Raw genomic sequence first — 96,772 nt, 5'->3', positions numbered from 1 at the left:
CCATACGCGCCATCTGCGCATCCGTCAGCCAGAAGAGATCAGACATGTTCACCGCTCAGTTTTAGAACCGTGAATCATGCTGCAAAACGAAAATCAATGGGTCCTGACCCTAGAGAAAGCGCAATGAAAGCCAGATCATTCGAGATTGATATCAGATAAACAGCGACGCCAACAACGATGGCGGAAAATGGGTTTGGTAGGTTTTTTATCCATGCATCTGTTTTGACCGGACCACCCAATAAGCCCGATATGGCCAGACCTAGACCCGCGAGATTTAGAAAAATACCGACGACGTAGATAACGGTCATGTTTGGTATTTAGGTGCCAGTACATCAACGCAGAAATCCGCCCGACCGATAATACCCTAATGCGATTCAAATCGGTTCCCAGCCTTGTCAGGGTCTTATCAATATTAGATCGCGCGCACCCGAGCCCTTGTGTCGCAAGAAGTGTTGAACCAACCGAAATCCGAATGCCCCAAGGGTCGCGTGCATTTGGTTTCTTGAAGGACCAATGCACATCCAAAGGCCCCCCTTTTAGGATAAAGCGATACCCGTTGCCACCATGGGGCAACAAGTCAAAGTCTGCGCCACCGTAGCTGATCGGAACGGGGTGCCGCTCTTCTTCGGCTCTGTCCCGTTCGGTATTAAGCAAATCGAACAGCTCCTGAGAAATGTTCGCCTGAATCGAAAGTGCGAAAGTGTCGAAGCCTCGATGTACTACGTGCATTTTGAGGTCTTCTTGCGTTCCGGTATTTCCAGAGGGGGGTGCTACAATCACCCCCCCTCTTTCGGCGAACGCCGCGCGATTTGGTTGAGGTTGGGAAAACAGGTCGGAGAACGATTGATGGGCGCAGAACTCAAATGCAATCTTAAAGTGAGTCACGCTACCAGTCCGTCAATGCATGATTGCGAGCGCTATTTTGCTTATGCAAAATTGCTTTTTTTGCACAAATTCGATAGCCTTTCCAAAAAGGTGGACAACACCGGAGGCAGTGAGAGAGCAGATGCCACAAGCAAAAACACGTGTTTTGCGGGCCAGGGTGCCTGCGCGTTTGATGGGCAAAAGGGACGGTCTGTTTTTCCTATGGGGTGAGATTGAGCGCGCGCGCCTCAAATCAGAAAATGCACTTGTACCCGAGGCTGCCGCCTCGGACGGGACAAGAACGAAGCGGGCAGGATCGGCCAGTGGATCGTCACAGGTTCCTACCGACGAATTCATCTTTTACTGACGAAATGAAGGTTTGAGCCTACGTCGGCTACTTCTTTTCGAAGAATAGGATCACTTCGCCCAGGCGCACGCCATAGCGTGAGACATAGGCGCGGTTCAGCAGCCGGTCGTCATCCAACAACCACATCCAGTCGTCAAATTTGACACGCATCGTCCCGTCCTTGATCGGCAGGTCGATCTTGTATTTCCAGTTGAACGTATCCCCACGCTCAATCCCGCTGGCAGTGCCCAACACGCCGGGGGCAGTACCTGTCCAGGTATCTTCACCGGTTTTGGTCAGAGTCCAGATACGCTGTTCGGTAGCGCCATCGTCATAGAGGAAATCTTCGACCAGTGTCAGGGTTTCGCCATCCCATGCCCCGTCGATATCAACGGTGAATCTGCGGGGGATATTGCCCAGAACATCCTGAAACTGACCATAGGCCACCGTCTTGCCTTCGAAGAATTCCGCAAGGTTCAATTGCCGGTCGGACAAAAACGTCTTGGGCACTTTGGGCTTGCTGGAGCACGCCGCCAGTAAGGCTAGGCTTGCAATTGCAAGAAACGTGATCAGGGAACGGAAAACACTCATTGCAGCGGTTTCCCTTCGGTTGTCGCATCATACCCGTTTGCACCTGGCACATGTGTGATTTTCACGTCGGGAGCGGGGCGCATCGTGGCCACCAGTTCAGCGACCTTGAGGCCGAATTTGCGCATCTCGGACCGGTTCATGATGACCCCGTGTTCCGTCAGATACATCCAATCTGTCACATCTAAAGTGTGGCCGCCAGCATCTTCAGGCAGGATGATCCGGTAGGTCAGTTTGACGGTTGATCCCGACATGATGCCCTGACCCTCACCGACAATATCGTCTGCCATTGCGGTGAACGTGTTGCCGGTACCCAGTGTCAGATACCATTTTCGGGTCATCTGTTTGCCGTTGGAATAGGTGAAATATTCGGACAGCGTGCCCGAGTTTCCGTTCCATTCGCCAACCATACGGGCGACGAAGCTGTTCGACATCTTCCCATTGGGGCCATAGATCAGCCCCTCGGACAGGATTTCCCCGTTCAGATGCTCTTTCAGCGAAAAGACAGGACCAGTTCCTGTGTAATCCGACGGAGATTGCGCGCGAAAGCTCATCAGTCGGGCGCGGATGAAAACTGCGATCAGAAGGACCAGCAGTATGATGGCAATAGCGTTCATTTGCTTGCGACCTCGGTCGGCAGGGTCAAGACCATTCCAAATGCCCCAACTTTCAGGATGCAGGGCAGCACTGCATAGGCCAGATTCAGTGTATCCAGCGCTTGTGCAGAATTGGTTTGACCGGGGGTGAAACCGCTGCGTTCCAACAGCGGCAAGGTGAAAAAGGCAGCCAGGGCAAGGCCTAGTTTGCCTGCGAAAGACCAGATACCAAACGCGGCAGATGCGTTCAGCCCGGCCCGGGTCAGGACGACCGAGAACATGGCGGGCAACACGACCATATCCGCACCCAGAGCAGCGCCCGAGGCGAGGCAGATCACAGCAAACCCTGCAAGATTTCCGGCGCTTAGGCTAGCGGCACCGATAAACCCCGCGATCGAGAGGGGCATGGCAATCAGCAAAGTCTGTTTCGGGCCAATCCGGTTGCTGAGCTTGGCCCAAAGCGGCACGCTTGCGCCTGCACTGAGGAAGAACAGGATCAACAGTGGGCCAGCTTTGTCCGGCAGTTGCAGTCGGTCTTCTACAAAGAACAGAAACAGGGTCGAGGTGATGGCTACCGGTAGGCTGTTCACCAGCGCGAGAGCCAGCAAACGCAATCCCCCAGCCTGACCCAGCCCCGCAAAAGACAGGCCGGTGCCAGTGATTGGCGTACGTCTCCAGATCGGAACGGTCAGCACCAAGGTCAGAACGGACAACAGTCCCAAAAACACTCCAAAAGCGGGATAACCTTGGGCTTGTGCTCCGAATGCAACCAAAAGCGCCGGGGCGCTCGCGGCGATGACCACGCCGGTCAGTTGCCCGCCTTCACGAAAGGCCGCCAAGGTCATCAGCTCTTTTGGATCGGTGTGTTTTGCCAAAGTTGCGCTGCGCCCATACAGAAGAATGGTTCCGAGGCTGTATGCCGAAAACAGCAAGATCAGAATCGCGATCAGCGCTGATACACTGGCACCCTGCGGCAAGCTAAAGAGCAGAGGGAACCCAACCGCCAGCCCCAATGCAGCCAGAGAGGCAAACACAAGCTGCCCCTTTGGCCATTTGTCGATTGCCCAGCCAATCAACGGATCCTGCACCAGATCTACAAGTCGGATCATCAGCAGGACGGTTCCGATAACCCCCAGACCAAAGCCCAGATTTACCGCCGCAAAGCGCGGCAGGTGTATATAAAGTGGGATACCCGCCGCAGCGAGCATCAGCGCGTACAGGCTGACCCGAGGATAAAGCATCAGCGCCCCTGAAGTTTCTGCGTGAAAGACGCGGACCGCGTGTTTTCCCCCAGAAAGACGGACATGAAACTGCGCTTGATACCTGGATAAGACATGGTGCAGGTCTTTTGACCGTTCAGCCAGAAGCTCACGTTATCCGGCCCGTTAGACACAGCCAGAAAGCTGTCCCCCTTGGTCACGGATTTGAAGCACCGGTCCAGTTGATCGCGCACGGGGGTAGAACGTCCGATCCGGTCCATTTCGTCCAGGGTCGAGTTGACCAGCGCTTTCTTCTTGATGTTTTTGCGGTATGTCAGTTGCAGGCCGATGTCTTCGCTCCAATTAAGCGGAGCGCCACCGGGGGTATAGAGTTTGGCGTCATAAATCGGCAGACCCAGATACCGAAAAGTCGCTGAGCCGCGCAGTTGCGCGTCGTTCAATTCTTCTGTCACTGGCGATGCCATCACTCCTGGCGGGGCCAGCAAAGCCACTGTCAGCAGCGCCGCGCGCCACATCCCGTTATTCGGCCGCCACAGCGATGGCCGGGTCGTTCCCAGAAAAGCCATTGTCAGCTCCGATGGTTTGCGGGGTGCCATTTATTTGCGCAACGACATTCATCGCGCTGGCAATCCCGTCTTCGTGAAATCCGTGCCGGTTATATGCGCCGGCAAACCAGGTTCGGTTCTGTCCCTGCATCTCGCGGATTTGCCCTTGTGCCTTCAGGGCGGCTTTGTCGAACACCGGATGGGCAAATTCGACCTGATCATAGATTTTGTCCGCGGGAATTTCTGATGAGGCGTTCAGCGTCAGAAACAGCGGATCGCTGTCCGGGATGTTCTGAAGCCGGTTCATCCAATAAGTCACGCCCACATTTCCAGCTTGCGAGCGATAAGTCCAGCTGGACCAGCAGGCGCGCCGTTTCGGCATTTGCCCTGGGTCACAGTGAAGAATTGCGGTGTTGGGTTGATAGCGGATCGCACCCAGCGCGGCGGCCTCGGCGGGGGTTGCGCGTTGACCCAGAATGGCAAGGGACTGGTCCGAGTGGGTTGCCAGGATGATTTCGTCGAACTGATCCGTCTGGCCGTGACTTGTGACGCTGACGCCCATTTCACCACGTTGAACATTCTGAACCGGGGCGGCCAGCCGGATGTCGCAACCACGGGCGCGCAGGGCGGCGTCGATGCGGCGGACATATTCGATGCTGCCGCCTTTGACAGTGTACCATTGGTGCTGATTGGCGCGCCCACTCGCCAGCAGAGCATGGTTGCGGAAGAATTGTACTAGCGAACGGGCCGGGAACTGATCCACGAACTCGACCGGGGTAGACCAGATCGCGCCGCACATGGGCAACAGATAGTTGTGCCGGAACCAGTGTCCCAGACGCAGCTGATCGACCAGTTCACCAATTGTGGTGTCGTCGTCCTTGGCGGCTTCGGGTGCCTCTTTGCCAAAGCGCAGGATGTCAGCGATCATCTTGTAATAGGCGGGTCGCGCCAGGTTCCGTTTCTGCGCGGTTAGCGTGCGCAAATTGTTCAAGCCATATTCGATGCGACCGTTGTCGATGGTCGCGCCAAAACTCATCTCGCTTTTGATGACAGGTACGTTCAATTCGTCAAAAAGCTGGGTCAAATAGGGGTAGGTGGCGTAGTTGAAGACGATAAATCCGGTGTCGACCGGCTGCTCTCCGTTTTTGCCAGCCATTACTGTGCGGGCATGGCCGCCCAATCTGGGTTCGGCTTCATACACCGTCACGTCGTTGTTTTCTGAAAGGTAATACGCGGCGGAGAGACCCGAAATGCCTGCACCTACAATCGCAATTTTCTTCCGTACACCCCGGATTTCGTCGAACATTCCAGCCTCGTTATGTGACATTTTACAATGGGATACGCACGGTACGGTGCGCTGGATCACTCGGGATAGGAGTTTTTAACAGATGCACTACCTTGTGACTTCTGGTTACAGCATTCGTGATTTGCGATACCGTTTTGATCCGACGCGTATGCGGGGCCGTATTATTGTGAAACACAATTGAAACGGCCCACACATGAGCAGCTTTGACGGGAAAACCATTTGGATCATCGGCGCAAGCGAGGGCTTGGGCCGCGCCTTGGCTGAGGCGTTGAGCCGTGAGGGCGCGCATCTCATCCTGTCTGCGCGCAACTCTGCGCGTTTGAATGATATCTGTTCCAAGCTGCCTAATGCCCGGGCGATTCCCTGCGATGTGACTGATTTAGACTCTGTTCGCACCGCCGTGGCCGAGGCCAGCCATATCGATGGGCTGATCTATAATGCAGGCGCTTACGAGCCCATGCGCTCGGGCGACTGGGACACCGAGGCGTCGCTCAGGATCAGCGATGTGAACTATTCGGGTGCGTTGCGGGTATTGGGTGAAACCGTTCCGGGCTTTGTGCAGGCGGGTCACGGAGAGATCACGTTGATCGGATCGCTGGCCGGGTATCATGGTTTGCCTTCCGCTATCGGCTATGGGGCCAGCAAGGCCGCGCTGATCTCGCTGGCCGAGACGATGCGGCATGATCTGGCGGGTACGGGCGTGACGGTGCGCATTGTCAATCCCGGCTTCATCAAGACCCGCCTGACCGACAAGAACAGTTTCAAAATGCCGATGCTGATGACTGCTGAGGATGCGGCAGAACGCGTGGTCAAAGCGATGTCGCGCCGCCGGTTCCGTACCGATTTCCCGGCACCGTTTTCGTGGTTTATTCGCCTGATTGATTATCTGCCGGATCTGTTGGTTTATCGCAGAAAATAGAGTCTAACAAAAATACCCCTGACAGAACCAGCCTGCCGACATAGTGCTGCCATGGCCATAAAACAGCCATAGACGCTCCCCCTGTTCTGTCACCACCACCCAGTAATCGCGCACGCCGCTGCGCCAGTTGGGATCATCCAGCCACCATTCCGGTGCGATCCGTTCCGGGCCGGTGGCCTGCGCCAGTCGCCAGTCGCGCCCGCGCCAGCGGAAGGTGGTTGGAACATCCGGGGTCTCCGGCGCCATAACCGGCTCGGGCTGCCACATCTGCAAGGGCCGGGGGCGTGGCGGCGCAGGCCAGTCGCGTGCAGGCTCCGACCACGCCGCTGCCAGCGTCTGCGCCGTTTTCTCGGGGATGTGCGAGGCCGCTGGATGTCGCCGCGTGATCGCCTCCAGCCCTACCCTTGCGCCCAGCTTGCCGATCAGGTCATCCACGGCTGTATTGCCCTCAAGCCTGTTACGGGCCACGCGGCGCGCCTCGGCATGACCGGCGATCGTGCGGGCGTGGATGGGCTCGGTCTGGATCGCCTCAAGCCGCAGCATGTCGATGCCATAGCCTGCATCGATCTTGTCAACTTTCATCTCTAACAATGGACGAATCCGGTGTTTGTCATAGGTCGGACGGGCCAGCCCAATCTCGATAACCTCGGCAGCCTGATCGGCGCGATGCGCCTCCAGCCGCAAGGTGCGGACACCGTGATCTTTCTCTTCCAGCTTGGCGCAGAGCGTTGGCAGCACCCGATCGACGGCAGCCATGACATCTTCAATCAGACCAATCGGATTGGGCAGCGTCATCCGCACCGCAAAATGATGTGGTGGGCGGGCCGGAGAAACCGGCTCGGGCGCGCTGCCCATGGCCTGATCCAGCCGCAGCACCAGCCCACGCCCAAAGCGCCGCGCCAAACTGGCACGCGGCTGGCCCAGCAGGTCGCCGATCCGGCGCAGTCCCAGACGGTTCAGCTGTGCCACAACCGGATCGTCCAACCGCAGCGCCGCGATAGGCAGGGGGCTGAGTGCACCATAAGATTGCCCCGGTGCCGCAATGCGCGCGCCACCACCCAAGGCCATCACCTGTGGTGCAGCCCCGCCTTTGGTCCAGTGCCGCCGTTTACCCGCCCGGGCGCGGGTGGCGCGAGCTTCTTGGCTGATGGCATCGCCATTGCGGTCGGATGTGGCCTCTTGCCCCGCATAGCGGGCCAAAGCCCAGGCTGCGCCCAGCGTGTCGGCAATGCCCATCTGCACGCTGAGGCCCATATCGGCGCAGTCGGTTTCAAGCACGCTCAGCAGCGCCTCTTCCCCGCCAAACAGATGCGCGCAGCCCGACAGGTCGACGATCAGCCCGTCCGGAGCCTCTTCGGCTACCCAGGGGCTGAACTTACCCGCCCAGCGGCGTAGCGCGGTCAGAAACGCGGCCTCGGCCGGGGCGTTGCGATGCCGTGTGATCAGGCTGGCGCACATGGCATGGGCATCGCGCACCGGCTGGCCCACACGCAGCCCGGCGGCCTGCGCCTCAATATTCAGCGAGGTAATGACCTGCATGTTCGACTGCTCAGTGACCACGGCCAACGGCCCAGAATGCAGCCCCCGCGCGGCGCGGATCAGCCGTTCAGCCCCAAGACGGGGAAACCACAGTGAGAGTATTCGGCGTTTTGGCATCGGCAGACATCAAAATGTTCCCACTTTGTTCTTATTCGAGAATCAGCGGCTGAGTCCACGCTTACCCGCAGGTCAGGCGTTGAATAACACCCGCACCGTTTACATAGACGTTCAGCCTGTCGATCCGATAATCCTGCGTCGCAATATCATCCGGCCCCAGTACGCGGGTGCGTTCCGGCAAATCGGCCCGAATGGTTGAAACCGGCTGGCCCACGGAGTTGGCAAATGCTTCGCCCTGACAAAAGGCCAGATCAACCGGCGCGGCCTCGGGCGCAAGGCGTGCGTCTTCGGAGACGGGTGTTTCGGCACAGGCGGCCAGAAGGATCAGAATCGGGATAAATCTGTGCATTGGCGTTCCTCATTCCGGCGATGTCGTTTCTGCAATATCAACCAATTAGCAAGTCTGGCATGAAAGCACAGTTGAAAACACCCTGCAATTGACGCAGGGTCGGGGCGAATAAGACAGGGAGATTAGCACCATGCGTACCCGTGCTGCCGTTGCCGTTCAGGCGGGCAAACCTTTGGAAGTGATGGACGTGAACCTCGAAGGCCCCAAGGCGGGCGAGGTTCTGGTGGAAATCAAGGCCACCGGCATCTGCCATACCGATGAATTCACCCTGTCGGGTGCCGATCCCGAAGGCCTGTTCCCGGCCATTCTGGGCCACGAAGGCGCGGGCGTTGTGGTTGAGGTCGGCCCGGGCGTCACAAGCCTGAAGCCAGGCGATCACGTGATCCCGCTCTACACTCCTGAATGTCGTGAGTGTGAATACTGTCTGCATCCTAAAACCAACCTGTGTCAGGCGATCCGCGAAACCCAAGGCAAGGGCCTGATGCCCGACGGGACCTCGCGGTTCTCGACGCTGGATGGCGATCCGATCCTGCACTACATGGGCTGCTCGACCTTCTCGAACCACACGGTTCTGCCCGAGATCGCGCTGGCCAAGGTGCGTGAGGACGCGCCCTTCGACAAGATTTGTTATATCGGTTGCGGCGTCACCACCGGCATTGGTGCGGTGATCAACACCGCCAAGGTGGAAATCGGTAGCCGCGCGATTGTGTTCGGTCTGGGCGGCATTGGCCTGAACGTGATCCAGGGCCTGCGTTTGGCCGGGGCCGATCAGATCGTCGGTGTCGACCTCAACCCGTCAAAGGTCGAGATGGCCACCAAGTTCGGCATGACCGATTTCGTCAACCCGACCGAGGTCGAAGGCGATCTGGTCCCTTATCTGGTCAGCCTGACCAAGGGCGGCGCGGATTATACCTTTGATGCCACCGGCAATGTTGGCGTGATGCGCGCAGCCCTTGAGTCGGCGCACAAGGGCTGGGGTGAATCAATCATCATAGGCGTGGCGCCTGCAGGGGCCGAAATCTCGACCCGTCCGTTCCAGCTGGTTACCGGGCGTTCTTGGCGCGGAACCGCCTTTGGCGGCGCACGGGGCCGGACCGATGTGCCCAAGATCGTCGATTGGTACATGGACGGCAAGATCGAGATCGATCCGATGATCACCCACACCATGGGTCTGGACGACATCAACCACGGCTTTGATCTGATGCATAAAGGTGAGAGCATCAGATCTGTCGTAGTCTACTGATAAAAATATGCAAAATGCACAGGGCGGGCTTTTGTCCGCCCTTTTTCATTCTTACATATCTCAATGCGAATTAAATTTTGAGTTGAGGAATTCAGGTGATACCAGGAAATACGGACCGCCTTGCGGTTCTGATTGATGCGGACAACGTTTCCGCAAAACATGCCGCTGAGATATTTGAAGAAATCGCAACATTGGGCGAAGCGGGTTTAAGGCGGATCTATGGGGATTTTTCCAATGGATCGCCCCAAGGGTGGGACGCCAAATCTCTGGCCGAATATGCCATCGTTCCACATCAGCAGTTCGCTAACACATCAAAGAAGAATTCAAGTGATATCGCGCTGGTGATTGACGCCATGGATATCCTGCATTCAGGCCGGTTCAATGGATTTGTATTGGTGTCCTCTGACAGTGATTTCACCCGTCTCGCCAGTCGTATCCGCGAACAGGGTTTGGATGTGTTTGGGATCGGCGAACGCAAGGCACCAAGCGCGTTTGTCGCAGCATGCAACCGATTCATTTACATTGAAAACATAGAGAAGCCTGAAGCTGGCGCGCCTCAGGTCAAAAAAGTCGGTGACGTAAAATCAAAGCATGAGCTGAACCATGCATACCAGTTGATCCGGAACGTTGTACTAAACACGAACGAAGCCGATGGTTGGGCCAGTCTTTCATTTGTGGGAAGCTAATTAGGCAAGATGTATCCGGATTTCGACTCTCGAACTTATGGCTATAAAAGGCTGAGCGATTTGGTACGTGCTATCGATCGCTTTGATAAGAGCGGTACAAATGGTGATCTCAAGATCAGATGCAAGGATACTTGACGCCTGGGTTCTAGTCTCCCGGCCGTGTCGCACCTGTATCTGATCGAGGCGACCGCACCCGCAGCACCGGGGTGTTGACCGATGACGTATTCGCCCGGCTCTCGCGCCAGACAACATAGACGCCGGACGCGATGATGACGCTTGCTCCAACCGCGACCCAGATGTCCGGGCGTTCACCAAAGAAAATCATGCCAAAGATCGTCGCCCAGATGATCTGGCTGTACTGGCTGGGGGCGACAACACCGGCAGGCGCGGCCCTGTAGGCCAGAATGATCAGGTGCTGGGCGATGACCGAGAACACGCCGACCAGCGCCATCATCGCCAGGTGCAACAGCGAGGGCGGTTGATAGATGGCGGGTAGCGTCAGGCTCATCACCAAGATGGCCAGCAGCATCGGGTAGAGGATCAATACCGCCGAGCGTTCCTCATTTCCGATCTTACGTACCAAAACCGAGGCAAAGGCGCTGCAGAACGCGGCTGTCAAAGCGGCGAGGTGCCCCAGCGTGATATCTGTTGAACCGGGGCGCAGAACGATCAGTACGCCAATCAGGCCTACTCCGACGGCGGCCCAGCGCTGGGCGCGGACAACTTCGCCCAGAATCGGGATTGAAAGGACCGTTACGATCAGGGGAAAGGAAAACAGCAACGAATAAACCTCGGCCAGTGGCAGGACCGAAAACGCATAGAAAGCGCAGGACATGGCCGTCACCATCAGGCCTGAACGCAGCAGTACCAGCCACGGGTGATGCGGCAGGAAATTGCCCGTGGTCCTGTCGGTCAGGATCGTCACCGCCATCGGGACAAAGGAAAACAGCGTGGCAAAAAAGATGATCTGCATCACCGAATAAGTCCCGCCCAGCACCTTGATCAGCGCGTCATGGGTGGCAAAAACCGCAAAGCCCGCAAATGCATAGCCAAGACCCCGGAGAGTGGTGTTCTGAGTGCTCATGGGTCGGCCTCGGGTGATGTTTCGATGTGAAAGGGCAGCGCAGAGGGGCTGTCTTGCCTCTGAGTAACTCTATTCCCTCGGCCCGCATAGCCCCTATTTTACCGCTAACACCGCAAGCCAGCTATGATGTGGGATCAACGCAGGATCGGCGGTGCGTCCTTGGGCTGGCGGGCCGATTGCACCCCGGCCTTCATCCCCACGCCGATGCGCCGGGCCAGCGCGACCCAAGGGATAGAGGTTTCTGGTGGCAGGGTCTGCGCGGCGACGTCTTCGAACAGATTCAACCAGCGGACGAACATCTCGGGTTTTACATCGGGCCGTTCGATGTGAACCCGCTGCGGATTGCCGTCATAGCTGCGCTCATAAAGGATGGCATTGCGCCAGAACGACGCGATTTTTTCCTCATGCGCAGGCCAGTCGGTGACATGGTTGGCAAAAACCGGACCCAGCACACTGTCCTGCCGCACACAGGCGTAAAAGGCGCGGACCTGCGCGTTTATCTGCTCTGGCGTCGCGGGAAAGCGTGGAGGAAGGGGTGGTCTGGTCATGGTGGCCTGAATGTCGTCTCTGTTTTTGGCAGATAGGGAGTTCCGGCGTTACATGACAGAGGTGGTTTTGTCGCGCCCATCCGGCGTCAGCAGATGCCGCAGCAGGGCCACCGGATGCGCCCGCAGGCTAAGACGGGTGGCGACGTAATCCTCGACCACCTGCTCACCCAATGTCATCTGCGGCAGATAGGCTTCGGGTTCGTCCAGCGCCTCGCCTTCCAGATCTTGCGAGAACAGGGGCAAGGGCTTTGCGGTGGCAATCGCCTTGGCCTGCCACAGTGCCTCGCGCCGGGTCAGGTCGCAGCCGGCGAAGGCATCGGCCTCGGCCAACCGTTCGATCACCGACGGGCCAAGGCCCGCGCGGCGCCAGACATCGTCGACCTGGGTGTAGCCATTGCCGCGCGCGGCGGTCAGCCAACTGGCGTCTTCCTCGCTCAGCCCTTTGATCTGGCGGAACCCCAGCCGCAGGGCCAGCCCGCCATGGCCGTCCGGCTCCATCACATTGTCCCAGAAGCTGGCATTGATGCAGACCGGGCGCACCTGAACCCCATGCTCGCGCGCATCGCGCACGATCTGGGCGGGGGCATAGAACCCCATCGGCTGCGAATTCAGCAGGGCGCAGGCGAAAATGCCGGGGTGGTGGCATTTGATCCAGGCCGAGGCATAGACCAGCAACGCAAAGCTGGCCGCGTGGCTTTCGGGGAAACCGTATGACCCAAACCCTTCGATCTGCGAAAAACAGCGCTCGGCAAAGTCGTCATCATACCCGTTGCGCTTCATACCACGCAGGAACAGCGCGCGGAATTCGCTGACATTGCCGTGCTTCTTGAATGTTGCCAGCGAGCGGCGCAGCCTGTCGGCCTGTTCCGGGGTGAAACCCGCGCCGACGATGGCGATCTGCATCGCCTGTTCCTGAAACAGCGGCACGCCCAGCGTTTTACCCAACACCTCGCCCAGTTCGTCCGAGGGGAAGCTGACCTCCTCCTCTCCGTTCCGGCGGCGGATATAGGGGTGAACCATATCGCCCTGAATGGGGCCGGGGCGGATGATGGCGACCTCGATCACCAGGTCATAGAAATTGCGCGGCCGCATTCGGGGGAGAAAGTTCATCTGTGCACGTGATTCCACCTGAAACACACCGATGCTGTCGGCCTTGCACAGCATGTCATAGACCACCGGGTCCTCGGGCGGCAGGGTGGCCAGCGTATAGCTGGTCTGATGATGCTGCCCGATCAGGTCGAACGCTTTGCGAATGCAGGTGAGCATCCCGAGGCTTAGGACATCGACCTTCAGGATGCCCAGACTATCGATGTCATCCTTGTCCCAGCAGATGACCGTGCGGTCCTCCATCGTGGCGTTTTCGATGGGGACAAGCTCGTCCAGACGCCCCTCGGTGATGATGAAGCCGCCCACGTGTTGAGAGAGGTGGCGGGGGAAGCCGTCGATCTCGTAAACCAACATTAGAGTCTGTTTTAATCGGCGATCCTCGGGATCAAGGCCGATTTCCCGCATCCGGTGCGCCTCGAGCCCGACGGTCGAGAAGAACCCCCAAAGCTGCGAGGACAGCGCCGAGATCGTGTCTTCGGTCAGCCCCATCGCGCGGCCCACCTCGCGGATGGCGCGTTTGCCTCGGTAATGCACAACCGTGGCGCACAGCCCCGCGCGTTCGCGGCCATAGCGGTCATAGATGTGCTGGATCACCTCTTCGCGGCGTTCGTGTTCGAAATCGACATCGATATCGGGCGGCTCATCGCGGGCCTCGGACACAAAGCGTTCGAACACCATCGTGCCCATCTCGGGGCTGACCTCGGTGATGCCGAGGCAGAAGCAGACCACCGAATTGGCCGCCGAGCCGCGCCCCTGGCAGAGGATGTCACGCGAGCGCGCGAAATGGACGATGTCGCGGACGGTCAGGAAGTAGGGTTCATATTTAAGCTTGCCGATCAGGGTGAGCTCATGCGCCAGCATCTTCTGGGCCTTCTCGGACGCGCCCGCCGGATAGCGCCATTTCAACCCCTCATGCGCCAGACGGTGCAGACGCTCGGTTGGGGTTTCCTGTTCGCTGCCCTCGCTGGGATAGTCATAGCGCAGCTCGTCGAGCGAGAATATGAGTTGGGTGCTAAGCTCATGGGCGCGGGCAACAGCGCCCTCATGACCTTTGAAGATACGCAGCATCTCGGTCTCGGAGCGCAGACGTTGTTCGCCATTGGCCAAAGCCTCTCGGCCTAACTCGTCCACCTTACGGCGCAGGCGGATGGCGGTCATGACGTCGGCCAGCTTACGGCGGGCCCCGTGATGCATCATCGGCGTCGCGCTGGCGAGCGTGGGGATGCCAAGTTGCTTTGATTCAGCCTCTAATAAAGAGAAATATGAACCGTCGGCACCGTCATATCGTGGGTGCATCAACAGATGTATCCGCCCGGCAAAGCGGCGCGTCAGCTGTTGCGTCTGTGTTCGCCACGCGTTCGCGCCGCCTTGGGATCGGTCCGCTTGTGGCCAGAGCAGCAGGTGAAGACCGTCAGAGAATTCAAGCAGGTCGGACAGGTGCAGGATGCAGTCGCCTTTCTCGGCACGCAGGCGGCCCGTGGACAGGATGCGGCACAGGTTGGCCCAGCCCTGCCGGTTCAGGGGCAGGGCGGTGACGGTCGGCGCGTCGGTGAAGATCAGCCGCGCCGCCGGGATCAGGCGGGGTACTGCGTGGATCGGATAGGACGGCGGTTTGGGGATATGATCGGGGCAAGGAGGACCGATGGAGGTATTCTGTGCTTCCCACTCCAGCCGTTCGCGGACCTTACGGGCGATCTCGCGCGCTTGGGTATGGGCGCGGACGATCCCGGCGACCGAGTTGTCATCGGCAATCGCAATGGCGGGCAGGCCCAGGGTGACGGCACGCTCCATATACTCCTCGGGGTGGGATGCCCCGGTGAGGAAGGTGAAGTTCGACGTGATCGACAGCTCGGCATACATGACGATTCTCTATTATATTCACGTTTTGTTCTTTTTCGAGTCCTTTGAGCAGGAAACGGGTCGCTTGGGATGTCCCGCGTGGACATGGTTGAAGAAAAGGAGACCCGATATGTTCAAGATCACCGCACTTCCCACAGACAAGGTCCGCGCCCTTCAGGCCGGAGGGCCGGACGCTTATGGCGCTACGCCCGAGCGTTCCGTTTCGACGGGCGCAGGCAACCCTTGCCGGCACTGCCTGCAGAACATTCCAGAAGGCAAAGAGATGCTGATATTGGCATATCGCCCTTTTTTAGAGACGCATCCTTACGCAGAAACCGGCCCGATTTTTCTGTGTGCTGCACCGTGTGAGCGGTACGAGGGGGAAGAGATACCCGAGATCCTGGCCACCTCTCCTGACTACCTGATCAAGGGTTATGGGTCGGATGACCGGATCGTCTACGGCACCGGAGCGATCACACCCACGGATCAGATCGGCGCAGCGGTGAAGGACATCCTGGCCCGAGCGGACATCGCCTATATCCATGTCCGCTCGGCCCGAAACAACTGCTATCAGGCGCGTATTGACCGGGTCAAAGTTTGACCCGGTGCATCCCCCGGCGCGGCTGGTCCTGATCTTCCGCCGGTTCTTCGCCGCGCGAGGATGTCAGTGCAAGGAAAACATCCTCAAGATCGGCTTCTTCGGTACGTACGTCGCGGATGCGGATACCTACGGCGCGGACGGATTCCAGCACCTGCTCGGCGCTGGTTTGATTGCCCTGATACTGCAGGACAAGGCTGCCATCGTCGCGTAGCGCGGCTTCGACTCCTTCGGTTGCAGGCAGATCAACCACAGGGCTGTCCGGGACGATCACCATCGTTCGGCTGTCCATCCTGCCCAGCAGGTTTGCGGTGCTGTCCTGCGCGATCTTTTCGCCATGGTTGATGATGGCGATCTCGTCACACATCTCTTGCGCTTCTTCCAGATAGTGCGTGGTCAGAATAATGGTCATGCCCTGTTCATTCAGTTTACGCACATTGGTCCAAAGCATCTGGCGAAGCTCGATATCCACGCCGGCCGTGGGTTCATCCAGCACCAGTATCTTCGGGTGATGCACCAGCGCTTTGGCCAGCAATAGTCGCCGCCGCATCCCGCCTGACAGCGTACGGGCATAAGCCTCGGCTTTGTCGCTGAGGCCGACCAGTTCCAGAATGTCATCGCTGCGGCGTTCAGATTTCGGGACGCCGTACAAACCTGCCTGAACCTCCAACGCGCCGCGCGGGGAAAAGAACGGGTCCAGGTTCAGCTCTTGCGGCATCACGCCAATTGCAACGCGGGATTGGCGCGGGTTCTGATCCTGATCGAAGCCCCAGATCGAAACGCGTCCCGCTGATTTCACCACTAATCCGGCCAGAATGTTGATCAGTGTCGACTTCCCGGCCCCGTTCGGTCCCAACAATCCAAAAACTGACCCGCGTGGAACGGTCAGGTCAATGCCTTTCAGCGCGTGTTTCTCGGGCTGACCCTTGCCGCCACGATAGGTTTTGCGCAGCCCTTCGATCCTGATTGCCGCATCGCTCATGTGGCTCTTGCCCCCGGTTTGCTCATCGCTCATAAACGCACCTAGTACATGCCCGCGAGGCCGACAACCGAAGAAGGATCGCCAGCCGTGACCATCGAAGCGCCGGAAACCAAGATCGTCGAAACCGCCCGTGTCGCCTGTGATGGCGGCGAAGGCGCATTGGGCCATCCGCGCGTCTGGCTGCAAATTCCCGAGGATACTGGTTGGGTCGAGTGCCCGTATTGTGATTGCAAATATGTTCTGAAGGGCACTGAGCAGGGCTGATTGTCCGTCAGGTGCCGGGTGCGGTGAAATTCTGACAAAGCGCACCTGCGTCGACGTCGCCATATTTGTTGATCAGGAATTGATCGACATTGTTGCCGGACCACACATGAAAGATTTCCCCGGTGCTGAGGCGGCCAATTCCGCTGGCGGTGCCGGTTTCTGGGTGCTGGTATGTAAAGAACGCTTTTCCTGTAAGCCCGTTGTCACATTCCAGTGTGGCTTCTCCGAAACCAAAGCTTCCTTGGGCACGCCACTGTCCATGACAACCAAAATTTGCACTTGTTTGACCAGCATGCGTTCCTTCGCCCCATCCGATGGCGCGACCGGTGAAGAAAATTCCGCTGTCGCCCAGACAAGCAAGGATCGGGGCACAGTTGGATAAGTTACCCTGATTTGGCGCGCAGTTTGCGGGCAGTTTAAGCCCCGCCAATGCGGTCGAGGCGACAAGAGCGATTGCGATTGCGGACGCTATCGCCGATAAAACGTGCAGACTGAACATGACTACAATCCTATAAGGCAGGACACCATGAGCAAGAGCGAATTCGGAAAAGGCTGTCACCTGCATCTGATCGACGGATCCGCCTTCATATTCAGGGCCTATCACGCGCTGCCTCCGCTGACACGAAAGTCGGACGGACTGCCGATTGGCGCTGTTTCAGGGTTTTGTAACATGCTGCAGAAATACGTCGAGGGAAACGCCGGGCCGGATGCGCCAACCCATGTGGCGGTGATCTTTGACAAGGGCTCGCACACCTTCCGGAATGATCTGTACGATCTTTACAAGGCCAACCGCGAGGCGATGCCCGAAGACCTGCGCCCACAAATGCCCCTGACGCGCGAGGCGACGAAAGCCTTCAATATCGCCTGCAAAGAGCTGGAGGGGTACGAGGCCGACGACATCATCGCCACGCTGGCTGTGCAGGCGCGCGAGGCGGGCGGGCGTGTGACCATCGTGAGTTCCGACAAGGACCTGATGCAGTTGGTCGGCGACGGTGTGGAAATGCTGGATGCGATGAAGAACAAGCGCATCGACCGGGATGGTGTGTTCGAGAAATTTGGCGTTGGGCCGGAACGTGTGGTCGATGTGCAAGCTTTGGCAGGGGATTCGGTGGATAACGTGCCGGGTGCCCCGGGCATCGGGGTAAAGACGGCAGCCCTGTTGATCAATGAATATGGCGATCTGGAAACGTTGCTGGACCGTGCCGAAGAGATCAAACAGCCCAAACGCCGCCAGACGCTGATCGAAAAACGAGACCAGATCGAGCTGTCAAAGAAGCTGGTGCAGTTGGACGAAAACACGCCGCTGGATTTCACTCTGGATGATCTTGAGGCCAAAGATCCGGACGCCGAGACGCTGCTGGGTTTTCTGGCGGATATGGAATTCCGCACACTGACCAAGCGGATAGCAGATAAGCTGGGGGCCGAAGCTCCGGTGATTGCCGACGCGCCTGCGCCTGCGGCTGAAGAACCAGAGGCAGAGCTCGTCCCGTTTGATGCGTCGAAATACGAATGTGTGCGAGACGCCGGGGCCCTGCAAAAGTGGATCGATCAGGCCTATGAACGCGGTTGGGTCGCTGTCGATACCGAAACCACTGGCTTGAACGAGATGATTGCCGATCTCGTGGGCATCTCGCTGTGTGTAGAAGCTGGCGAGGCTTGCTATATACCGCTGACCCACCGAGACGGTACAGCGGACGATCTGTTCGGCTCGGATGCACTGGCTGAGGGGCAGATGCCCCTGAATGAGGCTCTAACCAAGCTGAAGTCGATGCTCGAGGATCCGTCGATCCTCAAGATCGGGCAGAATATGAAGTACGACGCCAAGATTCTTGCGCGCTATGGTATCGATGTTGCCCCAATCGATGACACGATGCTGATGTCTTATGCGATGCACGGTGGTGAGCACGGGCATGGCATGGACACACTGTCCGAGCGTTATCTGAGCCATACACCGATCCCGATCAAACCGCTGCTGGGGTCGGGCAAATCGGCCATTACTTTTGACAAAGTGCCGATTGACGAGGCCACAACCTATGCCGCCGAGGATGCGGATATCACCCTGCGCCTGTGGCAACTGTTCAAGCCTCAGCTGCATCAGGTCCAAGTGACGACCGTGTATGAGACGTTGGAACGCCCCTTGGTGCCGGTTTTGGCCGAAATGGAGATGCATGGCATCAAGGTCGATCGTGATGTTCTTAGCCGGATGTCCAACGCGTTCGCGCAGAAAATGGCTGGGTTAGAGGCTGAAATTCACGAATTGGCTGGCGAGAATTTCAATGTGGGCTCACCGGCGCAATTGGGAGAAATCCTGTTCGACAAGATGGGCCTTGAGGGTGGCAAGAAGGGTAAGACCGGGAAATACTCGACCGGCGCGGATATTCTCGAGGATCTTGCAACCGAGCATGAACTGCCGCGCAGGGTTTTGGATTGGCGGCAGCTGTCCAAGCTGAAGTCGACCTACACGGACGCGCTGCAGACCCATATCAACCCGGATACGGGGCGGGTGCATACGTCTTATTCTATCACAGGTGCGAATACGGGACGTTTGGCCTCGACCGATCCAAACCTTCAGAACATCCCGGTTCGGACCGAGGAAGGACGACGCATTCGTGAGGCGTTTATCGCCGAAGCCGGAAATGTGTTGGTGAGCCTCGACTACAGTCAGATCGAATTGCGGATTCTGGCGCATATCGCGGATATCTCTGCTTTGAAGCAGGCGTTTGCGGATGGGTTGGATATTCATGCGATGACTGCGTCCGAGATGTTCGATGTGCCGCTCGATGAGATGACGCCCGACATTCGCCGCCAGGCCAAGGCGATCAACTTTGGTGTGATCTATGGCATCTCGGGTTTTGGTCTGGCGCGAAACCTGCGTATCCCACGGTCCGAGGCGCAGGGCTTCATCGATCGATACTTCGAGCGTTTCCCCGGTATTAGAGCCTTTATGGACGACACCGTCGCATTTGCGAAAGAGCATGGCTATGTCCAGACACTGTTCGGGCGCAAGATTCATACGCCCGAGATCAACGCCAAGGGGCCACATGCCGGATTCTCGCGCCGGGCGGCGATCAACGCGCCTATTCAGGGCACCGCGGCTGACGTCATCCGACGGGCCATGGTGCGGATGCCTGAGGCAATCAATGGGCTACCTGCCAAGATGCTGTTGCAGGTGCATGACGAATTGCTTTTCGAGGCGGCTGAGGACTCAGTGGATCAGGTGATCGACGTGGCACGGGATGTGATGGAGGGCGCCTCGGACCCGGCAGTCAAGCTGGACGTGAAGCTGAGTGTAGATGCCGGACAAGGCGCGAATTGGGCCGAAGCGCACTAGCGTCGCGTCTCATCCGACCCGCCGGGCCCTCTTCGTCGCGGGTCAGTCCTGCGGTCTGACCATGCGGTTCACCATACGTTGCACGGTTGGGCCCAACAGCAGAATCACGATGAAGGCTATCGGCCAGCAAAAGACCCAGGACGCCATCCAATCTCCGAACGTTCCGGGGCCGAAACCGATGGCTTTCACTGTTGCGATCCCCGTCACGATACAGGACATGAGGCCGGACATGATCAGGCTGAATACGGCGCGGGCATAACGGGCTGGTATCATGGCGGGTGTCCTGAAAGTCGTATTGCCTCTGATGTGCAGTATTCGCCGAGGAAATTCCAGTACTAAGCCCGTATCCAGTCAAGACTGCTGGATGTTCGCGATGTCGAAGGCGTGTATTCCGCACTGACCCAACCGGTATATCCCGCAGCGTCCATGGCTGAGAACAAACTTTGGAAATCCGTTGGTCCGCGTCCGGGTTCAGATCGGTCAGGGGCCGCGCCGATCTGTGCGTGGATGACCTGCGGGTGAAAGCGATCCCAAACCGCTTGTGCATCGCCGTGGATCATATGTGCGTGAAAACTGTCATATTGCAGGCCGACATTCGGGCGATTCACACGATCCAACACCTCGGCAGCCAAATCGTAGTCGTTCAGGAAATACTCAGGCTGCGACATCGGATTGAGCGGTTCTATCGTGAACTTTTGTCGCGGCGCAGTATCGGCGGCCCATTGCAGGTTTTGTACAAAGCACGCCAGCGCGTCCGGCCCCGAGGCATACCCTGACATAATGTGGATGAGCCCAGGACACAGCACATCGGCATAGCGAAGGACGCGGCGGATATCCGACTGAAACCGGACCTCGCCGCCCGGAACGGCAGCATATCCCGGCTGACCGCCGGTGTAGTTGGGTGGAGGAGCGTTGATCAGAACCAGTTCCAACCCGTTGGCAAGCAAGGCGCGGTGGGTTTCTTTTGCGGCCACGTCATATGGGAACAAGATTTCGACAGCGGTGAAACCCACATCAGCGGCGGCCTGAAACCGTTCGAGATAAGGCAGTTCGGTAAAGAGCAGCGAAAGGTTGGCGGCGAATTTGGGCATGAAAGGTCTTTGGTTGCGGCAGCTCGACCCTAACCGCCTCACGGTTTCCGGGGAAGAGACTGAAAACGACAAGTTGTCGAAAATCGGCCAGATCGTGGTTGAAGGATCAGGGACAGTCGGACGGTAACAGCGAATCATTTTTCACGCTGCACCAACAAAAGGTTTGGACCCTATGGCGATGAGCCCGGAACCCGCGCGCGGGGTAACCCTTTCTATGTCTGCTGGCCGCAACTCGGCCCTGTCCGGCAATGGTCTGGCGGTGGCTTCGATGATGACCTGGGCTGCGGGTTTCCCCGCCGCTGAGATCCTGTTGCAAAGCTGGCCACCTGTGGCACTGCTAGCGGCGCGTCTGGCATTGGCAGTGGCTGTGATGGTGCCGCTTTGGTTCATTCTGGACGGGCCCAGCCGTGTACTGAGGGCCAAATGGGGGCGGGCGATGGTCATTGGCGGATTCGGTTTTGGGATCAGCATGTTTCTTCTGATCCTTGCGCAAAAACTGACAGATCCCGTCACCGTTGCAATTATTGCATCCTGTGCACCACTGGCGGCCACATTGCTGGAACTTGCTGCGGGCACACGGCGTCTGAAATGGAACTTTGCACTTGGCGTTTTGGTGTCGATTGTAGGTGGTTTGATAGCAACCAGCGCCAGTTCACCGGAACAACTGGGGCTGGGTGCGGTCTGCGCAATCGCTTCAACCGGTCTGTTTTGCTGGGGTAGCATGGCAACGGCACGGGACTTTCCCGAGCTCAGCCAGCTCGGCCGCGCCACGATCACCTTTACCGGTGGGTTGCTGATGGCCAGTGTCCTGTGTTTTGGGGCCGCGCAACTGGGTATGGATGTAATGCCGCGCGCGGCGGTTGATGCGCAGCAGATCGGAATGCTCGCGATCTATGCGCTGATTGCCATGGGGCTCAGCCAGGTTCTGTTCATCGCTTCGGTTGGTAAATTGGGCGTTGCGTTGGCGTCGTTCCACATCAACATCGCGCCGTTTTATGTGATGCTGATCATGCTGATGCTGGGGGAAGACTGGAGCTGGACCCGTGTGCTGGGCGCGGGTGTTGTTGCTCTGGCCGTTGTGGTGGCGCAGGATCGGGCACCACGAGAGGTCCGTGGATCAGCCAAGTTCGGCTGAGGGGATCAACCCAAAGAAGTTCTGGCCAGACCAAACGCCGAACCAGCCGTCATGATGGGTGCCAATCTCGACAAGGCGATAGAAACTTTTGCGATCAATGCGCGCCTCAAGGTTCGATCGGATCAGGATGTAGGGTGAGGGTTCCTGCGTTTCCGGATCGATGACGATCCGGATCGGATGTTCTGCCCCGGCAACGGCGTGATCGCCGACATGCGTGGTAAAAGTCAGGCTTTGATGTTCGCTCTCACCTTCACGGTCGAAATCTACGGCTACAAAAGGGGCGTCCTCGACAGTGATTCCCACCTTCTCGACCGGTGTGACGAGGTAGTATTTCCCATCTTCTTTCTTAAGAATTGAGGAAAATAGCTTCACCAGCTCGAAACGGTTGATGGGCGAGCCTAAATAACTCCAGGTGCCATCTTTTGCGATATGGATGTCCAGATCGCCGCAAAACGGGGGATTCCACAGGTGAACGGGCGGTAAACCCTTGGTTTTGGTCGCTTTGACTGATGCAGCCAGACCATCGGGCGAAGGTTTCACAGGTTTTTGTCCGCTCATTGCTTTTGCCATTTCCTCTTAGCGCGATACACTTCATCTATAATAGTCCACGGAAGGGAAAGTCATGACCGAACCTGCCGACCTCGTAGCCGAGATCGAAGCGCTGGAAACCAAGCTGCAAGAGGCCAAGTCCTCGATCACCCGCCGCTTCATCGGGCAGGAAAGGGTTGTGGACCTGACCCTGACCGCGCTTCTGTGCGGCGGTCATGCGCTGCTGATTGGTTTGCCGGGGCTGGGCAAGACACGTCTGGTCGAGACATTGTCGACGGTGATGGGCCTTCATGGTAATCGCATTCAGTTCACACCTGACCTGATGCCGGCCGATATTCTGGGGTCAGAGGTTCTGGATACTGCGGATGATGGATCACGGCATTTCCGTTTTATCTCTGGCCCGATCTTTTGCCAGTTGCTGATGGCGGACGAGATCAACCGTGCCAGCCCGCGAACGCAGTCGGCGCTGCTGCAGGCGATGCAGGAACGTACAGTGACCGTGGCGGGCGAAGATCGCTCGCTTGGGACGCCATTTCACGTTTTGGCCACGCAAAACCCGATTGAGCAGGAAGGCACCTATCCTCTGCCCGAAGCGCAGCTGGACCGTTTTCTGGTTCAAATCGACGTCGAATATCCAGATCGGCAGACCGAGCGCGATATTCTGCTGGCCACCACCGGTGTGGAAGAGGAAGAGGCGCATCAGATATTCAGCAAGGATGACCTGTTGGCGGCCCAAACCCTGTTGCGCCGGATGCCGGTGGGCGAGTCGGTGGTCGAATTGATCCTCGATCTGGTTCGCGCCTTCCGACCCGAAGAAGCTGGCGCATCCGAGCGCGTTGCAGAAACGGTGGCCTGGGGCCCCGGCCCGCGCGCAGCGCAGGCGCTGATGATGACAGTGCGGGCGCGTGCGATGCTGCAGGGGCGTTTGGCCCCGAATGCCGAGGATGTTCTGGACATGGCCCGGCCGGTGCTGAGCCACCGGATGGCGTTGAACTTTGCGGCGCGGGCTCGGGGTGACAGCCTTGCTGAGCTGATTGACTCGACGGCTGCCGGTCTGATCCGCACCGAGGCTGCGGCGTGAATGCCGCGCTGACCCTTCGCGAAAGATCCGAAGCCGAGGCGTCACGGCTGCCGCCCCTATTGGCGCGAGCCGAGCATTTGGCCGGAACCGTTCTGCTGGGCGACCACGGTCGACGGCGGTCCGGCATGGGAGATGATTTCTGGCAATACCGTCCTGCGCAAATCGGGGACAGCCGCCGTATGATTGACCATCGCCGCTCGGCGCGGGGGGATCAGCAATTTGTGCGGGAACGGGAATGGCAGATCGCGCAATCGGTGATGCTCTGGGTCGATCAGGGGGCGTCGATGCGGTTTGCGTCCGAAAAATCGCTGCCGACAAAGACAGATCGTGCCCGTCTGCTGGGGCTGGCGACCTCGATTTTACTGGTGCGCGGCGGTGAGCGCGTAGGCCTGACCGGTACAAAGTTGCCGCCCCGGCGCGGCAATGCGCAGATCATCCGCCTGGCACAAGCCTGGTCCGAAGATGATCACGCGGATTATGCCCCGCCTGAACACCGCGCCATGATCCCTCATGCCCGCGCGGTGTTTATTTCGGATTTTCTGGGTCCTATGGACGAAGTTGAATTGGCCCTGACCAAAGCTGCTGACCGTGGCGTGCGCGGCGTGGTCCTGCAAGTACTGGATCCGGGCGAAGAGACGTTTCCATATCGGGGCCGGACGATCTTCGAAAGCGTCGGAGGATCCGTCCGGCACGAAACGCTCAAGGCCGCCGAACTGCGGGATCGCTATCTTGAACGACTTGCACGCCGCAAGGATGCCCTGACGCAGCTATGCCGTGCGACTGGCTGGCAATTGGGTCTGCACCACACAGACGATAGCGCGCAGGCGGCTCTATTGTGGCTCTATCGGGCCTTGGATGGGGGCACGCGATGACGGTTCTGGCGGGCATTGGCTTTACCGCGCCTTGGATTTTGTTGGGTCTTCTGACCCTGCCGATCCTGTGGCTCATCCTGCGCGCAGTACCGCCCGCCCCGATCCGTCGGTTGTTCCCGGCGGTCACGCTGTTGCTGGGGCTGAAGGATGACGAAAGTGTCTCGGACCGCACGCCATGGTGGCTGTTACTGCTTAGGATGCTTGCGGCTGCGGCCATCATCATCGGTCTGGCCGGGCCGGTTTTGAATCCATCACGGGATGAGACTGGTACCGGGCCGCTGCTGCTGGTTCTGGATGCCAGTTGGGCCGGTGCCACGCGCTGGTCGGCCACGCTGGACCAGATTGACACACAGCTGTCAGAGGCCGGGCGCGCGGGCCGTACCGTTGCAATTCTGCGCCTGACCGAGCCGGAAACGCCTGTTTTTCAAGCGGCTGAGGCATGGCGCGGGCGCCTTCCGGGGCTGACACCGAACCCTTGGCAACCGACCGCAGATCAGATTTTGCAAACCATTTCTGCTCTGGATGCAGTTGGTGGCAGCTTTGACACTCATTGGTTTAGCGACAGGTTGGACTATTCCCAACATGCCGGGCTGGTCTCTGCCTTGCAGGCGCGTGGTGATGTGACGGTGTATCAGGGGGCGTCTCGGCCCATTGCGATCCAGCCTGCGGCCTATCAGGACGGTCTGATCCAGCTCACTTTACAGCGGGCAGGTCCCGGCCCGGAGGAGCGGGTGACGGTTTTGGCGCAAGGTCGCGACCCGGCGGGCACGGCACGGGTGCTGCATTCGGTCGACCTGACCTTTGAAGCCGGGGAAACCTCGGCGCAGGTCGAACTGGCGCTGCCTTCGGAATTGCGGGCACGGATTACGCGGTTCGAAATTCAGGGCCAACGGTCCGCCGGGGCCGTGACCCTGACTGATGACAGCTTGCGCCGACGCGAGGTTTCGCTGATTGCAGGAACCCTGAACCGAGAGGGGCTGGAGTTGTTGTCGCCTCTGCATTACCTGACGCAGGTTCTGAACCCCACGGCAGATTTTGTCGATGGCGGCCTGCTTGAGGTTCTGCCTGCGAACCCGGATGTGATCGTTCTGTCGGATGTCGCGCAGATGTCGGATACGGAAGAGGCCGGTCTGATCGAATGGGTCGAACAAGGTGGCCTGCTGCTGCGGTTTGCCGGTCCGCGTATGGCGGCCAGTGATCTGGGGCGGGACACCGAAGATACCCTGTTGCCCGTACGGCTGCGCAGCGGCGGGCGATCCGTTGGTGGAGCGATGAGCTGGGGCGAGGCCAAGACATTGGCTCCGTTCCCAGAGAATTCACCGTTCAATGGTTTGGACATCCCGGACGATGTGGTCGTTTCGACCCAAGTCATGGCCCAACCAGACCCTAATCTTGCAGATCGCGTGATTGCCTCGCTCTCTGATGGCACACCTTTGGTGACGCGCAAGGCGTTGGGATTGGGGCAGGTGGTGCTGTTCCATGTCACTGCGGACGCTGAATGGTCCAGCCTGCCGCTGTCGGGCCTGTTTGTCGAGATGCTGGATCGTCTGGCCGTGGCCTCTGCCGCGAAGTCCCGGCAAGAGGCGCAGTTGCAGGGTACGACATGGGAACCGGTACAGGTCATGGATGGGTTTGGCACCTTGTCGGATGCTGGTACGTTGGTCGGTGTGGACGGGGTGCAGTTGATTTCGGGCCAGATCGGGCCAGAACTGCGCCCGGGTCTGTATGAAAGCGGTAAGCAGAAACTGGCGCTGAATGTTGTTTCCGAGGATACCGAACTGCGCCCGGTGGTCTGGCCCGCCAATGTTCCGATCAAAGGACAGGAGATCAGCACCGAAACTCCGCTCGGTGGCCTGCTCCTCAGCTTCGCTCTGATCTTGCTCACGATCGACGTGGTCGCGTCTTTGGCCTTGTCTGGCCGATTGGGTTTGGCACGCGCAGCCGCTGGGATTCTGGCCGCGTTTCTGTTGGTGCCCGAAGTTCAGGCGCAGACGCAGGAAGATACCGAGTTCGCCTTGGCGGCAACGCATGAACTTGTTTTGGCGCATGTGCTGACGGGTGAAGCACAGGTGGACGATATTGCGCAGGCCGGGCTGCGGGGATTGGCGCAAACCTTGTTTTATCGCACCTCAGTCGAACCTGCCGAACCTATTGGTGTGGATCTGGAACGCGATGAGCTGGCATTCTTCCCGTTGCTCTACTGGCCGATTTCCCCAGGCCAGCCTCAGCCTTCCGCCGAAGCTTATGTGAAACTGAACGCGTACCTGCGCTCGGGCGGGATGATTTTGTTCGACACGCGTGACGCAGATATCGCTGGTTTCGGTGCGTCCAGCCCGAATGGTCGCAAGTTGCAGCAACTGGCCGGACCGCTGAATATCCCTGCGTTAGAGCCGATTCCACGCGATCACGTCCTGACCAGAACCTTCTATCTGTTACAGGATTTCCCGGGCCGTTACTCCGGTACCGAGGTCTGGGTCGAAGCTGCGCCACTGGATGCGGAACAGATCGAAGGGATGCCGTTCCGTAACCTCAACGATAACGTGACACCCGTAGTCATCGGTGGAAATGACTGGGCCGGGGCGTGGGCCGTGGATCGCAACGGCCAAGCCCTGCTGCCGGTCGGACGCGGATATGCGGGGGAACGGCAACGCGAACTGGCCAATCGTTTTGGCGTCAATCTGGTGATGCATGTGCTGACCGGGAACTACAAATCCGATCAGGTCCACGTGCCAGCCCTTCTGGACAGGCTAGGACAATGACCGGAACCGTCATATTCGACCCGCTGATCCCGTGGCCCGTTCTGGCCGCTGTGGGTGCGATTGCCGTGACAGGGATTGCACTGGCCCTGAAGCGTGGCCTGTCAGGCTGGGCCTTGCGGGGTTTGGCGGCTTTGGTGGTTCTCGCCGCGCTGTCTGGCCCGGTTTATCAGATTGAAGATCGCGCGCCGCTGACAGATATCGTTTTGATGATCGAGGATGAAAGCGCCAGCCAAACGCTTTCGGACCGGGCCGAACAAACTGCGCAGGCTGCCGAGGAACTTGCTGCCGAGATTGAGGCGCGTAACAATACGGAACTGCGCCGCATTCAGGTCGGCGACGGGGATGGGGATGAGGGCACGCAAGTTATGGCGGCCCTGAATGAGGCTTTGGCCGAAGAACCCCGGGCCCGTATCGCTGGCATTCTGGTGGTGTCGGACGGGATCGTGCACGATGTTGATCAGGCCCCGGACCTGCCTGCGCCGATGCACCTGTTGCAAACCGGACGTGAAAGTGACTGGGATCGCAGGCTTATCGTCCGCAATGCACCTGCCTTTGCCATTATCGGCGAGCCGGTCACGTTGACCCTGCGGGTGGAAGACAGCGGAGCTGCTCCGGTGGGCGCGATTACCGCGCCGTTGGAGATTTCTGTAGATGGTGCCGCACCTGAACAGTTCAGCATTCCCATTGGTCGTGATGTTGAGCTGCCCATCACGCTGCCCCATGGCGGGCGTAACGTCATTCAGTTCTCTGTGCCTCGGGCCGAGGGTGAATTGACCGACCGCAACAACACTGCCCTGATTCAGATGAACGGCGTTAGGGATCGTTTGCGCGTTCTGTTGGTCTCAGGTGAGCCGCATCCCGGGGGGCGCACATGGCGCAATCTGTTGAAGTCCGACAGTTCGGTCGACTTGGTGCATTTCACCATCTTGCGTCCGCCCGAAAAACAGGACGGCGTGCCCGTTGATGAACTGTCGTTGATCGCATTTCCAACACGTGAGCTGTTTTTGGAAAAGATCAACGATTTCGATCTGATCATCTTCGATCGGTATAAGCGGCGCGGCATCTTGCCTGCGATCTATCTGGACAACGTCACCAGTTACATCAACGACGGTGGTGCGGTTTTGATTGCGGCCGGTCCTGATTTCGCCAGTGCCGACAGCATCTTCCGGTCTCCGCTGGCGCCGATTTTACCAGCTCAGCCCTCAGCACGGGTGTTCGAAGAGCGTTATGTGCCGATGGTCAGTGATTTGGGGCAGCGGCATCCGGTGACAACCAATCTTGGCGATTCCGAGGATTGGGGGGCTTGGTTGCGTCAGATCGACGTGAATCATCGCTCGGGCGAGGTTTTGATGACAGGCATTGACGAACGCCCGCTGCTGGTTCTGGATCGCGTTGGCGAAGGGCGCGTTGCGATGCTGGCCTCGGATCATGCTTGGTTATGGAGTCGGGGTTTTGAAGGCGGTGGTCCGCAACTGGAGCTGCTGCGCAGGCTGGCCCATTGGATGATGAAAGAACCCGAACTGGAGGAAGAGGCGTTATGGGCCGAGGCCAACGGTCAATCCATGCGGATCATTCGCCAGACCCTTGAAGATGACGTGGGGCCGGTGACGGTGACACGCCCGAATGGCGAGACATTAGAGATCACATTGGAAGAGGTCTCTCCAGGCCGGTTCGAAGCGCAATATTTTGGGCCAGAGATCGGTCTTTACCGTTTGCAGGAAGGCGACCATATGGCCGTGATTGGCCTTGGTCCCGCCGCACCGAAGGAGTTTGAACGCACCATCGCAACCGGTGATGTTCTGGAACCGGTCCTGGCCAGTATGCGGGGCGGCGTGATCCGGCTGGAGGACGGCTTGCCATCGATCCGCAACGTGCGCGCTGGGCGTCCTGCGGCAGGCCGGGGCTGGATCGGTCTGACCCCACGCGATGCTTATGAGACACGGGACGTCACGCAGGCCGGCCTGCTGCCGCCCTGGCTGGTTTTGTTGCTGGCAGGAGGTTTCCTGTTGGGTGGTTGGCTGCGCGAAGGGCGGCGCTAATCAATCCTGATTGCTGCCCGGTCCGAAAGGCCCTGCGCATCCACCACAACGAGCGAAGTAAAACCGGCCCCTGGATTGGGGATTTCGAACTCTCGCTGCCGTTGTCCGGTCAATACGGGAACGCCGTCTGCGAGCACTGAAAATGGCCCGACGCCCCCGCGCAGTTTGACTGTCAGAGGTGCTCCAAACGTCTCTAACACGGCGTTGTCAGGCGGGAACAGCAAGTCCGGCGCGGACGGATCATTTTCGAAAGCTGCAGTGCGGGGGCGAAAACGCTGCAAGGGTTGAGGCAATTGTGCCGCGCCCACGAGCAGGGTTGACGGAGGTGGCGGGCGCAGCGGGGCAAGTTCGGGTTTCAATAGGCTGAATGCCTCAGCCAGAAGCGGCGCAGCAAGATCGCCCCCAAATGCGCCGGGAACAGGCGTTCCATCCGCGCGACCCAGCCAGACTCCGATGACGTGCTGCCCGTCAAAGCCGATGGCCCAGGCATCGCGGTGGCCGTAAGACGTGCCGGTTTTGTAGGCAAGCGCCCCTGTCGCGCCGCCAGCAGGGGCTGAAACCCCGGCCAGAATGTCCGCGACCTGCCAGGCAGAGGTCTCTGACAAAACGCGCGGGGTCTGCCGCGTTTCGGCCAACGCGTCATGATGCAGAATCGGACCTTGCCCACCGGCTGCCAGAGTGGCGTAGATCTGTGCCAGATCGCGCAGGCTTAACCCAACGCCACCCAAAGAGATCGCCAACCCCGGCGTGCCGCCGTTCAGACGCGGTTTTGATCCGGCTAAGCGTAATGCCGACATAACACGCGCGGGCCCCAACGCATTCGTCAGGCGTACAACAGGGATATTAAGCGACAATTGCAGGGCGTCACGAATCCTTACATCGCCACGGAATGCGCCATCGAAGTTGCGCGGGGCGTACCGGCCAAACATCACGGGGCTGTCGCTGATCAGGGTTTCAGGATGGGCCAGCCCCTGATCGAATGCTAACCCATAGACCAGCGGTTTCAGGGTCGACCCAGGCGACCGCAGGGCTTGAGTCATATCCACAAAACCCTGTCGTGCATCCTGATAACCGGCCGAACCGACCGAGGCCAGAACTCCACCGCTGCGATGATCCGCCACGATCAGCGCCCCGGATATTCGCGGCCCGGCACGGGTGGCGGCCTGTGCGACCAAAGTCTCCAACCGGGCCTGCAATCCGACATCCAGGGTCAGATCAAAGGCGCTGGTCGCGGGCGCTTGCCGCTTTACGCGGTCGGTCAAATGTGGTGCGAGGCGCGGAAACGGTTTCATTCGATCCGGAAGACGTTCGGTCAGAGCCGCATGTGTTTCAGCCCGGGTCAGGACGCCAAAGCGCTCGAGCCTGCGCAGAACCCGGTCACGTGCTTTCCGGGTCGCCTCTGGCCTGCGATCCGGGCGCCGGGCCTCTGGGGATTGTGGCAGCGCGACCAACAAGGCCGCCTGTGCCGCGGTCAACCGGGCTGCGTCTTTGCCAAACCACGCACGGGTGCCGGCGCGAATACCTTCCAGATTGCCACCATAAGGAGCGTGGGTCAGGTACAGGTCCAGAATCTGCTTCTTGCTTAGCCGCCGCTCCAATGCAAATGCGACCCTAACTTGCCGAAATTTGCCACGCCACCGCCCGGTCGAGCCATCCTCGATCAATCGCGCGACCTGCATGGTCAAGGTGGACCCACCCGACACCGTACGCCCACTCCACAGGCTTTGTCCCGCTGCCCGCAGCATTGCGATCGGGTCCACACCGGCGTGGGTCCAGAATCGTTTGTCCTCATACCGGATGAGCATGGCGATGAAATTTGGATCGACCGCGCCGGGCAACAACCTCCAGATACCATCCTCGACTGGAAACGCGCGTAAAAGGTCGCCGTTCCGGTCTCGCATCTCAACCGATGTTTCGGCCAGAAACGGGGGAAGCACCGTGGCGTCAACCCAGCGGTCAACGCCATCCCGTGCCAGCGCAGTCATAAATAAGGCACCAGCCAGTACGAGCAAAAATCGCGACGACCTAGGCATCGCTGAAACCCAAGTAGTGATATGGCACCAGAACGATCACTGAACTTCAACCCGACCAGTAGACGTCCATGCGCGGTTCTGAGGGCGGTACATATCCTCGACCGAGGCCGCGGGATGATGGAACACACCTGGCGTAACCGCACGGGCGACATAGGCCAGCGTCACGGTTTCACGCCCGGACAGATCAACTGCGGCCAGGAAACGGTCTGAACGGAACTCGGTATGGGTGGCATCCGACAAATCCAGCCAATCCAGGGATCGCACATCGCCTGAACGCAGCAGGCTGGGGTTGTCAATCTCGATCCCGGCGGCAAGTGGATCATCCACCATCAACCGCGCGCCACCGCCTTCAAACGGCGTTACCGTCAGAACGGTGACGAACCGGTCACCCACAGTGAAACTGCTTGCGTCGATCAGATCACCATCCATCGAATAGTACCGCCGCTCAATCGCGTAGCCGGTGCCGCCCGCTTCGGGCGGGGTTTCCGGAATCCCAGTGACCGTCAGGGTGATATCCGTCGCCTGACCGTCCATGGCCGTGATGTTGACCTCATCTGACTGTCCTGACTGCAGAACCTGCACAAACGGACCGGAAACCGGCGTGCCATTGACCGTCAGGCCCGACCCAGTCGGGTCAGAAACCAACGCGTGCGCTGCCAGCAGGGACCACGTGGCCTCTTGCGTGGACAATGGCGCGGCGCCCGCGCTTACCCTTTGGATCAAAGCGTCGCGGTCAACCGCCTCGCTGCCCGCGCCTACGGCAAGGGTCAGCAGACCCGCCGCATCCCGCAGGTGGGTGCCGTAATCTGCGCGCCAGTAGTTTTCCTGTTCGTCGGGCACCTGTTCCAGCATCCGTGCGGCACGGTTGAACATCGCGTCAGCTCGGGTCTGGTCGCCGTAGGATGCCAGTGCCGCGCCCAACTGTGCCAGCGCCAAAGGAGTGTCGAACGCATCCCCTTTGACGTCCGCGTAGTAGCGCAGATCACCTATCGACGCCGCGCCTTCCCGCGCCAGAACCATCAGGGCATAGGCAATATCCTGACCGCCTTCGTCGAAATCGGGCGCATAGTTGACCCTGTTTCGAAGGTTATCCATCGCCTGCGCAAAGGCCCGGTCCGGCACAGAATGTCCCTGAGCGCGGGCACGGGACAGGAAGTCGGTCACATAGGCGTCCAGCCAGAAGTCACCGTTGCCAGCGCGCCACAGACCAAAGGTGCCGTTTGCGGCCTGACGGGTCAGGATGCTGCGGATCGAGGCCGTGATGCGCTGATCCACCACCGGACCGTCCCCCAGCCCCGAGGCTTGCGCGACGGATGACAGATAGAGCAGCGGCAGGGCTTTACTGGTGATCTGTTCGGTGCAGCCATACGGGTATCGATTCAACTGATCCAATAGACCCGGCGTGTCGAATTTCGCAAACGCTCCGGCAGACAGGATGGCTTTGGCCGAGCCGGGCTGGAATCCGTCAAACACGTCCTGCGAAAAAAGGAAGCTGTCTCCGGCACCCAGTGCAAAACGCCGTGTCTGGGCAATCACCGGATCGGTTGCCCGCACGGGCATCCGCAAGGTCTGTGACAGGTCGCGCCCGTCCGGCGTGGTGATCGAAACACTGATTTCCGGGTCGCCGACGACATTCGCCGTGATCGGGACGTCGAACACCGCCTTGCCGCCGTCCTCCAACACAAAGCTGGTTGGTGCCGCGCCCAGTTCCAAGCCGCCCGATGCGGTCAGGCCAAGTGCCATGTCTCCGGATGTGCCTTCGGCATGAACGATCTCAACCCGCATCCGGCTTTGATCGCCTGGGGCCAGGAACCGCGGCAGGCTGGCGGTGACGACCACCGGGTCGCGGACGATCATCTCGGCTTCGGCTTGACCAACCGCTTTGGATGACCACGCGACGGCCATCAATCGGACGGTTCCGTTGAATGCGGGCAGGGGGATGTCGATCTCAATCTCTCCATCCGCGCCGACCTGCACCGGGCCGCTGAACACAGCCATCAGGTCCTGCGTTGGCGGTGGAGACCGACGGCGCATCCCGTTATCCGCGTCACCGCCGGATCGAACTGTGCCCATCGCTCCGTTCATACCGTCGATCAGACGCCCATAGACATCGCGCAGATCGACACCCAGACGACGTTGTCCAAAATAATATCTCTGTGGGTCCGGGCTTTCGAACCCGGTCAGGTTCAGAATGCCCACATCCACAGCGGCCAGAGTCAGCCAGACAGGATCGCTTTCCGAAGCGTTTTCGACCCTAACGCGGGCTTTTTGCGTCTGACGAGGCGACGTGGTCTCGGGTACGTCAATGGCGACAGTCAACTTGCGGCCTGCCGGATCGATGGTGGCGTGGGCCACACCCATGGCACGCGCCGGGTTCTGACCTGCGGCGACATCCATCGGACGGATCACCGTGGCGGTTACATAGGCTCCTGGACCCCAATCCTGTGTGATCTCTATCGGGACCACGGATTCACCTTCCGGCACCTCGACCATCTGGCGATGGATCAGCCGGTTCGAAAGGACGTCGATCTGGGCGACACCCGCCATGCGCGGGACAATCCGGAGCTGCGCAGTATCACCTGCGCTGTAGGTGTCACGGTCCAGCGACATCTCAAGCCGGTCCGGCGTCGTTGATGCGTCGGCGGCCTGATACCAACCTGCATAGAAATCGACGGCAGTTTCGGCATATGTGCCGTCGATCCGCTGCACCACCAATTCATAACGGCCCCAATCCACAGGTTGCGTCAGCGTCAATGGGTCTGTCGCGAAGTCTACTTCACCCGTGGCAATGTGTTTACGGCGGGTTGTCGGTTCCCAATTCCAATCCCCATAAAGCTGATACCATTGATATCGCGTTTCAACCTTGTTCAGCGTCCAGCGCAGGCGCATCGGGCTAGGGGTCAGATCAGGGGCGAGACCAACGATCTGAAACGCCGCCTCAATGCCTTCCGGGATGACGTCTTCGAACAGAGGTTTGACACCGATCACAGGTTGCGGCGGCAGAACCGGAGCAGTCAGGCGACGTTCAACCGGACGGCCCGAGCCATCGGCCAATCTTGCGATGATCTCGGCCTCAATAGGTTTTCCTTCAGTGTCTAATTCGGGGATTTCAACGGCAACAGTGGCCTGGCCTGCCGCGTCAGTGCGCATGTCACCAAAGTACGTGCTCTTGATCGAAGTCTCGGTATCGTAACGGCCAAAGCGATAGCCTTCATAGCCCGGGATGGTATCTGCTGGGCGGGCAATGACCTGACCGTCGATGCTCAAATCCGAACCGGGCGCACCGAAGAGATAACGCGCATCGATAGAAAGCGGGGGGGTGTCGCCCGGGCGCAAAGGTGCGTTGGGCAGGGTCAGAACGAAATCGATACGCTCAGGCACAAAATCCTCGACCAGTACCGTCTGACGCGCCAGCGCCTCGCCTTTGGGGTCGGACTTTATCTCGATCTTCCATGCCCCACGAGGAACGTCTGCGGCCACGGGCAAGCCAAAGACATGCCCCCCGGCAACGCCGCCGTCCGAGACTGACCGGCGGTATTCAACCCCGTCCGGACGATACAGGATCGCAGTGAGCGGCAGTCCTTCAATGGCTTGTGCTTCACCATCGCGGGACAGCGCAGTGGCATGGATGACTTCTCCGGCCCGATACGCACCACGGTCTGTGGTTAGGAAGACATCAATCGGCCCCGCGGGCGGGCGGCCTTCAACGCCGCGGTCCGACAGGTCAAAAGCGGGATCAGTCAGGGACAAAAAGCTGAAATCGTTGTCCTCGGTGGCGGCCATCACCAAGGCAGGTGCACTGGCTCCTTTCCCGCGGATCAGGCCGGGTGCGAAGGTGGCGTAGCCGGTTTCATCGGTCAGCGCCGTTGCGATGACTGCGTTTGCGTTTGTGACCAGCGAAACCTCGACCCCTTTGCGCGGCGCGGCATCGCTTAGGCCGCGCACGGTTACGTGCAGCCCATCCGTGCCAAGCGCGGTGCTGATCCCCAGATCGGACAGCACAAACCACTGCGTAGCGCCGGGGTCGTCATAGGGATCGGCCCCTGGAACGCGGGCCGTCAGCGCATAGATGCCAGCAGGCTGATCGGCGATGGCATCCGCCATGGGCAGACGTGCCGTCATGGTCTGGTTCAACTGGTTGGAAACCTCGGCCGTGCCGGTCCAGATATCTTCGGCAATCTCGTCTGAGAATTCTTCTTCCTGCCATTCGCTGAGCGGACGGCCAAAGAAGTCCTGTTGCACAGCGCGCAACAGGTTGCGATCACTGACCCGTCGCAGGATCAGATCCAGATCGGTGACATTGACGGTCTCGACAGGTAGTGCCGCGTCAGCAGATTTCGGAAGGACATAGCTGCGTCCGGGAAAGCGAACCGAAGGCGTCCGGTCGCGCACATAGTGGGTCAGTTCAATATTGCGGTTCAGGGCTTCACCCGAGGTGGCAGGCAAACCCTGGCGCACTGTCAAGCGATAGCGCTGGCCATGTGCCACCCCATCGACGCAGAGTTGCTTGCCCTCGGCCTGCACGACCAATCCGGCATCGTCACGCTGCACGAAGGAGTCGTAGTCCACGCCGGCCTTGACCAGCGGTTCGGAAAACTCAACACAGATTCGAGGTGCGACGGCATCGCTATCGACCGAGCTGTCGACCACGCGGAAACCGTATTTTCCAATGGCGTCGTCCAGCGCGGCCAGCACATCCTCACGCGGTTGCACCTGCTCGGCAAGGCGCAGAACAGGGATCATGTCACGCCCGCGCTCAACCTCTTCCAGCGCGTTTGCCATAGTCATCAGCGCCGCGATCTGAGTGCCCGGGGCCTCGGCGCGTAGATAGCCATTGATCGCAGCATTCAGTGCACGATTGCGCAGATCCCGTCGTTCGTTCCAGCCCGAGGGGTTCATAGTCAGCAACAGGCGTGCGTATTCCACCCACAGATCCGGTGCATCGCTGAGCGATACGGCAACGCCAGTCCATTGCATCGCTTGCGTGACACTGCCCGCATTGCGCGCCGCGTCCAGAACAGCTTGCAGGTCATGCTCGCCAGCAGGGTGCAGGAAACCCAAATCTCGAGCTTGTTTCGTTACTCGATTCAGATCGGAAGACCCCAGTACATTCAAGGTTTCGGCACGCGTTTTTCCTAATGTTAGGGCCTGTTGAGAGTTCGGTACCTTTTGCGCCGACAGAGCCCCTTGATAGGTCTCTTGTCGATTCACGCCGCTTTTGGGAAAACACGCATCAGATCGGGTGTTGTAGGTGAATGCCGTACACTGTGCAGTGGCTGAACAGGCCTGAATGCAGGATTTCAGATCGGTGTCGAACAGTGCGTCCAGATCCGAGCCATAATAATCCGTGTCCCGTGAGGTAATATATCGGAATTCAGGCATCGCATCCTGCGCCAGCACGGCAGCGGGTAGGATCAGCAGTGAAAAGATGTAAGTAATTGAAATAAAAACAAAGCGGTGCATGGTGCCCTCCTCTTTGAACCGAGGTTTGCATGGCGCATGCCTGTCGCGCAACGGCTTAAACAGTTTTTCATTCTCTGCCGCGATGATGGGGCCTGAACGTCCCGGAATCGATCATCATGAATCTTGCACACAAACTGGCACAAGAACGGCGTGCGCGTCTGGCGGCCGAGCGTATGCTGGCCCTGAAACAGGCCGAGCTTTCGGCGGCCAACCGGAAACTGGGCCAGCACGCCATGGCGTTGACCAAACGTATTGGTGAAACACAGGCCGAAGTTGAAACCGTTCGGGATGAGAATGAGAAGGTCAAATCCGACCTGACCGTCGCCCATGCCAAGATCGAGGTTGCCGAACGCCGTCTATGGCATTCGATCCAAACCATTCAGGATGGGTTTGCCTTTTTCGACGGAGATGGTCGGCTGATCGGGGCCAACACCGCGTATCTGAGCGCTTTTGACGGGCTGGATGAAGTTGCACCCGGGATAATCTACACCCGTATTCTGGAATTGTTGACGACCGAAGGCATCGTCGACATTGGCGATGAATCCGCCGATGAATGGTGCGCCAGAATGCAGGCGCGCTGGAACCGTGCCAACCCGCCACCAATTGTGCTGCAACTGTGGAACGGGCAGTACATCCGTCTGATCGATCAGCGGGGCAATGGTGGTGACGTGGTCAGCCTTGCTCTCAACATAACCGCCTCGGTCCGGCATGAGACCGAGTTGAGAACGGCGCGTGAACGGGCCGAAGCGGCCAACCGTGCGAAGTCTGCGTTTCTGGCCAACATGAGCCACGAAATCCGCACGCCGATGAATGGTATCGTCGGGATGAGCGAGTTGCTGGGCGAAACCCCGCTGGATGAAGAGCAGCAGCTTTATGTCAATACTATCCGTAATTCGGGCGAGGCCCTGCTTGTCATCATCAATGACGTGCTGGATTACTCAAAGATCGAAGCTGACAAACTTGTTCTGCACCCCGAACACTTCGATCTGGAACGCTGCATTCTGGAGGTCGCAATGTTGTTGCAGCCCAGCGTGCGGGACAAGGGCCTGACGCTGCTGGTGGACTATGACCTGTTCTTGCCCACGCTGTTTGTCGGTGATCCCGGTCGGATACGGCAGGTCCTGACCAATTTGGTTGGCAACGCAGTCAAATTCACGTCCGAAGGGCATGTTCTGATCCGGGTCACCGGTGTGCCCCACCCTGACACACAGACCTGCGATATTCATGTTGCCATCGAAGATACGGGCATCGGTGTCGAGGCCGAAAAAATTAGCCATATCTTCGGCGAGTTCAATCAAGTGGAAGACGATCGCAATCGTCAGTTCGAAGGCACCGGGTTGGGTCTCGCCATCACCAAGCGCTTGATTTCCATGATGGAGGGCGCGGTTTGGGTTGAAAGCGAATTGGGTAAAGGATCATGTTTCGGTTTTCGCATCTCCCTGCCCACGGCCGAAGGTCCGCAGCCCGAACCGCCGAACCTGGCGGACTGCGTCAAACATGTGATGGTGGTCGAGGATCTAGCTGTAAACCGGGCTATTCTGTCGAAACAGCTTGGCCGATTGGGTGCTGAAGTGACCGTCTGCGCATCTGGGGGAGAGGCGCTGGCAAAGATGAACGATCAAGTTGAACTTGTGTTGTGTGATCATGATCTGCCGGACATGGACGGGTTGGACCTTGCAACTTCGCTCAAGGATCGGGGCTGGGGGGATCTGTCGGTTATTGTGATGTCCACAAATCCCGGCCTGATCCACACTCACCCGGCACGCGACCTGATCGAAGGGGTTCTACAGAAACCCATCCCCCGATCTGAACTGTATGGCAGGCTGATGGTGCTCAAGGACCATTCCCAAAGCCCTTCCCAGCTTATGAAGCTAGAATCAGTCTCAAATAAGGGTGAATTTACAACAACCAAAGCCCGACGCATGAGAATCCTCGCGGCAGAAGACAATCGCACCAACCAACTGATCCTAAAATAGATGGTCAAGGATCTGAACATCGAGCTGAGATTTGCATCTCATGGGTTTGAGGCTGTTGATATCTATCAGGACTTCCAACCCGACTTGATTTTCATGGATATCTCAATGCCAAAAATGGACGGCAAACAGGCCACCGCTGAAATCCGTCGGCTAGAGGTTGAAACCGGCCGTCATGTACCCGTCGTTGCCCTGACCGCCCACGCAATGGCCGGAGATGATGAGGGGATATTATCTGCGGGGCTCGATCATTACTTGACCAAGCCACTGCACAAAAACCTCATTCACCAGATAATCCTGCAACATCAACCCGATGATGTCAGCCAGGTCGTGCCTCTTGAAGCCGATAAACATGTTGCACCCGGCGGTGACAGCAAGCGGGGTCCTGCTTCATCTGGCTAGAAATATCCCGGGGTGCGCGAGGGGCAGGCCCCTCTCTTCCTTCCTTGGCCGCAAGCGCAACCAAATTTACCAATGAAACTCAGACCGTGTAGGGTCTCACAAAGACCGGTTTGTCCGCCTCAGAAAGGTCAGCGCGATATGCGTACCCACCTGTGTCGAATTCCAGAAGTGCCTTGGGATCGGTCAGGCGGTGCTGGATGATATACCGCGCCATCGCACCGCGGGCTTTTTTGGCAAAGAAGCTGACGATCTTCGGGGTGCCGTTTTTGTCTTCCATGAAGACCGGCGTGACGACCCGAAGTTTTAGGGCTTTTGGGTCAACCGCGCCAAAATACTCCTGGCTGGCGCAGTTTATCAGAACATCACTGTCAATTTCAGAGCCTTGGGTATTCAGCGCTTTGCTGAGTTGGTCGCCCCAATATTCATAAAGGCTCTTGCCGCGCCGGGTTTTCAGTTTGCTGCCCATCTCCAGCCGATAAGGCTGAATCGCATCCAGCGGTCGCAGCACGCCGTACAGCCCTGACAGAATGCGCAAATGGTCCTGGGCCCACGCCAGTTCGTCAGTGTCAAGTGAACTGGCCTCAAGTCCCTGATAGGTGTCACCCGCAAAAGCAAGCGCCGCGGGGCGCGTGGCCTCGGCCTCGGGCGCGTCCGTAAAGGCGCGATAGCGGTCGCGGTTCAGGCGTGCGAGATCGTCGCTCAGGTCCATCAGCTTTTTCAGATCGCCAAGCGTCAGGTTCCGTGCGGTCTTCGATAGCCGGATCGCGTCATCCTGAAAGTCGGGTTGTGTGACCGCGACATTCCGTTCTGCCCAGTCCAGCCGCTTGGCCGGGGAAATCACTACCAGCATATCCGCCCTCTTTCCTTGCCTGATTTGGCGTATCTAGCCCGCCTCACGCAGCACGTCCAGAAAGGCAGCGCCAAACCTTTCGTGACGTCGATCGCCCAGCACCGTCTCGATCCCGCGAGAGTCATCGGGCCGCATCTGCGCCACCTTTGCCAATTGCGAAGCCGAGCAGGTCAGTGGCTTGTCGATCCCATCGGCGCCGCGCGATAACTGAGACTGCACTTCGAGCAAACGGTCATAAATCTCGCCCTGATCCCGCCCGGCCAGTTTGCGCCGGGCCGGGTGAACGGCCTCAACCGCTCCTGCGATGACTTCAAGGAAAGTGTCACCATAGCGTTCCAGCTTTTTGGCACCGACTCCACCAATCCGTGCCACATCGTCCAGTGTCATAGGTCGTTTTTCAGCCATTTCGATCAAAGTGCGGTCAGTGAAGATGACATAGGCTGGAACGCGCGCAGATTCCGCCAAAGCACGGCGTTTGGCCTTGAGCGCCGACAGCAGCGGCGCGTCTTCCTCGGACACCATGGCTTTCACTGCTGGTCGACGCGTTGCCTTGCGCAGGGTGTCTTTGCGCAGGTTGATCTTCGCCTTCCCCTTCAGAATCGGTTTGGCTGACTCGGTCATGCGCAACGCGCCATGACGCTCGGGGTCGGGACGGACCAAGTCATGCCCCATCATTTGTCGAAAGATCGCCTGCCACTGCGGGCGCGACCATTCTTTGCCGATGCCCCAGGTGGACAGATCATCGTGACGACGTGCGCGGGTTTTATCGGTCTCATTCCCCTGAAGAATGTCGATCAAATGGCCGCTTCCGAACCACTCCTCAGTGCGAAGGATCGCGGATAGGGCCATGCGAACCGGTGTTGTGCCATCAAAAACTTCGGGCGGCGTATCGCATAGGTCGCATTTGCCACAGGGCACGGCCTGTTCGCCAAAATAGCCCAGCAAGGTCTGGCGGCGACATTCCAGCGCCTCGGCCAAGCCAAGCAAAGCGTTCAGCCTTGCATGATCGGCCATGCGGCGCTCGGGAGGAGCCAGCCCTTCGTCTATCTGCGACCGCCGCAGGCGGATATCGTCGGGGCCGAACAAGGTGAGCGTTTCGGCGGGGCCGCCATCGCGCCCTGCGCGCCCGATTTCCTGATAATAGGCTTCGATGGATTTGGGCAAGTCCGCATGGGCTACCCAGCGGATATCGGGTTTGTCGATGCCCATGCCAAAGGCCACGGTGGCTACGACAATCAGACCGTCCTCGCGTGCGAAACGGGTCTCGACGATGCGACGATCCTCGGGGTCCATCCCACCGTGGTAATGGCAAGCAGTGTGGCCTTCGGCGCGCAGGGCCTGGGCCAGGACTTCGGTCTTGTTGCGGGTGCCGCAATAGACGATGCCGGGTTGCCCTTTGCGTGCGGCTGCAAAATCGAGGATCTGTTTACGCGGCCCGTCCTTGGCGGCAAACGCCAGATGGATATTGGGCCGGTCGAACCCACGCAGAAACTTGCGCGGCTCGATATCGTCAAACAGTTTCTCGACAATCTCGTCCTGGGTTTCCGCATCCGCTGTGGCGGTGAAGGCGGCGAGAGGGACGTTCAGTGCCCGACGCAACTCGCCGATCCGCAGGTAATCGGGGCGGAAATCGTGGCCCCATTGGCTGACGCAATGCGCCTCGTCCACGGCAATCAGGCTTACATTGATCCGGCGCAACATGCCCAGCGCCGACCCGGCAGCCAGACGTTCAGGCGCCATATAAAGCAGCTTGAGCCGCCCGGCTTCCAAAGCTTCCCACACCGCGTCAGTCTCTTCGGGTGTGTTGCCCGAGGTCAGCGCCCCGGCCTCAACCCCGGCCTCCTGCAGTCCACGCACCTGATCGCGCATCAAGGCGATCAGCGGTGAAATCACCACCGTCACACCGTCGCGCAGCAAGGCAGGCAACTGGAAGCATAGGGATTTCCCGCCCCCAGTGGGCATGATGGCCAGCACGTTTTCGCCAGAGGTCACAGCATCGACAATCTCTTCCTGCCCGGGGCGGAAATCGTCGAATCCAAAGACATCTCGCAACAAGGGTGCGGAGTCGAACATCTGCGGGGTTGCCCTGTTTTAAGGTTTATCTGCTCTTAAGACAGGACAATCACATACTAAGAATCGGTGAACAAGAGGGAAGAGTTTCAGATTAAGGCCCGAAACAATTCCGGCAGGATGTACTCGCGCAGCGAAATGATGACGACCAGCACCACCAGTGGTGTCAGATCAATTCCCCCAAGATCTGGCATGATCCGTCGTATTGGTCGGTAAATGGGTTCGAGAAGCCTGTTCAGCCCGTACCAAATCTGAGCGACGAACTGCTGATTCAGATTCAGCACTTGGAAATTGATTAGCCAGCTCATGATAACGTGAATAATGACAAACCAATAGGCAATGCTCAGGATCAGCATTAACGGGCCGTAGATTGCCATCATATTCGAATACTCCAGTTACGTCTGACGAGACCTAAGCGCCACAAAGGCAAAGAGCAAGTGTCTGGCACTCAAAGCTTGCGAATTGAATTAAAGCCCCTTCTTATAAACACAACAATAACTGAGGCAGAGATGGCAGAGATTTCCAAACGCAGGCGCATCTGGGGCTGGTGGTTCTTTGACTGGGCCAGTCAGCCTTATCACACCCTGCTGGTCACGTTTGTCTTTGGCCCCTACTTTGCCGGGGTGGCAGCCGGGTATTATGCCAACAGTGGACTGGATTCCGCGGCCGCCGCCGCGCAGGCACAGACGGTCTGGGCGAACTGCCTGACGATCACGGGGCTGATCATTGCCTTTGGTGCGCCTTTGCTGGGGGCGATGGCAGATGTGTCGGGGCGACGCATTCCGTGGATCTTTGCATTTTCGGTCATGTATGCGGTCGGGTCCGGCGCGCTGTGGTACACGATGCCGGATGGTTCGAATATGTGGCTGATGCTGGCGGCCTTTGGACTGGGCTTTGTGGGCGCGGAATATGCGCTGATCTTCATCAACTCGCAGCTACCCGATCTGGGCGATGACAGCGAAGTGGGCGAGATTTCGGGTTCGGGCTTTGCATTTGGCTATTTTGGTGGGTTGATCTCACTGGCGATCATGCTGGCGCTGTTTGTTGAACAGGCGAATGGCAAGACGTTGATTGGGATGGATCCCGCCCTGGGCCTTGATGCTGCGACCCGGGAAGGCACGCGTTTTGTCGGCCCGTTTACAGCAATGTGGTTCATTCTGTTCATGGTGCCCTACTTCCTGTGGGTGCGCGAGGATGTGCCAAGTGACAAAAAGGGCAGTGTGGCTGAGGCGCTGCGGCTGCTTGCGAAATCAGTGTCTAACCTGCGTTACCGCGTCAGCCTGGCCAGTTATCTGGGCTCGTCCATGTTCTACCGCGATGCGCTGAACGGGCTTTACAGTTTTGGCGGTGTCTATGCTCGGTTGGTGCTGGAGTGGGACCTGATCAAGATCGGCATCTTCGGGATTGTCAGCGTGCTGGCGGCGGCGGCGTTTTCCTGGGTGGGCGGCAAGCTGGACAAGAAGTACGGCCCCAAACCAGTGATCATTGTTGCGATCTGGGTTCTGATTTTCGTCTGCGCCACGGTGGTGATGATGGACCGGACGCAGATTTACGGCATTCCACTGGTCGAAGGATCTAGCCTGCCAGACATTGTTTTCTTCGGCTGTGGTGTGCTGATCGGGGGTATGGGCGGAATTCTGCAATCGGCCAGTCGTTCGATGATGGTGCGTCATACTGATCCCAAGGCTCCGGTCGAAAGCTTTGGGCTTTATGGTCTGTCGGGGCGTGCAACCGCCTTTGCGGCACCCCTATTGATCGGAATTGCAACAACCGTGACTGGCAGTGCCCGTCTGGGGGTGTCACCCGTCGTTGGGTTGTTTATTCTGGGATTATTCCTGATGCGCTGGGTCAGACCGGAAGGGGATCAGAGCAGATGATTTTAAAGCGTTTTTTGATCGTTTTGGCGGCGCTTGCTTTTGCAGGCACTGCGACGGCAGAGCCTCTGGCGAAGCAGTTGTTTGGGGCGAAAAGGGTCAATTCACAACAAAAGCCAGCCGCGTTCGGCAGTTATTCGCGCGGATGCGCCGCCGGGTCCGTGCAATTGCCCGAAACCGGACCTACGTGGCAGGCCATGCGCTTGTCACGCAATCGCAATTGGGGGCACCCCGAGGCGATTGATTATGTGACAGACCTCAGCAAATTTGCGGCGAAACAGCCGGGTTGGAATGGTCTCTACGTAGGGGATATCAGCCAGCCGAGGGGCGGGCCGATGACCTCGGGCCACCGCTCGCATCAATTGGGTCTTGATATCGATATCTGGATGCTGCCGGGGGACAACATGCGCCTCAGCCGCAAGGCGCGAGAGAATATCTCGTCCATTTCGCTGCGGCGCGCGAACGGTGCTTTTGTCAATGGAAACTGGACGAAACAGCACCATGCGGTTTTGCGCGAAGCCGCAAAAGACAAGCGTGTTGCGCGCATCTTCGTGTTTCCCGGGGCAAAGGTGCAGATGTGCAAGGATGAGAAAGGAAACCGTGCCTACCTGCGCAAGATCAGACCATGGTGGGGGCATCATTACCATTTTCACGTCCGTCTGAAATGCCCCCGAGGGTCGAAAGGCTGCGTCAATCAGGATTCGCCACCTAAGGGCGATGGTTGCGCCCAGGCGCAGGAATGGGTGAACAACATCCTCAATCCGCCGCCACCTGATCCAAATGCGCCAGCCCCCAAGAAACGCCGGGAATACGTTCTGGCCGATTTGCCACAACAATGCGCTGCCGTTTTGCAATCCAACTGAGCGCTTTTCTATTTGCGGCCACGGTAGCCGTGGCGGTCGAAATCAAGCCCGCCACATATCTGCACAGCTTTGAGTGGAAAGACCCCGCAAACTGGTTTGGCGGGTATTCGGCGCTGCACGTTTGGGACGATGGTCAGCAGATTCTGGTGCTCAGTGATCGGGCCAGGATAGCCACGGCAAGAATAGAGCGGGACGGGGATCAGATCACCAGCGTTCGTGTGTTGGATCACTGGCAGGTTCTGTCCAGCCAGGGGCGCATCATGAAAGGCGGTGTTGGGGATTCCGAAGGGCTCGCGCTGGCACCAGGTGGTGGGGTCTATATCGCGTTCGAGGGGGTGCACCGGGTCGCCCGTTATTCAGAGCCGGGTGCCAAGGCACGCGTTTTACCGCGCCCCCCGGCTTTTGAAGATCTCGCTGACAACGGGTCTTTCGAAGGTCTTGCCGTTGATGCGCGCGGCTGGCTTTACACGATGCCTGAAAAAGACCGTACCGCTGACGGGGACATCCCGGTTTACCGTTGGAATGGCGATGCATGGTCGATCCCATTTGTCTTTCCACAACGCGGTGGGTTCAAGCCTGTCGGTGCTGATTTCGGCCCGGACGGGAAGTTGTATGTGCTGGAGCGTAAGCTGGGTTTTGTCGGCTTCCGCTCGCGACTGCGCCGATGGGATGTGGCGGATGACACTCCCAATGCCGAAGAAACCCTGTTCGAAACCGCAACGGGCACGCATGACAATCTCGAAGGGCTGTCAGTCTGGCGCGATGGGCAGGGCCGTTTGCGGGCCACGATGATCTCGGATGACAACTTCCTGGCCCTGCAGCGGACCGAATTGGTGGAATATATTCTGCCTGATTGACTCAGGGCCTCCAAGGGTCTAAACGCACGGCTTGCCTTGGGACGGTCCCTTGGCCAAGTCGCCGCTACCTTGTCAAAACGGGCATCTGAAAATGCAACGCGCTTACATTCCCGGCATCATTGCCATGGCCGCCATTGTTGTGGCCTCGAACTTCCTGGTCCAGTTCCTGATCCTTGACGGGCTGTTGACCTGGGGTGCTTTTACCTATCCGCTGGCCTTCCTGGTCACAGACATCATGAACCGCGTCTACGGCGTGGGTCCGGCCCGCAAGGTCGTGTTCGCCGGGTTTGTCACCGGCATCATCTGCTCGCTGATCGGCAGCCAGATCATGTTGCAGGGTGACGGCTTCACCTATGCCGCCGTACCTCTGCGGATTGCCGTGGCTTCGGGAACCGCCTTCTTGATCGCGCAACTGACCGATGTCACCATCTTTAACTCGCTGCGTGGTGGTCGCTGGTGGCGCGCGCCTCTGGTCTCGACGCTGGTTGGCTCTGCACTGGACACTGCACTGTTCTTCACCATCGCCTTCTCGGCCTCGGTTACCTTCTTCGGTGCCAATGCAGATGCTGCGATCAACTGGGCGTGGGAGCCTGTTCCCTTCATGCTGTCTGGGCCAATGGCGCCGCTGTGGGTGACATTGGCCTTTGCAGACTGGCTGGTGAAACTGTCGCTGGCCCTGATCGCGCTGATCCCGTTCAAGGTGATCGTTGCGCGGCTGACGGCGCAGCCCGCGTAAAAAGTGCTTTGAGAATGGCGCATCTTGTGCCACGCTCAGTCTCAACCGCAACAGATAGAAAAGGAGGTGATCCAGTGTCAAGAAAGAGATTGGAGAGAGGTGTCGGAACAACCGGGGGGAAAGCCTGCTAGGGCAGCCCTTGGCGGAGCGCTCGCTCCGGCTGGTCGATTGATCTAACCGACCCGACCTCCTGAACTTTCGAAGGGCCGTCCCGTAGGGGCGGCCCTTTCTGTTTCCATCCATGCCCTATAAGATCCGCCCCATGTTGCACATCACTGACGATATCATCCTGCAAGACTGGGAAATGACCGAAAGCTTTGTCCGCTCTTCTGGTCCCGGTGGGCAGAACGTCAACAAGGTTTCCACCGCTGTTGAGTTGCGATTTGAGGCTGCGCGCTCGCCCTCTTTACCCGATCCGGTCAAGAACAGGCTGAAACGGCTGGCCGGGCGACGCTGGACCAAGGATGGTGCGATCATCATCCAGTGCGAAGAAACGCGATCGCAGGCCCGTAATCGGGAAATTGCGCGTACCAGACTGGCTGAACTGATCACCCGCGCTTTGGTCAAACCCAAACGGCGGATCGCAACGAAACCCACCTATGGCTCGGTCAAACGTCGGCTTGCTGCGAAAAAGGCCCGAGGCGATGTAAAAACACTGCGGGGCAAAGTGTCCGAAGATTGATCTGGTATCTTGTCGGGGCGTTGATAGTCTGACCTTCAAAAGCTGCAGGAGGGTAACGCCATGAGACTGGATGGAAAAACCGCAATCGTAACCGGTGGCGCATCCGGGTTCGGCGCAGGGATTGTACAAAAATTTCTGGACGAAGGCGCGCGCGTGATGATTGCGGATGTCAATGGCGAAGCGGCGCTGGATCTTGCGAACTCTCTCGGTGAACGGGCGATTGGACATCAGGTCGACGTCGCAGACGGGGCTTCGGTTCAAACCATGGCTGAGGTTGCGCAGGATCAGTTCAGAGATCTCGACATTCTTGTTAACAATGCGGGCGTCACGCATTTGCCAACCCCGCTTGAGGATGTCAACGAAGAGGAATTCGACCGTGTCTTCAACGTTAATATGAAATCGGTCTACCTAACTGCGCGTGCTTTTGTCCCGGCGATGAAAGCGCGCCGGGCAGGGGCAATCCTGAATGTGGCCTCTACGGCTGGGTTGTCTCCGCGCCCCAACCTGAATTGGTACAACGCCTCCAAAGGCTGGATGATTACGGCAACCAAGACCATGGCTGTGGAACTCGCCCCGACCGGTGTGCGTGTGAACGCCATCTGCCCCGTGGCCGGAGAAACGCCGCTGCTGAAATCCTTCATGGGCGAAGACACGCCCGAGATTCGCGCCAAGTTCCTTTCGACCATCCCACTGGGCCGTTTTTCCACGCCGGAAGACATGGCAAACGCCGCTTGTTTCTTGTGCTCGGACGAGGCCAGCATGATCACCGGCACAGCACTCGAGGTCGACGGAGGCCGCTGCATCTGATCTGCTCTTCATCTTTTCAGAAATTCTCTCGCCGAAGGCAGCGCACCTATGCGCTTCCCGGCCTCAACTTCGAAGGAAAAATGACGCCTGGACCCAAAAACCTGATCACCGATATCCCTGGCCTGATGGTCGGCAACGCGCAGGACGACGCGCTGAAATCCGGCACGACCGTCTTGACGGCTCAGGCCCCGTTCGTGGCTTCGGTCCACGTGATGGGAGGGGCGCCCGGGACGCGTGAGACCGACCTTCTGGCGGCGGACAAAACGGTGACGCATGTCGATGCGATCGCATTGTCTGGCGGTTCGGCATTTGGGCTGGACGCCTGTTCCGGTGTCTCGGACGGGCTCCGTGAAAGGGGCCGGGGTTTTCCGGTCGGCGACATTAGTGTGCCCATTGTGCCGGGGGCGATCCTGTTCGATCTGCTCAACGGAGGTGATAAAAACTGGGATCAAAACCCATACCGCACCTTGGGTCGCGCCGCGTTCGAGGCTGCGTCGGATCGGTTCGATCTCGGCACTGATGGCGCAGGCACCGGCGCTTTGGCCGCCATGCAAAAGGGCGGGCTGGGCTCTGCTTCGTTTGTTCTGGAAAGTGGCATCACTGTTGGCGCGCTGGTTGCCGCCAATCCGCTGGGTAGTGTAACCACACCCGGAGATCGGCATTTCTGGGCGGCACCGTTTGAAATTGGCGACGAGTTTGGCGGTTTAGGGCCTGATCCCGCCGCTGGTCTTGGGCTTCCACAGCCCAGCCGTAAGGCCCAGGCGATGAAACCGGCAGACCCCACCAAGACAAATACGACCATCGCCGTCGTGGCAACAGATGCTGCCCTGACCAAGTCCCAATGCCAGAGGGTGGCCGTTGCCGCGCATGATGGGATCGCGCGCGCCATCGTGCCGGCTCACACACCCGGTGATGGCGATCTGGTGTTTGCAGCCAGCGTTGGTGCCCGGCCCATAGCGAACAGAGCTGAGCTTGGGGTCATCGGCAACGCAGCGTCGCTGTGTCTGGCGCGGGCGATCGCCCGGGCGGTGTATCTGGCGACACCGGCAGCGGGCGACCTTTTGCCCTGCTGGTCCGGGGTACATGACAAAAGTTAAGGACAGCCTATTTGTCGCAGTGGCACAGTAAACCCGCGCGGCAATCTGCGCGTTGACTCTTTTTTGCGCCGAAGGTCCATTCGGTGCAGCCAATTTGTATCGGAGCACAAGCTATGAATCGCATCCTCGCTACTGCAATCGTCGGCCTTTTGGCCCTGCCCGCCTATGCAGAAGGCGATGCCGAAGCCGGCAAGAAAACCTTCAACAAATGCAAGTCCTGCCACTTGATCGCCGACCCCGAAGGCGAGGTGATCGTCAAAGGCGGAAAGACCGGCCCTAACCTGTATGGCGTCGATGGCCGCACGGCTGGGACATATGAGGGCTTCAAATACGGTGACAGCATTGTCGCCGCAGGCGAGAAAGGTCTGGTTTGGGACGAAGCGACCTTTGTCGAGTACTCGCAGGATCCCAAGGCATTCCTGAAATCCTATCTGGATGACACCGCCGCCAAGTCGAAAATGACGTTCAAGCTGAAAAAAGGTGCTGAAGACGTCTATGCCTATATCGTCAGCGTTTCAGGCGAATAAGCCCTGACACAAAGTGTGACGCACAAGGACCAAAGGCCGCAGCCCCTGCGGCCTTTGGTGCGATTGATACCCGAGTAAATAGAAGCCACTTTGCTATTCAACGAGAGAATTCAAAAACTCGTCGCACAGCCAGCCCATTCAGAAGGCAGCTAAACCCAAATCAGCGCCCGGCAGACGGACTGGCAGCAGGAGAGGACAGATGGGAATCATGATCCCGGCTTGGGTTGATGGCGAATTGACCCCCGTAGACAAGCTGGAAGCGCATGAAAAAGGGCTCAAGCACAAGGCTGTGTCCGTGTTTGTTGTGCGCGGTACAGAGATTTTGTTGCAACGTCGCGCAATGGGCAAGTACCACACGCCGGGTCTGTGGGCGAATACCTGTTGCACGCATCCGGAATGGGATGAAAGCTCGTCCACTTGTGCCGTGCGGCGCCTGCGCGAAGAACTTGGAATCACCGGTCTCTATCCTGAATACCGGCACCGTCTGGAGTACCATGCGGATGTGGGCAACAACATGGTGGAGAACGAGGTTGTCGATGTCTTTCTGGCCCATGTCCGCGGCCCACTGAAAATTGAGCCTAACCCGGACGAAGTCATGGAAATTCGCTGGATCGACTATCACGACCTTCTGGCCGAAGTGACCCGCCATCCGGACCGGTTCACGCCGTGGCTCAAGATCTATCTGCACAACTATGCCGATACGATTTTTGGCCCCGATCTGATCATTTCGGCTAAATCCTGACCTTTCGGAAAAACCCTGCCTTGCAAGGACGGCTCAAGCCGCCTAAATCAACGCGTCATGGCCAAACAAAAGACAGACCCAAATTACAAGGTAATCGCCGAAAACCGGCGCGCCCGCTTCGATTATGCGATCGAAGAGGATATCGAATGCGGTATTGTTCTGGAAGGGTCCGAGGTAAAGTCCCTGCGTACCGGTGGCTCGAACATCGCCGAAAGCTATGCTTCGGTCGATGATGGCGAACTGTGGCTGATCAACTGCTACATCGCACCTTACGAACAGGCCAAAGTGTTCAAGCACGAAGAGCGTCGCCGTCGCAAGCTGCTGGTATCACGCAAGGAATTGTCCAACCTCTGGAATGCGACCCAGCGCAAAGGTATGACGCTGGTGCCGCTGGTTCTGTATTTCAACCATAAGGGCCGGGCCAAGCTGAAGATCGGGATCGCCAAAGGCAAGAAAATCCACGACAAGCGGGAAACGCAAGCCAAGCGGGATTGGTCACGGCAGAAACAGCGGCTGTTGAAAGATCACAGCTAAACGCAGGGCGAAGCGTTAATCGTCGCGTCCAGGTTCGTTTGGATTGCTTGAGAACAGCGCGATCTTGTTACCTTGGGGGTCGCGCAGGTAGCCGACATAAAAGTTGGCTCCGTAATTGGCGCGAAAGCCCGGTGGGCCCTCGTCGGACCCTCCAGCGGCAAGTGCTGCGGCATGAAGATCCCGGACTTGCTGCTGGGTTTGTGCCTCAAAAGCGACCATGGATCCGTTTCCAGCCGAAGCAGGACCCCCGTCGAAGGTCGGTTTCACGTAGAAATCGGGCAGCACCGGGGACTGGCCCGGGTCCACGGGCAAGGCAAAACTTAACCCCTCGGGCCCTTCTTCAAGTTCGAAACCCAGCGCAGGCAAAAACGCCGTGTAAAACCGTTTTGCGCGCGCCATGTCATCGACGCCAACAGTGACATAGGCAATCATGTTTCGCCTTCCTGTCCGAGCGTTTTGGAATCTCTGTCCCAAAGTTTAGGTCAGCTTCGACTTGGGCTCAATAAACGCCTTGCCTCAGAACGCCATCGCCGACTGCACCGCGCGTTGCCAGCGTTTATAAATGGCGTCGCGTTCATCCTGTGCCGTATCTGGTTCAAAGCGACGATCCAGCTGCCACGTTTCTGCAAATCCGCTCTGATCGGGATACACACCGGCCTTCATCCCGGCCAGCCACGCCGCGCCTAGCGCGGTCGTTTCCTGCATCACGGGACGATCCACCGGCGCGCCCAAGCAGTTCGACAAGCCTTGCATGGTCCAGTCAGACGCGCTCATCCCGCCATCGACGCGCAGAATGACATCGGCGTCAGCCCCCCAATCACCCTGCATGGCGTGCCAAAGATCACGTGTCTGAAAGGCAATGCTTTCCAGTGTGGCGCGTGCGATCTCGGCCCGGCCCGAGCCGCGGGTCAGCCCGAACATCGCGCCGCGGCAATCGGGTTTCCAATAGGGCGCGCCCAATCCGGTAAATGCGGGCACCAGAATGACATGTTGGTTCGGATCTGCCTGAGCGGCGAGATCGCCGCTTTGAGGGGCCGAGTCGATGATCTGCAACGCGTCGCGCAACCACTGCACGGCCGCCCCTGCGATAAAGATCGATCCTTCCAGCGCATAAGTGCGTTGACCGTCCAACTGATAGGCAATCGTAGTCAGCAGTCGGTTTTTCGATACAACCGGCTGTGCGCCCGTGTTTAGTAGCGCAAAACAGCCCGTTCCATAGGTCGATTTCATCATACCAGGTTGGAAACAGGCCTGCCCGATCGTGGCCGCTTGCTGGTCGCCTGCAACGCCCAGTATAGGAATACTTCCTCCAAGCATTGTGGTGGTGCCGAAATCCGATGCGCAATCCCGCACTTCGGGCAAGAGGTTCAGGGGCACATCAAGCAGATCGCAGATCTCGTCGCTCCATGCGCCCTTATGGATGTCGAACAGCAAGGTACGGGCGGCGTTGGTGGCATCGGTGGCATGAACGCGGCCTTCAGTCAGCCGCCAGATTAGGAAACTGTCTATCGTGCCGAACAATAGTTCTCCGGCTTCGGCCCTCTCACGCGCACCAGAGACGTTATCCAGCAACCATTTGACCTTGGTGCCCGAGAAATACGGGTCCAGCAACAAGCCGGTCTGGGCAGTGACGTCATCCTCGCACCCTGCTTGTTTGAAGCGGGCACAGATGTCGGCGGTGCGGCGGTCCTGCCAGACGATGGCGTTGTGGATGGCTTTGCCGGTTTGTTTGTCCCAGACGACCGTAGTTTCTCGCTGGTTGGTGATGCCGATACCGGCGATTTGATCGACTGAAACGCCGGTGGTTTCAATCACTTCGCGGCACACGTGCATTACGCTGGACCAGATATCCTCGAGGTCATGTTCAACCCAGCCTTCCTGCGGGAAGTGCTGGGGGAACTCTTGCTGTGCGGTGCCTACAGGCTGCATGTGCGCATCAAACAGAATGGCGCGCGAGGATGTCGTGCCCTGATCGATTGCCAGAATATAGGTCATGTCCGCTCTCCCCCGGTCTTGTTTGACGGGACTTTAGCGCGAACAACGGCGCAGGGGCCAGAGCAGAAATCAGACCGGATTGACCGGGATATTGTCGATCAATCGAACCCCATCGGCCCAGGCGGTAACGAACAAACGGGCGGGCTTGCTGGCTTTGGACAGGTTTTCCAAAGTCTCGGCACAGCGAAGATCAATATATTCGATTTCGGAAAACCCTGCTTGCAATAAGTTTTCCTTCGCCTCCTGCGCCAGCGGGGCAAAGCCTTTTCCCGCAGCCAGACCGTCAGCCACGTGTTGCATGACATCGTTCAATCGTTCTGCAACTCTCAACCCATCGGGGGAAAGCAGAAGGTTGCGAGACGACATCGCCAGGCCCGAAGGTTCGCGCACGGTTGAGCAGCCTATCACCTCGATTGGGATGTCCAAATCGCGGGCCATGCGGCGGACCACCAACAGCTGTTGATAATCTTTTTCCCCGAAATAGGCTCGATCTGCTTGGGTTTGCAGAAACAGTTTGGCGACAACGGTGGCGACCCCCTCGAAATGTCCCGGACGGAAGGGGCCTTCCATCATGTCCGTCAGGCCAGCAACCGAAACCGTGGTCGAAAAACCATCAGGATAAACTTCCTGCGGGTCCGGCACATAGATCGCGTCCACCCCATCGGGGGCCAGTTTCTTGGCGTCCTCATGTTCGGTGCGGGGGTAATTGGCCAGATCTTCGGGGTTGTTGAACTGCTTGGGGTTCACAAAGATGGTCACGATGACCCGGTCGCAACCTTCTTTCGCGGCCTGTGCCAGTGACAAATGTCCTTCGTGCAGCGCACCCATGGTCGGAACAACGCCGATAGTCTCTCCGTTCCTGTGCCATTCGTTGGTTTTGGTGCGCAACTCGGCCAGAGAACGCAAAATCGGTGCAGTCATGCCTTAGGTCCTTTGGTCGGAGTCTGGTCGGCAAAGACATGTTCGTCTGCCGGGAAGGTCCGTGTGCGCACTTCGGCGGCGTATTCTGCAATGGCTGCTTCGGCCAACGGGCCCAGCTCGGCATAGCGTTTGACGAATTTGGGTTTGAAGGCGGTGAAAAAGCCGACCATGTCGTCCACGACCAGAATCTGCCCGTCACAGCCTGCAGAAGCACCGATGCCGATGGTCGGGATCGCGATCTCTTCGGTGATCTGGTCAGCCAGACCTTGCGGAACTTTCTCCAGAACAACTGAAAACGCACCAGCCGTGGCCACGGCGCGGGCATCTGCCAAGACAGTTTCTGCCTGATCGTCACGGCCCTGCACCTTGTAACCGCCCAGAGTGTTGATTGATTGCGGGGTCAGACCGATATGGGCCATCACCGGGATGCCGCGCTTGACCAGAAAGCGGATGGTTTCGGCCATTTCAACGCCACCTTCCAGCTTCACAGCCCCGGCGCCGGTTTCCGCCATAAGCCGCGCCGCGTTGCGGAAAGCATCGGCAGGAGAATGCTCGTAGCTGCCAAAGGGCATGTCGATGACCATCATTGCCCTATCCAGACCACGCGACACCGCCTGACCGTGCAGGATCATCATCTCCATCGTGACGCCAAGCGTGGATTCAAGCCCGTGCAGCACCATGCCAACACTGTCGCCCACCAGAACAAAGTCGCAGTGCGCATCCATCAGGCGCGCCATAGGCGTGGTGTAGGCGGTCAGCGAGACCAGAGGCACGCCGCCTTTTCGGGCGCGAATATCCTCGGCGTTCAGGGCTTTCTTGCGGGCGGTTGCGCTCATGGGTCGCTCCTGCAGGTATTATGTTGCAGTGCGGCATAGCAGATCGGAAGGGGTCGAAGAAACCCCGGTTGCGCGAACATTCCCTTGATTGACCTCAGGTTTACAGGAAGACTGTCAGTAAAACGACCCTGAAAACAAGGGCACAACCAGTTTCAGTAGGGAGAGTTCACATGACAAAATTCATGTTCCGGACATTTGCATCGACCCTGGCCGTGGGGGCCAGTCTGCTTGCCACGCAAGCTCTGGCCAAGTCCGACATCACCATCGCGATGCAGCTTGAACCCCCGCATCTGGACCCCACCAGTGCTGCTGCGCAGGCCATCGACTCGGTGGTTTACACCAATATCTTCGAAGGTCTTACCCGCTTTATGGGCGACGGCTCGGTCGTGCCCGGCCTGGCTGAAAGCTGGGAGATTTCTGAAGATGGTACGGTGTATACCTTCAAGCTGCGTGATGGTGTGACGTTCCATGACGGCACAACCATGGATGCCGAGGACGTCAAGTTCACGCTTGGCCGAGCTACCGCCGAAGACAGCGCGAACGCACAGAAGGCGCTGTTTGCCGGGATCGAAAGTGTCGAAGTGTTAGACCCGCTGACCGTCAAAGTCACTCTGTCAGAACCGAATGGTAATTTTCCGTTCAATCTGGCCTGGGGGGATGCGGTCATCGTTGCGCCCGACAGTATCGAAAACATCAAGACCAACCCGATCGGCACCGGGGCCTTCTCCTTTGACAACTGGGTTCAGGGGGACAGCATCACTTTGAACCGAAACCCCAATTATTGGGGCGATCAGCCCGCGTTAGAGACTGCGACTTTCAAGTTCATCTCGGATCCGACCGCCGCTTTTGCCGCCATGATGGCCGAGGATGTGGACGTATTTGATAACTTCCCCGCGCCGGAAAACCTGCCGCAGTTCGATGCAGATCCACGTTTTCAGGTTCTGGTCGGTACAACTGAAGGGGAAACGATCCTGTCCACCAACAACAAACAGTCTCCGTTTGACGATATCCTTGTCCGGCAGGCCGTGGCTCATGCCATCGACCGACAAGCGATTATTGACGGGGCAATGTTTGGCTATGGCACGCCGATTGGCACTCATTTCGCGCCGCACCATCCGGCTTATGTCGATCTGACCGGCGAATCCGCCTATGACCCTGAACAGGCCAAGGCGTTGCTGGCCGAGGCGGGGTTTGAAAACGGGTTTGAAACCACACTTCACCTGCCGCCGCCTTCATACGCCCGTCGGGGAGGTGAGATTGTTGCCGCGCAACTGGCCGAGGTCGGCATCACGGCCGAGATCATCAATGTCGAATGGGCGCAATGGCTGGAATCGGTGTTCAGGGGCAAGGATTTTGGTCTGACGATTGTCAGCCATACCGAACCCATGGACATCGGAATTTATGCCCGGCCCGACTATTACTTCCAATATGAAAGCACTGATTTTCAGGCGCTGATGGATACTCTTAACGCCACCACCGACCCCGATGAACGCAGCCGCTTGTTGGGTGAGGCGCAGCGTCTGATCTCAACCGACTACGTGAACGGCTATCTGTTCCAATTGGCCAAGCTGGGCGTCGCAAAGGCCGGTGTGCACGGATTGTGGGCAAACGCCCCCACAGCGGCAATCGACCTGACCCAGATCAGCTGGTCTGAATAATGTCTATACCGGGGTAGTCTGATGCGGCCCCGGCCCCACGCTCTTTTCGGATGTCTGTTGTTATGTTCTTTTCTCGTGTTTTGTGTTTTCTTTTCTTGGGCCTTTGCCTTTCGTCGATCGCACCGGACAAGGCCATGGCACAAAACGTGTTGGGCGGACGGCTGGATGCGCTGACCGGCACACCAGAGAACCCGCTTGAGGTTGGCATAGGTATCCGCATCGACCAGATCACCAGCGTCGATCAAAAGGCCGAAAACTACGGTGCTGTTGTGGTTTTGCGCGTAGAGTGGACGGATCCCGCGCTCGCGTTTGATCGTGCTGAGATCGGGCGCGATATCCGGGTTTTTAACCCGCCGAATCTTGCGGATCATGCCGCCGACATCGGCACCATTTTGCCTGCCTTTGTCATCCACAACCAGCAATCCAACAAATGGATCCACGAATCCGCGGCGTCCCTGCGGTATGATGGGCGCGTCGTTTATGTTGAGAAATCCTCGCTGACGTTGCAGGCACCGCATTTTGACTTCCGAAAATACCCGTTCGACACACAGGAGTTTCATTTCGAGGTCGTATCAATCTTCCCCTCTGACTACGTGACGTACCGCCCGCTTGAGGACTATTCGGGACTTGGCGATCTGTTGGGGGAAGAAGAGTGGATTTTGGGCAATGCACGTCTGGAAGCGTCCGAGGTCACAGGCTTATCAGGCAGACAAAGCGATCAAGTCGCGCTTGTTTTCGAAGGCAACCGACACCTGACCTATTACGTCATTCGGGTTTTTCTACCGATGCTCGTTCTGATTTCCGTTGGCTGGGCGCTGTTCTTCCTGGATGAGTACCGCCGCCGGATCGAGATTGCGGGCGGCAATCTGCTGGTCTTTGTTGCATTCAACTGGGCGATCTCTGCTGACCTGCCAAAGCTCGGCTATCTGACCTTTCTGGATTTTGTTCTTCAGTGCATGTTCCTGATGACCGGGGCATTGATCGTGTTCAATGTTGCACTGCGAAAACTCAAAGTTTCCGGGAAAGAAGGAGCGGCGCGGACGCTGGACAATTATGCGATCAAGTGGATCTATCCGTTGGGCTATGCCGCAATCGTGGCCTACGCGGTTTTCGCCTATCTTCTGGTGCCTTAGGTGCTAGACCCGCGCCTGATGTGACCCTAACGTGGTGCCAATGCTCCGCTATGCCCTTAAACGCCTGATTTCGCTGCTGATCAGCCTGGCTGTAGCCTCGGTCGTCATCTTCGCGGTGATCGAGGTCGCACCGGGCGATCCGGCGTCGTTCATGCTGGGCGTCAACGCGCAAGAAGATACCCTTGCCGCATTGCGAGCCGAGCTGGGCCTGGACGGGTCAAAGATGCAGCGGTATCTCAACTGGGTCGGCGGGATGCTGGTGGGGGATTTCGGCACCTCCTACACGTACCGTACGCCGGTGTCCCAGATGATTGCAGACCGGCTTTGGGTGTCGCTGCCGCTGGCACTTTATGCGCTGACCCTGTCTACGGTGATTGCGTTTCCCGCCGGGATCTACGCTGCTGCCCGCCGAGGCAAACCGGGCGACCTGGCGGTAATGGGTTCCACGCAGTTGGGCATTGCCGTCCCCAATTTCTGGTTTGCGATGATGCTTGTGCTGATCTTCGCCATCAACTTGCGTTGGTTCAATGCGGGTGGGTTTGTCGGTTGGAGCAACGGGATGTGGGCCGGATTGCATTCGCTGACCCTGCCCGCAATAGCACTGGCCCTGCCACAGGCGGCGATTCTTGCGCGTGTGATGCGGTCGGCCTTGCTGGATATTCTGGGCGAGGATTTCATGCGTACCGCCCGGGCCAAGGGCTTGTCCCGCCGTCAGGCACTTTGGCGGCACGGGGTGCGAAATGCGCTGATTCCGGTGTTGACCATCATCGGCTTGCAGTTTTCCTTCCTGCTGGCCGGGTCGATCATCATCGAACAGGTGTTTTACCTGCCCGGCCTCGGGCGATTGGTGTTTCAGGCGATCTCGGCCCGCGACCTGATCGTTGTTGAATCGGTGGTCATGTTGCTGGTCTTTGCCGTGATCACAGTGAACTTTCTGGTCGATCTGGCTTATGCCGCCGTTGACCCAAGGCTGAGGAGCAGGACATGAGCCGTAACCTGTTTCTGGGTGCCTTTTTGTCTTCACTGGTGGTTTTGGCCGCGCTGATTTCGTTTGTCTGGACCCCCTATGACTACGCGGCACTGAGCATTCCAGAGAAGCTTCAGCCCCCAAATGCGCAGCACTGGTTCGGTACGGATCACTTCGGGCGCGACATGTTCTCGATGATCATGGTCGGCGCGCGTACGTCAATCGCGGTGGCCTTGGTGGCCGTGGGGATTGGTATGGCGCTGGGTGTACCCCTTGGTCTGACAGCGGCGGCGCGTAAAGGGTCGTGGCTGGATGAGGTGATCATGCGCGGCAACGATCTGGTCTTTGCCTTCCCCTCGCTGGTTATAGCGATCCTGATCACCGCCGTGTTTGGCGCCGGAGCGATCAACGCCATCATTGCCATCGGTATCTTCAACATTCCCGTTTTTGCCCGCATCACCCGAGGCGCCGCTTTGTCGCTTTGGGAGCGCGAGTTCATCCTTGCCGCCCGCGTGTCTGGCAAGGGCGCGGCGCGGATATCGGCCGAACACATCCTTCCCAATGTCGCTAACCTGCTGATCGTGCAGGGCACAATCCAGTTCAGCTTGGGAATTTTAGCCGAGGCCGGTCTGTCATACGTCGGTCTGGGGGCACAGCCGCCTACGCCCAGTTGGGGCAGAATGCTGGCGGATGCGCAGACAATGGTTAGTTTTGCCCCGCATTTGGCTCTGATTCCGGGCGTGGCGATCATCGTCACGGTGCTGGGCCTGAACCTGCTGGGCGACGGATTGCGTGATTGGCTGGATCCCCGGATCAGGGTGGCGCGGGCATGACTTTGTTGCGCATCAAGAACCTTTCACTGTCGATCCATGGGGCTCCGATCCTGAAACACGTCAACCTGTCCATTGATCACGGTCAGATCGTGGCGGTAACGGGTGAGAGCGGCTCGGGTAAATCCATGGCGGCCTTGGCGGTGATGCAGCTGCTTCCGAACGGTGCAGAGGTGGACGGTTCGATCCAACTGGACGGTGCAGGTCTGCTGACCCGGTCAGAGGCCCAGATGTGCGCCCTGCGCGGTGCATCCATCGGGATGGTGTTTCAGGAGCCGATGACAGCGCTCAACCCCGTGAAGACCGTCGGCGATCAGGTTATGGAAACGATCCTGATCCACAAGGCGATGCCTCCGGCCCAGGCCCGTACACGTGCGCAAGAGGTGCTGGCCCGCGTTGGTCTTCCTGCGGATCGGTTCCCTCTGTCCCGCTATCCGCATGAATTGTCCGGCGGGCAGCGCCAGCGTGTGGTGATTGCAATGGCCATCGCCCTGCGACCCAAGCTGTTGATTGCAGATGAGCCGACAACGGCGCTGGATGTTACCACGCAGGCTCAGATTCTTGATCTGCTCAAGGGGTTGGTGCGCGAATATGACATGGGTCTGCTGATGATCACCCATGATCTGGCTGTGGTCGCAGATATGGCCGACCAAATCACTGTTATGCGACACGGGGAAGTGGTCGAAAGCGCTGCGACCAACGATCTGTTGCACAACATGCAGCATCCCTACACCCGCATGCTGTTTGAGGCATCCGACCATCAGGTCACACTGCCGGAACCACCAGAGCCTCTCCCGCTGCTGGAGGTGAGCCAGGTTGTGCGGGAATACCGCCTGCCTCGGACGGGTATGTTTGACAGGCCGCGTCACCACCGGGCAGTGGATGGCGTAAGCTTCACCCTCAACCGAGGAGAACGTTTAGGGTTGGTGGGCGAATCTGGTTGCGGTAAATCGACCCTAACACGGGCTATTTTGGGGCTGGAAGAGGTGCAATCCGGTCAGATTCGCCTGGACGGGCAGCCAGTGTTCACCGGCCACAATCCCAATCTTGCCGTGCGTAGAAAGATGCAGGTGGTGTTTCAGGACCCCTTTGGCAGCTTCAATCCCCGCCACCGCGTCGCGCGCCTGATCACTGAACCCTTCCATCTGCTGGATACCCCACCAACCGGATCGGGCCGTCAAGATCGGATTGCTGAGACGTTGAAAGCGGTCGGCCTCAGCCCGGATGACGCTGGCAAGTACATTCATGAGTTCTCGGGCGGGCAGCGCCAGCGGATCGCAATCGCGCGGGCGCTGATCATCCGGCCTGAATTGATCCTGTTTGACGAAGCTGTATCGGCGCTGGACGTGTCGGTCCGAGCGCAAATTCTCGATCTGTTGGCTGAGCTTTGCGAAGCTTACGACTTGACCTATCTGTTCATCAGCCATGACCTGAGCGTCGTGCGCACGGTCACCGATCGCGTGTTGGTTATGCAGTCCGGTCGGATCGTTGAACAGGGCGCGACCGATCAGGTCTTTACGACACCAAAACACCCCTACACACAAACCCTGATCGCAGCCGCACCCCGATTGCCAGAGCTTGGGAAGGTACCGGCCTGAAATCATTGATTAGAGCCTGAAATGGAGGCGAAATTGACCCAGAAAATATGGTTCGACCCCACTCTTTGCCTGATTGAGGGGCGTTGGAAGCCAGCAACCTCGGGTGACACCGTGCCCCTCATCAACCCCTCGGACGGGACCGAAATCTGTCGGATCGCGCGTGGCTCGGAGTCAGATGTCGACGCCGCAGTTGCAGCGGCCCAAAGCGCATTGCAGGGTGATTGGGGGCGTAAAACAGCGCTTGAGCGGGGTCGCATTCTGACGAGGCTGGGTCAGCTGGTGCTGGAGCGGGTCGACGATCTAGCGCAGCTTGAGGCGATGGACGTGGGCAAACCGCTGACGCAGGCCCGGGCTGATGCTGTCGCGCTGGCACGGTATTGCGAGTTCTATGGCGGTGCGGCGGATAAGGTGATGGGAGAGACCATCCCCTATCTTGATGGCTACACCGTCTACACGTTGCGCGAACCGCATGGGGTAACGGGCCATATTGTACCCTGGAACTATCCGATGCAGATCATCGGCCGTTCAGTCGGCGCTGCGCTGGCCATGGGCAACGCCTGCGTTCTGAAACCTGCGGAAGAGGCCTGTTTGACGGCACTGGCCTTTGCTCATCTGGCGCAACTGGCCGGACTGCCTGCCGGTGCGTTAAATGTCGTGCCGGGTCTGGGGGGCGAGGCAGGTGCTGCGCTGTCCGGACACCCGGGGGTCAACCATATCTCGTTCACCGGATCGGTTACCTCGGGGGCGTTGGTGCAGCAGGCTGCGGGGCGCAACGTGGTGCCCGTGACGCTGGAACTGGGTGGGAAGTCCCCGCAACTGGTCTTTGACGACGCCGATCTGGAAGCGGCGCTGCCATTTCTGGTGAACGCGGGTATCCAGAATGCAGGGCAAACCTGTTCCGCCTCATCCCGCATACTGGTGCAGCGTGGGGTGTATGATCAGGTCAAATCCCGCATGTCCGAAGCTTATGGACAGCTTACTGTCGGACCCGCAATGCAGGATCTGCGCGTTGGGCCGTTGATCTCGGACCGGCAAAAGCAGATCGTAAACGGTTTTCTGGACAAAGGCGCAGATCTGGCCATTGTTGCGCAGGGACAGATCGTGAGTGAAGCGCCCGAGACAGGTGCCTATGTCCGGCCTACCTTGTTTGCAGATGTACCGCCCGATCACGTACTGGCGCGGGACGAGATTTTTGGTCCGGTTCAGGTTCTGATCCCGTTTGACACCGAAGAACAGGCCCTAACCATGGCAAACAGCACAGAATATGGCTTGGTCGCCAGCATCTGGACGCGCGACGGGGCCCGGCAGATGCGGGTGGCGAAGGTGCTGCATTCGGGTCAGGTTTTTATCAACAACTATGGTGCAGGTGGTGGGGTTGAACTGCCCTTTGGTGGTGTTGGAAAATCCGGCCACGGTCGTGAGAAAGGGTTTGAGGCGCTGTACGGCTTTTCACAGCTAAAGACGGTCGCCGCCTTTCACGGTTAAACCACGACCTTGATCGATTCTTGCGCGCCCACTCTGAACACCCGCTTATAGCGCTCGATCTGATCTTTCGGTCCCATCGCTTTTTCCGGATTGTCCGACAGTTTAACTGTTGGGCGTCCGTTGGCGGATACCGCTTTACAGACCAATGAGAATGGTGCCAGCGCGTCATTGGGAACCAGACCGCGAAAATCGTTGGTCAGCAAAGTTCCCCAACCGAAGGAAATACTGGCGCGGCCTGCGAATTGGGTGTGCAGCTCCTGAATTTTCTCGACGTCCAACCCATCCGAAAAAATAATTCGCTTTTGTGTCGGATCTTCTCCGCGTGACTTCCACCACTGGATGGCGACTTCGGCCCCCGCCGCGGGATCGCCGCTGTCAATGCGAATGCCGGTCCATCCGGCCAGCCAATCGGGTGCATTGTCCAAAAAGCCGTTGGTGCCGTAAGTATCGGGCAGAATGATGCGCAGGTTGCCGTCATGTTCATCATGCCAATCGCTGAGCACGTCATAAGGAGCTTGCGCCAGCTCTGCGTCGGTGTCGGCCAACGCGGAATAAACCATGGGCAACTCATGTGCGTTGGTGCCAATGGCTTCGACCTCGCGCCGCATGGCGATCAGGCAGTTTGACGTGCCGGTAAACGACGCGCCCAAGCCTTCGATCATCGCTTGCACGCACCAATCCTGCCACAAAAAGGAATGCCGCCGTCGCGTTCCAAAATCGGCGATGGTCAAGCCTTCGACCGACCTCAGCTTTTCGATCTTTTCCCAGACGCGCGTCATCGCGCGGGCATAGAGCACCTGCAATGCGAACCGACGCATGTCGTTCAGAACGGCGCGCGAGCGCAGCTCCATCAGCACCGCCAGTGCGGGGATTTCCCACAGCATGACCTCGTGCCACTTGCCTTCAAAGGTCAGCTCATACTGATCGCCCTTGCGCTCCAGATGGTACGGCGGCAAGCGCATGTTCTCGAACCATTCCATGAAATCCGAGCGGAACATCTGACGTTTGCCGTAGAACATGTTGCCGCGCAGCCAGGTGCTTTCCCCGCGGCTCAGGCTGAGTGATCGGATGTGATCCAACTGTTCCCGCAACTCGCCTTCGTCGATCAATTGGGCCAATGGCACGTGATTCGACCGGTTAATCAGGGAAAACACTACGTTTGTTTGGGGCTTGTTTCGAAACACTGACTGACACATCAGCAGTTTGTAGAAATCTGTGTCGATCAAAGACCGGACAATCGGGTCAATCTTCCATTTGTGATTGTATACACGGGTCGCGATGTCGACCATGGGGAACTCCTGCGATTTCCGTATTTAGATCAATCGACAACGGGAATGGCAAGAGTCGCTGATTTGGTGACAATGCCAGTATGACGTCACAATACCGGCATATTGTGCATTGTTTTCGCGAGTTAGTGATAAGAGGGGATGGAAATACGGAACTGAGTTTGTGAATGAGTCTCGAGTACGATTTTGATATTGTTAACGTAGCATTGGACGATTCTGACCCCGCAAAGCCGGGGGCTCAGATGGATGGGGGCAGTCAGGTGCATGCGGTTTTTCGCGACATTAGAACTGCGGACGCTTTGCGGGGTACGTCACCGAAAATCCGCAAGATGTTTCTGGATGCCGGGTTCAGCCTCGAGTCGCGCAACAGCGGCATTGTGCCGGGCGTTTTTCCGGCAGAGGACCAAATCGATCGGGTGCGGATTCTCCGGTCACTGTTTGCCAATGTAAAAAACCGTGGGGTTCAGGGGGAGTATTGCGGTGAGTTCGACCTGATGGATTTCCTGAGCTACGTGCGCACCGCGCAGCCGATGGCCGGGATTGCGCGCGCGCGTCAGACACGCACGCCGCCGCCGCAACCGGCGCAGCCCAGCCCGGACCGGCGGACCGTATCGGGCCGCATCGGTTTAGCTTTGGGATTGGCGGTTGTTTTGTTTGTGCTTCTTAAGTTGTTGGCCGCAGCCGGGACGGGTCCTTAGGCCAAAGTAACTCCGGCACCGCGCATGGCGTGTTCCGCTGCGACCAGCGATCCGTCCATATCAATTGCGCGGCAGGCATCAATGCGAACGGTGACATCGAACCCCAATCGGGCGGCATCCACAGCTGAATAGTGAACGCAGAAATCGGTCGCCAAACCGGCCATGGTCAAACGGGTGATGCCCCGGTTTTCCAGATACCCCTTCAGGCCCGTGGGCGTTTTGTGGTCGTTCTCAAAAAATGCGCTGTAGCTGTCTATGGCGCTGCGGAATCCTTTGCGCAGGATCAAGTCGCCATCGGTGCGCAGATCGGGGTGAAATGCGACACCTTGTGTACCCTGAACGCAGTGATCGGGCCACAGAACCTGAGGGCCATATGGCATATCGATCAGGTCAAACGGGTTTTTGCCCTTATGCGCGCTGGCGAAAGAAGAATGCCCTGCCGGATGCCAGTCCTGAGTCAGGATCACGGCGTCGAATTCATCCATCATCGCATTGATCGGGGCGACGATTTCATCCCCTCCGGCTACTGCCAGCGCGCCACCGGGGCAGAAATCGTTCTGGACATCGATGACGATCAGGGCGTGGGTCATGGCAGCCTCCTTTAAATACTGTATCGGTAGGGGTCGGGATACAAGGCGTCAATGCACTCTCTTGCGACTTTGGGACTACGAAGGTAAATCGCGCCTATGTATACCATCGCCGCTTTGTACCATTTTACCCGTTTCCCGGATCCAGCCATGTTGCGAGATCCGCTGCTGGAACTGTGTCGCGCGCAATCTGTAACCGGCACATTGCTGCTGGCGCAAGAAGGGATCAACGGCACCATCGCAGGCCCGCGCGCCGGGATCGACGCGATTCTTGCGCATATCCGCGCTTTGCCGGGCTGCGCGGATCTTGAGTGGAAAGAGGCAACCTCGGATCATCCGCCATTTGGCAAGATGAAGGTGCGGCTGAAGAAAGAGATCGTGACCATGGGGCAGCCGGATGTCGATCCGCGCGCCAGCGTTGGCAACTATGTTGAGCCGCAAGACTGGAACGACCTTATCCGCTCGGACGATGTTGTGGTGATCGACACGCGGAACGATTATGAAGTAGCGATTGGCACGTTTGAAGGCGCAATAGACCCTGAAACGGCCAGTTTTCGCGATTTTCCGGTGTGGTGGGAAGACAACAAGGATCGCTTTCACAACAAGCGCGTCGCCATGTTCTGCACCGGGGGTATCCGCTGCGAAAAATCGACCAACTTCCTGCTCGGGCAGGGGGTCGAGGATGTCTATCACCTGAAAGGCGGGATCCTTCGGTATCTGGAAGAGACGCCAGCTGAGGACAGCACCTGGCAAGGCGAGTGTTTCGTGTTCGACAATCGCGTGTCCGTCGGTCATGGTCTTTTGGAAGGGCCGCACATGCTCTGCCATGGTTGCCGCCGCCCGATCTTGCCCGAGGATATGAAACGTCCGGAATACGAACACGGCGTGTCCTGTCACCAATGTATCGATGAGACATCAGAGGCCGACAAAATGCGCTTTCGCGAACGGCAAAAGCAGATCCGGCTGGCGCGTGAACGAGGCGAAACGCATTTTCGGCAGGATTGAATTCGGGTTGCAGGCCCCAGCATTAGGTCAGATGATCACCTGAAGATCAGCTTTTTGGGACTCCCATGTACCGCAAACCCACAACATTGGACGAATGGAAATCGACCCTTCTGGCGGCGTTGGGTCTGGTTCTGGCGAGCTTTCTTGCCTGGTATGGCCTCTCACGCCTGAACGAGGCGACCGCAGGTGACACGATCGGCACAATCGCTTCGGTCGGCTTGCTGATCTGGCTGGTGTCACAGTCCTGGTTTTACATGACCCAAGTGAAATCGCCGCGCAGGCTTTTGTTCCTGATGGGGGTGTCATTCATACAGGTCGTCCCCTTCCTGTTCGCTGCCGTCTATGGCGCCTTTGGATATAACGATCATTGTGTCGTCGGCGCTCAGGGTCCGGGTGATATTCTGTATTTTTCCTATGTAACCTTTACGACGGTTGGGTATGGCGACATGTCCCCAACTGGCCTGTGCCGTGGGCTTGCTGTGTCCGAGGCCGTTACCGGGTACATTCTGCTGGGCATGTTTGTTGCGGCTGCGGTGTCGCTTTATGCACGCAATCACAGCCATGCAGACCCTAAATAGGGTCTATTTGTTGTGATCAATCCAGTTCGACATCATTTGCTTGTCACGGAAACACTCGGATGGGATCGGGCGGCGTTTGCTGCGTGAAATTCGCTCGGCAAAGGCAACTTGTTTGCCTGTCGGGTAATTGTCGAATTGCGACGTACTGTGCGGTTTGTGCGTTGAAATCCAATCAGACAGCAGCTTTCGGTCGCGCTGCGCCTCAACCGGTATTTCCAATGCCGACTTCTCGGCAATCGCGCGGGCATAGCGCATCTGCCGATCAGTCACCGGAAGTAAATGGTAGTCATTGCTGGGCCCGTTCAGGGCAGATTGGTGCGTGTTCTGGGCCATCGGTTTATCCTCTGACTATGTAGAACATAAATAGAACATTACCCAAATATTTCAAGGTTTGTGGGTTAGAACCGGCATGATTCTGCCGTCCGAATGAATTTATTGACTGGTCAATCAATAATCTTTAGGGCCGTTTTCAACGGACTGATTTTCCCGTTCAGGCGGGTGCGAAAAAAAGAGGATTCGGTATGAAGTTTCAGCCCCAAGCCAGCCATTTCATTGACGGCGCTTATGTCGAAGATACGGATGGTGCTGCCCTTGACGTGATCTACCCGGCCACTGGCGAGGTGATCGCACGGTTGCATTCGGCAACGCCTTCAATTGTTGAACAGGCTCTAAACAGCGCGAAAAAGGCGCAGGCGGCCTGGGCTGCTTTGTCTGGTACCGAGCGCGGCCGCATATTGCGCCGTGCCGCCGACATCATGCGCGAACGCAACTTTGACCTGTCGGTTCTGGAAACTCATGACACCGGAAAACCCATCCAGGAAACCACCGTGGCAGATGCCACCTCGGGCGCGGATGCGCTGGAGTATTTTGGTGGATTGGCAGGCAGCCTGACCGGCGAACACATTCCGCTGGGCAGGGGCGATTTTGTCTACACGATCCGCGAGGCTCTGGGCGTCTGCGTCGGGATCGGAGCCTGGAACTACCCCACCCAGATCGCGTGCTGGAAGGGCGCTCCGGCGTTGGCGTGCGGTAACTCAATGGTGTTCAAACCTTCGGAATCAACTCCTTTATCCGCATTGAAAGTTGCCGAAATTCTGATCGAGGCCGGCGCGCCTAAAGGTGTTTACAACGTGATCCAGGGGTATGGAGATGTAGGCGCTTCGCTGGTCACTGATCCGCGCGTTGCCAAAGTCTCGCTGACTGGTTCCGTTCCAACGGGTCGCAAGGTCTATGCCGCGGCAGCCGAGGGCATGAAACACGTCACCATGGAATTGGGCGGTAAATCCCCGATGATCGTGTTTGACGACGCCGATATCGAAAACGCGGTTTCGGGCGCGATTTTGGGCAACTTCTATTCATCGGGCCAGGTCTGTTCCAACGGCACCCGCGTGTTTGTGCAAAAGGCTATCAAAGAAGCTTTCCTCAAACGCCTGTCCGAACGTCTGGCCAACGCCAAAATCGGCGACCCCATGGACGAGGAAGTCAGCTTTGGTCCGATGGTCAGCGAAAATCAGATGAATATCGCGCTGGGCTATATCGAAAAAGGTAAGGCCGAGGGCGCGCGTCTTGTCCATGGCGGTGCGCGGATCGATGGCGAAGGGTTCTACATGCAACCTACAGTCTTTGCTGACGTGACCGACAACATGACTATCGCGCGTGAAGAAATCTTTGGCCCGGTCATGTCAGTCCTGGACTTTGACACCGAAGAAGAGGTCATGGCCCGCGCCAACGATACCGAATTTGGTCTGGCTGCCGGTGTCTTCACCAGCGATCTGACGCGCGCACACCGCGTGGTTGCCGGGTTCGAGGCGGGTACTTGCTATATCAACACCTACAACCTTGCCCCGGTCGAAGCCCCGTTTGGCGGATCGAAAATGTCAGGTGTGGGGCGCGAAAACTCGAAACTGGCGATTAACCATTTCAGCGAGATGAAAACCGTCTATGTCTCGATGAACGATGTCGAGGCACCTTACTGATAACGGACGCTTTGTCTGTTGCCCTTAATTTCTCTGTTCCCGGCTTAAAGCGTCGGGTGCAGAGCATATTTCAAGCGGGCGCGTGGACACCTGTTTGGAACTGCTGAAATTTGAAATGTGCGTCTGTGACGTCGACGCATTGGATCGCGATTGCAGCGCTAATCCCTTTGTGCGGCTTTGCTGAGCTGTACAGTCCTATTGACCACGGTGCGCTAGAAGCGCGTGTCACTCTGAATTGATTGCATTGAACATCTCGGCGATTTTCTGTCGTGTCGTTTCACTGTTTTCAAGCAATTCTTCGGCGTCCTGTAATGGCTTTTCGAATTGCCGCACTGGAGGGGTGAACAGGGCTTGGGCTGTTCGATTAAGGGTCGCATATTTCCCATCCGGCGGGTCAACCGTATCGGCCGACGATCCCGCCAGCCAGAACAAGCGGTTGGCCGCTTCGCCTTGCCCCAAACTCCGCATGATCTCGGCTGCGGTCGAAAAGTCCAGTGCCATGTCCAAGGCCTGCGCTTGCAAAGCTAAAGCTTCTTCTGAGTCGTCCTCGGCCAGTTCAAGCAGAGCTTGGTGGGGACGTCCCGACATCAGGGCTGCCCTTGTTCGTAAACGGGCCCTTTCAGCCCGATGCGTCTGGTCGTCAGCTCTGTTTGCCAGAGCAAATGACTGATCCGCAAAACCGAGCGTGGTGAGTCGATCAGCCAATGCGATTGCGGTGTCTGTGGTCAGGGCTGGTGTTTTGCTCATCTGCATAAGGTGAATTGTCTGGCGCAAAAAGGTCACGTCATCTGAACGCTCTGACAACAGATGCAGATGCCGGTTGAACGCGCGGTTCCTATCTTGCCCGTTTGCCAGCTCCAGAATGATGTCGAATGCGGGATCGAAGTCCTGACTTAGGCTCAGCGCAATCGCATGGGTGCGGGCCATCATGGGGCCCAGATCCGAGCGCCGATACTGGACCGCATAGGACGCGGCCAGTTCAAGTTCCTGCGCAGAAACGGATTGGCGTTCGGTCCAGCGCTTTTCGACCAAACGGGCCAACGCCACCGGCGCTTCGGGTGTGGCTTCGGTTGACGTAACCACCTCGGTCAGAAGTTCCTCTTCCCGCGTGTGGTCGCCTTCGGCTGCGGCAACTATGGCCTTGGCGCGTGTCGTACTGGGTGAGTTGCTTTTTTCGATGCGGTCGACCGAACGTATCACTCTGCGGGCGGCCTCCAATTCATGTCCTTCGACGAGAATTTGGGAAAGCCGCGTACCGAAGCGGCGGCGAAGAAGATCCGGCAATCCTGCGTAAGCCTGCTCGATCGCTTCAACATCGGCATCGGAGGTCAACAATTTTTCAGAGAGAAGGGCCCACAGCGCCGCATCGCTGTCGAATCGTTGCAAGCCGCTGAACGGATTGGATGATTGCACCGGTGTCTCATCCACAAGCCGAGCAATCGCCTCAATGCGCTCAGCTTCACCAGCACCCGCTTGGGACAAGCCTAAGATAGCTAAAGCTTCAGTTCCAAAGCCATGGGACGCATAAAGTTTTGCCAGTTCCAGGGCTTTTTCTTCGTCGAGAGTGTCAAACTCTTGGTAAAGTGCGGTGCGCAGAGAAGACACCTGCGTGACAAAAGGTTCCGCAGTGGACCACTCTGAGAAGCCCAATTCGGTTGTCGAGATACAGACTGCATTACTTTCGAGTTGCAGCACCTCGGAATTCAACACGTCCTGCAGATCGTCAAGCACCGTGGTCAGGCGCATATTCCAACTTAGATCGGTCAACAGCGGATCCGTGTTGGACGGGGTGGAGTTGCGCGGTCCAACCGGCGCCAGCCGTAAATCAAGCAGCTTGCGGTCGGCACCTTGCAGAAAACGGCTGGAAAGCTGGTCTTTTAATTCATGCTTGAGAAGCGGCAGGTCAAGCCCGGCCATTTGTGCGTCTGTATTCGAAACAGATACCGCTTTGAACGGCTGCCGTGTCATCGGCGGTGGAAGGTCAGCCAGCAGCGGGGGCAGGAATTCGCCTGGCGCGACGTCCAGCACGATCATCGAACCTCTGTATAGGAAGGCCGAAGCCACGCATTCGCACCCAAATTCCAGTTCCAAGGCGCCACCGGGTTGTGCCTGCGACAGCGATTCAAGCCGATTTGTCGTTAATCTACTGAAGACCGACCCTGTCCGAAATGTCACGCCGTCCAAATCCACCGTCAATCGTGCGCCGTCTTTGCGTTGGGCCAGCGCCCATTCTGTATTCGGTGGCACGTTGAAGACCAGACGTGTGTAGCCGTCATGCTCACCTGACCGAACCGTCACGTCTTGCGCGGCCGCTGCAGTGACCGCCATGATCAAAACCGCGGTCAGAAGTCCAAGATGTTTCATGCCGCAGCCTGCTTGAGGTCTTTTAACGCCTCTTCAAGCTCGGAGAACCCTGGGCGGTTATGCGTCGGCGTATTCTGGCGTCCGACCTCAATACACATGGCGGCATTGTGGTTGTGCAGGTTTGCAACCAGAACCTCCTTGATCAGTTGATAGAAGTGATTGTCTTCCTCGACCACGGTTTTCAACTTTCCAGCAAAGGGACCCACCAGACCATACGCCAGAAAAACCCCCAAGAACGTGCCCACCAGGGCGCCACCGATCAGTTTGCCCAGTACCTCGGGTGGTTGATCAATTGAACCCATGGTCTTGATCACCCCCAGAACCGCCGCCACAATCCCGAGCGCGGGCAAGCCGTCTGCTACTGTCTGTAAGGCGTGGCTTGAGTGCATCGCGTGATGAAAGTTCGCCTCCATCCGCTTTTCCAGAACCTCCTCAACCTGGTGCGGATCATCATAATTCATTGCGGCAGCACGCATCGTGTCACAAATCAGATCGACCGCTTCCTTGTCGGCTTGAATCTTGGGATAGGTAGAAAACAAGCTGGAGTTTTCGGGGTCTTCGATATGTTGCTCGACCTCGACCGGATTGGCGCGTGCAATACGGATCAGCGAAAACAAAAGGCAAAGAAGGTCGCGATAGTCTTCGGGTTTCCACTTCGGACCTTTGAAGACCTTCCCCATATCTTTGACCGTGTGTTTTACACCGCCCATGTCATTGCTGATCAGAAAGGCACCAACGGCGGCACCGCCAATCATCATCATTTCAAACGGAAGCGACTTCAGAATGATGGTCATCTTGCCACCAGCAGCCAGATAGCCGCCGAAAACCATCACGAAAATGACGACAATTCCAATAATTCCAATCATTTGACATCTCCGACTAGGTGGTGCGCAAGAATGGGAAGCACGGGCTATTCCAGTGGGGCCGAGGAAGTGCGACCTGCCATAACAACACTAATCGTATAGGCGACTTCGGGGCTGAGACCCGCCAGGATCCCGGCCGCAGAGTCGGGCGGCATCCGTGCCAGAAATCCAGCGGCAAATGTTGGGTCCATGGTCTCAAACAATGCTGCTGCGTCCTTGGGTTTCATGGTCTGATAAACATCTGTCAGGCGCGTTAGATCATTCTCAGCCGCGTTGACTGCAACAGCCAGGGTGGCGCGCAACGACTCTTCTGCCTCTTCAAGCGCGACCAGCCGCGTTTCGATGGCTTGGCTTGCGATCTCCACCGCCTTTTCCTGTTCGTGTAGCGCGTCTTCGCGCTGTTTTACTTTTTCCTCCCGGCGTAAAAGCGTGCTAATAAGAACCTGTATGTCGTATGCCTCGGGTGCAGCGGGATTGCTTGTCGAGGTCTCTGGTTTTGCCGGTTTTGCCAGGGCCGGTCCGGCCTCCAAACCAATTCGAATGGCGGCTGAACCGATCATCAGCAAGGATATCACCGCAAGCACGCCGCCGCGCGGGCGGACGTTTTTTCGGGCGGCTCGTAGGCGGTTCATGCCTGTGCCTCACCTTGTTTGCGGTCGTGTCGGAAAAACATCAGGCCCTCTGGCGCCTTGATTTCTTCTTCCTCCACTTCGGACAAACTGGAATCAGCTGCTTCTGCAGTGTCGTCCCGCCCGATTGTCTTTGGCCCTTCTGGCTGCGTGTCGGGAAGAGCAGGCTCTATCGCTTCAGGCGTTGTGTTTTCCTTGGGAATAACGTCATGCATCGAGGCCATCGTTAGTTCCAGCCGCTGCGCCACAGCTTCTGCTCGCTGTGTCAACGCCTTGAGTTGATCTCCGGACTGATCTGAGACACGACGCGCGTCTTCCAGCGACTTCCGCAATTCTTCAGCCTGTGTTGACAGCACGGCCACGGCACCGCCGACGCCTTTTTCAAGATCGTTAAACCGCTTGAGACGGCGCGCAAGAACAAAGCAATACAGACCCGCGCCCAACGCACCGGCGACCAGCAGAATATCCGCAATCAGCTCCAATTTTGCCTCCTAGTTCAGTACAAATTCCATCACCAGCACATCGCGAACGCGACCCTCGCCAACGACGATTCCAATGCGCCTTAGCAAGTGACCCCTGATGCGCATCAACGCCAGCGAGTCCTCAAGATCCTGCAGTTCGACGGCCCGCAGGTATCCGTTCAGGACATCCATGATTCGTGGTTGCATTCTTTCCACATCAGCCATGTACGGGGCGTTAACTTCGAGCTGCGCGTGAAATTTCAAATGCCGCGAGTTGCCTGAGTTCACCGATACTATCACGGGTGGCAAATCGATGAATGCAACATCAGCCAGCGTTTTGACCGGTTTTTCTTTTTCCATATCCTGGCTTGCCTCTTCAGCGGCTTTGCCACCTAGTGGAATCAGCCCCGAAGAGGTCAGAAAATACCCGCCCGCGGCACCAGAAACGGCCAGAATCAGTCCTATAAGAATTCCCTTTTTCCTTTTTTATCAGGGGTTTCCGCCTGTTCAGCCGTTGCGTCGGTCATGACGTCCTCATTCATCCGTTCTGTCGTTTCATAACCGGCCAGGGACTAACCGATTGTTAAGGGCAATCGTCCAAACAGGGGGTGCGCCGGGCAGAATGTCGGCGAGTCGGAGGTGAGCGTGCAGCAGATCGGAACTGTCTGGGCAAGTTTGGACGGGCGTAAACAAATCATCGTTGCCGGCGCGGTTGTGCTGGTGTTTTTGGGAATTCTCGGAATGTCCCGCCTTGTGACAGCGCCGTCGATGACGCTTCTGTATGCAGGATTAGAAAGTGGTGCCGCAGGAGACATCGTGCGCGCATTGGATCAGCGCGGCGTCACCTATGAGATTCGGGGTGGCTCCATCTATGTTCCAGGCGCGCAGCGCGACGAATTGAGGATGACCTTGGCCAGTGAAGGCCTGCCTGCAAACGGCAACAAGGGCTATGAGCTACTTGATTCACTAAGCGGGTTTGGCACCACATCTCAGATGTTCGATGCCGCTTACTGGCGCGCGAAAGAGGGTGAACTGGCGCGTACAATAGTCGGCAGCCCATATGTCAGTCAGGCACGTGTGCATATCGCAAACGGTTCGGCGAACCCGTTTCAGCGCAGTGTCGCGCCCACGGCTTCGGTATATTTGGTGCCGTCGGGGGCTGACATCACCAGCGATCAGGCCAAGGCTATCCGATTCCTCGTTGCTTCTGCCGTGAGCGGGCTTACGCCCGAAAACGTGACTGTGATCGATTCGAGCGGAGCCGTGATTGGTGGGCAGGACACGGCTGTGGCCGCGGATACAGCGGATGATAAATCGCGCCAACTGCGCGAACGTGTTCTGCGTTTGGTCTAAGCGCGCGTGGGAACCGGCAATGCGGTGGTCGAGGTCAGCGTGGATACGGAGACCAAGACAGAATCGATCCGCGAGCGGCGCTTTGATCCCAAGGGTCGTGTGGCGATCAGCACGGATGTCGAGGAACGCTCGGACAGCGCTCGCAATCAGTCTTCGGATGTCACGGTGGCATCGAACCTGCCCGATGGGGATGGGGCCGGAGGCGACGAGTCCAATTCCACCGCCACGCAAACACGTGAGCGGGTGAATTATGAGGTCTCTGAGACAGAGCTTGAGGTACACACAGCACCCGGTGCGATCAAACGTCTGACGGTTGCTGTTTTGGTGAACGGGACGCGGACAGTGGATGCCTCGGGTGCTGAAACATTTGCGCCTTTGCCGCAGGCAGAGCTGGATGCGCTCGAAGAACTGGTGGCTTCGGCCGTGGGATTCGACGCGGCGCGGGGGGATGTGATCACTCTGAAATCTCTGGATTTGCCCACAGTAGACCCACAAGGCACCGTGGTGTCATCCTCGCTGTGGCAAAACATTCATCTGGACGCGATGTCTCTGATCCAGATGGCGGTACTGGCTGCGGTTTCGCTGGTGCTGGCACTGTTCGTGATCCGACCGATCCTGATGAAACCCGCAATGGCACCGGCACTGTTGCCCCCCACTGACGGCGTAGGTGGCGAATCTTCTGTGCTGACCGGAGAAATCGCGACTGATGACGCGGCAGGTTTCGCGCCTTTGCCTCATGACGGAGGCGTTCCGGCGCTGGGTGTAAAAACCGCCGAAGACCCGGTCGAGCGGTTGCGGACAATGATCGGGGACAAGCAGGAAGAAACCGTCGAGATCCTGCGCAGCTGGCTTGAAGAAGGCGAGGAGCAGGTGTGATGTCAATTGCCCATCTACTTGAGGACTTCACCGCTCAGACCAACACCGGAACGGTTCTGTTTCTGGATGAGGAAATGCTGGAGGAACAGAAGCTTTCAGCCTTCGAAGACGGGTATGGAGCCGGGTGGGAAGATGCCTCTCAAGCGCAGGAACAAAGCCGTGGGAAGATTTCGACAGAGCTCGCCCAAACGCTGGAGGACATGTCCTTCACCTATCACGAAGCGATGACCCGGATGACGCTGTCGCTGGAGCCCATGTTCGAAAGCCTGGTTCAGACGGTTCTGCCCGAGATAGTAGACCGTGGCATCGCCGCCCGTCTTGTTGAACAGCTGTGCCAGATGGCGCGGACGCAGATGGATCAACCGATGCAGATTATGGTGCCAACGGGGCGTGTTGAAGATGTCGAGGCGTTTTTGCCGACAGACATGCATCCAGTCCCACGCGTGATCGAAGATCCCGCCCTTGGGTCCAGGCAGGCGCGGTTGCAGGTCGGCACCAGCGGGCGCGAAGTGGATTGCGGTGCCTTGCTGACCACCGTTGCACAGATTTTTGACGCTTACGTCTTTGAGGCAAGAGAGGCTTTGTCCAATGAATGACACTCAGACCCCGAAAATTGAAAAGCCCAACCCGTTTGAATCGGTTCCGATCGAAGTGACCGTTTCGGTAGGCCGCGCCCGCCCGTTGATCCGGGACTTGCTGAACATGGGCGAGAATGCGGTGCTGACCCTGGACAAACGGATCGAGGACCCGGTTGACCTTTACGTTGGGGATCAGTTGGTGGCGCGTGGGTTGCTGGAAGAGATGGACGGCGATCAGGCCGGACAACTGGCTGTGCGTCTGACCGAAATTGCCGATCTTCAAAACGGGATCGGTTGATGCGCTGCGCGATCTGGCTGGCTCTGGCGATGACGCTGTTTCCTTCGCTTGCCATTGCGCAGGACGTGACTTTGTCGCTGGGCGAAGGTGGGTCGATCTCGGCCCGGACTATACAGTTGATCTTGCTGATCACGGTGCTGAGCATCGCGCCGGGTTTGGCGATCATGATTACCTGCTTCCCGTTTCTGATCACGGTACTTTCGATCCTGCGGCAGGGGATCGGTCTGCAGCAATCGCCCCCCAACATGCTGCTGGTCAGTTTGGCGCTGTTCCTGACTTATTTCATCATGGATCCGGTGTTCACCGAGGCGTGGGACACCGGCATCCGTCCGATGATGGAAGAAACGCTAGCGGTTGAGCCCGCACTGGAACGGGCACTGGAACCCTTTCGGGGTTTCATGGCGGCGCGGCTGGACGCTGATACGTTCTATGCAATGGCGGCATTGCGACCTGGTGGCGAAGCGATGGAATTGTCGGCGCAGGCGCCTTTGTCGGTTTTGATGCCATCATTCATGCTGTCCGAAATAGCGCGGGCCTTTCAGATCGGATTTCTGATTTTCCTGCCGTTTCTGATCATCGATCTTGTTGTGGCGGCGGTGTTGATGTCGATGGGTATGATGATGGTGCCACCCGCCATCGTATCCCTGCCGTTCAAACTGGCATTCTTTGTGATTGCGGACGGGTGGGCGTTGATCGCTGGCGCGTTAGTGCGCAGCTATTTGCCATAATTTAGACGTTTGCCACCAAAAAGGGACCAGACGTTTCTGACCCCTCACATTAGCTTTTCAGGGTTTCAGTTTGGGGCGTTCCAAACTCAACAAATGTATCAGCCCGTCTTTTTCAGATCTTTGATCAACTGATCCAGATTCCCCTTCCGGGCATCCAGCATTGCGCCGATTTCGGTGCGCTCGGTCAGAAGAAGGTTCACGCCTTCGATGAACATGTTGTAGAACTTGTCGCGACCCGATTTGTCCGACACCAGGAATGTCACATCGAACGGGGACGATCCACGCAGCTTGACCAGGGTCCGTACCTCATATCCTGCCTTGATCTTGCGCGCGTTACGCACGTTGACTTCGCCGCCGATGAATTCGCGGAACCGGCGACCGTATTTGCGCGAGATATAGCCCTGAAACGCATTGGTGAACTGTTTCAACTGGGCGGGGCTGGCGGTGCGGGCATCTGCCCCCAGCGCATAGCGTGCCATGATCGGCACATCGCCATATCGCACGAAGATTTTCTCGAAATCACGCAGCATCGCCTTCTCGGATTTGCCGGAATCGATCACCCGATTGATGTCTGTAACAACGCTGTTGACCAGCGCTTTGGCAGCGGCTTCGGTCTGCGCCAAGGCGGGCAGGGGCAGCAGGGCCAACGCGAGGCCTGAGGCGATGAAATGGCGGCGGTTCAACTCGTTATTCGGCATAGGGGTCCTCGTAGGGGTCTAAAAAGGGGTCCCTGACCGGGTCTGTCCCGGTTTCGGCATAGGGGTCAGAATACAGATCCAGATAGGCGTCTTCGTCATCTCTTGCCAGTTCAAAGCGGCGATTTTGCAGAAAGATCAGGCGTGCCTGCGCATAACTGTCTGCACTTTCATAAAGAATCGAGTCGACCGTATCCGAGAACCGGCCGCGATCTCCCATGCGGCGCACGATCTCGGCATAGACGCCAATGTTATCGGCGGGGCGCACCGGAGTGAAATTGATCGGGTTCGAGAACAGGTTGATCACAACCCCGATCGCATCCCGTTGGGTCGACGGGCCGTAGAAGGGCAGTTCAACATATGCGCCTTCGCCCACGCCCCAGACATGCAGTGTCTCGCCGAAATCGGTATCCACTGGCGGCAGGTTCAACTCGTCCGCGGGTGCAGACAGACCAAAGCCGCCCACGGTCATGTTGATCACGAATCTCAGCAAGGCGTTACCCATTTGCTTCGGATTGCCTTGCAGCAGGTAATCAACGGCCTGACCCGGCAGCGAAATGTTTTCGGCAAAGGTGCTGAAGCTTGTCACCATCGGGTCGGGAACAATTTTCACATAGCCTTTCGAGGCGGGGCGGAACAAAAACCGGTCCACGCCAAGATTGAATTTGTGGATCGCCCGGTTGTTGTTTTCATAAGGATCAAAAACGTCATCGCGCGTGGCCCCTTCGGGCGGCGTGGATGCGCAGGCGGACAGAACGGCCATACATGATAGGATGACAAGATGTTTCAGGCGCAATCTGCGAGGCACGTTTTGCTTCTCCCAAGTGGCCCGGCACATGGTCCGCCGGACATTTAATCAATATCAACGTGCTGGGGTGGCACAAGTTCTGTCACATAGTCGTTTCGGGTCTCAAATGAAATACCTTGCGTGTAACCTGACCGCCGGGGGCTGGTAAAGTGACCACGGATCAATAGGTCGTAATAAGTAAAGAAACGCTTAGATCGCAGGCAGATCGGCAAGTACCGGATTTCGACTTTCCCAAACGGTTCTTCCCGGTTAGCGTCCGGCGCAGTTGAATCTAGGGAAGGACCCTCTCAAATGAGCATCGCTTCAAAGCTGGAAAGCCTTGGTGTCAGGTTGGATGATGCGCCCGCGCCGGCCGCCAATTATGTACCCTTCGTGCGTATGGGCAATATCGTCTATGTTTCGGGTCAGATTTCGAAAACAGATGAGTTGATCACCGGCAAACTGGGTGATGACATGGATGTCGAAGCCGGTGCGGCGGCGGCACGGGTTTGCGCGATCAATCTGCTGGCGCAGGTCAAGGCAGCCTGTGGCGGCGACATCGAAAAGCTGGTGCGCGTGATCAAACTGACCGGTTTTGTAAATTCGACTGCGGATTTCACCCAGCAGCCGCAAGTGATCAACGGCGCATCCGATTTCCTTGTCGAGGCGCTGGGCGATGCCGGTCGTCATTCGCGCTCGGCCGTCAGTGCCGCGTCGCTGCCGTTGGGCGTCGCGGTCGAGATCGAAGGGATTTTCGAAGTCCAATGACACCCAGCTTGCCGTCAGAGTTTCTTCAACGCCCGATTGCGCATCGGGCGTTGCATGATATTTCGGACAACCGTCCTGAAAATAGTCGCGCTGCCATTCAGGCCGCGATTGATGCAGGGTATGGGATCGAGATTGATCTGCAACTGACCGCGGATGGTCAGGTGATGGTCTTTCATGACTATGACCTCAAGCGTCTGACCGGGCAGACCGGCGCGATCCAGCAGATCACCGGGGCCGAGGCCTTGGCGGTTCCTTTGCTGCATTCCGACAGCGAAGGTATCCCGTCACTGAAAGAAGTGCTGGATCTTGTCGCCGGGCAGGTGCCGTTGCTTATTGAGTTCAAAGATCAGGACGGCGCCATGGGCACCGGTATCGGCCCGTTGGAGCAAGAGGCCGTGCGCATTCTGTCGGGCTACAAAGGTCCGCTGGCTCTTATGTCGTTCAACCCGAACTCGACCGCTGAGCTTGCACGTCTGGCCCCGCATCTACCTTGCGGGATCGTAACCTGCGCTTTTAGGGCAGACGACTGGCCGTTGCCGCAAGCCGTCCGCGAACATCTGCGGGACATTCCGGATTTCGAAAGCACCAATGCCAGCTTCATCAGTCACGAGGCTGCCGACCTGTCGCGCCCACGCGTGGCCGAGTTGAAAGCGCGCGGTGTGCCAATCCTGTGCTGGACAATCCGGTCGCCTGAACAAGAGGCAGAGGCGCGCAAGGTTGCCGACAATGTGACCTTCGAAGGGTATCTGGCCACGCATTCGGCTTGAACCTGCTCTGTGCTGTCACAGATAAAGGACTGGCGCGGAGGACATATGGATCAGGCACAGATCGAAATTCAGGTACTGGGCGCTCTGTCGCAGATTTCTGCGGCAGAGTGGGATGCCTGCGCCTGCCCCGAGACCGCTGATGGCGGCCGACCTCTTGATCCATTTACAACCCATCGGTTTTTACTGGCGCTGGAAGAAAGCGGGTCCGTTGGGCGTGGTACAGGCTGGCAGCCGCAATATCTGACTGCTTATCTTGACGGGATCCTGATCGCGGCGGCGCCGATGTACGCCAAATCTCACAGTCAGGGCGAATATATCTTCGATCATAGCTGGGCCCATGCCTATGAAAACGCGGGCGGGCGCTATTACCCCAAGCTTCAGATCGCGGTGCCGTTCACCCCGGCAACCGGGCGGCGTTTCCTGGTGCGTCCGGGGTACGAGCGGATCGGCATGTCGGCCTTGGTGCAAGGCGCGGTGCAACTGGCGGCGGACAATCAGATATCGTCGGTTCACGCGACCTTCTGTGCCGAGGATGAGGCGCTGGCCGGGGAACAGATGGGTTTGATGCTGCGCAGTTCGCAGCAGTTTCACTGGTTGAATGATGGCTATTCAGATTTCGACGCTTTCCTGGCCGCTTTGTCATCGCGCAAACGCAAGAACATCCGCAAGGAACGGGCGCAGGCCAATGACTTTGGCGGAGACATCCGCACTATGACCGGGGATGCGCTGCGCCCTGAACATTGGGACGCGTTCTGGCGGTTCTATCAGGATACCGGCGCCCGTAAGTGGGGCTCGCCTTACCTGACGCGCCAGTTTTTTGACATTGCGCAGGAAACTATGGCGGATGACATGGCCTTGGTGCTGGCGGAACGGGATGGCTATGCCATTGCGGGGGCGTTGAACTTCATAGGCCGCGAAACGCTTTTTGGCCGGTATTGGGGTTGCAGTGAACATCATGCCTGCCTGCATTTTGAACTGTGCTACTATAGGGCGATAGACTTTGCCATTGCCCACGGTCTGGCCCGGGTTGAGGCGGGCGCACAGGGCGAACACAAGCTGGCGCGGGGGTATTTGCCAACGCGCACGCATAGCTTGCACTGGGTTGGCGATCCGGGTTTTGCCGATGCGGTCAAAAAATATCTGGACGCCGAAGGCCGCGCAGTGGGAGAAGAGATCGAAATTCTAACGGACTACGGTCCGTTCAGGAAATCGAACCCGGAGGAACAGCAATGACTGAACTTTTGTCGACCGAAACCCGTGGCCCGCTGCTGGATCCGCTGTTCAAGAACGGCTGGACCATGGTTGAAGGCCGCGATGCAATCACCAAGACCTTCATTTTCGACAATTTCGTGCACGCATTCGGTTGGATGACACAAGTGGCGATCTGGGCTGAGAAATGGAATCACCACCCCGAATGGTTCAACGTTTACCGCACCGTCGAGGTTGTTCTGTCTACGCACGATGTGGGCGGCCTGTCGTCATTGGATGCCAAGCTGGCCCGTAAGATGGACAGCCTGTGCTAGCGATCGTTGCCTGAACCTTCTCCTCCGGCAAGGGATGCTGTAGTGCCCATCTGCCTGAACTCGGCAGGTGTCACGGTGCCGTCGCTGACGTCAATGGACCTTGGGATACCCGTGGTCTTGTTCCCGATCTGACGCACGCTCCGCGCGCTCGGGTTGATGTCCAGGCACCGATTTTCATAACAGGTCAGCCCGGACAGGTTGATTTGAATACGGGCCTGACCGTCCGGCCCCGTCACCACGGGTGCCTGCGGAACATCGCAGGCCGCAACCAGTGCCAGTGCGCCCAAGCCAATCCATTTGTTCATACCAAGCTCCTGTCCGCGGCAGGTTTAATCCAGTTGGCCGTTACCATCCTGATCCGCCGTGTTGAAATCTTCATCCATCTGAGCATCATATTCCGCTCTTGAGATAAAGCTGTCCTTGTTGCGGTCAACATTCTGGAATTGCTTGATGTCCAGAAACGGTTTGGCCTCGTCCAGCCCCAAGGTGCCGTTTTTGTCTTCATCCATGGTCTGAAACGCATAATCCGAGAACGCGTTGAACTCGTCTTTGGACAGGAAGCCGTCATTGTTTGCGTCAATGGCGTTCAGCTCTTTTTCATGCAGCTCGGCCACAGTTTCCGCATGGGCGGCCGAGGCCAGAAATGCGGTTGCGAGTATGATTATTGTCCGTGTCATGCTCAACCTCCTCAGCACGCGAATCTCTGGCCTTCTAAACCGCCAGCGGCGGCGCCTGCTGCGGTCAGGATCGTCTTGCCCGATCCGCCGCCGAACTGGTTGCCGATTGCACCACCGATCAACGCGCCGCCAAGCGTGCCGCCAAGGCATGCAATCTCGTGCTGTCGTGCGGCTTGTTGCTGCGGGGTGGGCGCTGGTCCACAGGCCGCCACAAGGCCTGTGCCGACTAAGATGAGTGAAAATACCCTAAGCTTCATAAAAATCTCCCCAAGTTATGCGACGAGTATTCGCGCATTGGGGCGGTGCTTCAAGTTAATTTGAGAACAAGTGGCCCCGGGCAGACCGGGGCCAGCAAAACTCAGATCACCTCCAGCAGGCCTTCACCCGCTGAGATTTCACAGGCGCCGGGGTTTTCTTCCAGATTCAGCGCTGTGACTTTCCCATCCTCAACCAGCATCGCATAACGTTTGGATCGGGCGATCAGGCCTACAGGTGGCGCGTCAAAATCCATGCCGATGGCCTTGGTGAATTCCGAGGCCGCGTCTGACACCATGGTCAATCCTGCTTCGGTCGCGCCGGTGGATTCACCCCAGGCTTGCATCACGAAAGGGTCATTGACCGACAGGCACATGATCTCGTCCACGCCCTTGTCGTCGAATTGTTTTTTCGTACGCATGAAGCTTGGCACATGTGCCGTGGTGCACGTGCCGGTATAAGCACCGGGCACTGCGAATATGACCACTTTGCGCCCTTTGGTCTTATCTGAAATCCGAACCTCTTCCAGACCGTTCGCCCCCATCTGGATCAGTGTGGCCTCGGGAAGGGCATCTCCTGTTGAAATCATTTTTCAGCTCCTGTCGTTTGGATTTGCAGAATTGGGCTTAGCCGCAATATAGGTGGTCGACAGAAAGTGACCACGAGAAATCTGCAAGGTGGGCAAAACATGAGCCATATTGTCGTGATAGGTGCCGGTCAGGCGGGCGCATCGTTGGTGGCGCGTCTGCGCAAGGATGGGTTCGAGGGGGGCATCACCCTCATCGGGGCTGAACCGCATCTGCCTTATCAGCGCCCGCCTTTGTCCAAGGCGTACCTGTTGGGCGACATGGAGCTGGAGCGCCTGTTCCTGCGACCCGAGAGTTTTTACGCCGAAAACAACATAACCCTGCGTCTGGGCCAGCGCGTGACGGGCATCGACCCGCAAGCCAAGACCGTGACGTTGGGGGATGAAGTCATTTCCTACGACGAACTGGCCCTGACCACCGGCTCTGATCCACGCCGCCTGCCAGCCGCGATAGGCGGTGATCTGGACGGCGTCCATGTGGTGCGCGACCTGGCACATATCGACGATATGGAGCCTAAGGTAACAGAAGGTGCCCGCGCGCTGATCGTGGGGGGTGGCTATATCGGGCTTGAGGCCGCTGCTGTCTGCGCCAAGCGCGGGGTCAATGTCACTCTGGTCGAGATGGCAGATCGCATCCTCCAACGGGTCGCCGCACCCGAGACCAGCGACTATTTTCGCGCGTTGCACAGCGATTATGGCGCTGACATTCGCGAAGGTGTTGGGCTGGATCGGCTGCTTGGCGAAAACGGCAAGGTCACTGGAGCCGTTTTGACCGACGGCACCGAGCTGGCGGTTGATTTCGTCGTGGTTGGCGTGGGCATCGCACCCGCAACCCAACTGGCCGAGATGGCGGGGCTTGAGCTGGACAATGGTATCAAGACCGACGCCCATGGCCGCACATCGGACCCCTCGATCTGGGCGGCAGGCGATTGTGCTTCGTTCCCGCATGGCGAAGGCCGGATCCGGCTTGAAAGCGTGCCCAACGCCATCGATCAGGCCGAGATCGTGGCGCAGAACATGCTGGGCGCGGCCCGGCATTATGTGGCGACACCATGGTTCTGGTCAGACCAGTATGATGTCAAATTGCAAATCGCCGGGTTGAACACCGGATATGACCGCGTTGTGACCCGCAAAGGCGAAGGGCAAACCGTGTCCTTCTGGTATTACAAGGGCGACCAGTTGATAGCGGTGGACGCAATGAACGATCCACGCGCCTATATGGTCGGCAAACGCCTGATTGATGCAGGCAAGACGGCCGACCCGGCCATCGTGGCCGACCCGGAAGCGGATCTGAAGCCGCTGCTCAAGGCGTGAGGATCATCGCCGGAGAGTTTCGAGGCCGCGCCTTGGCTTCGGTCGGCAAAGGGGATGCGGGCGCACATCTGCGCCCCACCACCGACCGCGTTCGCGAAAGCCTGTTCAACGTACTGACCCATCAGATCGATTTTGACGGTCTGCGTGTGCTGGACCTGTTCGCAGGCACCGGGGCGCTGGGGCTTGAGGCTCTGTCGCGCGGCGCAGCGCATGTGACTTTCGTTGATGACGGTCGTGTCGCGCAGGGGCTGATCCGGAAGAATATCGACCTCACTGGCAGCACAGGCCAGACGACATTGATCCGCCGTGACGCGACCCGGCTGGGCGACAATTCCGGCGCGGCGTATGATCTGATCTTCCTTGACCCGCCCTATGGCAAAGCTTTGGGCCAGAAGGCGCTGGCTGCTGCCCTGCAAGGCCATTGGCTGGCCGATGACGCGTTGATCGTATGGGAGGAAAACAGCCCAATGACCGCGCCCGAAGGGTTCGTCCTGCATGACTCACGCAGCTATGGAGATACGTATATCTCATTGATGTGGCATCAGGCTTCAGACTGAAACACACCGGGCGGGTTGATGCCGACGGTTGGATTGCGCCCGCATTACGCCAAGGTGTAGGGCTCACCTGAGACTGGCAGAGGTTCCCATGCACGATCTGGTGATTTTCGATTGCGACGGCGTTCTGGTCGACAGCGAGGTTCTGTCCAATCAGGCATTGGTCGATAACCTCGCGGGCTATGGCCTGCATCTGACGTTGCCGGAGTGCATGTCCCTGTTTGTCGGGCTGACAACGGTGAAGTGCAAGGAAAAGGCCGCCGAGTTGGGGGCGAACCTGCCAGCCGACTGGATTGCCGAACTGGACGCAGAGACGGACGCGTTGTTGCAAAAAGGCGTTCCCCTGGTTGATGGCATCCCTGATCTTCTGTCGCTGCTCGATCGCAGGAGCCTGCCCTTTTGCGTGGCTTCGAATGGGACATTGTCCAAGATGAAGGTCACCTTGGGTCAGAACGGGCTTTGGGACCGTTTCAAAGACGTTATGTTCTCAGTTGAGACAATCGGAGTGGGCAAGCCTGATCCGACCTTGTTTCTGACTGCAGCCCGACAGTTGGGTGCTGCGTCTCCGATCGTGATCGAAGACAGCCCAAGCGGTGTGACGGCGGCCATCCGCGCGAATATGCGCTGCTTGGGGTATGCGCCCCATGGCGGGGGCGAGCGGTTGAGGGAACTCGGGGCCGAGGTCTTTACACAGATGTCTCAAGTGCCCAAGCTTTTGGGACTCTGAGCGACAATCATGCTATGTTTGGCACATGGACCGCGCCATCATACCTCCGCTCTGGGCCTTCTCGCAGGACACTTACAGCACGACAGGGCCGCCGCCTAAACCGATGCGTGCACCGGTTTTCATCCACGACGCAGTTACCCCGTGGGGATCAGAGACGTTGTTGCTGAAACTCCTGCGTGAACAGGTTGCCGATCAGGAGGAATAGGTCGGGTGGAACTTGCCGCCCGGCGAGATCGTAAAGATCTCGACCCCGTCCGCCGTGACACCCACCGAATGCTCGAATTGCGCCGATAGCGACTTGTCGCGGGTCACGGCGGTCCAGTCATCGGCCAGCGTCTTGGTTTCCGGACGACCCAGATTCACCATTGGTTCGATGGTAAAGAACATACCCTCTTCCAGAACCGCGCCAGTGCCCGGACGGCCATAGTGCAGCACGTTCGGCGGAGCGTGGAACACGCGGCCCAGCCCGTGGCCACAGAAATCACGCACAACGCTCATCCGGTGCGCTTCGACAAAAGCCTGAATGGCGTGGCCGATGTCTCCGAATGTGTTGCCGGGCTTGACCATCTCGATGCCCTTGAACAGCGCGTCATGGGTCACCTGGATCAACCGTTCCGCCTTGCGCGGCAGTTTGCCTGCCACATACATGCGCGATGTATCGCCGAACCAGCCATCGACGATGACGGTCACGTCGATATTCAGAATATCGCCATCCTTCAGCTTTTTCTCACCGGGAATGCCATGGCAGACCACGTGGTTCACACTGATACAGCTGGCGTGCTGATAGCCCTTGTAGCCAATGGTGGCCGAGATTGCGCCGGCGTCTTCGACCATCTGTGTGATCAGCCCGTCAATCGCGCCGGTGGTCTGGCCGGGAAAGATATGCCCAGCGATATCATCCAGAATCCGCGCCGCCAAAGCGCCCGCCGCGTGCATCCCGGCGAAGTCACTTTGTTCATAGATGCGAATGCCGTCTTTCGTCAGGCGGCCACGATGCTCTTTCATCGACGCTAAGCTCCATATGTTGCGCGCAGCATTCCTTTTACGCTGCTTGTGCAGAAAGTTCCAGAGGGTGCGGGGTCGCGGGGCGATTCAACGAAAGAAAATGGCGTTTAGAGGGCTAAGTTCAAGGGCTGTACAACCTTAGCGTCAAACGAGGTTTGGCCTGCGGAATCCCTGCTCAGTCGGCCAGTCGTGCATCATCCACGCAAATACCCCCCGGCGAAATGCGCGTCCCGTAAATCAACCGTTCAACTCCCTGAGCTTGCGCGGTGTCAAACGCCGACGCATAAGCCGGATCAATATCCTCAGCCAGAGCAAACCGGTCACAATCCGTCCGTTGCACCAGATACAGCATGATCGCCCGGTGTCCTTGCGCGGCCATCGTCGACAGTTCTCCCAAATGCTTGGTACCACGGGCCGTGACGCTATCGGGAAACTCGGCGAGGCCGGGTTGGCGGGACAGGGTAACACTTTTGACCTCGACATAGGCGTCCGGTAGGCCCGGCCCGGTCAGCAGGAAATCGATGCGGCTGTTTTCGCCGTATTTCACCTCGGGCCGGACGGTGTCATAGGCGGCAAGTTCGGGGATTTCACCCGCATCTAGGGCGGCCCGCAAAGCCCGGTTCGGAACCGACGTATCGACCCCCGTGAAATGCCCGTTCTCGTGATCAACCAGCCGCCAGCCGTATTTCAGCTTTTTCTTGGGATCGTCATTGGGCTCCAGCCAGATTTTCTCGCCTGGTTCGGCCAGTCCCATCATCGAGCCGGGATTGGCGCAATGGGCTGTAACCTCTCGCCCATCTTCAAGCGTGCAATCGGCCAGAAAGCGTTTGTAGCGACGGATCAGGCGGGCGGGGACAAGAGGGGTTTCAAAACGCATGGTTCAGGGCCTATACCTGCCCCTGAGAACGATCAAGAGGGGAGAGCGCTATGGCCAATCCAACCGCAGCAATGTTGGTGATCGGGGATGAAATCCTCTCAGGCCGCACCCGTGATGCCAACATGCACTTTCTGGCGCAGGAACTGACCAAGCACGGCATTGACCTGAAAGAAGTGCGCATTGTCAGCGATGACGCCCCCGCTATCGAAGCGGCGGTCAAAGCGCTATCTGACGCCTATGGCACCGTCTTTACCAGTGGCGGTATCGGCCCGACCCATGACGATATCACCGCCGACTGCATCGCACGTGCCTTTGACACGCCAATAGACATACGGGATGACGCGCGGGCGCTGCTGCAGGCCCATTACGACAAATCTGGGTTGGAGCTGAACGCCGCCCGTCTGCGCATGGCCCGCATCCCGGATGGCGCGGCGCTGATCGACAACCCGGTCTCAACGGCACCGGGCTTTACCCTTGCGAACGTGCATGTGATGGCAGGTGTGCCTTCGGTCTTTCAGGCGATGGTGGCCAGCGTTTTGCCAACACTGACCGGTGGCAGCCCCTTGCTGTCGCAAACTCTGCGTGTGGATCGGGGCGAGGGCGATATTGCGGCAAACCTGTCCGTTTTAGCCGAAGAGTTCAACGACTTGTCCATCGGCTGTTACCCGTTCCAGATTAACGGGGCCTTCGGCGCCAATGTTGTGATACGCGGCACTGATGGTGGACAGATTGATGCCGCGATGACCCGTCTTGCGAAAGAGTTGGAGCTTTGAGTCCCAACTGGGCGGATATAGTCGACGGCACATGGCCTGCCGCACGTTATCAGGCGCTTGGCCCATTTCAGTTGCGCGAAGGGCAGGGCGGCGGGTCACGCGTGTCTGCCGCCAATGCGCTGGGCTCCGCCACCGAAGCGGATATTGACGCTGCTGAGGCGGCAATGCTTGCCATGGGGCAGAAACGCATTTTCTGCCTGCGCCCCGGGGACGAGGCGCTGGATGTTCAGTTGGCGCGTCGTGGGTATAGTATTCTGGATCCGGTCAACATTTATGCTTGCCCGGTCGCTCGGTTGACAGATCAACCGATCCCTTCGATCATGGTGTTTGCGGTCTGGGAACCGCTTGAGATCATTCGAGAAATCTGGTCTTCGGCCGGGATCGGGCCAAAACGGCAGGCAGTGATGGCGCGCGCAAAGGGCCCCAAAACCAGTCTGTTGCTGCGCCACAACGATAAACCCAGCGGTGTGGCCTTTGTCGCGATGCATGGGAATGTTGCGATGGTCCACGCGCTTGAAATCCTGCCCGATCACCGCCGCCAAGGGCTGGGCAACTGGACCATGCGCGCGGCAGCAATCTGGGCGCGAGATCATGGTGCGCAGAGCCTCAGCGTGATCTGCACCAAAGCCAACAAAGGTGCCAACGGTCTTTATCGCACGCTCGGGATGGAGCTTGCGGGCGAATACCATTACCGTCACCTTGAGTGAACTGAAGAGGCCGCCGTGACACAGAATGACATGCCCACCGCGCTGAACCTGCCCATGGTCGATCCCTTGCCGCCGGAAACGCAGAAGTACTTTGATATCTGTGTCGAAAAGCTGGGCATGGTGCCGAATGTGTTGAAGGCCAACGCGTTTGATATCGACAAGCTGAACGCCTTCACGGCGATGTATAATGACCTGATGCTGGCCGACAGCGGCTTGTCCAAGCTGGAACGAGAGATGATCGCCGTGGTGGTGTCGTCGATCAACAAGTGCTTTTACTGCTTGGTCGCGCATGGCGCAGCGGTACGTCAGCTCTCGGGCGATCCGCAATTGGGTGAGATGCTGGTGATGAACTATCGCGTCGCGCCGCTAGACTCTCGCCAACGTGCGATGTTGGACTTCGCTGCAAAGATGACCACTTCCAGTGCCGAGATAGAGGAACCAGACCGCCAGAAGCTGCGCGATGCCGGGTTCACCGACCGGGACATCTGGGACATTGCCAATGTCACCGGGTTTTTCAACATGTCCAACCGGGTGGCCAGCGCGACCGCAATGGTGCCCAACGAAGAATATCACGCACAGTTTCGATGATCCGCGCCGCAGCCCTTGTTTCAATGCTTCTGGCAGGTCCGGTTCTGGCGCAGGATCTGACCCTGCCAGCAAGTGCACGCCAGGTCAGCGACCGGACGTCGCCGCTGGACAGTTATGACCTGCCAACAGGGGTTTATGCCAATGGCGTTGTACCTGCTGATACGTATGAGGGTCGGGTCGAACGGTTCACATGGCGGCTTCAGGCAGGGTCCAGTACCACCCTGCAACTTTTGGCCCCGTTGCGCGATCAGGTCGAGGCGCAGGGATACAAGATTCTGTTCGAATGCGAGGCGCGAACTTGCGGCGGCTTCGACTTCAGATTTGGCACCGAAGTCGTGCCGACACCCGACATGTATGTCGCCATTCAGGATTACCGTTTTCTGTCCGCCACCAAGGGACCTGTTGCGCTCAGCCTGCTTGTCAGCCGCAACCCGCCGGATGGCTATGTCCAGTTGATCCGCGTGTCGCCGCAGGATGCGCCTGACCCGGATCCGGTGGTGATCGAACAGGCCGTCGAAGGCTCGGGCGGATTACTCGAGGCCCTGACACGCGCAGGACATGTGATCTTGGATGATTTGCATTTTCCAACCGGCGAGGTGGCGTTGGGTGAGGGGCCGTTTGGCTCGCTGACCCTGCTGGCCGGGTATCTGGCCGACAACCCGGACACGCGGTTGGCTTTGGTGGGGCATACTGACGACACCGGTGCGTTGCAGGCCAATATCTCGGTCAGCAAAAGCCGGGCCGAGGCCGTACGTACCCGATTGATCGAAGCCCATGGTGTGGCCCCCGACCGGATCGAGGCGCAGGGCGTGGGCTATCTGTCTCCGATCACGTCGAATGCAACGCCCGAGGGGCGCGACCTGAATCGCCGGGTCGAGGCGGTGTTGCTGGTCAACTGAGCAGGTGCAGCCAAGCCTGAAGGCAAAAAAAGACCCGCACTTTTAGATGCGGGTCAGAGGTTGGTCTTCTGGGAGAATTACCAGTCCATCGGGCCTTTCTCGTGGTAGGAATCGACGAGGAAGTCGATGAAGGCCCGAACTTTGGGTTGTGTGAAGCGGCCGGGTGGGTAGACGGCATAGATGCCCTGAACTTCATCCGGCAGTGATGGCATGGCGTCGACCACCTGCCCTGATTTCAGCGCTTCGGCATACAGGTAGCTGGGTAGGTACGCGATCCCCAGCCCCGAGATGGCGGCGTTCAACAGCGATTGCCCGTCATTCACGCTTAGCCAGCCTGCAGTGCGCACCTGACGCTTTTCACCCGAGGGTGCGGTCAGTTTCCAGACGTTGCCCGAGGACTGGCTGGAATAATGCAGCAGCTTGTGTTCGTTCAGATCATCGATCTTCTGCGGTCGCCCGAATCGTTCAATGTAGCTGGGCGCAACAACCATTCGTTTCACGGTTTCGGTTAGTTTCCGTGCGCGCAGCGTGCTGTCTTCCAACTCGCCGATGCGTACGGCTACGTCAAATCCTTCGGAAATCAGCTCTACGTAACGGTTGTTCAGCACCATGTTCACGGTGATGTCGGGATAGGCAGACAGGAACTTGGACAGAACGGGAGACAGGTGATTTACACCAAAATCCGTGGCGACGCTGATCCGCAGCAGGCCCGATGGGGCCGATTGCATCGACGTGACCAGCGAATCGGCCTCGCCTGCGTCATTCAGAACGCGCCGCGCGCGGTCATAATAAGCCAGGCCAATTTCCGTTGGCGACACCCGGCGCGTGGTGCGGTTCAGCAACCGGGCCCCCAGACGTGCTTCGAGGCTCGAGACATGTTTGGACACAGCAGACTTGGAGATGCCCATCTTCTTGGCCGCATCGGTGAAACCACCTTGGTCCACCACATTGGCAAAGGCTTCCATTTCGGTCAATCGGTCCATACTCGTTCCCCAGATCTTGATTTCCTCCCTGACTATGGCGCTGAATCTGGGCGGAAACGGGGCATACATGGGATAATATCGGGGATTTGAATCGGATCGTTTGCGTATGGGAAACTTAGAAACAGTGGTTTCCATAATCGCCGCAGACCCTGTGGCGCTGTGTTTTCGGGGCAATCGCGCTAAGCTGTTAACTTGAGAATGGCATTTTTGTGACAACGGAGGAGATCATGAAGACCTTTTTCGCCATTGCTTCCCTTTGCCTCTTTGCGGGCTTTGCCCAAGCCGGGGGTGAAACGCCTTCGAACCCCGATGCAAAGGTTTATTTCGTCAATTTGTCAGACGGTGACACGGTGCAATCACCGGTCACCGTTGTCTTTGGCCTCATCGGCATGGGCGTCGCCCCCGCCGGGACCGAGAAGGAAAACACCGGTCACCATCATTTGCTGATCGACCGTCCCCCAATTGGCGAAGGCGAAGACGGCGCGGATGAACTGGCATTTGGCCTGCCCGCCGACGACAATCACCTTCATTTCGGCGGCGGCCAGACCGAGGTGACACTGGACCTGCCCGCCGGGCAGCACACGTTGCAACTGGTGCTGGGCGACGCCGGGCATGTGCCGCACGCCACTCCGATCGTATCCGAGGTGATTACGATTAATGTGGAGTAAGGTTTTTCGGACGAGCGGGCGACCTCTAAAACACAGCCCGCGCCGCCAAAATCCACAGTGGCAGAGTCACTGCGCTCAGAAGTGTTGATTGCGCGATTAGCGTGGCGACCAGCTTTCTGTCAGCCCCGAACCCAGACGCCAGTACGTGGGCGGCGGAGGCCGTCGGCAAGGCCGCAAAAAGGATCAACACAGGTGCCAGCCCGTTTGTCCCTTCAGCAAGCAGGCATACAAGAAACGTGGCGCCGGGAACCAGTACCAACTGTGTCAGGCAAACATATCCGCTGAATCGATCCATCTTTGCCAGCGCGGTCCAATTCATGGTTGCACCGATTGAAATAAGCGCAATCGGAATTGCCGCTGCCGCGACCATTTCAAGAGGTGCCAGAACAGGTGCGGGAATGGTTATGCCGGAAAGGCCGACTGCCACGCCCAGGACACTGGCCAGCAAAAAGGGGTTCAGTGCCACTCTGGACAGGGTTTGCAAGAGGCTCAGGCTGCCGCCCTTTGACAGCACCAAAACCGCCAACATGTTTGCGACTGGCACCGCCATCCCGATGGCCACAGCCATCTGACCGATCGTATCCGGTCCCAGTGTTTGTGATGCGACCAAAGCGATTGCCGAGTTAAAGCGCCACACCGTTTGCCAACCGCCCGCAAAATCCAGAAACCGGTCCGGTCCGATTGGTCTTGCCGCCCAGCCCAATAGCATAGCAAAGATCAAAATAGCCCATACAGCCGGTCCGATCTGCAAAACATCGGCTACAGCGATGGGTCGTTTGCAGGCCGCGACAAACAGCAACGCGGGGAACAAAATTTCAAAGTTCAGTTTGTCGAGGCCCTGCCAAGCCTTCTCGGACAACCGTGCCCGGATAACTCCGCCAAGCGCGACCATCAGGAAACTCGGGGCGAGCCCCGACAATATGGTGGCAAAGACCATGGCAGGCTGTTCCTACATTCAGCGATGCCACTCTAGTTGGCCAGCCATCACTGACAAGACAGTTACCGACAAGCCAGTGTCGGAACTGACAGTTGCTAAAACTCTGCCGCCAGACGCGTCCCTTGATTGATCGCGCGTTTGGCGTCCAGTTCCGCAGCCACATCCGCGCCGCCAATTACATGCGGGGTGATTCCGCGCTGAGTCAAAGCGTCTGCCAGCGACCGGTCCGAGACCTGACCGGCACACAGCACGATGCTGTCCGCCGCTATCACGGTTGGGTCGGCACGGTCTTCGCCAAAGCTGACGTGCAGGCCGCCCTCGTCGATGCGCTCGTAGTTCACGCCGCCCACGAAACTGACATTCTTCATTTTCAGCGCTGCACGGTGAATCCAACCCGTGGTTTTGCCCAAGCCCTTACCGTGTGCCTGTTTCTTGCGTTGTAGCAAAGTGACCTCACGCGCGGGTGCGCTGGGTTGTGGTCCTTCAGGGGCAAGGCCCGAGCGGTGCTCGGCCGGGTCTGTCACGCCCCACTCTTTCATCCAAAGCGGCAAGTCGGTTGTTGCGCTGTGGCCATCTTCCAAAAGGAACTCGGACACGTCAAATCCGATGCCACCGGCCCCGATTACAGCAACGGATTTGCCGATCTCGGCCTTACCACGCAGCACGTCGATGTAACTTAGCACGTTATCCCGATCCTGCCCGGGGATCTCCGGATCGCGCGGGGTGACGCCGGTTGCAATGACCACCTCGTCAAAGCCGATCAGGTCGTCGGCACTGACCTCACGGTTCAACTCCACGTTAACGTCCAGTTCATCCATCATGGTGCGGTACCAGTCGACCAGCCCCCAGAATTCCTCTTTCCCTGGAACTTGCTTTGCCATGTTCAACTGCCCGCCGATCTCGGATGCGCGGTCGAATAGGGTGACGTCGTGGCCGCGCTGGGCGGCGGTCATGGCGGTGGACAGACCGGCGGGGCCCGCACCGACAACGGCAACTTTTTTGCGCGTCGTGGCGGGCTCAATCACCAGTTCAGTCTCATGACAAGCGCGCGGGTTGACCAGACACGAGGTCAGTTTGCCGCTGAATGTATGATCCAGGCAGGCTTGATTGCAGGCGATACAGGGTGCGATCTGCGCAGACTGGCCTGCGACGGCTTTGTTGACAAAATCTGCATCGGCCAGCATCGGGCGGGCCATCGACACCATATCGGCACAGCCTGTGGCCAAAACCTCTTCCGCAACCTCTGGCGTGTTGATCCGGTTCGAGGTGATCACAGGTATCGACACCTTGCCCATCAGTTTTTTCGTCACCCAGGCAAAGGCTGCACGCGGGACGCTGGTGGCAATGGTTGGAATCCGCGCCTCGTGCCAGCCTATGCCGGTGTTGATGATCGTGGCACCGGCCTTTTCAACCTCTTGAGCCAGTTGCACCACCTCTTCATGGGTCGAGCCATTAGGTACCAGATCGATCATCGACAGGCGGTAGATGATGATGAAATCGCTGCCAACGGCCTCACGCGTGCGGCGCACGACCTCAATCGGCAGGCGCATCCTGTTCTCGTAAGACCCGCCCCAGCGGTCGATGCGCTTGTTGGTATGGGTCACAAGGAACTGGTTCAGGAAATACCCTTCAGACCCCATGATCTCGACCCCATCATAACCTGCCTTTTGCGCCAGAACGGCAGCGTTTACGATGTCGCTGATCTGTTTCTCAATACCCTCTTCATCCAGTTCATTCGGGGGAAAGGGAGAGATCGGGGATTTTACCGGGCTGGGGGCCACGCATTTCGGCCCGTAGGCATAGCGGCCCGCGTGCAGGATCTGCATCGCTATCTTGCCGCCTGCTTCGTGCACCCGCTGGGTCACTATGGAATGGTTCGCCACCTCTTTGTCATTGGTCATCATCGACGCGCCAGGCAGAACCGAGCCTTCGAGGTTGGGACCAATCCCACCCGTCACCATCAATGCCACGCCGCCGCGGGCCCGGTCAGCATAGAATTCAGCAACCCGGTTCCAATCACCGGTTTCCTCAAGCCCCGTATGCATCGAGCCCATCAGCACGCGGTTCTTCAAGGTGGTAAAGCCCAGATCCAGCGGGGCCAGCATGTTTGGGTACGCAGTCATGACGAAACTCTCCCTCCCGAATGTGCGAGTTAGATTGACCTTCGCGTCAACTTTGTCACGCGAAACCCCACGTCACCCTCTTTGCTGTTGCGGCTGCGGTTGCTAGAGGTGGGCGGAACAACCCGATGAGGCCCAACATGACCCCCGAAGACATCGCCAAGCTGCCCTATCGCCCTTGCGTGGGGCTGATGCTGATAAACGCGGACGGCAGGATTTTTGTGGGCCAGCGCAACGACCGCCACAAGGACGCGTGGCAGATGCCTCAGGGCGGTGTGGACAAGGGCGAAAACCCGCGCGACGCGGCCTTGCGCGAGTTGTGGGAAGAAACCGGGGTGACCTCTGATCTGGTGGAGGTCGTGGCCGAAACCGATGGCTGGCTGCCCTACGACCTGCCGCACGACATCGTGCCCAAGATCTGGAAAGGCCGCTATCGCGGGCAAGAGCAGAAATGGTTCTTGCTGCGCTTTGTCGGGACAGATGACCAGATCAATATCGCAACCGACCACCCCGAGTTCTCACACTGGAAATGGCAGGCGCCTGATCGGTTGATCGAAGAGATCGTGCCGTTCAAACGGGACGTGTATGAGCAAGTGCTGACGGCTTTTGAAGGTCACCTTGGCTCGTACACATGACGCATGGGAAAGTTGGACATTTTCCAAACGGGTCTTTAGCGCAGAGCTGTTCGTAACCGGCCTGTCATGATGCAAACGACCTATCCAAGCCCCGTACGTGCGCATCGCACTGTCGACATGGTTGTCCATGTGATCGGGTTGTCCCTGATCCTGATGGCTGGCAGCCTGCTGATCATGAACGCCTATCAGCGTTTGGATTCCGCGCTGCTTCTTGCGGTCATTGTTTATGTGCTCTGCGCGCTTGCGTCGAATCTTGCGTCCTGCGCTTATCATTTCGCGCCCTGGCATGACCGCCGCAAATTGCTGCGCCGCATCGATCATGCCGCGATTTATCCCAGTATCTGCGGGACATTTACACCGTTCTTCGTTCAGGCCGGCACGACATGGACTATGACTTTGCTTTGGGTATGCTGGGGGCTGACCATCGCAGCCGTCTGGAACAAGATTGCGAGTGAGACAGTTAAATCGCGATGGTCGACAGCGTCATACCTTGGTTTAGGCGGCATTGGTCTGGGCGCGATCCCCGACATGACCACCGTTCCCGTAGCCACCCTTTGGTGCATTGCGGGCGGCGCAGCCAGTTATGTTATTGGAACGATGTTTTATGCCCAAAAGACACTGCCGTTTCGTTACGCGATATGGCACGTCTGGGTGAACATGGGCGGGGTTCTGATGTTCGTCGGGATCTGGTTGGCGCTGTTTTCTTAGAAAACAGCGGGTCGGGGCGCGGGCGCCCCAATCCATTTTATGAGTACATCAGGAAGGCCCTGATCCGAGGTCAGAGCAACCCTTCGGCGCGCAGCAATTCCTGCATGTTTGCCTCGGGGCGTGGGCCGATATGGCTGATGACTTCGCGGGCACAGACATTGCCGATCTTTGCGCAGGTCTCGTAATCCCGACCTGTGGCCATGCCAAACAGGAAGCCCGCAGCAAACTGATCGCCCGCACCTGTTGCATCCACGGGCACAACCTTTTCGACCGGTACGTCAATGCGGTTGTCACCATTCAGAACAGTCACACCGTCGCCTGAACGGGTGCAAACCACCAGCGGACAGATCGCGGCGGTTTCAGCCAGTGCTTCGTCGAGATCGTCGGTTTCAAACAGCGATTTGATCTC

The 96,772-nt window shown here is 58.2% G+C and carries 94 protein-coding genes and 3 pseudogenes (1 of these 97 cut by a window edge); 52 read left to right on the top strand and 45 right to left on the bottom strand.

Going from position 1 to position 96,772, the window contains the following annotated elements; all coding sequences use genetic code 11:
- Positions 1 to 135: 135 nt before the first annotated feature.
- Positions 136 to 885 (bottom strand): hypothetical protein, encoded by a 750-nt coding sequence (locus AC2FLD_RS16480; RefSeq protein WP_496670298.1) that lies wholly within the window; start codon positions 883 to 885, stop codon positions 136 to 138.
- 121 nt (positions 886 to 1,006) lie between these two features.
- Between AC2FLD_RS16480 and AC2FLD_RS16475 the strand changes: the two genes are divergently transcribed.
- Positions 1,007 to 1,231, top strand: coding sequence for a hypothetical protein (locus AC2FLD_RS16475; protein ID WP_496670299.1), 225 nt, complete (start codon positions 1,007 to 1,009; stop codon positions 1,229 to 1,231).
- Positions 1,232 to 1,258: 27 nt separating this feature from the next.
- Here AC2FLD_RS16475 and AC2FLD_RS16470 read toward each other — a convergent pair whose 3' ends face one another.
- From AC2FLD_RS16470 to AC2FLD_RS16450, 5 genes are read right to left on the bottom strand one after another with little or no spacing between them, the layout of a single operon-like run.
- On the bottom strand, positions 1,259 to 1,801 hold the full coding sequence (locus AC2FLD_RS16470; RefSeq protein ID WP_496670303.1) for a DUF3833 family protein: 543 nt from the start codon (positions 1,799 to 1,801) through the stop codon (positions 1,259 to 1,261).
- Positions 1,798 to 2,415 (bottom strand): DUF3833 domain-containing protein, encoded by a 618-nt coding sequence (locus AC2FLD_RS16465; protein ID WP_496670306.1) that lies wholly within the window; start codon positions 2,413 to 2,415, stop codon positions 1,798 to 1,800. The genes AC2FLD_RS16470 and AC2FLD_RS16465 overlap by 4 nt, the downstream gene beginning before the upstream one ends.
- Positions 2,412 to 3,635, bottom strand: coding sequence for an MFS transporter (locus AC2FLD_RS16460; RefSeq protein ID WP_496670312.1), 1,224 nt, complete (start codon positions 3,633 to 3,635; stop codon positions 2,412 to 2,414). Before AC2FLD_RS16460 ends, AC2FLD_RS16465 begins: the two co-directional genes overlap by 4 nt.
- Complete coding sequence (locus AC2FLD_RS16455; RefSeq protein WP_496670318.1) at positions 3,635 to 4,180, bottom strand: hypothetical protein; 546 nt, start codon at positions 4,178 to 4,180, stop codon at positions 3,635 to 3,637. Before AC2FLD_RS16455 ends, AC2FLD_RS16460 begins: the two co-directional genes overlap by 1 nt.
- Positions 4,134 to 5,465 (bottom strand): NAD(P)/FAD-dependent oxidoreductase, encoded by a 1,332-nt coding sequence (locus tag AC2FLD_RS16450; protein ID WP_496670325.1) that lies wholly within the window; start codon positions 5,463 to 5,465, stop codon positions 4,134 to 4,136. Before AC2FLD_RS16450 ends, AC2FLD_RS16455 begins: the two co-directional genes overlap by 47 nt.
- Before the next feature lie 193 nt (positions 5,466 to 5,658).
- On the opposite strand from AC2FLD_RS16450, the gene AC2FLD_RS16445 reads away from it, so the two are divergent.
- The gene (locus tag AC2FLD_RS16445) at positions 5,659 to 6,384 is read left to right on the top strand and encodes an SDR family NAD(P)-dependent oxidoreductase (protein WP_496670329.1); all 726 of its coding nucleotides are present in this window, start codon (positions 5,659 to 5,661) and stop codon (positions 6,382 to 6,384) included.
- Between the two features lie 3 nt (positions 6,385 to 6,387).
- Here the strand turns inward: AC2FLD_RS16445 and AC2FLD_RS16440 are convergent, their stop codons facing one another.
- Positions 6,388 to 8,040, bottom strand: coding sequence for a DUF6504 family protein (locus tag AC2FLD_RS16440; protein WP_496670332.1), 1,653 nt, complete (start codon positions 8,038 to 8,040; stop codon positions 6,388 to 6,390).
- A gap of 61 nt (positions 8,041 to 8,101) precedes the next feature.
- Positions 8,102 to 8,389, bottom strand: coding sequence for an I78 family peptidase inhibitor (locus AC2FLD_RS16435; RefSeq protein ID WP_050605174.1), 288 nt, complete (start codon positions 8,387 to 8,389; stop codon positions 8,102 to 8,104).
- Positions 8,390 to 8,519: 130 nt separating this feature from the next.
- Here AC2FLD_RS16435 and AC2FLD_RS16430 point away from each other — a divergent pair, with 130 nt between their 5' ends.
- Positions 8,520 to 9,632 carry an S-(hydroxymethyl)glutathione dehydrogenase/class III alcohol dehydrogenase gene (locus AC2FLD_RS16430; RefSeq protein WP_050605173.1) on the top strand — a complete coding sequence of 371 codons (1,113 nt, stop codon included), beginning with the start codon at positions 8,520 to 8,522 and terminating at the stop codon, positions 9,630 to 9,632.
- Positions 9,633 to 9,730: 98 nt separating this feature from the next.
- Positions 9,731 to 10,453 (top strand): annotated as a pseudogene (locus tag AC2FLD_RS16425) (NYN domain-containing protein).
- Positions 10,454 to 10,463: 10 nt separating this feature from the next.
- On the opposite strand, the gene AC2FLD_RS16420 reads toward AC2FLD_RS16425, so the two are convergent.
- From AC2FLD_RS16420 to AC2FLD_RS16410, 3 genes are all read right to left on the bottom strand, one after another.
- Positions 10,464 to 11,402 (bottom strand): DMT family transporter, encoded by a 939-nt coding sequence (locus AC2FLD_RS16420; RefSeq protein ID WP_496670335.1) that lies wholly within the window; start codon positions 11,400 to 11,402, stop codon positions 10,464 to 10,466.
- 134 nt (positions 11,403 to 11,536) lie between these two features.
- Positions 11,537 to 11,950 carry a group III truncated hemoglobin gene (locus AC2FLD_RS16415; RefSeq protein WP_496670339.1) on the bottom strand — a complete coding sequence of 138 codons (414 nt, stop codon included), beginning with the start codon at positions 11,948 to 11,950 and terminating at the stop codon, positions 11,537 to 11,539.
- Between the two features lie 48 nt (positions 11,951 to 11,998).
- Positions 11,999 to 14,917 carry an error-prone DNA polymerase gene (locus AC2FLD_RS16410; protein ID WP_496670343.1) on the bottom strand — a complete coding sequence of 973 codons (2,919 nt, stop codon included), beginning with the start codon at positions 14,915 to 14,917 and terminating at the stop codon, positions 11,999 to 12,001.
- A 109-nt stretch (positions 14,918 to 15,026) separates the two neighbouring features.
- Between AC2FLD_RS16410 and AC2FLD_RS16405 the strand changes: the two genes are divergently transcribed.
- The gene (locus tag AC2FLD_RS16405) at positions 15,027 to 15,497 is read left to right on the top strand and encodes a DUF1203 domain-containing protein (RefSeq protein WP_496670346.1); all 471 of its coding nucleotides are present in this window, start codon (positions 15,027 to 15,029) and stop codon (positions 15,495 to 15,497) included.
- Here the strand turns inward: AC2FLD_RS16405 and AC2FLD_RS16400 are convergent.
- Positions 15,487 to 16,476, bottom strand: coding sequence for an ABC transporter ATP-binding protein (locus AC2FLD_RS16400; protein WP_496670748.1), 990 nt, complete (start codon positions 16,474 to 16,476; stop codon positions 15,487 to 15,489). The two genes, AC2FLD_RS16405 and AC2FLD_RS16400, sit on opposite strands and share 11 nt — an antisense overlap.
- Positions 16,477 to 16,563: 87 nt before the next feature.
- Here AC2FLD_RS16400 and AC2FLD_RS16395 point away from each other — a divergent pair, with 87 nt between their 5' ends.
- A complete protein-coding gene (locus AC2FLD_RS16395) occupies positions 16,564 to 16,740 on the top strand; it encodes a zinc-finger domain-containing protein (RefSeq protein ID WP_170346779.1) in 177 nt (58 codons plus the stop codon).
- A gap of 7 nt (positions 16,741 to 16,747) precedes the next feature.
- Here AC2FLD_RS16395 and AC2FLD_RS16390 read toward each other — a convergent pair whose 3' ends face one another.
- Entirely contained in the window at positions 16,748 to 17,239 is a 492-nt protein-coding gene (locus tag AC2FLD_RS16390; RefSeq protein ID WP_496670353.1) for a hypothetical protein, read from the bottom strand.
- 27 nt (positions 17,240 to 17,266) lie between these two features.
- On the opposite strand from AC2FLD_RS16390, the gene polA reads away from it, so the two are divergent.
- Positions 17,267 to 20,071: a DNA polymerase I gene (gene polA / locus AC2FLD_RS16385; RefSeq protein ID WP_496670360.1), complete on the top strand. Its 2,805-nt coding sequence runs from the start codon at positions 17,267 to 17,269 to the stop codon at positions 20,069 to 20,071.
- Positions 20,072 to 20,113: 42 nt separating this feature from the next.
- On the opposite strand, the gene AC2FLD_RS16380 is transcribed toward polA, so the two are convergent.
- Both AC2FLD_RS16380 and AC2FLD_RS16375 read right to left on the bottom strand, forming a co-directional pair.
- Positions 20,114 to 20,344, bottom strand: a complete 231-nt coding sequence (locus AC2FLD_RS16380) for a DUF2798 domain-containing protein (protein ID WP_050605164.1) — start codon at positions 20,342 to 20,344, stop codon at positions 20,114 to 20,116.
- A 62-nt stretch (positions 20,345 to 20,406) separates the two neighbouring features.
- Positions 20,407 to 21,162, bottom strand: a complete 756-nt coding sequence (locus AC2FLD_RS16375; protein WP_496670366.1) for a hydroxypyruvate isomerase family protein — start codon at positions 21,160 to 21,162, stop codon at positions 20,407 to 20,409.
- 178 nt (positions 21,163 to 21,340) lie between these two features.
- Between AC2FLD_RS16375 and AC2FLD_RS16370 the strand changes: the two genes are divergently transcribed.
- Positions 21,341 to 22,297 carry a DMT family transporter gene (locus AC2FLD_RS16370; RefSeq protein WP_496670369.1) on the top strand — a complete coding sequence of 319 codons (957 nt, stop codon included), beginning with the start codon at positions 21,341 to 21,343 and terminating at the stop codon, positions 22,295 to 22,297.
- On the opposite strand, the gene AC2FLD_RS16365 is transcribed toward AC2FLD_RS16370, so the two are convergent.
- A complete protein-coding gene (locus AC2FLD_RS16365; protein ID WP_496670372.1) occupies positions 22,280 to 22,855 on the bottom strand; it encodes a DUF1285 domain-containing protein in 576 nt (191 codons plus the stop codon). The genes AC2FLD_RS16370 and AC2FLD_RS16365 overlap by 18 nt on opposite strands.
- A gap of 64 nt (positions 22,856 to 22,919) precedes the next feature.
- Here AC2FLD_RS16365 and AC2FLD_RS16360 point away from each other — a divergent pair, with 64 nt between their 5' ends.
- Genes AC2FLD_RS16360 through AC2FLD_RS16345 form a run of 4 tightly spaced genes read left to right on the top strand, consistent with a single transcriptional unit; the run spans position 22,920 to position 29,597 of the window.
- The gene (locus AC2FLD_RS16360; protein ID WP_050605161.1) at positions 22,920 to 23,927 is read left to right on the top strand and encodes an AAA family ATPase; all 1,008 of its coding nucleotides are present in this window, start codon (positions 22,920 to 22,922) and stop codon (positions 23,925 to 23,927) included.
- The gene (locus tag AC2FLD_RS16355; RefSeq protein ID WP_496670376.1) at positions 23,924 to 24,799 is read left to right on the top strand and encodes a DUF58 domain-containing protein; all 876 of its coding nucleotides are present in this window, start codon (positions 23,924 to 23,926) and stop codon (positions 24,797 to 24,799) included. The genes AC2FLD_RS16360 and AC2FLD_RS16355 overlap by 4 nt, the downstream gene beginning before the upstream one ends.
- Complete coding sequence (locus AC2FLD_RS16350; protein WP_496670751.1) at positions 24,796 to 27,558, top strand: DUF4159 domain-containing protein; 2,763 nt, start codon at positions 24,796 to 24,798, stop codon at positions 27,556 to 27,558. Before AC2FLD_RS16355 ends, AC2FLD_RS16350 begins: the two co-directional genes overlap by 4 nt.
- Positions 27,555 to 29,597, top strand: coding sequence for a hypothetical protein (locus AC2FLD_RS16345; RefSeq protein ID WP_496670378.1), 2,043 nt, complete (start codon positions 27,555 to 27,557; stop codon positions 29,595 to 29,597). The genes AC2FLD_RS16350 and AC2FLD_RS16345 overlap by 4 nt, the downstream gene beginning before the upstream one ends.
- Here the strand turns inward: AC2FLD_RS16345 and pbpC are convergent.
- Both pbpC and AC2FLD_RS16335 read right to left on the bottom strand, forming a co-directional pair.
- Complete coding sequence (gene pbpC, locus AC2FLD_RS16340) at positions 29,594 to 31,582, bottom strand: penicillin-binding protein 1C (protein WP_496670381.1); 1,989 nt, start codon at positions 31,580 to 31,582, stop codon at positions 29,594 to 29,596. The two genes, AC2FLD_RS16345 and pbpC, sit on opposite strands and share 4 nt — an antisense overlap.
- Positions 31,583 to 31,666: 84 nt before the next feature.
- The gene (locus tag AC2FLD_RS16335; RefSeq protein ID WP_496670383.1) at positions 31,667 to 37,093 is read right to left on the bottom strand and encodes an alpha-2-macroglobulin family protein; all 5,427 of its coding nucleotides are present in this window, start codon (positions 37,091 to 37,093) and stop codon (positions 31,667 to 31,669) included.
- A gap of 116 nt (positions 37,094 to 37,209) precedes the next feature.
- Between AC2FLD_RS16335 and AC2FLD_RS16330 the strand changes: the two are divergent.
- A pseudogene (locus AC2FLD_RS16330) lies at positions 37,210 to 39,468 on the top strand (response regulator).
- A gap of 79 nt (positions 39,469 to 39,547) precedes the next feature.
- Here AC2FLD_RS16330 and yaaA read toward each other — a convergent pair.
- The 3 genes from yaaA to AC2FLD_RS16315 all read right to left on the bottom strand — a co-directional run bounded on the left by yaaA (position 39,548) and on the right by AC2FLD_RS16315 (position 42,768).
- Positions 39,548 to 40,318: a peroxide stress protein YaaA gene (gene yaaA, locus AC2FLD_RS16325; RefSeq protein WP_496670386.1), complete on the bottom strand. Its 771-nt coding sequence runs from the start codon at positions 40,316 to 40,318 to the stop codon at positions 39,548 to 39,550.
- Positions 40,319 to 40,351: 33 nt separating this feature from the next.
- The gene (gene recQ, locus AC2FLD_RS16320; protein ID WP_496670389.1) at positions 40,352 to 42,391 is read right to left on the bottom strand and encodes a DNA helicase RecQ; all 2,040 of its coding nucleotides are present in this window, start codon (positions 42,389 to 42,391) and stop codon (positions 40,352 to 40,354) included.
- Positions 42,392 to 42,477: 86 nt separating this feature from the next.
- Positions 42,478 to 42,768 (bottom strand): YggT family protein, encoded by a 291-nt coding sequence (locus AC2FLD_RS16315; RefSeq protein WP_496670392.1) that lies wholly within the window; start codon positions 42,766 to 42,768, stop codon positions 42,478 to 42,480.
- Positions 42,769 to 42,897: 129 nt separating this feature from the next.
- Here AC2FLD_RS16315 and AC2FLD_RS16310 point away from each other — a divergent pair, with 129 nt between their 5' ends.
- From AC2FLD_RS16310 to smpB, 10 genes are all read left to right on the top strand, one after another.
- Positions 42,898 to 44,265, top strand: a complete 1,368-nt coding sequence (locus tag AC2FLD_RS16310; protein WP_496670395.1) for an MFS transporter — start codon at positions 42,898 to 42,900, stop codon at positions 44,263 to 44,265.
- A complete protein-coding gene (gene mepA, locus AC2FLD_RS16305) occupies positions 44,262 to 45,125 on the top strand; it encodes a penicillin-insensitive murein endopeptidase (protein WP_050605151.1) in 864 nt (287 codons plus the stop codon). Before AC2FLD_RS16310 ends, mepA begins: the two co-directional genes overlap by 4 nt.
- Positions 45,098 to 45,982 (top strand): esterase-like activity of phytase family protein, encoded by an 885-nt coding sequence (locus tag AC2FLD_RS16300; protein WP_496670398.1) that lies wholly within the window; start codon positions 45,098 to 45,100, stop codon positions 45,980 to 45,982. The genes mepA and AC2FLD_RS16300 overlap by 28 nt, the downstream gene beginning before the upstream one ends.
- Positions 45,983 to 46,073: 91 nt before the next feature.
- A complete protein-coding gene (locus AC2FLD_RS16295; RefSeq protein WP_050605149.1) occupies positions 46,074 to 46,718 on the top strand; it encodes a queuosine precursor transporter in 645 nt (214 codons plus the stop codon).
- A gap of 262 nt (positions 46,719 to 46,980) precedes the next feature.
- Entirely contained in the window at positions 46,981 to 47,400 is a 420-nt protein-coding gene (arfB, locus tag AC2FLD_RS16290; protein WP_496670401.1) for an alternative ribosome rescue aminoacyl-tRNA hydrolase ArfB, read from the top strand.
- 60 nt (positions 47,401 to 47,460) lie between these two features.
- Positions 47,461 to 48,207 carry an SDR family oxidoreductase gene (locus tag AC2FLD_RS16285; RefSeq protein ID WP_496670403.1) on the top strand — a complete coding sequence of 249 codons (747 nt, stop codon included), beginning with the start codon at positions 47,461 to 47,463 and terminating at the stop codon, positions 48,205 to 48,207.
- Positions 48,208 to 48,287: 80 nt separating this feature from the next.
- Positions 48,288 to 49,304, top strand: a complete 1,017-nt coding sequence (locus AC2FLD_RS16280) for a P1 family peptidase (RefSeq protein WP_496670406.1) — start codon at positions 48,288 to 48,290, stop codon at positions 49,302 to 49,304.
- A 113-nt stretch (positions 49,305 to 49,417) separates the two neighbouring features.
- Positions 49,418 to 49,831 (top strand): c-type cytochrome, encoded by a 414-nt coding sequence (locus AC2FLD_RS16275; RefSeq protein WP_050605146.1) that lies wholly within the window; start codon positions 49,418 to 49,420, stop codon positions 49,829 to 49,831.
- Between the two features lie 199 nt (positions 49,832 to 50,030).
- Positions 50,031 to 50,573: an isopentenyl-diphosphate Delta-isomerase gene (gene idi / locus AC2FLD_RS16270; RefSeq protein WP_050605145.1), complete on the top strand. Its 543-nt coding sequence runs from the start codon at positions 50,031 to 50,033 to the stop codon at positions 50,571 to 50,573.
- A 57-nt stretch (positions 50,574 to 50,630) separates the two neighbouring features.
- Positions 50,631 to 51,107: an SsrA-binding protein SmpB gene (smpB, locus tag AC2FLD_RS16265; RefSeq protein WP_050605144.1), complete on the top strand. Its 477-nt coding sequence runs from the start codon at positions 50,631 to 50,633 to the stop codon at positions 51,105 to 51,107.
- 15 nt (positions 51,108 to 51,122) lie between these two features.
- Here the strand turns inward: smpB and AC2FLD_RS16260 are convergent, their stop codons facing one another.
- From AC2FLD_RS16260 to panB, 4 genes are all read right to left on the bottom strand, one after another.
- Positions 51,123 to 51,539 carry a VOC family protein gene (locus tag AC2FLD_RS16260; RefSeq protein WP_496670409.1) on the bottom strand — a complete coding sequence of 139 codons (417 nt, stop codon included), beginning with the start codon at positions 51,537 to 51,539 and terminating at the stop codon, positions 51,123 to 51,125.
- An 84-nt stretch (positions 51,540 to 51,623) separates the two neighbouring features.
- Entirely contained in the window at positions 51,624 to 53,102 is a 1,479-nt protein-coding gene (gene glpK / locus AC2FLD_RS16255; protein ID WP_496670412.1) for a glycerol kinase GlpK, read from the bottom strand.
- 69 nt (positions 53,103 to 53,171) lie between these two features.
- Complete coding sequence (gene panC / locus AC2FLD_RS16250) at positions 53,172 to 54,023, bottom strand: pantoate--beta-alanine ligase (protein ID WP_496670415.1); 852 nt, start codon at positions 54,021 to 54,023, stop codon at positions 53,172 to 53,174.
- Entirely contained in the window at positions 54,020 to 54,859 is an 840-nt protein-coding gene (panB, locus tag AC2FLD_RS16245) for a 3-methyl-2-oxobutanoate hydroxymethyltransferase (protein WP_496670418.1), read from the bottom strand. Before panB ends, panC begins: the two co-directional genes overlap by 4 nt.
- A gap of 170 nt (positions 54,860 to 55,029) precedes the next feature.
- Here panB and AC2FLD_RS16240 point away from each other — a divergent pair, with 170 nt between their 5' ends.
- The 6 genes from AC2FLD_RS16240 (at position 55,030) to AC2FLD_RS16215 (ending at position 62,530) form a co-directional block, all read left to right on the top strand.
- Entirely contained in the window at positions 55,030 to 56,517 is a 1,488-nt protein-coding gene (locus tag AC2FLD_RS16240; RefSeq protein WP_496670425.1) for an ABC transporter substrate-binding protein, read from the top strand.
- Positions 56,518 to 56,651: 134 nt separating this feature from the next.
- A complete protein-coding gene (locus AC2FLD_RS16235; protein ID WP_496670431.1) occupies positions 56,652 to 57,650 on the top strand; it encodes a ligand-gated ion channel in 999 nt (332 codons plus the stop codon).
- 40 nt (positions 57,651 to 57,690) lie between these two features.
- A complete protein-coding gene (locus AC2FLD_RS16230) occupies positions 57,691 to 58,638 on the top strand; it encodes an ABC transporter permease (RefSeq protein ID WP_496670438.1) in 948 nt (315 codons plus the stop codon).
- On the top strand, positions 58,635 to 59,450 hold the full coding sequence (locus AC2FLD_RS16225) for an ABC transporter permease (RefSeq protein WP_050605137.1): 816 nt from the start codon (positions 58,635 to 58,637) through the stop codon (positions 59,448 to 59,450). Before AC2FLD_RS16230 ends, AC2FLD_RS16225 begins: the two co-directional genes overlap by 4 nt.
- Positions 59,447 to 61,045: an ABC transporter ATP-binding protein gene (locus AC2FLD_RS16220; RefSeq protein ID WP_496670754.1), complete on the top strand. Its 1,599-nt coding sequence runs from the start codon at positions 59,447 to 59,449 to the stop codon at positions 61,043 to 61,045. Before AC2FLD_RS16225 ends, AC2FLD_RS16220 begins: the two co-directional genes overlap by 4 nt.
- A gap of 33 nt (positions 61,046 to 61,078) precedes the next feature.
- On the top strand, positions 61,079 to 62,530 hold the full coding sequence (locus AC2FLD_RS16215; protein ID WP_496726741.1) for an aldehyde dehydrogenase family protein: 1,452 nt from the start codon (positions 61,079 to 61,081) through the stop codon (positions 62,528 to 62,530).
- Here the strand turns inward: AC2FLD_RS16215 and pncB are convergent.
- Entirely contained in the window at positions 62,527 to 63,819 is a 1,293-nt protein-coding gene (pncB, locus tag AC2FLD_RS16210) for a nicotinate phosphoribosyltransferase (protein ID WP_496670445.1), read from the bottom strand. The two genes, AC2FLD_RS16215 and pncB, sit on opposite strands and share 4 nt — an antisense overlap.
- Positions 63,820 to 63,983: 164 nt before the next feature.
- Between pncB and AC2FLD_RS16205 the strand changes: the two genes are divergently transcribed.
- The gene (locus AC2FLD_RS16205) at positions 63,984 to 64,514 is read left to right on the top strand and encodes a hypothetical protein (RefSeq protein WP_496670448.1); all 531 of its coding nucleotides are present in this window, start codon (positions 63,984 to 63,986) and stop codon (positions 64,512 to 64,514) included.
- Here the strand turns inward: AC2FLD_RS16205 and pncA are convergent.
- Entirely contained in the window at positions 64,511 to 65,104 is a 594-nt protein-coding gene (gene pncA, locus AC2FLD_RS16200) for a bifunctional nicotinamidase/pyrazinamidase (RefSeq protein WP_496670452.1), read from the bottom strand. The two genes, AC2FLD_RS16205 and pncA, sit on opposite strands and share 4 nt — an antisense overlap.
- Positions 65,105 to 65,200: 96 nt before the next feature.
- On the opposite strand from pncA, the gene trhO reads away from it, so the two are divergent.
- Together trhO and AC2FLD_RS16190 are read left to right on the top strand one after the other, a co-directional pair.
- The gene (gene trhO, locus AC2FLD_RS16195) at positions 65,201 to 66,106 is read left to right on the top strand and encodes an oxygen-dependent tRNA uridine(34) hydroxylase TrhO (RefSeq protein WP_496670456.1); all 906 of its coding nucleotides are present in this window, start codon (positions 65,201 to 65,203) and stop codon (positions 66,104 to 66,106) included.
- A gap of 65 nt (positions 66,107 to 66,171) precedes the next feature.
- Positions 66,172 to 66,684: a potassium channel family protein gene (locus tag AC2FLD_RS16190; protein ID WP_050605130.1), complete on the top strand. Its 513-nt coding sequence runs from the start codon at positions 66,172 to 66,174 to the stop codon at positions 66,682 to 66,684.
- A 3-nt stretch (positions 66,685 to 66,687) separates the two neighbouring features.
- Here AC2FLD_RS16190 and AC2FLD_RS16185 read toward each other — a convergent pair whose 3' ends face one another.
- A complete protein-coding gene (locus AC2FLD_RS16185) occupies positions 66,688 to 67,017 on the bottom strand; it encodes a hypothetical protein (protein ID WP_050605129.1) in 330 nt (109 codons plus the stop codon).
- A 188-nt stretch (positions 67,018 to 67,205) separates the two neighbouring features.
- Between AC2FLD_RS16185 and betB the strand changes: the two genes are divergently transcribed.
- Positions 67,206 to 68,660, top strand: a complete 1,455-nt coding sequence (gene betB / locus AC2FLD_RS16180) for a betaine-aldehyde dehydrogenase (RefSeq protein ID WP_496670461.1) — start codon at positions 67,206 to 67,208, stop codon at positions 68,658 to 68,660.
- 225 nt (positions 68,661 to 68,885) lie between these two features.
- On the opposite strand, the gene AC2FLD_RS16175 is transcribed toward betB, so the two are convergent.
- The 5 genes from AC2FLD_RS16175 to AC2FLD_RS16155 are packed head-to-tail and all read right to left on the bottom strand — an operon-like array spanning position 68,886 to position 73,337.
- Positions 68,886 to 71,024, bottom strand: coding sequence for a hypothetical protein (locus AC2FLD_RS16175; RefSeq protein WP_496670466.1), 2,139 nt, complete (start codon positions 71,022 to 71,024; stop codon positions 68,886 to 68,888).
- Positions 71,021 to 71,890 carry a flagellar motor stator protein MotA gene (gene motA / locus AC2FLD_RS16170; protein WP_496670470.1) on the bottom strand — a complete coding sequence of 290 codons (870 nt, stop codon included), beginning with the start codon at positions 71,888 to 71,890 and terminating at the stop codon, positions 71,021 to 71,023. The genes AC2FLD_RS16175 and motA overlap by 4 nt, the downstream gene beginning before the upstream one ends.
- Before the next feature lie 44 nt (positions 71,891 to 71,934).
- Positions 71,935 to 72,519 carry a MotE family protein gene (locus AC2FLD_RS16165; protein ID WP_496670474.1) on the bottom strand — a complete coding sequence of 195 codons (585 nt, stop codon included), beginning with the start codon at positions 72,517 to 72,519 and terminating at the stop codon, positions 71,935 to 71,937.
- Complete coding sequence (locus AC2FLD_RS16160; RefSeq protein ID WP_496670477.1) at positions 72,516 to 72,998, bottom strand: hypothetical protein; 483 nt, start codon at positions 72,996 to 72,998, stop codon at positions 72,516 to 72,518. Before AC2FLD_RS16160 ends, AC2FLD_RS16165 begins: the two co-directional genes overlap by 4 nt.
- 9 nt (positions 72,999 to 73,007) lie before the next feature.
- Positions 73,008 to 73,337 carry a flagellar basal body-associated FliL family protein gene (locus AC2FLD_RS16155; RefSeq protein WP_496670480.1) on the bottom strand — a complete coding sequence of 110 codons (330 nt, stop codon included), beginning with the start codon at positions 73,335 to 73,337 and terminating at the stop codon, positions 73,008 to 73,010.
- A 285-nt stretch (positions 73,338 to 73,622) separates the two neighbouring features.
- Between AC2FLD_RS16155 and fliF the strand changes: the two are divergent.
- The 4 genes and pseudogenes from fliF (at position 73,623) to fliP (ending at position 76,810) form a co-directional block, all read left to right on the top strand.
- A pseudogene (fliF, locus tag AC2FLD_RS16150) lies at positions 73,623 to 75,206 on the top strand (flagellar basal-body MS-ring/collar protein FliF).
- Positions 75,206 to 75,802, top strand: coding sequence for a FliH/SctL family protein (locus AC2FLD_RS16145; RefSeq protein ID WP_496670484.1), 597 nt, complete (start codon positions 75,206 to 75,208; stop codon positions 75,800 to 75,802). The pseudogene fliF and the gene AC2FLD_RS16145 overlap by 1 nt, the downstream one beginning before the upstream one ends.
- Positions 75,795 to 76,082, top strand: a complete 288-nt coding sequence (locus tag AC2FLD_RS16140) for a FliM/FliN family flagellar motor switch protein (RefSeq protein ID WP_496670487.1) — start codon at positions 75,795 to 75,797, stop codon at positions 76,080 to 76,082. Before AC2FLD_RS16145 ends, AC2FLD_RS16140 begins: the two co-directional genes overlap by 8 nt.
- Positions 76,082 to 76,810, top strand: coding sequence for a flagellar type III secretion system pore protein FliP (fliP, locus tag AC2FLD_RS16135; RefSeq protein ID WP_496670490.1), 729 nt, complete (start codon positions 76,082 to 76,084; stop codon positions 76,808 to 76,810). Before AC2FLD_RS16140 ends, fliP begins: the two co-directional genes overlap by 1 nt.
- A 98-nt stretch (positions 76,811 to 76,908) precedes the next feature.
- On the opposite strand, the gene AC2FLD_RS16130 is transcribed toward fliP, so the two are convergent.
- Positions 76,909 to 77,508, bottom strand: coding sequence for an MlaC/ttg2D family ABC transporter substrate-binding protein (locus AC2FLD_RS16130; RefSeq protein WP_050605120.1), 600 nt, complete (start codon positions 77,506 to 77,508; stop codon positions 76,909 to 76,911).
- Positions 77,498 to 78,313, bottom strand: coding sequence for an MlaA family lipoprotein (locus AC2FLD_RS16125; protein ID WP_496670495.1), 816 nt, complete (start codon positions 78,311 to 78,313; stop codon positions 77,498 to 77,500). The genes AC2FLD_RS16130 and AC2FLD_RS16125 overlap by 11 nt, the downstream gene beginning before the upstream one ends.
- 291 nt (positions 78,314 to 78,604) lie before the next feature.
- Between AC2FLD_RS16125 and AC2FLD_RS16120 the strand changes: the two genes are divergently transcribed.
- From AC2FLD_RS16120 to AC2FLD_RS16105, 4 genes are read left to right on the top strand one after another with little or no spacing between them, the layout of a single operon-like run.
- The gene (locus tag AC2FLD_RS16120; protein ID WP_496670498.1) at positions 78,605 to 79,060 is read left to right on the top strand and encodes a RidA family protein; all 456 of its coding nucleotides are present in this window, start codon (positions 78,605 to 78,607) and stop codon (positions 79,058 to 79,060) included.
- Positions 79,057 to 79,827, top strand: coding sequence for a glycerophosphodiester phosphodiesterase family protein (locus AC2FLD_RS16115; protein ID WP_496670503.1), 771 nt, complete (start codon positions 79,057 to 79,059; stop codon positions 79,825 to 79,827). Before AC2FLD_RS16120 ends, AC2FLD_RS16115 begins: the two co-directional genes overlap by 4 nt.
- Before the next feature lie 45 nt (positions 79,828 to 79,872).
- Positions 79,873 to 81,060, top strand: coding sequence for a GNAT family N-acetyltransferase (locus AC2FLD_RS16110; protein WP_496670506.1), 1,188 nt, complete (start codon positions 79,873 to 79,875; stop codon positions 81,058 to 81,060).
- Entirely contained in the window at positions 81,057 to 81,350 is a 294-nt protein-coding gene (locus tag AC2FLD_RS16105) for a 4a-hydroxytetrahydrobiopterin dehydratase (protein WP_209505128.1), read from the top strand. Before AC2FLD_RS16110 ends, AC2FLD_RS16105 begins: the two co-directional genes overlap by 4 nt.
- Here AC2FLD_RS16105 and AC2FLD_RS16100 read toward each other — a convergent pair.
- The 4 genes from AC2FLD_RS16100 to AC2FLD_RS16085 form a co-directional block, all read right to left on the bottom strand.
- On the bottom strand, positions 81,347 to 81,655 hold the full coding sequence (locus tag AC2FLD_RS16100; RefSeq protein WP_050605114.1) for a hypothetical protein: 309 nt from the start codon (positions 81,653 to 81,655) through the stop codon (positions 81,347 to 81,349). The two genes, AC2FLD_RS16105 and AC2FLD_RS16100, sit on opposite strands and share 4 nt — an antisense overlap.
- Before the next feature lie 24 nt (positions 81,656 to 81,679).
- Positions 81,680 to 82,027, bottom strand: a complete 348-nt coding sequence (locus AC2FLD_RS16095; protein WP_496670509.1) for an EF-hand domain-containing protein — start codon at positions 82,025 to 82,027, stop codon at positions 81,680 to 81,682.
- Between the two features lie 11 nt (positions 82,028 to 82,038).
- Positions 82,039 to 82,284, bottom strand: a complete 246-nt coding sequence (locus AC2FLD_RS16090; protein WP_496670515.1) for a glycine zipper 2TM domain-containing protein — start codon at positions 82,282 to 82,284, stop codon at positions 82,039 to 82,041.
- Positions 82,285 to 82,385: 101 nt separating this feature from the next.
- The gene (locus tag AC2FLD_RS16085) at positions 82,386 to 82,871 is read right to left on the bottom strand and encodes a peroxiredoxin (protein ID WP_496670517.1); all 486 of its coding nucleotides are present in this window, start codon (positions 82,869 to 82,871) and stop codon (positions 82,386 to 82,388) included.
- A gap of 99 nt (positions 82,872 to 82,970) precedes the next feature.
- Between AC2FLD_RS16085 and AC2FLD_RS16080 the strand changes: the two genes are divergently transcribed.
- The 4 genes from AC2FLD_RS16080 to AC2FLD_RS16065 all read left to right on the top strand — a co-directional run bounded on the left by AC2FLD_RS16080 (position 82,971) and on the right by AC2FLD_RS16065 (position 85,668).
- Positions 82,971 to 84,182 (top strand): NAD(P)/FAD-dependent oxidoreductase, encoded by a 1,212-nt coding sequence (locus tag AC2FLD_RS16080; protein ID WP_496670520.1) that lies wholly within the window; start codon positions 82,971 to 82,973, stop codon positions 84,180 to 84,182.
- Positions 84,179 to 84,739 (top strand): 16S rRNA (guanine(966)-N(2))-methyltransferase RsmD, encoded by a 561-nt coding sequence (gene rsmD, locus AC2FLD_RS16075; RefSeq protein WP_496670523.1) that lies wholly within the window; start codon positions 84,179 to 84,181, stop codon positions 84,737 to 84,739. The genes AC2FLD_RS16080 and rsmD overlap by 4 nt, the downstream gene beginning before the upstream one ends.
- Before the next feature lie 88 nt (positions 84,740 to 84,827).
- On the top strand, positions 84,828 to 85,463 hold the full coding sequence (locus AC2FLD_RS16070; protein ID WP_496670527.1) for an HAD family hydrolase: 636 nt from the start codon (positions 84,828 to 84,830) through the stop codon (positions 85,461 to 85,463).
- A gap of 25 nt (positions 85,464 to 85,488) precedes the next feature.
- Positions 85,489 to 85,668 (top strand): hypothetical protein, encoded by a 180-nt coding sequence (locus tag AC2FLD_RS16065; protein WP_496670530.1) that lies wholly within the window; start codon positions 85,489 to 85,491, stop codon positions 85,666 to 85,668.
- On the opposite strand, the gene map is transcribed toward AC2FLD_RS16065, so the two are convergent.
- Both map and sfsA read right to left on the bottom strand, forming a co-directional pair.
- Positions 85,656 to 86,468 carry a type I methionyl aminopeptidase gene (gene map, locus AC2FLD_RS16060; protein WP_496670533.1) on the bottom strand — a complete coding sequence of 271 codons (813 nt, stop codon included), beginning with the start codon at positions 86,466 to 86,468 and terminating at the stop codon, positions 85,656 to 85,658. The genes AC2FLD_RS16065 and map overlap by 13 nt on opposite strands.
- Before the next feature lie 175 nt (positions 86,469 to 86,643).
- The gene (sfsA, locus tag AC2FLD_RS16055; protein WP_496670536.1) at positions 86,644 to 87,345 is read right to left on the bottom strand and encodes a DNA/RNA nuclease SfsA; all 702 of its coding nucleotides are present in this window, start codon (positions 87,343 to 87,345) and stop codon (positions 86,644 to 86,646) included.
- 50 nt (positions 87,346 to 87,395) lie between these two features.
- Here sfsA and AC2FLD_RS16050 point away from each other — a divergent pair, with 50 nt between their 5' ends.
- Genes AC2FLD_RS16050 through AC2FLD_RS16035 form a run of 4 tightly spaced genes read left to right on the top strand, consistent with a single transcriptional unit; the run spans position 87,396 to position 90,312 of the window.
- On the top strand, positions 87,396 to 88,118 hold the full coding sequence (locus AC2FLD_RS16050; protein ID WP_496670539.1) for a competence/damage-inducible protein A: 723 nt from the start codon (positions 87,396 to 87,398) through the stop codon (positions 88,116 to 88,118).
- On the top strand, positions 88,115 to 88,825 hold the full coding sequence (locus AC2FLD_RS16045; RefSeq protein WP_496670543.1) for a GNAT family N-acetyltransferase: 711 nt from the start codon (positions 88,115 to 88,117) through the stop codon (positions 88,823 to 88,825). The genes AC2FLD_RS16050 and AC2FLD_RS16045 overlap by 4 nt, the downstream gene beginning before the upstream one ends.
- A gap of 30 nt (positions 88,826 to 88,855) precedes the next feature.
- Positions 88,856 to 89,413, top strand: coding sequence for a peroxidase-related enzyme (locus AC2FLD_RS16040; protein WP_496670757.1), 558 nt, complete (start codon positions 88,856 to 88,858; stop codon positions 89,411 to 89,413).
- A complete protein-coding gene (locus AC2FLD_RS16035; protein WP_496670548.1) occupies positions 89,410 to 90,312 on the top strand; it encodes an OmpA family protein in 903 nt (300 codons plus the stop codon). The genes AC2FLD_RS16040 and AC2FLD_RS16035 overlap by 4 nt, the downstream gene beginning before the upstream one ends.
- A 77-nt stretch (positions 90,313 to 90,389) precedes the next feature.
- Here AC2FLD_RS16035 and AC2FLD_RS16030 read toward each other — a convergent pair whose 3' ends face one another.
- Positions 90,390 to 91,295, bottom strand: coding sequence for a LysR family transcriptional regulator (locus AC2FLD_RS16030; RefSeq protein WP_050605100.1), 906 nt, complete (start codon positions 91,293 to 91,295; stop codon positions 90,390 to 90,392).
- A gap of 227 nt (positions 91,296 to 91,522) precedes the next feature.
- On the opposite strand from AC2FLD_RS16030, the gene AC2FLD_RS16025 reads away from it, so the two are divergent.
- Positions 91,523 to 91,963, top strand: a complete 441-nt coding sequence (locus AC2FLD_RS16025; protein ID WP_496670554.1) for a DUF4399 domain-containing protein — start codon at positions 91,523 to 91,525, stop codon at positions 91,961 to 91,963.
- A gap of 25 nt (positions 91,964 to 91,988) precedes the next feature.
- On the opposite strand, the gene AC2FLD_RS16020 is transcribed toward AC2FLD_RS16025, so the two are convergent.
- Positions 91,989 to 92,900: an AEC family transporter gene (locus tag AC2FLD_RS16020; RefSeq protein ID WP_496670557.1), complete on the bottom strand. Its 912-nt coding sequence runs from the start codon at positions 92,898 to 92,900 to the stop codon at positions 91,989 to 91,991.
- A 95-nt stretch (positions 92,901 to 92,995) separates the two neighbouring features.
- Positions 92,996 to 95,023, bottom strand: coding sequence for a 2,4-dienoyl-CoA reductase FMN-binding domain-containing protein (locus AC2FLD_RS16015; RefSeq protein WP_496670560.1), 2,028 nt, complete (start codon positions 95,021 to 95,023; stop codon positions 92,996 to 92,998).
- Between the two features lie 137 nt (positions 95,024 to 95,160).
- Between AC2FLD_RS16015 and AC2FLD_RS16010 the strand changes: the two genes are divergently transcribed.
- Both AC2FLD_RS16010 and trhA read left to right on the top strand, forming a co-directional pair.
- Positions 95,161 to 95,655, top strand: coding sequence for an RNA pyrophosphohydrolase (locus AC2FLD_RS16010; RefSeq protein WP_496670563.1), 495 nt, complete (start codon positions 95,161 to 95,163; stop codon positions 95,653 to 95,655).
- A gap of 66 nt (positions 95,656 to 95,721) precedes the next feature.
- Positions 95,722 to 96,363 carry a PAQR family membrane homeostasis protein TrhA gene (trhA, locus tag AC2FLD_RS16005; protein WP_496670569.1) on the top strand — a complete coding sequence of 214 codons (642 nt, stop codon included), beginning with the start codon at positions 95,722 to 95,724 and terminating at the stop codon, positions 96,361 to 96,363.
- 70 nt (positions 96,364 to 96,433) lie between these two features.
- On the opposite strand, the gene AC2FLD_RS16000 is transcribed toward trhA, so the two are convergent.
- Positions 96,434 to 96,772 carry the 3' portion of an adenosine kinase gene (locus AC2FLD_RS16000; protein ID WP_496670573.1) on the bottom strand. Its footprint extends 651 nt past the window's final position, so 339 of the gene's 990 nt are visible here — the last part of the coding sequence; its start codon lies off the right edge, out of view; the stop codon is at positions 96,434 to 96,436.

The sequence above is a fragment of the Ruegeria sp. CDSA021 genome, from assembly GCF_059612325.1.
This window is presented reverse-complemented; position numbering and strand designations above follow the sequence as displayed.

What these genes read in the sequence shown, in the direction of transcription:
- AC2FLD_RS16090 (WP_496670515.1), bottom strand. Translation starts at nt 82,284, where the DNA reads ATGAAGCTTAGGGTATTTTCACTCATCTTAGTCGGCACAGGCCTTGTG.
- AC2FLD_RS16240 (WP_496670425.1), top strand. Translation starts at nt 55,030, where the DNA reads ATGACAAAATTCATGTTCCGGACATTTGCATCGACCCTGGCCGTGGGG.
- arfB (WP_496670401.1), top strand. Translation starts at nt 46,981, where the DNA reads ATGTTGCACATCACTGACGATATCATCCTGCAAGACTGGGAAATGACC.
- AC2FLD_RS16365 (WP_496670372.1), bottom strand. Translation starts at nt 22,855, where the DNA reads ATGAGCGGACAAAAACCTGTGAAACCTTCGCCCGATGGTCTGGCTGCA.
- recQ (WP_496670389.1), bottom strand. Translation starts at nt 42,391, where the DNA reads ATGTTCGACTCCGCACCCTTGTTGCGAGATGTCTTTGGATTCGACGAT.
- AC2FLD_RS16140 (WP_496670487.1), top strand. Translation starts at nt 75,795, where the DNA reads ATGAATGACACTCAGACCCCGAAAATTGAAAAGCCCAACCCGTTTGAA.
- AC2FLD_RS16020 (WP_496670557.1), bottom strand. Translation starts at nt 92,900, where the DNA reads ATGGTCTTTGCCACCATATTGTCGGGGCTCGCCCCGAGTTTCCTGATG.
- AC2FLD_RS16165 (WP_496670474.1), bottom strand. Translation starts at nt 72,519, where the DNA reads ATGAACCGCCTACGAGCCGCCCGAAAAAACGTCCGCCCGCGCGGCGGC.
- AC2FLD_RS16440 (WP_496670332.1), bottom strand. Translation starts at nt 8,040, where the DNA reads ATGCCAAAACGCCGAATACTCTCACTGTGGTTTCCCCGTCTTGGGGCT.
- AC2FLD_RS16295 (WP_050605149.1), top strand. Translation starts at nt 46,074, where the DNA reads ATGCAACGCGCTTACATTCCCGGCATCATTGCCATGGCCGCCATTGTT.
- AC2FLD_RS16190 (WP_050605130.1), top strand. Translation starts at nt 66,172, where the DNA reads ATGTACCGCAAACCCACAACATTGGACGAATGGAAATCGACCCTTCTG.
- AC2FLD_RS16350 (WP_496670751.1), top strand. Translation starts at nt 24,796, where the DNA reads ATGACGGTTCTGGCGGGCATTGGCTTTACCGCGCCTTGGATTTTGTTG.
- AC2FLD_RS16455 (WP_496670318.1), bottom strand. Translation starts at nt 4,180, where the DNA reads ATGGCTTTTCTGGGAACGACCCGGCCATCGCTGTGGCGGCCGAATAAC.
- trhA (WP_496670569.1), top strand. Translation starts at nt 95,722, where the DNA reads ATGATGCAAACGACCTATCCAAGCCCCGTACGTGCGCATCGCACTGTC.
- AC2FLD_RS16235 (WP_496670431.1), top strand. Translation starts at nt 56,652, where the DNA reads ATGGCACAAAACGTGTTGGGCGGACGGCTGGATGCGCTGACCGGCACA.
- sfsA (WP_496670536.1), bottom strand. Translation starts at nt 87,345, where the DNA reads ATGCGTTTTGAAACCCCTCTTGTCCCCGCCCGCCTGATCCGTCGCTAC.
- AC2FLD_RS16345 (WP_496670378.1), top strand. Translation starts at nt 27,555, where the DNA reads ATGACCGGAACCGTCATATTCGACCCGCTGATCCCGTGGCCCGTTCTG.
- AC2FLD_RS16220 (WP_496670754.1), top strand. Translation starts at nt 59,447, where the DNA reads ATGACTTTGTTGCGCATCAAGAACCTTTCACTGTCGATCCATGGGGCT.
- AC2FLD_RS16470 (WP_496670303.1), bottom strand. Translation starts at nt 1,801, where the DNA reads ATGAGTGTTTTCCGTTCCCTGATCACGTTTCTTGCAATTGCAAGCCTA.
- AC2FLD_RS16025 (WP_496670554.1), top strand. Translation starts at nt 91,523, where the DNA reads ATGAAGACCTTTTTCGCCATTGCTTCCCTTTGCCTCTTTGCGGGCTTT.
- AC2FLD_RS16015 (WP_496670560.1), bottom strand. Translation starts at nt 95,023, where the DNA reads ATGACTGCGTACCCAAACATGCTGGCCCCGCTGGATCTGGGCTTTACC.
- AC2FLD_RS16450 (WP_496670325.1), bottom strand. Translation starts at nt 5,465, where the DNA reads ATGTTCGACGAAATCCGGGGTGTACGGAAGAAAATTGCGATTGTAGGT.
- AC2FLD_RS16300 (WP_496670398.1), top strand. Translation starts at nt 45,098, where the DNA reads ATGCGCTGCCGTTTTGCAATCCAACTGAGCGCTTTTCTATTTGCGGCC.
- AC2FLD_RS16430 (WP_050605173.1), top strand. Translation starts at nt 8,520, where the DNA reads ATGCGTACCCGTGCTGCCGTTGCCGTTCAGGCGGGCAAACCTTTGGAA.
- AC2FLD_RS16460 (WP_496670312.1), bottom strand. Translation starts at nt 3,635, where the DNA reads ATGCTTTATCCTCGGGTCAGCCTGTACGCGCTGATGCTCGCTGCGGCG.
- map (WP_496670533.1), bottom strand. Translation starts at nt 86,468, where the DNA reads ATGAAAGAGCATCGTGGCCGCCTGACGAAAGACGGCATTCGCATCTAT.
- mepA (WP_050605151.1), top strand. Translation starts at nt 44,262, where the DNA reads ATGATTTTAAAGCGTTTTTTGATCGTTTTGGCGGCGCTTGCTTTTGCA.
- AC2FLD_RS16130 (WP_050605120.1), bottom strand. Translation starts at nt 77,508, where the DNA reads ATGCCGAATAACGAGTTGAACCGCCGCCATTTCATCGCCTCAGGCCTC.
- panB (WP_496670418.1), bottom strand. Translation starts at nt 54,859, where the DNA reads ATGAGCGCAACCGCCCGCAAGAAAGCCCTGAACGCCGAGGATATTCGC.
- AC2FLD_RS16085 (WP_496670517.1), bottom strand. Translation starts at nt 82,871, where the DNA reads ATGATTTCAACAGGAGATGCCCTTCCCGAGGCCACACTGATCCAGATG.
- AC2FLD_RS16315 (WP_496670392.1), bottom strand. Translation starts at nt 42,768, where the DNA reads ATGATGGCAATCTACGGCCCGTTAATGCTGATCCTGAGCATTGCCTAT.
- AC2FLD_RS16100 (WP_050605114.1), bottom strand. Translation starts at nt 81,655, where the DNA reads ATGAACAAATGGATTGGCTTGGGCGCACTGGCACTGGTTGCGGCCTGC.
- AC2FLD_RS16105 (WP_209505128.1), top strand. Translation starts at nt 81,057, where the DNA reads ATGACTGAACTTTTGTCGACCGAAACCCGTGGCCCGCTGCTGGATCCG.
- AC2FLD_RS16225 (WP_050605137.1), top strand. Translation starts at nt 58,635, where the DNA reads ATGAGCCGTAACCTGTTTCTGGGTGCCTTTTTGTCTTCACTGGTGGTT.
- AC2FLD_RS16310 (WP_496670395.1), top strand. Translation starts at nt 42,898, where the DNA reads ATGGCAGAGATTTCCAAACGCAGGCGCATCTGGGGCTGGTGGTTCTTT.
- trhO (WP_496670456.1), top strand. Translation starts at nt 65,201, where the DNA reads ATGTATACCATCGCCGCTTTGTACCATTTTACCCGTTTCCCGGATCCA.
- AC2FLD_RS16120 (WP_496670498.1), top strand. Translation starts at nt 78,605, where the DNA reads ATGAGCATCGCTTCAAAGCTGGAAAGCCTTGGTGTCAGGTTGGATGAT.
- AC2FLD_RS16040 (WP_496670757.1), top strand. Translation starts at nt 88,856, where the DNA reads ATGCCCACCGCGCTGAACCTGCCCATGGTCGATCCCTTGCCGCCGGAA.
- AC2FLD_RS16410 (WP_496670343.1), bottom strand. Translation starts at nt 14,917, where the DNA reads ATGTATGCCGAGCTGTCGATCACGTCGAACTTCACCTTCCTCACCGGG.
- AC2FLD_RS16415 (WP_496670339.1), bottom strand. Translation starts at nt 11,950, where the DNA reads ATGACCAGACCACCCCTTCCTCCACGCTTTCCCGCGACGCCAGAGCAG.
- AC2FLD_RS16080 (WP_496670520.1), top strand. Translation starts at nt 82,971, where the DNA reads ATGAGCCATATTGTCGTGATAGGTGCCGGTCAGGCGGGCGCATCGTTG.
- AC2FLD_RS16390 (WP_496670353.1), bottom strand. Translation starts at nt 17,239, where the DNA reads ATGTTCAGTCTGCACGTTTTATCGGCGATAGCGTCCGCAATCGCAATC.
- betB (WP_496670461.1), top strand. Translation starts at nt 67,206, where the DNA reads ATGAAGTTTCAGCCCCAAGCCAGCCATTTCATTGACGGCGCTTATGTC.
- AC2FLD_RS16145 (WP_496670484.1), top strand. Translation starts at nt 75,206, where the DNA reads ATGTCAATTGCCCATCTACTTGAGGACTTCACCGCTCAGACCAACACC.
- AC2FLD_RS16405 (WP_496670346.1), top strand. Translation starts at nt 15,027, where the DNA reads ATGTTCAAGATCACCGCACTTCCCACAGACAAGGTCCGCGCCCTTCAG.
- AC2FLD_RS16275 (WP_050605146.1), top strand. Translation starts at nt 49,418, where the DNA reads ATGAATCGCATCCTCGCTACTGCAATCGTCGGCCTTTTGGCCCTGCCC.
- AC2FLD_RS16400 (WP_496670748.1), bottom strand. Translation starts at nt 16,476, where the DNA reads ATGAGCGATGCGGCAATCAGGATCGAAGGGCTGCGCAAAACCTATCGT.
- panC (WP_496670415.1), bottom strand. Translation starts at nt 54,023, where the DNA reads ATGACTGCACCGATTTTGCGTTCTCTGGCCGAGTTGCGCACCAAAACC.
- AC2FLD_RS16050 (WP_496670539.1), top strand. Translation starts at nt 87,396, where the DNA reads ATGGCCAATCCAACCGCAGCAATGTTGGTGATCGGGGATGAAATCCTC.
- AC2FLD_RS16475 (WP_496670299.1), top strand. Translation starts at nt 1,007, where the DNA reads ATGCCACAAGCAAAAACACGTGTTTTGCGGGCCAGGGTGCCTGCGCGT.
- AC2FLD_RS16370 (WP_496670369.1), top strand. Translation starts at nt 21,341, where the DNA reads ATGAGCCCGGAACCCGCGCGCGGGGTAACCCTTTCTATGTCTGCTGGC.
- AC2FLD_RS16175 (WP_496670466.1), bottom strand. Translation starts at nt 71,024, where the DNA reads ATGAAACATCTTGGACTTCTGACCGCGGTTTTGATCATGGCGGTCACT.
- AC2FLD_RS16380 (WP_050605164.1), bottom strand. Translation starts at nt 20,344, where the DNA reads ATGATACCAGCCCGTTATGCCCGCGCCGTATTCAGCCTGATCATGTCC.
- AC2FLD_RS16155 (WP_496670480.1), bottom strand. Translation starts at nt 73,337, where the DNA reads ATGGAAAAAGAAAAACCGGTCAAAACGCTGGCTGATGTTGCATTCATC.
- AC2FLD_RS16435 (WP_050605174.1), bottom strand. Translation starts at nt 8,389, where the DNA reads ATGCACAGATTTATCCCGATTCTGATCCTTCTGGCCGCCTGTGCCGAA.
- AC2FLD_RS16465 (WP_496670306.1), bottom strand. Translation starts at nt 2,415, where the DNA reads ATGAACGCTATTGCCATCATACTGCTGGTCCTTCTGATCGCAGTTTTC.
- AC2FLD_RS16110 (WP_496670506.1), top strand. Translation starts at nt 79,873, where the DNA reads ATGGATCAGGCACAGATCGAAATTCAGGTACTGGGCGCTCTGTCGCAG.
- pncA (WP_496670452.1), bottom strand. Translation starts at nt 65,104, where the DNA reads ATGACCCACGCCCTGATCGTCATCGATGTCCAGAACGATTTCTGCCCC.
- AC2FLD_RS16095 (WP_496670509.1), bottom strand. Translation starts at nt 82,027, where the DNA reads ATGACACGGACAATAATCATACTCGCAACCGCATTTCTGGCCTCGGCC.
- AC2FLD_RS16115 (WP_496670503.1), top strand. Translation starts at nt 79,057, where the DNA reads ATGACACCCAGCTTGCCGTCAGAGTTTCTTCAACGCCCGATTGCGCAT.
- AC2FLD_RS16360 (WP_050605161.1), top strand. Translation starts at nt 22,920, where the DNA reads ATGACCGAACCTGCCGACCTCGTAGCCGAGATCGAAGCGCTGGAAACC.
- AC2FLD_RS16065 (WP_496670530.1), top strand. Translation starts at nt 85,489, where the DNA reads ATGGACCGCGCCATCATACCTCCGCTCTGGGCCTTCTCGCAGGACACT.
- AC2FLD_RS16420 (WP_496670335.1), bottom strand. Translation starts at nt 11,402, where the DNA reads ATGAGCACTCAGAACACCACTCTCCGGGGTCTTGGCTATGCATTTGCG.
- motA (WP_496670470.1), bottom strand. Translation starts at nt 71,890, where the DNA reads ATGATTGGAATTATTGGAATTGTCGTCATTTTCGTGATGGTTTTCGGC.
- polA (WP_496670360.1), top strand. Translation starts at nt 17,267, where the DNA reads ATGAGCAAGAGCGAATTCGGAAAAGGCTGTCACCTGCATCTGATCGAC.
- AC2FLD_RS16030 (WP_050605100.1), bottom strand. Translation starts at nt 91,295, where the DNA reads ATGGACCGATTGACCGAAATGGAAGCCTTTGCCAATGTGGTGGACCAA.
- AC2FLD_RS16335 (WP_496670383.1), bottom strand. Translation starts at nt 37,093, where the DNA reads ATGCACCGCTTTGTTTTTATTTCAATTACTTACATCTTTTCACTGCTG.
- AC2FLD_RS16285 (WP_496670403.1), top strand. Translation starts at nt 47,461, where the DNA reads ATGAGACTGGATGGAAAAACCGCAATCGTAACCGGTGGCGCATCCGGG.
- AC2FLD_RS16205 (WP_496670448.1), top strand. Translation starts at nt 63,984, where the DNA reads ATGAGTCTCGAGTACGATTTTGATATTGTTAACGTAGCATTGGACGAT.
- pbpC (WP_496670381.1), bottom strand. Translation starts at nt 31,582, where the DNA reads ATGACTGCGCTGGCACGGGATGGCGTTGACCGCTGGGTTGACGCCACG.
- glpK (WP_496670412.1), bottom strand. Translation starts at nt 53,102, where the DNA reads ATGACCTATATTCTGGCAATCGATCAGGGCACGACATCCTCGCGCGCC.
- smpB (WP_050605144.1), top strand. Translation starts at nt 50,631, where the DNA reads ATGGCCAAACAAAAGACAGACCCAAATTACAAGGTAATCGCCGAAAAC.
- AC2FLD_RS16185 (WP_050605129.1), bottom strand. Translation starts at nt 67,017, where the DNA reads ATGGCCCAGAACACGCACCAATCTGCCCTGAACGGGCCCAGCAATGAC.
- AC2FLD_RS16445 (WP_496670329.1), top strand. Translation starts at nt 5,659, where the DNA reads ATGAGCAGCTTTGACGGGAAAACCATTTGGATCATCGGCGCAAGCGAG.
- AC2FLD_RS16010 (WP_496670563.1), top strand. Translation starts at nt 95,161, where the DNA reads ATGACCCCCGAAGACATCGCCAAGCTGCCCTATCGCCCTTGCGTGGGG.
- AC2FLD_RS16035 (WP_496670548.1), top strand. Translation starts at nt 89,410, where the DNA reads ATGATCCGCGCCGCAGCCCTTGTTTCAATGCTTCTGGCAGGTCCGGTT.
- AC2FLD_RS16230 (WP_496670438.1), top strand. Translation starts at nt 57,691, where the DNA reads ATGCTCCGCTATGCCCTTAAACGCCTGATTTCGCTGCTGATCAGCCTG.
- pncB (WP_496670445.1), bottom strand. Translation starts at nt 63,819, where the DNA reads ATGGTCGACATCGCGACCCGTGTATACAATCACAAATGGAAGATTGAC.
- AC2FLD_RS16070 (WP_496670527.1), top strand. Translation starts at nt 84,828, where the DNA reads ATGCACGATCTGGTGATTTTCGATTGCGACGGCGTTCTGGTCGACAGC.
- idi (WP_050605145.1), top strand. Translation starts at nt 50,031, where the DNA reads ATGGGAATCATGATCCCGGCTTGGGTTGATGGCGAATTGACCCCCGTA.
- AC2FLD_RS16260 (WP_496670409.1), bottom strand. Translation starts at nt 51,539, where the DNA reads ATGATTGCCTATGTCACTGTTGGCGTCGATGACATGGCGCGCGCAAAA.
- yaaA (WP_496670386.1), bottom strand. Translation starts at nt 40,318, where the DNA reads ATGCTGGTAGTGATTTCCCCGGCCAAGCGGCTGGACTGGGCAGAACGG.
- AC2FLD_RS16375 (WP_496670366.1), bottom strand. Translation starts at nt 21,162, where the DNA reads ATGCCCAAATTCGCCGCCAACCTTTCGCTGCTCTTTACCGAACTGCCT.
- AC2FLD_RS16280 (WP_496670406.1), top strand. Translation starts at nt 48,288, where the DNA reads ATGACGCCTGGACCCAAAAACCTGATCACCGATATCCCTGGCCTGATG.
- fliP (WP_496670490.1), top strand. Translation starts at nt 76,082, where the DNA reads ATGCGCTGCGCGATCTGGCTGGCTCTGGCGATGACGCTGTTTCCTTCG.